This is a genomic window from Brevundimonas sp. FG8, assembly GCF_057808845.1.
Map to the genome: position 1 here is coordinate 339,930 of NZ_JBMDIU010000001.1, position 108,130 is coordinate 448,059.

Annotated in this window: 117 protein-coding genes, 1 other RNA gene and 2 pseudogenes (2 of these 120 only partly in view); 60 read left to right on the forward strand and 60 right to left on the reverse strand. The window is 66.7% G+C overall.

The genetic code is table 11. The features are described 5' to 3' along the window. A protein-coding gene (trxB, locus tag ACODRV_RS01495; protein WP_141625919.1) for a thioredoxin-disulfide reductase crosses the window boundary here: on the reverse strand, window positions 1-21 show its beginning. The gene continues 990 nt to the left of window position 1, outside the view; only the first 21 of its 1,011 coding nucleotides appear in the window; its start codon is at window positions 19-21; its stop codon lies beyond the left edge, outside the window. 69 nt (window positions 22-90) lie between these two features. Here trxB and ACODRV_RS01500 point away from each other — a divergent pair, with 69 nt between their 5' ends. After that, window positions 91-384 (forward strand): glycine zipper domain-containing protein, encoded by a 294-nt coding sequence (locus tag ACODRV_RS01500; RefSeq protein ID WP_141625920.1) that lies wholly within the window; start codon window positions 91-93, stop codon window positions 382-384. Here the strand turns inward: ACODRV_RS01500 and ACODRV_RS01505 are convergent. From ACODRV_RS01505 to ACODRV_RS01520, 4 genes are all read right to left on the reverse strand, one after another. Next, window positions 381-1,376 (reverse strand): mitochondrial fission ELM1 family protein, encoded by a 996-nt coding sequence (locus tag ACODRV_RS01505; RefSeq protein WP_240811730.1) that lies wholly within the window; start codon window positions 1,374-1,376, stop codon window positions 381-383. The two genes, ACODRV_RS01500 and ACODRV_RS01505, sit on opposite strands and share 4 nt — an antisense overlap. After that, complete coding sequence (gene greA / locus ACODRV_RS01510; RefSeq protein ID WP_141625921.1) at window positions 1,367-1,840, reverse strand: transcription elongation factor GreA; 474 nt, start codon at window positions 1,838-1,840, stop codon at window positions 1,367-1,369. The genes ACODRV_RS01505 and greA overlap by 10 nt, the downstream gene beginning before the upstream one ends. A 103-nt stretch (window positions 1,841-1,943) precedes the next feature. Continuing rightward, on the reverse strand, window positions 1,944-2,147 hold the full coding sequence (locus tag ACODRV_RS01515) for a hypothetical protein (RefSeq protein ID WP_141625922.1): 204 nt from the start codon (window positions 2,145-2,147) through the stop codon (window positions 1,944-1,946). An 81-nt stretch (window positions 2,148-2,228) separates the two neighbouring features. Continuing rightward, window positions 2,229-2,894 (reverse strand): glutathione S-transferase, encoded by a 666-nt coding sequence (locus ACODRV_RS01520; RefSeq protein ID WP_488907188.1) that lies wholly within the window; start codon window positions 2,892-2,894, stop codon window positions 2,229-2,231. A gap of 111 nt (window positions 2,895-3,005) precedes the next feature. Between ACODRV_RS01520 and ACODRV_RS01525 the strand changes: the two genes are divergently transcribed. Beyond that, window positions 3,006-4,301 (forward strand): dicarboxylate/amino acid:cation symporter, encoded by a 1,296-nt coding sequence (locus tag ACODRV_RS01525; protein ID WP_488907189.1) that lies wholly within the window; start codon window positions 3,006-3,008, stop codon window positions 4,299-4,301. A gap of 281 nt (window positions 4,302-4,582) precedes the next feature. Next, complete coding sequence (locus ACODRV_RS01530; protein ID WP_488907190.1) at window positions 4,583-5,350, forward strand: DUF4019 domain-containing protein; 768 nt, start codon at window positions 4,583-4,585, stop codon at window positions 5,348-5,350. Window positions 5,351-5,525: 175 nt separating this feature from the next. Here ACODRV_RS01530 and ACODRV_RS01535 read toward each other — a convergent pair whose 3' ends face one another. From ACODRV_RS01535 to ACODRV_RS01555, 5 genes are all read right to left on the reverse strand, one after another. Continuing rightward, on the reverse strand, window positions 5,526-5,813 hold the full coding sequence (locus ACODRV_RS01535) for a DUF1294 domain-containing protein (RefSeq protein ID WP_488907191.1): 288 nt from the start codon (window positions 5,811-5,813) through the stop codon (window positions 5,526-5,528). Window positions 5,814-5,820: 7 nt separating this feature from the next. Continuing rightward, window positions 5,821-9,120 (reverse strand): carbamoyl-phosphate synthase large subunit, encoded by a 3,300-nt coding sequence (gene carB, locus ACODRV_RS01540; protein ID WP_488907192.1) that lies wholly within the window; start codon window positions 9,118-9,120, stop codon window positions 5,821-5,823. Window positions 9,121-9,145: 25 nt separating this feature from the next. Next, a complete protein-coding gene (locus tag ACODRV_RS01545; RefSeq protein WP_141625928.1) occupies window positions 9,146-9,460 on the reverse strand; it encodes a hypothetical protein in 315 nt (104 codons plus the stop codon). Window positions 9,461-9,643: 183 nt separating this feature from the next. Further along, on the reverse strand, window positions 9,644-12,979 hold the full coding sequence (locus ACODRV_RS01550) for a TonB-dependent receptor domain-containing protein (protein WP_488907193.1): 3,336 nt from the start codon (window positions 12,977-12,979) through the stop codon (window positions 9,644-9,646). Between the two features lie 200 nt (window positions 12,980-13,179). Then, window positions 13,180-13,887 carry an HAD family hydrolase gene (locus ACODRV_RS01555; protein WP_488907194.1) on the reverse strand — a complete coding sequence of 236 codons (708 nt, stop codon included), beginning with the start codon at window positions 13,885-13,887 and terminating at the stop codon, window positions 13,180-13,182. A 162-nt stretch (window positions 13,888-14,049) separates the two neighbouring features. Between ACODRV_RS01555 and ACODRV_RS01560 the strand changes: the two genes are divergently transcribed. Genes ACODRV_RS01560 through carA form a run of 3 tightly spaced genes read left to right on the forward strand, consistent with a single transcriptional unit; the run spans window position 14,050 to window position 17,470 of the window. After that, window positions 14,050-14,880 carry a hypothetical protein gene (locus tag ACODRV_RS01560; protein ID WP_141625931.1) on the forward strand — a complete coding sequence of 277 codons (831 nt, stop codon included), beginning with the start codon at window positions 14,050-14,052 and terminating at the stop codon, window positions 14,878-14,880. A 48-nt stretch (window positions 14,881-14,928) separates the two neighbouring features. Further along, on the forward strand, window positions 14,929-16,266 hold the full coding sequence (locus tag ACODRV_RS01565) for an amino acid permease (RefSeq protein ID WP_488907195.1): 1,338 nt from the start codon (window positions 14,929-14,931) through the stop codon (window positions 16,264-16,266). A gap of 46 nt (window positions 16,267-16,312) precedes the next feature. Then, the gene (gene carA / locus ACODRV_RS01570) at window positions 16,313-17,470 is read left to right on the forward strand and encodes a glutamine-hydrolyzing carbamoyl-phosphate synthase small subunit (RefSeq protein WP_488907196.1); all 1,158 of its coding nucleotides are present in this window, start codon (window positions 16,313-16,315) and stop codon (window positions 17,468-17,470) included. A gap of 57 nt (window positions 17,471-17,527) precedes the next feature. Here carA and ACODRV_RS01575 read toward each other — a convergent pair whose 3' ends face one another. Then, entirely contained in the window at window positions 17,528-17,794 is a 267-nt protein-coding gene (locus ACODRV_RS01575) for a hypothetical protein (protein WP_488907197.1), read from the reverse strand. Between the two features lie 218 nt (window positions 17,795-18,012). Between ACODRV_RS01575 and dnaG the strand changes: the two genes are divergently transcribed. The 5 genes from dnaG to ACODRV_RS01600 all read left to right on the forward strand — a co-directional run bounded on the left by dnaG (window position 18,013) and on the right by ACODRV_RS01600 (window position 24,110). After that, window positions 18,013-19,887 (forward strand): DNA primase, encoded by a 1,875-nt coding sequence (gene dnaG / locus ACODRV_RS01580; RefSeq protein WP_488907198.1) that lies wholly within the window; start codon window positions 18,013-18,015, stop codon window positions 19,885-19,887. Between the two features lie 69 nt (window positions 19,888-19,956). Then, window positions 19,957-21,909, forward strand: coding sequence for an RNA polymerase sigma factor RpoD (gene rpoD / locus ACODRV_RS01585; RefSeq protein ID WP_141625938.1), 1,953 nt, complete (start codon window positions 19,957-19,959; stop codon window positions 21,907-21,909). A 422-nt stretch (window positions 21,910-22,331) separates the two neighbouring features. Beyond that, a complete protein-coding gene (locus ACODRV_RS01590; RefSeq protein ID WP_488907199.1) occupies window positions 22,332-23,066 on the forward strand; it encodes an extensin-like domain-containing protein in 735 nt (244 codons plus the stop codon). 151 nt (window positions 23,067-23,217) lie between these two features. Further along, entirely contained in the window at window positions 23,218-23,673 is a 456-nt protein-coding gene (locus ACODRV_RS01595; protein WP_488907452.1) for a hypothetical protein, read from the forward strand. A gap of 164 nt (window positions 23,674-23,837) precedes the next feature. Then, window positions 23,838-24,110, forward strand: coding sequence for a hypothetical protein (locus tag ACODRV_RS01600; protein WP_488907453.1), 273 nt, complete (start codon window positions 23,838-23,840; stop codon window positions 24,108-24,110). A gap of 351 nt (window positions 24,111-24,461) precedes the next feature. Here the strand turns inward: ACODRV_RS01600 and ACODRV_RS01605 are convergent. After that, window positions 24,462-25,106, reverse strand: a pseudogene (locus ACODRV_RS01605) (AbiJ-related protein); the annotation flags it as partial. Between the two features lie 319 nt (window positions 25,107-25,425). On the opposite strand from ACODRV_RS01605, the gene ACODRV_RS01610 reads away from it, so the two are divergent. Next, the gene (locus ACODRV_RS01610) at window positions 25,426-25,644 is read left to right on the forward strand and encodes a hypothetical protein (RefSeq protein ID WP_488907200.1); all 219 of its coding nucleotides are present in this window, start codon (window positions 25,426-25,428) and stop codon (window positions 25,642-25,644) included. 37 nt (window positions 25,645-25,681) lie between these two features. Here the strand turns inward: ACODRV_RS01610 and ACODRV_RS01615 are convergent, their stop codons facing one another. Continuing rightward, the gene (locus tag ACODRV_RS01615; protein ID WP_141625944.1) at window positions 25,682-26,029 is read right to left on the reverse strand and encodes a DUF1428 domain-containing protein; all 348 of its coding nucleotides are present in this window, start codon (window positions 26,027-26,029) and stop codon (window positions 25,682-25,684) included. Window positions 26,030-26,149: 120 nt separating this feature from the next. Here ACODRV_RS01615 and ACODRV_RS01620 point away from each other — a divergent pair, with 120 nt between their 5' ends. Next, window positions 26,150-26,683: a hypothetical protein gene (locus ACODRV_RS01620; RefSeq protein ID WP_488907201.1), complete on the forward strand. Its 534-nt coding sequence runs from the start codon at window positions 26,150-26,152 to the stop codon at window positions 26,681-26,683. 4 nt (window positions 26,684-26,687) lie between these two features. On the opposite strand, the gene ACODRV_RS01625 is transcribed toward ACODRV_RS01620, so the two are convergent. Further along, entirely contained in the window at window positions 26,688-26,897 is a 210-nt protein-coding gene (locus tag ACODRV_RS01625; RefSeq protein ID WP_141625946.1) for a flagellar basal body rod C-terminal domain-containing protein, read from the reverse strand. A 105-nt stretch (window positions 26,898-27,002) separates the two neighbouring features. On the opposite strand from ACODRV_RS01625, the gene ACODRV_RS01630 reads away from it, so the two are divergent. Beyond that, entirely contained in the window at window positions 27,003-27,326 is a 324-nt protein-coding gene (locus tag ACODRV_RS01630) for an Mpo1-like protein (RefSeq protein WP_488907202.1), read from the forward strand. 62 nt (window positions 27,327-27,388) lie between these two features. Here the strand turns inward: ACODRV_RS01630 and ACODRV_RS01635 are convergent, their stop codons facing one another. After that, window positions 27,389-28,015, reverse strand: coding sequence for a 3D domain-containing protein (locus ACODRV_RS01635; protein ID WP_141625948.1), 627 nt, complete (start codon window positions 28,013-28,015; stop codon window positions 27,389-27,391). 219 nt (window positions 28,016-28,234) lie between these two features. Here ACODRV_RS01635 and ACODRV_RS01640 point away from each other — a divergent pair, with 219 nt between their 5' ends. The 5 genes from ACODRV_RS01640 to ACODRV_RS01660 all read left to right on the forward strand — a co-directional run bounded on the left by ACODRV_RS01640 (window position 28,235) and on the right by ACODRV_RS01660 (window position 31,970). Further along, window positions 28,235-28,819: a glutathione S-transferase family protein gene (locus ACODRV_RS01640; protein ID WP_488907203.1), complete on the forward strand. Its 585-nt coding sequence runs from the start codon at window positions 28,235-28,237 to the stop codon at window positions 28,817-28,819. 72 nt (window positions 28,820-28,891) lie between these two features. Further along, a complete protein-coding gene (locus tag ACODRV_RS01645; protein WP_141625950.1) occupies window positions 28,892-29,920 on the forward strand; it encodes a S1/P1 Nuclease in 1,029 nt (342 codons plus the stop codon). A gap of 117 nt (window positions 29,921-30,037) precedes the next feature. Further along, complete coding sequence (locus tag ACODRV_RS01650; RefSeq protein ID WP_488907204.1) at window positions 30,038-30,841, forward strand: RNA methyltransferase; 804 nt, start codon at window positions 30,038-30,040, stop codon at window positions 30,839-30,841. Window positions 30,842-30,848: 7 nt separating this feature from the next. Then, entirely contained in the window at window positions 30,849-31,172 is a 324-nt protein-coding gene (locus tag ACODRV_RS01655; RefSeq protein ID WP_141625952.1) for a YnfA family protein, read from the forward strand. 225 nt (window positions 31,173-31,397) lie between these two features. Further along, a complete protein-coding gene (locus ACODRV_RS01660) occupies window positions 31,398-31,970 on the forward strand; it encodes a manganese efflux pump MntP (protein WP_141625953.1) in 573 nt (190 codons plus the stop codon). Window positions 31,971-31,999: 29 nt separating this feature from the next. Here the strand turns inward: ACODRV_RS01660 and ACODRV_RS01665 are convergent, their stop codons facing one another. From ACODRV_RS01665 to ACODRV_RS01675, 3 genes are read right to left on the reverse strand one after another with little or no spacing between them, the layout of a single operon-like run. Continuing rightward, window positions 32,000-32,722 (reverse strand): NAD-dependent deacylase, encoded by a 723-nt coding sequence (locus tag ACODRV_RS01665; protein ID WP_488907205.1) that lies wholly within the window; start codon window positions 32,720-32,722, stop codon window positions 32,000-32,002. Beyond that, the gene (locus ACODRV_RS01670; RefSeq protein ID WP_488907206.1) at window positions 32,722-33,600 is read right to left on the reverse strand and encodes a hypothetical protein; all 879 of its coding nucleotides are present in this window, start codon (window positions 33,598-33,600) and stop codon (window positions 32,722-32,724) included. Before ACODRV_RS01670 ends, ACODRV_RS01665 begins: the two co-directional genes overlap by 1 nt. After that, complete coding sequence (locus tag ACODRV_RS01675) at window positions 33,597-34,499, reverse strand: LysR family transcriptional regulator (RefSeq protein ID WP_488907207.1); 903 nt, start codon at window positions 34,497-34,499, stop codon at window positions 33,597-33,599. The genes ACODRV_RS01670 and ACODRV_RS01675 overlap by 4 nt, the downstream gene beginning before the upstream one ends. Before the next feature lie 164 nt (window positions 34,500-34,663). Here ACODRV_RS01675 and ACODRV_RS01680 point away from each other — a divergent pair, with 164 nt between their 5' ends. The 6 genes from ACODRV_RS01680 (at window position 34,664) to ACODRV_RS01705 (ending at window position 39,136) form a co-directional block, all read left to right on the forward strand. Then, window positions 34,664-35,770 (forward strand): S-(hydroxymethyl)glutathione dehydrogenase/class III alcohol dehydrogenase, encoded by a 1,107-nt coding sequence (locus ACODRV_RS01680; RefSeq protein WP_141625956.1) that lies wholly within the window; start codon window positions 34,664-34,666, stop codon window positions 35,768-35,770. A gap of 61 nt (window positions 35,771-35,831) precedes the next feature. Continuing rightward, window positions 35,832-36,212 carry a VOC family protein gene (locus ACODRV_RS01685; RefSeq protein WP_488907208.1) on the forward strand — a complete coding sequence of 127 codons (381 nt, stop codon included), beginning with the start codon at window positions 35,832-35,834 and terminating at the stop codon, window positions 36,210-36,212. Window positions 36,213-36,294: 82 nt separating this feature from the next. Then, the gene (locus tag ACODRV_RS01690) at window positions 36,295-36,996 is read left to right on the forward strand and encodes a hypothetical protein (RefSeq protein WP_141625957.1); all 702 of its coding nucleotides are present in this window, start codon (window positions 36,295-36,297) and stop codon (window positions 36,994-36,996) included. An 82-nt stretch (window positions 36,997-37,078) separates the two neighbouring features. Further along, window positions 37,079-37,912 carry an S-formylglutathione hydrolase gene (gene fghA / locus ACODRV_RS01695; protein WP_488907209.1) on the forward strand — a complete coding sequence of 278 codons (834 nt, stop codon included), beginning with the start codon at window positions 37,079-37,081 and terminating at the stop codon, window positions 37,910-37,912. 25 nt (window positions 37,913-37,937) lie between these two features. Beyond that, the gene (locus ACODRV_RS01700; protein ID WP_488907210.1) at window positions 37,938-38,915 is read left to right on the forward strand and encodes a DUF4350 domain-containing protein; all 978 of its coding nucleotides are present in this window, start codon (window positions 37,938-37,940) and stop codon (window positions 38,913-38,915) included. Continuing rightward, the gene (locus tag ACODRV_RS01705) at window positions 38,912-39,136 is read left to right on the forward strand and encodes a hypothetical protein (protein WP_141625960.1); all 225 of its coding nucleotides are present in this window, start codon (window positions 38,912-38,914) and stop codon (window positions 39,134-39,136) included. The genes ACODRV_RS01700 and ACODRV_RS01705 overlap by 4 nt, the downstream gene beginning before the upstream one ends. On the opposite strand, the gene ACODRV_RS01710 is transcribed toward ACODRV_RS01705, so the two are convergent. Beyond that, window positions 39,133-39,366, reverse strand: coding sequence for a hypothetical protein (locus ACODRV_RS01710; protein WP_141625961.1), 234 nt, complete (start codon window positions 39,364-39,366; stop codon window positions 39,133-39,135). The two genes, ACODRV_RS01705 and ACODRV_RS01710, sit on opposite strands and share 4 nt — an antisense overlap. Window positions 39,367-39,572: 206 nt before the next feature. On the opposite strand from ACODRV_RS01710, the gene ACODRV_RS01715 reads away from it, so the two are divergent. The 7 genes from ACODRV_RS01715 to ACODRV_RS01745 all read left to right on the forward strand — a co-directional run bounded on the left by ACODRV_RS01715 (window position 39,573) and on the right by ACODRV_RS01745 (window position 46,311). Next, window positions 39,573-40,184 carry a superoxide dismutase gene (locus tag ACODRV_RS01715; protein ID WP_141625962.1) on the forward strand — a complete coding sequence of 204 codons (612 nt, stop codon included), beginning with the start codon at window positions 39,573-39,575 and terminating at the stop codon, window positions 40,182-40,184. 115 nt (window positions 40,185-40,299) lie between these two features. Next, the gene (locus ACODRV_RS01720; RefSeq protein WP_168196788.1) at window positions 40,300-41,877 is read left to right on the forward strand and encodes a GH39 family glycosyl hydrolase; all 1,578 of its coding nucleotides are present in this window, start codon (window positions 40,300-40,302) and stop codon (window positions 41,875-41,877) included. A 103-nt stretch (window positions 41,878-41,980) separates the two neighbouring features. Then, on the forward strand, window positions 41,981-44,320 hold the full coding sequence (locus ACODRV_RS01725; protein ID WP_488907211.1) for a bifunctional diguanylate cyclase/phosphodiesterase: 2,340 nt from the start codon (window positions 41,981-41,983) through the stop codon (window positions 44,318-44,320). Window positions 44,321-44,486: 166 nt separating this feature from the next. Further along, window positions 44,487-45,104, forward strand: coding sequence for a 30S ribosomal protein S4 (rpsD, locus tag ACODRV_RS01730; protein ID WP_141625964.1), 618 nt, complete (start codon window positions 44,487-44,489; stop codon window positions 45,102-45,104). Between the two features lie 149 nt (window positions 45,105-45,253). After that, window positions 45,254-45,640, forward strand: a complete 387-nt coding sequence (locus ACODRV_RS01735; protein ID WP_141625965.1) for a hypothetical protein — start codon at window positions 45,254-45,256, stop codon at window positions 45,638-45,640. Between the two features lie 162 nt (window positions 45,641-45,802). Then, window positions 45,803-45,931, forward strand: coding sequence for a hypothetical protein (locus ACODRV_RS01740; RefSeq protein ID WP_255431442.1), 129 nt, complete (start codon window positions 45,803-45,805; stop codon window positions 45,929-45,931). Beyond that, window positions 45,931-46,311, forward strand: coding sequence for a hypothetical protein (locus ACODRV_RS01745; protein ID WP_141625966.1), 381 nt, complete (start codon window positions 45,931-45,933; stop codon window positions 46,309-46,311). Before ACODRV_RS01740 ends, ACODRV_RS01745 begins: the two co-directional genes overlap by 1 nt. A 41-nt stretch (window positions 46,312-46,352) precedes the next feature. Here the strand turns inward: ACODRV_RS01745 and ACODRV_RS01750 are convergent, their stop codons facing one another. The 9 genes from ACODRV_RS01750 to sfsA form a co-directional block, all read right to left on the reverse strand. Then, window positions 46,353-46,781 carry an acyl-CoA thioesterase gene (locus ACODRV_RS01750; RefSeq protein ID WP_141625967.1) on the reverse strand — a complete coding sequence of 143 codons (429 nt, stop codon included), beginning with the start codon at window positions 46,779-46,781 and terminating at the stop codon, window positions 46,353-46,355. Then, window positions 46,781-47,134 carry a Grx4 family monothiol glutaredoxin gene (gene grxD, locus ACODRV_RS01755; RefSeq protein WP_141625968.1) on the reverse strand — a complete coding sequence of 118 codons (354 nt, stop codon included), beginning with the start codon at window positions 47,132-47,134 and terminating at the stop codon, window positions 46,781-46,783. The genes ACODRV_RS01750 and grxD overlap by 1 nt, the downstream gene beginning before the upstream one ends. A 114-nt stretch (window positions 47,135-47,248) precedes the next feature. Then, a complete protein-coding gene (locus ACODRV_RS01760; protein WP_141625969.1) occupies window positions 47,249-48,172 on the reverse strand; it encodes an aldo-keto reductase family protein in 924 nt (307 codons plus the stop codon). Between the two features lie 4 nt (window positions 48,173-48,176). After that, complete coding sequence (locus ACODRV_RS01765; RefSeq protein WP_141625970.1) at window positions 48,177-48,416, reverse strand: BolA family protein; 240 nt, start codon at window positions 48,414-48,416, stop codon at window positions 48,177-48,179. Between the two features lie 57 nt (window positions 48,417-48,473). Continuing rightward, window positions 48,474-48,992, reverse strand: coding sequence for a GNAT family N-acetyltransferase (locus tag ACODRV_RS01770; RefSeq protein ID WP_141625971.1), 519 nt, complete (start codon window positions 48,990-48,992; stop codon window positions 48,474-48,476). Continuing rightward, window positions 48,989-49,984 (reverse strand): glycosylasparaginase, encoded by a 996-nt coding sequence (locus ACODRV_RS01775; RefSeq protein WP_141625972.1) that lies wholly within the window; start codon window positions 49,982-49,984, stop codon window positions 48,989-48,991. The genes ACODRV_RS01770 and ACODRV_RS01775 overlap by 4 nt, the downstream gene beginning before the upstream one ends. Before the next feature lie 28 nt (window positions 49,985-50,012). After that, window positions 50,013-50,759: a RadC family protein gene (radC, locus tag ACODRV_RS01780; RefSeq protein WP_370451030.1), complete on the reverse strand. Its 747-nt coding sequence runs from the start codon at window positions 50,757-50,759 to the stop codon at window positions 50,013-50,015. A 10-nt stretch (window positions 50,760-50,769) separates the two neighbouring features. After that, window positions 50,770-51,594: a type I methionyl aminopeptidase gene (gene map, locus ACODRV_RS01785; protein ID WP_141625973.1), complete on the reverse strand. Its 825-nt coding sequence runs from the start codon at window positions 51,592-51,594 to the stop codon at window positions 50,770-50,772. 31 nt (window positions 51,595-51,625) lie between these two features. Further along, complete coding sequence (gene sfsA / locus ACODRV_RS01790; RefSeq protein ID WP_141625974.1) at window positions 51,626-52,342, reverse strand: DNA/RNA nuclease SfsA; 717 nt, start codon at window positions 52,340-52,342, stop codon at window positions 51,626-51,628. Window positions 52,343-52,365: 23 nt separating this feature from the next. On the opposite strand from sfsA, the gene ACODRV_RS01795 reads away from it, so the two are divergent. Then, complete coding sequence (locus tag ACODRV_RS01795) at window positions 52,366-53,121, forward strand: competence/damage-inducible protein A (protein WP_488907212.1); 756 nt, start codon at window positions 52,366-52,368, stop codon at window positions 53,119-53,121. Here ACODRV_RS01795 and ACODRV_RS01800 read toward each other — a convergent pair. The 4 genes from ACODRV_RS01800 to ACODRV_RS01815 all read right to left on the reverse strand — a co-directional run bounded on the left by ACODRV_RS01800 (window position 53,118) and on the right by ACODRV_RS01815 (window position 56,971). Then, on the reverse strand, window positions 53,118-54,224 hold the full coding sequence (locus ACODRV_RS01800) for an endo-1,4-beta-xylanase (RefSeq protein WP_488907213.1): 1,107 nt from the start codon (window positions 54,222-54,224) through the stop codon (window positions 53,118-53,120). The two genes, ACODRV_RS01795 and ACODRV_RS01800, sit on opposite strands and share 4 nt — an antisense overlap. Beyond that, a complete protein-coding gene (locus ACODRV_RS01805; protein WP_141625976.1) occupies window positions 54,214-54,624 on the reverse strand; it encodes a flagellar export protein FliJ in 411 nt (136 codons plus the stop codon). The genes ACODRV_RS01800 and ACODRV_RS01805 overlap by 11 nt, the downstream gene beginning before the upstream one ends. A 13-nt stretch (window positions 54,625-54,637) precedes the next feature. Then, window positions 54,638-55,984: a flagellar protein export ATPase FliI gene (gene fliI / locus ACODRV_RS01810; RefSeq protein WP_141625977.1), complete on the reverse strand. Its 1,347-nt coding sequence runs from the start codon at window positions 55,982-55,984 to the stop codon at window positions 54,638-54,640. Between the two features lie 63 nt (window positions 55,985-56,047). Next, window positions 56,048-56,971: an EamA family transporter gene (locus ACODRV_RS01815; RefSeq protein ID WP_488907214.1), complete on the reverse strand. Its 924-nt coding sequence runs from the start codon at window positions 56,969-56,971 to the stop codon at window positions 56,048-56,050. 84 nt (window positions 56,972-57,055) lie between these two features. On the opposite strand from ACODRV_RS01815, the gene ACODRV_RS01820 reads away from it, so the two are divergent. The 5 genes from ACODRV_RS01820 to ACODRV_RS01840 all read left to right on the forward strand — a co-directional run bounded on the left by ACODRV_RS01820 (window position 57,056) and on the right by ACODRV_RS01840 (window position 62,143). Next, complete coding sequence (locus ACODRV_RS01820) at window positions 57,056-57,544, forward strand: Lrp/AsnC family transcriptional regulator (RefSeq protein WP_488907215.1); 489 nt, start codon at window positions 57,056-57,058, stop codon at window positions 57,542-57,544. Between the two features lie 145 nt (window positions 57,545-57,689). Beyond that, complete coding sequence (locus tag ACODRV_RS01825) at window positions 57,690-59,198, forward strand: methyl-accepting chemotaxis protein (RefSeq protein ID WP_488907216.1); 1,509 nt, start codon at window positions 57,690-57,692, stop codon at window positions 59,196-59,198. A 127-nt stretch (window positions 59,199-59,325) separates the two neighbouring features. After that, entirely contained in the window at window positions 59,326-60,306 is a 981-nt protein-coding gene (cysK, locus tag ACODRV_RS01830) for a cysteine synthase A (protein ID WP_488907217.1), read from the forward strand. Window positions 60,307-60,352: 46 nt separating this feature from the next. Next, complete coding sequence (locus tag ACODRV_RS01835; protein WP_488907218.1) at window positions 60,353-61,570, forward strand: DUF2336 domain-containing protein; 1,218 nt, start codon at window positions 60,353-60,355, stop codon at window positions 61,568-61,570. Window positions 61,571-61,714: 144 nt separating this feature from the next. Beyond that, window positions 61,715-62,143, forward strand: coding sequence for a Ros/MucR family transcriptional regulator (locus ACODRV_RS01840; RefSeq protein WP_141625983.1), 429 nt, complete (start codon window positions 61,715-61,717; stop codon window positions 62,141-62,143). A 68-nt stretch (window positions 62,144-62,211) separates the two neighbouring features. Here ACODRV_RS01840 and ACODRV_RS01845 read toward each other — a convergent pair whose 3' ends face one another. The 7 genes from ACODRV_RS01845 to ACODRV_RS01875 all read right to left on the reverse strand — a co-directional run bounded on the left by ACODRV_RS01845 (window position 62,212) and on the right by ACODRV_RS01875 (window position 70,245). Continuing rightward, window positions 62,212-63,294, reverse strand: coding sequence for a DUF2336 domain-containing protein (locus tag ACODRV_RS01845; protein WP_141628222.1), 1,083 nt, complete (start codon window positions 63,292-63,294; stop codon window positions 62,212-62,214). Window positions 63,295-63,302: 8 nt separating this feature from the next. Further along, window positions 63,303-64,121 (reverse strand): hypothetical protein, encoded by an 819-nt coding sequence (locus ACODRV_RS01850; protein WP_488907219.1) that lies wholly within the window; start codon window positions 64,119-64,121, stop codon window positions 63,303-63,305. Between the two features lie 87 nt (window positions 64,122-64,208). After that, the gene (locus ACODRV_RS01855; protein WP_488907220.1) at window positions 64,209-64,961 is read right to left on the reverse strand and encodes an ABC transporter permease; all 753 of its coding nucleotides are present in this window, start codon (window positions 64,959-64,961) and stop codon (window positions 64,209-64,211) included. Next, window positions 64,958-65,713: an ABC transporter ATP-binding protein gene (locus tag ACODRV_RS01860; RefSeq protein WP_488907221.1), complete on the reverse strand. Its 756-nt coding sequence runs from the start codon at window positions 65,711-65,713 to the stop codon at window positions 64,958-64,960. Before ACODRV_RS01860 ends, ACODRV_RS01855 begins: the two co-directional genes overlap by 4 nt. Next, window positions 65,706-66,758: an ABC transporter substrate-binding protein gene (locus ACODRV_RS01865; RefSeq protein ID WP_141625987.1), complete on the reverse strand. Its 1,053-nt coding sequence runs from the start codon at window positions 66,756-66,758 to the stop codon at window positions 65,706-65,708. Before ACODRV_RS01865 ends, ACODRV_RS01860 begins: the two co-directional genes overlap by 8 nt. 641 nt (window positions 66,759-67,399) lie before the next feature. Continuing rightward, on the reverse strand, window positions 67,400-68,383 hold the full coding sequence (locus tag ACODRV_RS01870; RefSeq protein WP_488907222.1) for an alpha/beta hydrolase: 984 nt from the start codon (window positions 68,381-68,383) through the stop codon (window positions 67,400-67,402). Between the two features lie 53 nt (window positions 68,384-68,436). After that, window positions 68,437-70,245, reverse strand: coding sequence for an ABC-F family ATP-binding cassette domain-containing protein (locus ACODRV_RS01875; protein WP_141625989.1), 1,809 nt, complete (start codon window positions 70,243-70,245; stop codon window positions 68,437-68,439). Window positions 70,246-70,328: 83 nt separating this feature from the next. Here ACODRV_RS01875 and ACODRV_RS01880 point away from each other — a divergent pair, with 83 nt between their 5' ends. From ACODRV_RS01880 to ACODRV_RS01920, 9 genes are all read left to right on the forward strand, one after another. Next, window positions 70,329-70,907, forward strand: a complete 579-nt coding sequence (locus tag ACODRV_RS01880; RefSeq protein ID WP_488907223.1) for a TetR/AcrR family transcriptional regulator — start codon at window positions 70,329-70,331, stop codon at window positions 70,905-70,907. Next, window positions 70,904-71,242, forward strand: a complete 339-nt coding sequence (locus ACODRV_RS01885) for a DMT family transporter (protein ID WP_141625991.1) — start codon at window positions 70,904-70,906, stop codon at window positions 71,240-71,242. Before ACODRV_RS01880 ends, ACODRV_RS01885 begins: the two co-directional genes overlap by 4 nt. A 36-nt stretch (window positions 71,243-71,278) precedes the next feature. Continuing rightward, window positions 71,279-71,746 (forward strand): YcgN family cysteine cluster protein, encoded by a 468-nt coding sequence (locus ACODRV_RS01890; protein WP_370451032.1) that lies wholly within the window; start codon window positions 71,279-71,281, stop codon window positions 71,744-71,746. 355 nt (window positions 71,747-72,101) lie between these two features. Further along, window positions 72,102-72,728: a phage major capsid protein gene (locus tag ACODRV_RS01895; RefSeq protein WP_488907224.1), complete on the forward strand. Its 627-nt coding sequence runs from the start codon at window positions 72,102-72,104 to the stop codon at window positions 72,726-72,728. Beyond that, complete coding sequence (locus tag ACODRV_RS01900; RefSeq protein WP_488907225.1) at window positions 72,680-73,657, forward strand: GTA baseplate fiber-binding domain-containing protein; 978 nt, start codon at window positions 72,680-72,682, stop codon at window positions 73,655-73,657. The genes ACODRV_RS01895 and ACODRV_RS01900 overlap by 49 nt, the downstream gene beginning before the upstream one ends. A gap of 90 nt (window positions 73,658-73,747) precedes the next feature. Beyond that, on the forward strand, window positions 73,748-74,674 hold the full coding sequence (locus ACODRV_RS01905; RefSeq protein WP_488907226.1) for a DnaJ C-terminal domain-containing protein: 927 nt from the start codon (window positions 73,748-73,750) through the stop codon (window positions 74,672-74,674). Window positions 74,675-74,677: 3 nt separating this feature from the next. Then, window positions 74,678-75,841 (forward strand): phosphoserine transaminase, encoded by a 1,164-nt coding sequence (locus ACODRV_RS01910; protein ID WP_488907227.1) that lies wholly within the window; start codon window positions 74,678-74,680, stop codon window positions 75,839-75,841. A 72-nt stretch (window positions 75,842-75,913) separates the two neighbouring features. Next, window positions 75,914-77,209 (forward strand): adenylosuccinate synthase, encoded by a 1,296-nt coding sequence (locus ACODRV_RS01915; protein ID WP_488907228.1) that lies wholly within the window; start codon window positions 75,914-75,916, stop codon window positions 77,207-77,209. A gap of 114 nt (window positions 77,210-77,323) precedes the next feature. Beyond that, on the forward strand, window positions 77,324-78,088 hold the full coding sequence (locus ACODRV_RS01920) for a response regulator (protein WP_488907442.1): 765 nt from the start codon (window positions 77,324-77,326) through the stop codon (window positions 78,086-78,088). Window positions 78,089-78,159: 71 nt separating this feature from the next. On the opposite strand, the gene rpoH is transcribed toward ACODRV_RS01920, so the two are convergent. From rpoH to ACODRV_RS01935, 3 genes are all read right to left on the reverse strand, one after another. After that, window positions 78,160-79,047 carry an RNA polymerase sigma factor RpoH gene (gene rpoH, locus ACODRV_RS01925; protein ID WP_141626001.1) on the reverse strand — a complete coding sequence of 296 codons (888 nt, stop codon included), beginning with the start codon at window positions 79,045-79,047 and terminating at the stop codon, window positions 78,160-78,162. Window positions 79,048-79,262: 215 nt separating this feature from the next. Further along, window positions 79,263-79,568 (reverse strand): GNAT family N-acetyltransferase, encoded by a 306-nt coding sequence (locus ACODRV_RS01930; protein WP_141626002.1) that lies wholly within the window; start codon window positions 79,566-79,568, stop codon window positions 79,263-79,265. A gap of 10 nt (window positions 79,569-79,578) precedes the next feature. Beyond that, window positions 79,579-80,580 carry an RluA family pseudouridine synthase gene (locus tag ACODRV_RS01935; RefSeq protein WP_488907229.1) on the reverse strand — a complete coding sequence of 334 codons (1,002 nt, stop codon included), beginning with the start codon at window positions 80,578-80,580 and terminating at the stop codon, window positions 79,579-79,581. 99 nt (window positions 80,581-80,679) lie between these two features. Here ACODRV_RS01935 and ACODRV_RS01940 point away from each other — a divergent pair, with 99 nt between their 5' ends. Next, a complete protein-coding gene (locus ACODRV_RS01940; RefSeq protein WP_488907230.1) occupies window positions 80,680-81,318 on the forward strand; it encodes a DUF2799 domain-containing protein in 639 nt (212 codons plus the stop codon). A gap of 23 nt (window positions 81,319-81,341) precedes the next feature. On the opposite strand, the gene fba is transcribed toward ACODRV_RS01940, so the two are convergent. The 6 genes from fba to ACODRV_RS01970 form a co-directional block, all read right to left on the reverse strand. Continuing rightward, window positions 81,342-82,427: a class II fructose-bisphosphate aldolase gene (gene fba / locus ACODRV_RS01945; RefSeq protein WP_141626005.1), complete on the reverse strand. Its 1,086-nt coding sequence runs from the start codon at window positions 82,425-82,427 to the stop codon at window positions 81,342-81,344. 141 nt (window positions 82,428-82,568) lie between these two features. Then, on the reverse strand, window positions 82,569-83,762 hold the full coding sequence (locus ACODRV_RS01950; protein ID WP_488907231.1) for a phosphoglycerate kinase: 1,194 nt from the start codon (window positions 83,760-83,762) through the stop codon (window positions 82,569-82,571). A 21-nt stretch (window positions 83,763-83,783) separates the two neighbouring features. Continuing rightward, window positions 83,784-84,143, reverse strand: coding sequence for a hypothetical protein (locus tag ACODRV_RS01955; RefSeq protein ID WP_488907232.1), 360 nt, complete (start codon window positions 84,141-84,143; stop codon window positions 83,784-83,786). Next, entirely contained in the window at window positions 84,143-85,150 is a 1,008-nt protein-coding gene (gap, locus tag ACODRV_RS01960; protein ID WP_488907233.1) for a type I glyceraldehyde-3-phosphate dehydrogenase, read from the reverse strand. The genes ACODRV_RS01955 and gap overlap by 1 nt, the downstream gene beginning before the upstream one ends. Before the next feature lie 118 nt (window positions 85,151-85,268). Further along, window positions 85,269-86,801 (reverse strand): ATP-binding protein, encoded by a 1,533-nt coding sequence (locus ACODRV_RS01965; RefSeq protein ID WP_488907234.1) that lies wholly within the window; start codon window positions 86,799-86,801, stop codon window positions 85,269-85,271. Beyond that, a complete protein-coding gene (locus ACODRV_RS01970; RefSeq protein ID WP_488907235.1) occupies window positions 86,798-87,517 on the reverse strand; it encodes a response regulator in 720 nt (239 codons plus the stop codon). Before ACODRV_RS01970 ends, ACODRV_RS01965 begins: the two co-directional genes overlap by 4 nt. A 130-nt stretch (window positions 87,518-87,647) precedes the next feature. On the opposite strand from ACODRV_RS01970, the gene ACODRV_RS01975 reads away from it, so the two are divergent. Genes ACODRV_RS01975 through ACODRV_RS01985 form a run of 3 tightly spaced genes read left to right on the forward strand, consistent with a single transcriptional unit; the run spans window position 87,648 to window position 90,991 of the window. Beyond that, on the forward strand, window positions 87,648-88,367 hold the full coding sequence (locus ACODRV_RS01975) for a hypothetical protein (RefSeq protein ID WP_488907236.1): 720 nt from the start codon (window positions 87,648-87,650) through the stop codon (window positions 88,365-88,367). Window positions 88,368-88,426: 59 nt separating this feature from the next. Beyond that, window positions 88,427-89,710: a S41 family peptidase gene (locus ACODRV_RS01980; protein ID WP_141626012.1), complete on the forward strand. Its 1,284-nt coding sequence runs from the start codon at window positions 88,427-88,429 to the stop codon at window positions 89,708-89,710. A gap of 9 nt (window positions 89,711-89,719) precedes the next feature. Then, the gene (locus ACODRV_RS01985) at window positions 89,720-90,991 is read left to right on the forward strand and encodes a S41 family peptidase (protein WP_488907237.1); all 1,272 of its coding nucleotides are present in this window, start codon (window positions 89,720-89,722) and stop codon (window positions 90,989-90,991) included. Here ACODRV_RS01985 and purT read toward each other — a convergent pair. The 4 genes from purT to tkt are packed head-to-tail and all read right to left on the reverse strand — an operon-like array spanning window position 90,962 to window position 95,392. Next, the gene (gene purT, locus ACODRV_RS01990) at window positions 90,962-92,158 is read right to left on the reverse strand and encodes a formate-dependent phosphoribosylglycinamide formyltransferase (protein WP_488907238.1); all 1,197 of its coding nucleotides are present in this window, start codon (window positions 92,156-92,158) and stop codon (window positions 90,962-90,964) included. The two genes, ACODRV_RS01985 and purT, sit on opposite strands and share 30 nt — an antisense overlap. Before the next feature lie 15 nt (window positions 92,159-92,173). Then, a complete protein-coding gene (locus ACODRV_RS01995; protein WP_488907239.1) occupies window positions 92,174-92,998 on the reverse strand; it encodes an alpha/beta hydrolase in 825 nt (274 codons plus the stop codon). After that, window positions 92,998-93,393, reverse strand: coding sequence for a VOC family protein (locus tag ACODRV_RS02000; protein WP_488907240.1), 396 nt, complete (start codon window positions 93,391-93,393; stop codon window positions 92,998-93,000). The genes ACODRV_RS01995 and ACODRV_RS02000 overlap by 1 nt, the downstream gene beginning before the upstream one ends. A gap of 4 nt (window positions 93,394-93,397) precedes the next feature. Further along, window positions 93,398-95,392, reverse strand: a complete 1,995-nt coding sequence (tkt, locus tag ACODRV_RS02005; protein ID WP_141626017.1) for a transketolase — start codon at window positions 95,390-95,392, stop codon at window positions 93,398-93,400. A 96-nt stretch (window positions 95,393-95,488) separates the two neighbouring features. Here tkt and ACODRV_RS02010 point away from each other — a divergent pair, with 96 nt between their 5' ends. The 8 genes and pseudogenes from ACODRV_RS02010 (at window position 95,489) to ACODRV_RS02045 (ending at window position 100,534) form a co-directional block, all read left to right on the forward strand. After that, entirely contained in the window at window positions 95,489-95,746 is a 258-nt protein-coding gene (locus tag ACODRV_RS02010; RefSeq protein ID WP_141626018.1) for a hypothetical protein, read from the forward strand. Next, on the forward strand, window positions 95,746-96,060 hold the full coding sequence (locus ACODRV_RS02015) for a cell division protein ZapA (RefSeq protein WP_141626019.1): 315 nt from the start codon (window positions 95,746-95,748) through the stop codon (window positions 96,058-96,060). Before ACODRV_RS02010 ends, ACODRV_RS02015 begins: the two co-directional genes overlap by 1 nt. 88 nt (window positions 96,061-96,148) lie before the next feature. Further along, window positions 96,149-96,661: a GbsR/MarR family transcriptional regulator gene (locus ACODRV_RS02020; protein WP_205750849.1), complete on the forward strand. Its 513-nt coding sequence runs from the start codon at window positions 96,149-96,151 to the stop codon at window positions 96,659-96,661. Between the two features lie 21 nt (window positions 96,662-96,682). Beyond that, window positions 96,683-97,348: a DUF4166 domain-containing protein gene (locus ACODRV_RS02025; protein ID WP_141626021.1), complete on the forward strand. Its 666-nt coding sequence runs from the start codon at window positions 96,683-96,685 to the stop codon at window positions 97,346-97,348. Window positions 97,349-97,868: 520 nt separating this feature from the next. Further along, a pseudogene (locus ACODRV_RS02030) lies at window positions 97,869-98,717 on the forward strand (TIGR01777 family oxidoreductase); the annotation flags it as partial. A gap of 127 nt (window positions 98,718-98,844) precedes the next feature. Continuing rightward, a non-coding RNA gene (gene ssrS, locus ACODRV_RS02035) (6S RNA) lies at window positions 98,845-99,007 on the forward strand. Window positions 99,008-99,136: 129 nt separating this feature from the next. Next, a complete protein-coding gene (locus ACODRV_RS02040) occupies window positions 99,137-99,709 on the forward strand; it encodes a 5-formyltetrahydrofolate cyclo-ligase (protein WP_488907241.1) in 573 nt (190 codons plus the stop codon). Between the two features lie 3 nt (window positions 99,710-99,712). Then, on the forward strand, window positions 99,713-100,534 hold the full coding sequence (locus tag ACODRV_RS02045; RefSeq protein ID WP_439472132.1) for a TIGR00282 family metallophosphoesterase: 822 nt from the start codon (window positions 99,713-99,715) through the stop codon (window positions 100,532-100,534). 7 nt (window positions 100,535-100,541) lie between these two features. On the opposite strand, the gene ACODRV_RS02050 is transcribed toward ACODRV_RS02045, so the two are convergent. The 3 genes from ACODRV_RS02050 to ACODRV_RS02060 all read right to left on the reverse strand — a co-directional run bounded on the left by ACODRV_RS02050 (window position 100,542) and on the right by ACODRV_RS02060 (window position 104,065). Beyond that, entirely contained in the window at window positions 100,542-100,976 is a 435-nt protein-coding gene (locus ACODRV_RS02050; protein WP_488907242.1) for a DUF305 domain-containing protein, read from the reverse strand. Next, window positions 100,976-103,186, reverse strand: coding sequence for a phosphoribosylformylglycinamidine synthase subunit PurL (gene purL / locus ACODRV_RS02055; protein ID WP_141626025.1), 2,211 nt, complete (start codon window positions 103,184-103,186; stop codon window positions 100,976-100,978). The genes ACODRV_RS02050 and purL overlap by 1 nt, the downstream gene beginning before the upstream one ends. A gap of 69 nt (window positions 103,187-103,255) precedes the next feature. Next, a complete protein-coding gene (locus tag ACODRV_RS02060; RefSeq protein WP_488907243.1) occupies window positions 103,256-104,065 on the reverse strand; it encodes a hypothetical protein in 810 nt (269 codons plus the stop codon). A 109-nt stretch (window positions 104,066-104,174) separates the two neighbouring features. Here ACODRV_RS02060 and ACODRV_RS02065 point away from each other — a divergent pair, with 109 nt between their 5' ends. Next, entirely contained in the window at window positions 104,175-104,369 is a 195-nt protein-coding gene (locus ACODRV_RS02065; RefSeq protein WP_488907244.1) for a hypothetical protein, read from the forward strand. Window positions 104,370-104,381: 12 nt separating this feature from the next. Here the strand turns inward: ACODRV_RS02065 and ACODRV_RS02070 are convergent, their stop codons facing one another. The 5 genes from ACODRV_RS02070 to metE form a co-directional block, all read right to left on the reverse strand. Further along, window positions 104,382-104,933: a sugar O-acetyltransferase gene (locus ACODRV_RS02070; protein ID WP_141626028.1), complete on the reverse strand. Its 552-nt coding sequence runs from the start codon at window positions 104,931-104,933 to the stop codon at window positions 104,382-104,384. Between the two features lie 69 nt (window positions 104,934-105,002). Continuing rightward, window positions 105,003-105,665: a phosphoribosylformylglycinamidine synthase subunit PurQ gene (gene purQ / locus ACODRV_RS02075; protein WP_488907245.1), complete on the reverse strand. Its 663-nt coding sequence runs from the start codon at window positions 105,663-105,665 to the stop codon at window positions 105,003-105,005. 33 nt (window positions 105,666-105,698) lie between these two features. Next, window positions 105,699-105,863, reverse strand: coding sequence for a hypothetical protein (locus ACODRV_RS02080; RefSeq protein WP_488907246.1), 165 nt, complete (start codon window positions 105,861-105,863; stop codon window positions 105,699-105,701). Window positions 105,864-105,888: 25 nt separating this feature from the next. After that, on the reverse strand, window positions 105,889-107,118 hold the full coding sequence (locus tag ACODRV_RS02085; protein WP_488907247.1) for an MFS transporter: 1,230 nt from the start codon (window positions 107,116-107,118) through the stop codon (window positions 105,889-105,891). 114 nt (window positions 107,119-107,232) lie between these two features. Beyond that, window positions 107,233-108,130: the final stretch of a 5-methyltetrahydropteroyltriglutamate--homocysteine S-methyltransferase gene (metE, locus tag ACODRV_RS02090; RefSeq protein ID WP_488907248.1), read on the reverse strand. 1,427 nt of this gene lie beyond the right edge of the window; the window shows 898 of its 2,325 coding nt (coding positions 1,428-2,325); the start codon falls outside the window, past its right edge; the stop codon is at window positions 107,233-107,235.

The window sequence follows — 108,130 nt, forward strand, 5'->3', positions numbered from 1 at the left end:
GACAGTACGAAGAGTGCTCATGGAGACTATTTAGGGGCTGATTCCGGATTTCGCGATGCTAGGTTCGACGGACAGGACAAGGAGTCGGGGATGAAGAAGACCAACAGCGCGGCCTTCCTGCCGATCGGCATGGGGATGGGCGTCGCCATCGGCACGTCTCTGGGTGTCGCCACGGACAACATCGCCCTGTGGCTGCCCATCGGCATCGCCATCGGCTCCGGCTTCGGCGTCGCCATGATGGGCGCGAGCCATGCCAAGGCGAAGAAGGATGGTTCGGACGGTGGCGGGTCGGCGACGCACAGCGAGAGCTATAGCGACGTGCATGGAAACAGCGGCGGCTCCGACGGCGGTGGTGACGGCGGCGGCGGTGGCGGCGGGGACTAACGCCCCAGCTCTTCCATGATCACCCGCGCCGCCCGGTCGGTCTCCACCAGCGGCGCATAAGTCCAGCTCTCCAGCGTCCCGTCGAACGGCCGCGCCGCGCCCCGCTCACGCAAATCGGCGTGCAGGCTGGCGAATTTGTCGGCGGGCTTGGTCGCCACCATCGGCAGGACGTGCACCGGCTTGCCGGTCGAGGCGGCTTCGGCGGCCATGTTGGCGCTGTCCTCGGTGACGAGGATGTGGTCGGCCGCGTGCAGGAAGGCGAAATAGGGGTTCGGCCCCTCACCATTCCAGATCAGGCCCGGCAGATGCGACAGGCGCGCCGTCATCGCGGCCTTCGCCGCCTCGGGCGTGCGCCGCGAGAAGGTCAGCATCAGGGAGCCGCCGGCTTCTGTCACAGCGGTCGCGATCCGTTCGGCCAGTTCAGCGGCGTGAGCTTCCGGGAGGTCATGCGCCCGCGACCTGCCGCCGATCAGCACCGCCACGCGCGGGCGGGGCAGGGGCTCCAGCCGATCGACAAACGCCTTGGCGCCCTCGGCCAGCCGGTCGGCTGAAACCCGGTGTGGCGATCCGGTGATCGACAGGACATTCGCCCCCTCGATCCCGTCATGCTTCGGAGCGACCACCAGATCGTAGTCGCGGGTGCGCCAGCGCGGGTCCTGGGTCTGGACGACGAAGGTCTTTCCGCCCGACCGCGCCCGGACCATCAGCGACAGAGGCAGGGTGGACCGGCCCGTGGCGATCCATACGTCGGGCCAGGCCTCTCCGGGCTTCGGAAAGGGATCGTCGCTCGTCGGGTCCAGCATCCACGGCGCTTTCAGCGCCGAAGGCAGCTTGTCGAACAGCTTGCGCCATTTCACGCGAACGGTCGTGATTTCAGACGACGAAAGGCGCTGGAGGGCTTCCGCCAACCCCAGCGCCTGATTTTCCATCCCGATCCGGCCGTCCGAGACGACGCGGATCGTGAGCGGCTTCGGCTGCGAGCCTACTTCCACTCGACCTTGAGGATTTCGTACGCCTTCACGCCGCCGGGCGTGTTGACCTCGACCACGTCGCCGACCTCTTTCGAGATCATGGCGCGGGCGATGGGCGAGGCGATGGAGATCTTGCCTGCCTTCACGTCGGCTTCATGCTCGCCGACGATCTGGTAGCGACCCTCTTCCTCGGTATCCTCATCGACCACGGTGACCGTGGCGCCGAACTTGACCTGCGAGCCCGAAAGCTTGGACACATCGATCACCTGGGCGCGCGACAGCTTGTCCTCGATCTCGGCGATCGAGCCCTCGATCCAACCCTGCCGTTCCTTCGCCGCGTGATACTCGGCGTTTTCGGACAGGTCGCCGTGCTCGCGGGCCTCGGAAATGGCCGCGATCACGTTCGGTCGTTCGACCGACTTCAATTGCTTCAGCTGATCGTCGAGGACACGGTAGCCCTCGGCCGTCATCGGCACTTTTTCCATATGTCGTGAATTTCTTGCTTCGCCCGACTGACAGACTACTCGGCACAGAGGTCGCTGGGCGCACGCGACCGGCCCAAGAGGGTAGGGCCTTAAGGCGAAAGGTTCAAGGGCGCGTGAGCGTCGCGGTTTTTCGATCCCGAATTCGGGGGATCTGGCGGATCAGGCTCCACGCCAGCCAGGCTACCGCCGCCAGCCCAAGGGCCATGAACAGCCCCGACACCAGCAATATGCCGGCGGCGATGAAGGCCAGGACGAAGGCGATGGCCGCGATCAGGGCGGCGACGATCTGGATGGTTCTCAGGCGCATGGGCCTTTAACGTTTGGTCGCCGCCCGGGTTTCCACAGGTTTCACGCCCTGACGAAACCGTGTCTTCGGCGTTACGCCCGCTCAGGCGTAGGCGTAGGGGCCGCCCCGCTCCAGCGCCCGCTGATAGGCCGGACGGGCGTGAATGCGCTGCAGGAAGGCCGCGGCCTTCGGCATGCGGTCGTCGAAAGGCGCGCGCGAACTGGCGGCTTCCAGCGGGAAGCTCATCATGATGTCGGCGGCGGTGAAGCAGTCGCCGACGAACCACTCGGCCTTGTTCAGCTCGGCCTCCCAGTAGCCCAGATGGCTGGCGATCTGCGGGTCGATCAGGCTGGCGCCGACCTTCTTCGAAATGCCCTTGGCGATGGGCCGGATCAGGGCGGGCGAGCGCTGGGGGATGACCCCGAAGATCAGCTTCAGCAACAGGGGCGTCATGGCCGATCCCTCGGCGTAGTGCAGCCAGTAGGTATAGCGGCGGGCCTCGGGCGTGCCCGGCGCGGGCTTCAGTCCGGCGTCGGGGAAGGTTTCCAGCAGGTATTCGACGATGGCGCCGGTCTCGGCCACGATGACGTCGCCATGCTGGATCACCGGCGATTTGCCGAGCGGATGGACGGCCTTCAGCGCGGCCGGCGCCAGACGCGTTTTCGGGTCCCGCTCATAGCGTTTGACCTCATACTCGACGCCCAGTTCCTCAAGCAGCCACAGCACGCGCTGCGAGCGGGAGTCGTTCAGGTGATGGACGATGATCATGGGGAGCTCCTGCAATCAGGCGTGACTGTGGGCGGTTTCCCCGGCGTCCGTCCAGAGGGCCCCGTCAACAAGACGATGGCGTCCGGCGAAAAGCCCGCATAGCTTCGTCCGATGGCCGCTTCCCGACTCCGCTCCGCCCTGAAATCCCTCAGCCTGTGGGTGATGCTCGCCCTGCTGGCCGGCCTGTTCGCGGGGGCGGCGGCGCAGGCCTGGGGCCTGCCGGGCGGCGAGGGGACGGCGGCGGTCATCAGCTCCATCGGCACCCTGTGGCTGAACGCCCTGAAGATGACGATCATCCCGCTGGTCTTCGGCCTGCTGGTCACGGGCGTGGCTTCCATCGCGGATGCGGCGGCGACCGGGCGATTGGCGCTGAAGGCGCTGCTGGTGTTCGGCCTGCTGCTGCTGGGCGCGGTGACCTACGCCTTCCTGGCCTCCGAGGGTCTGCACCTGCTGTGGCCCATCAGCCCGGACGGCGCGCGCATCCTGCTGGCCAGCGCGCCGGACGCCTCGGCGGTGACCAACAGCGCCCATGGCGGCGGCCTGCCCGCCTTCCTGACCAGCCTCGCCCCGCCCAACGCCGTGCGCGCCGCGGCCGAGGACGCCATTCTGGGCATCGTGGTCTTCGCCGTCGCCTTTGGCTTCGCCACCACCCGGCTGGAGGCCCGTCTGAGGCTGCCGCTGGTCACCTTCTTCGAGGCGGTGTCCGAGACGATGATCGTCATCGTCCACTGGGTGCTGTTGGCCGCGCCCATCGGCGTCTTCGCCCTTTCGATGGGCGTGGGGCTGAACGCCGGCCTCGGCGCGCTGGGCGTGCTGGGCCACTATGTGGCGCTGGTGGTTCTGGCCCAGGTGGGTCTGATCCTGCTGATCTACGCCGTGGTCGTGCCGTTCGGACGGATCGGTCTGGGCCGGTTCGCGCGCGGCGTGGTCCCGGCGCAGGTGGTGGCCTTCTCCACCCAGTCGTCGCTGGCCAGCCTTCCGGCCATGGTCGAGCAGGCGCGCAATGCGCTGGGGGTCTCCACCGCGACGGCGGGTCTGGTCCTGCCGCTGGCGGTGGCGGTGTTCCGCATCACCAGCCCGGTCGCCAACCTGGCCGTGGTCATCTACGTCGCCCACCTGCACGGCATCCATCTGGGGCCGGCGCTGTGGATCGTCGGCGGCCTGACGGCGCTCGCGGTTTCTGTCGGCACCGTGGGCCTGCCGGGTCAGGTCAGCTTCTTCGTCTCCATCGCCCCCATCTGTCTGGCCATGGGCGTGCCGGTGCAGGTCCTGCCCCTGCTGCTGGCCGTCGAGGTCATCCCGGACATCTTCCGCACCATCGGCAACGTCACCGCTGACCTTGCGGCGGCGCGGATCGTGGAGGGCCGCGACGCCGTGGCGGACCCGGAACCGGGCGCGGGAATCTAGCGGCGTCGTCCGCCCCTCACTCCGATATTCGCGAAGGCGATGGTGTTGCATCTCGCCACGATAACTCGCCGGTACGTCAGAATTGGTCGTATGGCGCTGCGAGATTTGCGCAAATCTGCACGGCAAAAGTGGCCGAACTCGCGCGCTGGACTGGTCGAAATCGCCGGGAACTGACGCCTGCAAGAAACTCCCCCGGTCATGGCGTCGCTCTGTTGCGGAAAGGGGTTGTGGCCTGTCGGGCATAAATGCTCCCTTGGCGCGAGAGGGGATCGAACCGGCCTATGCCTGACCATACCGAAGCGCTGACCGAGCGGGAGAAGGACACACTGCGCCTTCTGGCCGGCGGCCACGACGCCAAGTCTGTCGCCACGCATCTGGGCCTGTCCGTCCATACGGTGAACGAGCGGCTGCGCGCCGCCAGACGCAAGCTGGGCGTGTCCAGCAGCCGGGCAGCCGCGCGGTGGCTGATCGAGGCCGAGCAGACCGACCCCAAATTTTCTGGAGACAAGAATTTGGGGGAAGCCGTGGGCCCGGTCGCGGTGGAGAAGTCAGGGCATTCAACAACCCGCCGGGGCCGTCTCTGGGCTCTGGGACTTGGAGGTCTGACCATGTTCGCTATCGCCGCCGCCGCCCTCGCCATCACCCTGACCGGAACCGGAGCCCCCGCGCCGACCACCTCGCAGCCCGTCCCGGCCGGCGTTCAGGCGGCGACGCCGGAGGTCGCGGAAGATTCGCGGGCCTGGCTCGCCCTGCTCGACAACGGCGCGCTGGCCGAAAGCTGGCGGACCGCCGGGACCATGTTCAAGGCCCAGGTGAGCGAAGCCGACTGGGCCACGGCGGTCCGCTCGGTCCGTGATCCGGCCGGCGCCGTCGTCTCGCGCACCCAACAGAGCGCGGAACGGAGCAACAGTCTGCCGGGCGCGCCCGAGGGCGAGTACTGGATCGTCCAGTACCAGACCGTATTCGCCAACAACCCGAACGCCACCGAAACCGTCGTGCTGGCCCGCGAAGGCGCGGACCTGAAGGCTATCGGCTACTTCGTCCGCTAAGGGCGTACTTAAGCCCTCCCGTTTGGCGAATGGGGGAGGGTTGGGTGGGGGTGAGGGCAGGCTTCGTCGGGCTATGGAAAATAAGGCTCCGCCGACCTCTCCCGACGCGTCACGGTCTTCGATACCGAGCGCGCACCCCCATCCCCAGCCCTTCCCCCATCGAGGGGGAAGGGGGCTATTTCAGCCCCCACCACACCCCCGCCGCCACCAAGATCAGGTGCACAGCCACCGCCGCGCCCAACAGCGTCCGGAACGGCTCCTTGCGGGTCTTGTGGCGTAGCAGGTGCTGGGCGAACCATGCGCCGATCCCGCCGAACAGGGCGGCCAGCAACAGGGTGCGCTCCCGCACCCGCCAGTCGCCGTTGCGCGCCTGAATCTTGTCGAACCAGAACAGACAGAACACCGCCGCCTGCAGGACGGCCAGCACGATCAGCGCCTGATCGACGCGCGTGAGGCCGTCCATCGCCGGGTCAGGCGTAGTTCTGGATCGGACGAACATCCAGTTCGCCCGCCTTGATCGCCCCGATCGCCTGCGCGGCCGCAAGGGCCCCCGCGGCGGTGGTGTAGTAGGGGATCTTCATCATCAGGGCGGTGCGACGCAGGCTGAAGCTGTCCTGCAGCGACTGCTTGCCCGAGGTGGTGTTGAAGACCAGCTGGACCTCGCCGTTCTTCATCGCGTCGACGATGTGCGGACGGCCTTCCAGCACCTTCTTCACCAATCCGACCTCAAGGCCTTCGCCCGTGAGGTACGAGTGCGTGCCTTCGGTGGCGATCAGGCTGAAGCCTTCGGCCAGCAGGGTCTTCGCGGCGTCGAGGATGAAGGGCTTGTCCTCATCCTTCACCGAGATGAAGGCGCAGCCGCTGGTCGGCAGGGTGGTGCCGCCGCCCAGCTGCGACTTGGCGAAGGCGCGGGCGAAGGCGGGGGCCATATCGGCCTCGCCCTCGCGCTTCCAGTCCAGACCCATGACCTCGCCGGTCGAGCGCATTTCCGGTCCCAGGATGATGTCCACCCCGGCGAAGCGGGCGAACGGGAAGACCGCCTCCTTCACCGCGATATGGTCATAGGGCTTGTCGGTCAGGCCGAAGGATTTCAGCGGCACCCCCGCCATCACCTTGGCGGCGATGCTGGCGATGGGCTGGCCGATGGTCTTGGCGACGAAGGGCGCGGTGCGCGAGGCGCGCGGGTTCACTTCCAGCACGAAGATGCGCGGGGTCTCGCTATGCGGCTCCTCGATCGCGAACTGCACATTCATCAGGCCGCGCACCTTCAGCGCCCGGGCCATGGCCTCGGTCTGGCGCTTCAGCTCGGTCACGATGGCCGGGGAGAGCGAGTAGGGGGGCATCGAACAGGCGCTGTCGCCCGAGTGAACGCCGGCTTCCTCGATGTGTTCGAGCACGCCCGCCACGAAGACGGTCTCGTCATCGCACAGGGCGTCCACATCCACCTCGGTGGCGCGGTTCAGATAGTGGTCGATCAGCACGGGGTCGTCGCCCGAGACCAGCATGGCCTCGTGGACGTAGCGATCCAGTTGCTCGCGGTCGTGGACGATCTGCATGCCGCGGCCGCCCAGCACATAGGAGGGACGCAGGACCACGGGGTATCCGACCTCTTCCGCCTTCTGCGCGGCTTCCTCAGCGCTGCGGGCCAGACCGTTCGGCGGCTGCTTCAGGCCGATGTCGTTCAGCATCTGCTGGAAGCGCTCGCGGTCCTCGGCCAGGTCGATCGAGTCGACCGTGGTGCCCAGGATCGGCACGCCGTCCTCCTGCAGCGCATGGGCCAGCTTCAGCGGCGTCTGGCCGCCGAACTGGACGACCACGCCGATCAGCTCGCCCTTGGAGCGCTCGACGTCGATCAACTCCAGCACGTCCTCGGCCGTCAGCGGCTCGAAATACAGGCGGTCGGAGGTGTCGTAGTCGGTCGAGACCGTCTCGGGGTTGCAGTTGACCATGATCGACTCGACGCCGATGTCCGCGAAGGCGAACGCCGCGTGGCAGCAGCAGTAATCGAACTCGATACCCTGCCCGATGCGGTTGGGTCCGCCGCCCAGAATGATCGCCTTCTTCCTGTCCGAGGGATCGGCCTCGTTCTGCGGGACCTGGCCCAGCGCGCCGGTCTCATAGGTCGAGTACATATAGGCGGTGGCGCTGGCGAACTCGGCGGCGCAGGTGTCGATGCGCTTGAAGACCGGGCGGACATCAAGGGCGCGACGGGCGGCGCGGACGGCCTTCTCGGTCGAGCCGGTCAGCTGGGCCAGACGAGCGTCCGAGAAGCCCTTGGACTTCAGCTTGCGGAAGTCGTCGGCGGTGGTCGGCAGGCCCTGCACGACGATATGGCCTTCGGTCCGCACGATGTCGGCGATCTGGCGCAGGAACCACGGCTCGTAGGAACAGGCGGCCTGCACCTCTTCCACGGTCAGGCCGTGGCGGAAGGCCTGGGCGATGACGCGGATGCGGTCCGGCGTCGGCACGCCCAGGGCGCGGATGACGGCGGCGCGGGCGCTCGCGTCGTCCTCCGCGCCGGCCACGCCCTCGATCTCGACCTCGTTGAAGCCGTTCAGGCCAGTCTCAAGACCGCGGAGGGCCTTCTGCATCGATTCCTGGAAGGTCCGGCCGATGGCCATGACCTCGCCCACCGACTTCATCGAGGTGCCCAGCAGGGGCTCCGAGCCCGGATATTTCTCGAAGGCGAAGCGCGGGATCTTGGTGACGACGTAGTCGATGCTCGGCTCGAACGAGGCGGGCGTGACCTTGGTGATGTCGTTGGTCAGTTCGTCCAGCGTGTAGCCCACGGCCAGACGGGCGGCGACCTTGGCGATGGGGAAGCCGGTGGCCTTGGACGCCAGCGCGGATGAGCGCGACACGCGCGGGTTCATCTCGATCACGACCATGCGGCCGTCCGCCGGGTTGATCGCCCACTGGACGTTCGACCCGCCGGTTTCGACGCCGATCTCGCGCAGCACGTTGATCGAGCCCGTGCGCATGCGCTGGTACTCTTTGTCGGTCAGCGTCAGGGCCGGAGCGACGGTGATCGAGTCACCGGTGTGGACGCCCATCGGGTCCACGTTCTCGATCGAGCAGATGATGATGCAGTTGTCCGCCGTGTCGCGGACGACCTCCATCTCGTATTCCTTCCAGCCCAGCACCGACTCCTCGATCAGCACCTCGGTGGTCGGCGACAGGTCGAGGCCGCGCAGGACGATCTCCTCGAACTCCTCGCGGTTGAAGGCGATGCCGCCGCCGGTGCCGGCCAGTGTGAACGACGGACGGATCACGGCGGGCAGGCCGACGAACTCCAGACCCTCCAGCGCCTCTTCCATCGAGTGGGCGGCCTTGGAGCGGGGGCTTTCCAGACCCAGCTTGTCCATGGCGTCGCGGAATTTCTGACGGTCCTCGGCCTTGTCGATGACCTCGGCCTTGGCGCCGATCATCTCGACCCCGTGGCGCTTCAGCGCGCCGGAGGCTTCCAGCGCCAGCGCCGTGTTCAGCGCCGTCTGCCCGCCCATGGTCGGCAGCAGGGCGTCGGGCTTCTCCCTGGCGATAATCTTCTCGACGATCTCGGGCGTGATCGGCTCGATGTAGGTCGCGTCGGCCACCTCCGGATCGGTCATGATCGTGGCCGGGTTCGAGTTCACCAGGATGACCCGGTAGCCCTCGGCCTTCAGCGCCTTGCACGCCTGCACGCCGGAATAGTCGAATTCGCACGCCTGTCCGATGACGATGGGACCGGCGCCGATGATGAGGATCGACTTGATGTCTGTGCGCTTGGGCATGGCCTGAGGCTCTTCTTCTTGATCTTCAGTTCGTCACGACCGCGCACTCCCAGCCGTCGTAGTCGAGCTGGAAGGCCGCGGCCCAGGATTGCATCATGGAGGAAACGGGCGCGAACGAGGCTTCGTCCACGGGGATGGTCGTTTCCAGAACGGTCATATCGTCCTGACCACGCGTGACGAAGCCGGCCCGCCGGGCCACCTCGTTCAGGTCGTCGTGGTCGCCCTCGCCATAGAAGTAGAAGAGGGTGTGCCGGGGCGTCACGCCGTTGTCGCCCTGGGCCGCCAGGGCCGCGCGCACGGCGGCGTCGCGTTCTTCGTGGCTGGCGTCAGGGGCGGACACGGGCGGGGAGGCTCCTTGCGCGCGAGAACCCGGCGCGGGCGGCTGCCGGCGCGGTTCCGTTCGGGTTGTCGGTTAAGCGGCCCGTCTAAAGACGCAGCCCCTCGGGGGCAAGCGGGATTCGCCCCCTGAAACGACAAAGGGCGGCCCTTGCGGGCCGCCCTCCATTCTCTTGGCGTCGTTCGATCAGAACGGACGGTAGTTCAGGCCGATGAAGAAGCGACGGCCGTAGGGGTCGAAGTTCGAGTAGAGCGTCGTTCCCAGATAGGTCGCCTGCTCGGCGTCGAAGGCGTTCACGACACCCGCGCGGACCGACAGGTCGTTGCGGACATTCCAGCGGACGGTGAAGTCGTGGCGGGTGAAGTCGCCCGTCCTGAACTCATCGTACTCGCGTTGGTCGTTGTTCGACACCGCGTCGCGGATCTGGATGATGTCCTGGCTCGACTGCCAGTCAGCGGTCCAGTTCACGCTCCAGACGTCGTTCGGCGTCCAGGTCAGCGACGAGCTCATGCGGACCTTCGGATAGTAGAGGGTCCCGGCCAGAGCGGTCTGGTCCGACGGGTCGTCGGCGTTCAGGTACTCGTTCTGGTCGATCAGCCACGAACCGGCCAGGGCGTAGTCCAGACGGCCCCAGGCGTTGCCGGTCAGCTCTTCAAGGTCGAGCGAGTAGCGACCGGTGAAGTCCAGACCGCGCGTCTCGAGCTTGGCGTAGTTGACCGAGCCCTCGATGAAGCCGCCGATGGCGTCGCCGACCGGAGCGCCCAGACCGAAGTCGATGTCCGGGTTGTTGCGGAAGATGGTCGCGCAGGCGGCGGTGTTCAGCGTGGCGCCGCTGACGCAGTTGTTCGCCACGGTCTGGGCCGACACCGACGAGATCACGTTGTCGATCTGGATTTCGTAGTAGTCCAGAACCAGCGAGAAGTTCGGGAAGAAGCGGGGTTGCAGCACCGTCGAGAAGGTGAAGCTGTCCGACTCTTCCGGCTCCAGGAACGGGTTCCCGCCGCTGACGCCGGCAATGCCCGAAACGTAGGTCGGGTTGAAGTCGTCGGCGTTGGTCGCCGTCGCGCCGGCGAAGTCGAAGGTGTAACCCGCCGCCGTCGCCAGAGCCGTACAGTTGTTGATGCGGTTCGTGCGGGTTTCGCTGTCCTGGGCCGCGATGACCAGGGTGGCGCAGGGATCAACGAAGCCGTTCAGGAAGGTCTGGCTGTAGGGCGCGAAGTTTTCGGCCAGATCCGGCACCCGGACCGAGCTGTTGAAGCTGGTCTTGAAGGTGATGTCGCGGATCGGGCGGTACACAAGGTTCACGCCGTGAACGTCGATGTCGCCGACGGTCGAGTAGTCCGCATAGCGGTACGAGCCGCTGATTTCGGCATACTCGCCCAGCCAGGTGTCACGGAACACGGGGATCGAGACTTCGGCGAAGACTTCCTCGCTCTCGTACTGGACGAAATCGAAGTCCGGACCCGAGTTCAGGAACAGGAACTGACGACCGGCGGTGTCGCGGTCGCGACCCGTGGCCTCGGTGCCTTCACGACGGTACTCGGCGCCCAGGGCGACACCGATCGGACCGGCGCCCCAGAAGTCCCACAGCTCGCCCGAGACCGAAGCGATGACCTGCTCCTGCTCGTTGCGCTCGGTGACGCCGATGACGGCGTCGATGTAGGCCAGCGCTTCTTCGCTCTGGTTGCCCTTGCCGAAGACGTTCAGCGGACGGCAGTCGGCGATCGACTGGCGGCCGTAGGCGCTGTCGCGCAGGTCTTCGCCCGTGCCCATGTCCAGCGCGCCGGCGGGGGCGCCCTGGGCGTTCAGCAGTTGGGCGCGGCAGACGATCTCGCCGGGGCGGCCGTTGACCACGCCGCCGGCGTCGACCACGGCGTCCGCGGCCAGGGCCACGCGCTGCGAGTCGGTGCCGCGTTCACGGTTTTCAACCTCGACCTGGCCGTAGGTGTAGCCGATGTCCCAGCTGATGTTGCGGATGAAGCCGATGTCTGCCGGCGAGCCGCGCAGGCCGAAGACATAGCGCTGCAGTTCACGGGTGTTGTCCTGGGTGCGGTCCGGGCCGAACATGCTGTGACGCGCGTTCTGCAGAAGGATCGGAGCCAAGGCCGTGCCGGCGGCGGTTTCCGTCGGTTGCGAGTACGGCGTCACCAGGTTGCCGGCGATCGCATCCTTGACGTTCTGCGGCAGGAAGGCGTTGTCGCTCCAGCGCAGGTCGAAGTTGGCGACGTTATAGATCGGGTTGACCGAACCGGCGCCGTACGAGTTCACCAGGTCGATGTCGTAGAAGGTCGGCTGCGACAGGTCGAAGGTGTCTTCGGTGACGTATTTGGCTTCGGCGTACAGCTCGATGCTGCTGGTGAGGGCGAAGTTCGCGCCGGCCTGGAAGCGAGCCGATTCCGAACGCGGAACGCGCGAGCCGGTGCTGAATTCGGCCGGGTTCTCGCCGTCACCGCCGATGTTGTACGGACGGTTGATGCCGGTTTCACCGACACGCTCGCCGAAGTCGGCCAGACGGGCGGTCGTGCCGTCGTACCAGTAGGTCTTGCCCGGCTGAACGCCGAAGCAGTTGGCGCTGTACGAGAAGCCCGCGGCTGAACCGGTGCCCGAGAAGCAGTCCACGTAGGGGACGTTCGGATTGTTCAGGGCGCTGGGCTGCGAGACGTTGGCCAGGGTGGTCTGGCCCCAACGCGGCAGGTCGATGCGGCGCACGCCGGTGTAAACGCGGCTGTCCAGAATGCCGTCGCTGCGGGCCGTCGTCGGGTCGGCGTCGATGCCGATACGAACGGGAGCGTCGCGCAGCCAGTCGATGTCCAGCGAGGTGACTTCATCGACCTGCTCGTATTCGCCGTGCAGGTACAGGTTCAGTCGGCCGTCCAGCAGGTTCACACCGCCCAGGGCGGAGATGCGTTTGTTGGCTTCACCGTTCTGGTTGATCATGCCGTAGTTGGCGTCGATCTCCAGACCTTCGAAATTCTTGCGCAGAACGAAGTTCAGCACGCCCGAGACGGCGTCGGCGCCATAGACCGACGAGGCGCCGCCGGTGACGATCTCGATGTTCTCGATCAGGAGGCGCGGGATGGTGTCGACGTCGACCGACAGTTGACCGCCGCTGGAGCCGACGTGGCGACGACCGTCGACCAGCGTCAGGGTGCGGTTCGAGCCCAGCGAGCGCAGGTTCGGCAGCGACAGGCCGCCGTCACCCAGGCCCGAGCCGGTGGTGTCCGACGGAACGACCGAGTTCGACAGGGCCGGGATGGTGGCCAGATAGTCGATGACCGTGGTCTGGCCGGTCGACAGCAGGTCTTCGCGCTGGACCTGGATCAGAGGGGTGGCGGCGTTCTCGGCGCTGCGGCGGATGCGCGAGCCCGTGATGACGACTTCGCCCAGTTCAGTGGCGTCCTGGGTGTCGGCTGCGGTCGGTGCTTGCTGAGGGGCCGGGGTCTGGGCCCAGGCCGGAGCCGCAACGGCGATGACACCAGCCAGCACGGTGCTGGCCAGCAAGTGGCTACGCATAACAGTCATTCGTGAGTCCAAATCCGAAAAGGGGTACGCCTTTTGCGCTGCCTCCCCCAAGCCAGAGCGACGCCACAAACTCACCTCAGATATGTCAGGTCAAGACGGTTTCGGACACTTTCGACACTTTTCACTGTTATTTGTGACGCCTGTGACGCCATTCTGCACCACATTGCGATTTCTTTGATATTTGCCGGAACAAAACGCCGTTATTTGAGCAGCGCTTCCTTTTGCTCGATCCAGCCCGGAAGCTGGTTGATGGCTTCCAGTGCGCCATAGCGGGGGTGGCCCTCCGGGGCGTCGGCCAATTCGTGCGCCCAGGTGATGGCGTAGGGGATGTGCACCGCGAAAGCCCCGGCCCCCAGGGCGGGCAGGACGTCGGACTTCATGGAGTTGCCCGCCATGACCGCTTCAGCCGCGCCGGTGCCGTGACGGGCGAACAGATGGGCGTAGGTTTCCACGGTCTTTTCGGAGACGATCTCGACGGCGGAGAAGAGTTCGCCCAGACCGGAGGCGGCGACCTTGCGTTCCTGATCCATAAGGTCGCCCTTGGTGATCAGAACCAGCCGGTACTTCTCTGACAGGGCGGCCAGGGCGTCGTCGACGCCGGGCAGGGTCTCGACGGGATGGGCCAGCATCTCGCGACCAGCGGCCAGGATTTCGCGCACGACTTCCGGCGGCGCGTTCCCGCCCGTCAGTTCCATGGCCGTTTCGATCATGGACAGGGTGAAGCCCTTCACGCCGTAGCCGTAGAGCTGAAGGTTCCGTCGCTCGACGTCGGCCAGACGCGCCTCAATCAGCGTTTCGTCGCCATGGTCGGCCAGAAGGTCGACGAACCGGGCGTGGGTCAGCCGGAAGATGGTCTCGTTGTGCCAAAGGGTGTCGTCGGCATCCAGGCCGATAGTGGTGATGGTCATGCCGGGCTCCCTGAACCGAATCCCGAGGCGCGTCGAGTGTTCGGAAGGTGAGGGCGTTCATGATCAACACGATGCTGACCATGTTTGTCAGGGATATCTTGGTGAAGGGCGCGCATTCTCGGGATGCGGGAAGGCCGGGGGGCATTCACGTGGGAGCCGGTCATGATCGGAAACCCGACGGGGCGGAACGATCCGCCCGATGAAGCGACCCGGGGAGACGGGGCGCGTGGTCCGCCGGAGGGGCGACCCGGGGCGACGCCGCCGCTTGAACGCCGGGCCTATGCGACGCCCTATGAAAGCCTGACCTTCACCCTGGTCACCCGCGCGCGGCAGGAACTGACCGTCACACTGGCCGCGCAGCCTGTGTTCGATCTGGCGCGCTGCGCGCCGGTCAGTCGCCGCATCAGGCGCACTGTCAGGCACCGGGGCGGTGAGCGGGCGCTGACCGGGCTGCGTCGGAGGACGCTGGAGCCGGCGGACCTGAGGCGGATCGACCTTCAGACCCTGCATCAGGGGCTGGATATGTTGAAACTTGGGGTGCACGAAAGCGGCGTCCTTCCGGTCTTCTGGCGCACGGTCGCAACGAGTCGGGGCCGGTTCGCCCTGCTCTGTTCGGAGATGCAGCACGAGCGGCCGGGCGCCTTGCTGGTCGAGGTGATGGGTGGGCTGGAGCAGGCGCCGCCGGAAGCCGTACAGGCGGCGATCGGACATTTCGAAACGACCCGGCAGGCCGCGATCCTGCATCTGTCGCCCGACGCCGGCGCGGTCCGGCGGCTGGCGGGGGTCACGGCGGGTTGCCTGTCCATCGATTTCGCCGGGGTGGAGCATGAGAACGCGCGTGACTGGGCCCAGGCGGCGGCGCTGATCGGCGTCTGCCGCGAGGTCTGCGGGCAGGTGATGCTGCTGAACCTGAGACCGGACCGGGGTCTGGCGGCGCACGAGGCGGGGGCCACCCACGCCGTCTTCGCCGGAATGGACGCGATCACCGTCTGAGAGGGCGCCGGTTGACGAAAAGCCCCGCGGAGAGGCACCTCTGCGGGCATGAGCCACGCCGAGCACTCCATCCCCTTGCCCGAAGACCCGCTGGCGGATCGTCACAAGCTGGGTTGGGGTCTGGCCGCGCTGGTCGTGGCCGGGAACATGATCGGTTCGGGGCTGTATCTGTTGCCTGTCAGTCTGGCCTCCACCGGCAGCTCAAGCCTGATCGGCTGGCTGGTCGCGGCGGTGGGCGCCTGTACGCTGGCGCTGGTGTTTGGCGCGCTGGGGCGGGTGGCGCCCAAGGCGGACGGTCTGTCGGGCTTCGCCGAGAGGGGTCTGGGCCGGTTCGCAGGCTTTCAGGTCTCGCTGGCCTTCTGGATGGCGTGTCTGGTCGGCAATGTAGCCGTGGCGGTGGCGGCGACCGGCTATCTTGGCTTCTTCTGGCCGATCCTGAAGGATCCGGTCGCGGCGACCCTGTGCAATCTGTCCCTGATCTGGGTGGCGACCATCGCCTACATCATCGGCGCCCGCACGGCCTCGTGGCTGGCGGCGGCGGCGCTCGTGATCGGCCTCATCCCCATCGCTATCGCGGTCGCGGCGGGCGTGAGCGCGTTTGAGCCGGAGGTCTTCAAGGCGTCGTGGAGCCCCTCGGGCGAGCCTCTGCTGAAGACCGTGCCCGCCTCGCTGGCCATCATCTTCTGGGCCTATCTGGGCGTGGAGAGCGCGGCGGCCCTGTCGCACCGCGTCCGCCATCCGGCTGTGGACGTGCGCCGGGCTTCTGTCGCCGGGGCGCTGTTGGCCACGGTCGTCTATGTCGCCGCGACCGTGGCGGTGTTCGGCGTGATCCCGGTCGCGCAACTGGCCCATTCGACCAGTCCCTACGCCGATCTGGCGGCGCGGGTGTTCGGCGGCTCGATCGCGGGCGTCGTGGCCATCTGCGCCATCGCCAAGACGCTGGGCACCATCGGCGGCTGGACCATGATGGGCGGCGAGACGGCCCGTGCGGCCGCGCAGCAGGGCTATCTGCCGTCGGGCTTCGGATCGGCGACCAGGACGCCCGTCGTGACGCCCTTGCTGGGCGCCGCCTTCATGAGCCTGATCGCGGTTCTTTCGGGCCAACCCACGCTGGGCGGTCAGTTCGCGATGCTTGTGGGCGTCACCTCGGTGCTGACGTTGAGCATCTATGCGGTCTGTTCATTGTCCCTGTTCCGGCTGGCGAAGACGCCGGGGGCCCGGATCGTGGCCGTGCTGGGACTGGTGTTCGCCGCCGCCGCTGTGGCCGCCGCGGCGCCGGGATACCTCCTTCCGACGGCGGGTTTCGTCGCGCTGATGACCCTCGCCTGGTTCCTATTCCTGAGAAAGTCGGCATCGCGCGTTGACCGTGAGGGTCAGGGGGCCTAACCACCGCGCCGTTTGTTCGCCGGATTACGGCCCTACGGAGCGCGCCATGACCCAGACCCTTCTTCCCGGCGTCACAGGCGTTCTGGCGCTGGCGGACGGCACGATCTTCCAGGGTGTCGGCTGCGGCGCCACCGGCACGGCGCTGGGGGAGGTGGTCTTCAACACCGCCATGACCGGGTATCAGGAAATCCTGACCGACCCGTCCTACATGAGCCAGATCCTAGCCTTCACCTTCCCGCACGTCGGCAATGTCGGGGTGAACGTCGAGGACATCGAACAGATCGGTGGCGGTTCGGACACGGCGGCCAAGGGCGCGATCTTCCGCGACGTGCCGACCGACCCGGCCAACTATCGCGCCGAAAGCGACTTCGACAACTGGATGCAGCGTCGTGGCGTCGTGGGTCTGGCCGGGATCGACACCCGCGCCCTGACGGCTCGCATTCGCGACACCGGCGCCCCGCACGCGGTCATCGCCCACGATCCGAACGGCAATTTCGATCTTGAGGCTCTGGTCGCCGAGGCGAAGGCCTGGACCGGTCTGGTCGGTCTGGATCTGGCCAAGCCCGCCTCCACCTTGCAGGCGTTCGAATGGGACGAGGGCCTGTGGGAGTGGCCGGAAGGTCACCCGCGTGTCGACGCCGCCGACAAGTCGGTGGTGGTCATCGACTATGGCGTGAAGCGCAACATCCTGCGTGCTCTGGCCTCAACCGGCGCGAAGATCACCGTGGTGCCGGCCACGACGACGGCGGAAGAAGTTCTCGCCCGCAATCCGGACGGCGTCATCCTGTCGAACGGTCCGGGCGATCCCGCCGCGACCGGTGAATACGCGGTGCCGGAGATCAGGAAGCTGGTCGAAAGCGGCAAGCCGGTCTTCGGCATCTGCCTGGGCCACCAGATGCTGGCGCTCGCACTGGGCGCGAAGACCGTGAAGATGGATCAGGGCCACCACGGCGCGAACCATCCGGTGAAGGACCTGACGACCGGCAAGGTCGAGATCGTGTCGATGAACCACGGCTTCACCGTGGATCGCGACAGTCTGCCGGACGCGGTTGAGGAAACCCACGTCAGCCTGTTCGACGGCACCAACTGCGGCATCGCCCTGAAGGGCAGGCCGGTGTTCAGCGTCCAGCACCACCCGGAGGCGTCCCCGGGACCGACGGACAGCCTCTATCTGTTCCAGCGCTTCGCGGATTCGATGAAGTAAGGTTGGATAGCCCGCGGCAGCGGGCGAGGCGTCCAGCTTGTCTTTCGCCCGCGAGCGTCAGGGCAGGGGCGCGAAGCTGGCTTCTTCCCGCAAGGCGCAAGCCTTGCGGACAGCGACCGGGGCTGCGTGCAGCCAGTAGTCGGCGTCTTCCGGCCGGTTGGCGCGCCGTCGCTCCAGTCCGCGCCTGCGCCGCAGGGCGGCGTTCTCAAGCAGCCGGGCGTGCAGGGCGCGCGGCGAGACGAAAGGGACAGCGGGGGAGCCGGGGACGGCGACGGCGTCGGGGCCTTTGGGCTCCACCGCCGGACGGGCGATGGCGATGAACATGGGCAGGCTTTCAATCGTGACGATCCGGCAGCGTCCGCTGACAAACCGGCGATGGGTCGTCCGCTTTTCCGGGACGGTTGCGTGGATAATCCACAAGACCTGTGGATAGTTCCGAAAAATTACGTTTTGAATCAGACGCTTAGTGTCTCGATTTCGCCGTCTTGGTTAATGAAAGGTAAATCGCGGCCATTGGGTGAGTCGCGCGCTATAAGGCGTCGGTGCGCTTTGATGATCGCTTCATTGAGGAACTGAAGGCCCGCCTTCGCCCGTCCGACATCATCGGACGGTCGGTGAAGCTCAAGCGTCAGGGACGCGAGTTCGTCGGCCTGTCGCCCTTCTCGAAGGAGAAGTCGCCGTCCTTCTTCGTCAATGATGACAAGGGTTTCTTCCATGACTTCTCGTCGGGCAAGCACGGCGATGTCATCAGCTTCCTGCAGGAGACCGAGCGGCTGAGCTTCGTCGAGGCCGTGCAGCGGCTGGCGGCGGAGGCGGGTATGCAGCTTCCAGCCGAGGACCCGCAGGCGCAGGAGCGCGAGCAGAAGCGGCAGGGCCTGAACGACTGGATGGACCTGGCCCAGAAATGGTTCGCCGCCAACCTGCGCCGGTCGCCGGGCAAGGCGGCGCGGGAGTATCTTGAAAAGCGCGGCCTGCCGGAAGATCAGTGGGAGCGGTTCGGTCTGGGCTATGCGCCCAACGATCGCGAGGGCCTGAAGCAGGCGCTGGTCCAGCGCGGGGCGAAGCCGGGTGATCTGGTGGAGGCGGGGCTGCTGATCTCGCCGGAAAGCGGCGGCCAGCCCTATGACCGGTTCCGCGACCGTCTGATGTTCCCCATCCTTGATGCGCGAGGCCGGATCGTCAGCTTCGGCGGGCGGGCGATGAACCCGGACGATCGCGCCAAGTATCTGAATGGTCCCGAAAGCCCTCTCTTCCACAAGGGCGCGACCCTGTATGGCCTGCCGGAGGCCCGCCGCATCCTCGGCGCCGCCTCTCGGGGCGAGCAGGGGATCGTCGTGGTCGAAGGCTATATGGACGTGATCGCCTGCCAGCGGGCGGGCATCCCGGCCGTGGCGCCGATGGGCACGGCCCTGACCGAGGAACAGATGGAGCGGTTGTGGCGCGTGTCGTCCGAGCCGGTGCTGTGCTTCGACGGTGATGCGGCAGGACGACGGGCGGCGTATCGCGCCGTGGATCGCGCCCTGCCGCAGCTGAAGCCGGGCCGGTCGTTCCGCTTCTGCCTGCTGGATGGAGGGCAGGACCCCGACGACATCCTGCGTGATCGCGGCGCGCCAGCCCTGCGTCAGGCGTTGGCCGAGACCAAGGCCTTCGCCGAGGTGCTGTTCCAGAAGGAGGCGGAGGCCGAGCCGCTGGACACCCCCGAGCGTCGCGCCGGCTTCAAGGGGCGGCTGCGTCAGCAGGCGTCGGCCATTCAGGACAAGGATCTGGCCGAACAGTACCGGCGGGAGATGTACGAGCGGTTCGATGCGGCGTTCCCGTCGCGCCGCCCGCAGCAAGCCCAGTCCGGCGGTCAGGGCTACGGTCAGGGCAGGGGGCGCTTCGGCGGTCCGCCGCCCAAACTGGGCCAGACCGCCGAGGGCGCGCAGGCCATGCAGTCGCTGAGCCGCGCGATCGAGCCGGTGGCCGCGGCTCTGGCTCACGGCGCCATCGATGATCCCGAGCGAATGGATGATCATCTGGAGGCGATCTCCGCCCACGGCTTCGGTGATCCGTCGTTGAACGGGTTGGCGCAGGAGATGGTCCGGCTGCGCTTCTCGGGCCAAGACCTTGACTCTGCCGCGCTCCGTCGCCATCTGGCGCAATCGGGTCATGATGTCTTGATGCGCGAGGTCGAGAAGGCGGCGGCAAAGTCCGGCGCGCCTTTCCTGGCTGCAGACAAGCCCCTCGGCGAGACGAGGATCCGATGGTCGCAGGCGTTTGACGCGTTAACCCGTGTCGCCGCCTTGGAAGACGCCCTGTCTTCGGCGCGTGGCGTGCCGGGGCAGGACGAGGCATTCCGCCGGTTGAAAGCCGAGCGGGACGCGCTGCGTCGTGCGATCAAGACTGGAGAAATTTGGGAAGATAGCACGAGTTCGTAACCAACGACCTCGACACACGTTGTATTTGGCGGCGGGCCTGATCAGCCGGCCACCCGGAGAAGAGACTGAATGAGCGCCCAGACCGAGACGCAGGAAGCCGAAGTTCAGAGCGACGGCCCGCTGCTCGACCTTACCGACGCCGGCGTCAAGAAGTTCATCAAGCAGGCGAAAGCCCGCGGCTATGTGACGATGGAGGAACTGAACAAGGTCCTGCCGTCCGAAGAGGTGACCCCCGACCAGATCGAGGACACCCTGGCCATGCTCAGCGAGATGGGCGTGAACGTCGTCGAGGCTGAGGAAGACGCGGAGCAGAAGGAAGGCGAAGGCGGCGAAGTCGCCGAGCGCGCCGAGACTTCGGTCGCGGAAACGCCCGCCAAGGCCGCCTATGACCGCACCGATGACCCGGTGCGCATGTACCTGCGCGAAATGGGCTCGGTCGAGCTGCTGTCGCGCGAGGGCGAAATCGCCATCGCCAAGCGCATTGAGGCCGGTCGTGACGCGATGATCTCGGGGCTGTGCGAAAGCGCCCTGACCTTCGAGGCCATCATGGTGTGGCGCGACGAGTTGGCGAATAACCGCATCCTGCTGCGCGAGGTCATCGACCTGGACGCGACCTATGGCGTGCTGAACCCGTCGTCCCTGCCGCACAACCAGCCGCCGGCCGGTGAAGCCGTCGAGGAAGACGAGGAAGAAAAGGCCGCCGGGGAAGAAAAGCCGGAAGGCGATGATGATGATGATGACTTCGATGATGGCGGCGGCATGTCGATTTCGGCGCTGGAAGCCGAGCTGCGTGACGGGGTCATGGAAGTGCTGGATGCGATCGCGGCCGACTTCGGCGGCTTCCGCAAGCTGCAGGACAAGCTGGTCGAGGCCCGCCTGAAGGGCGAGGTGCTCAGCGCCAAGGACCAGAAGGCCTATGACACCCTGACGGCGACCATCTCGGGCCGCCTGAAGACGATGAAGCTGAACAACAACCGCATCGAGGCGCTGGTTGAGCAGCTGTACGCGATCAACAAGCGTCTGATGGGTCTGGAAGGCCGCCTGCTGCGTCTGGCCGACAGCTACGGCATTTCGCGTCCCGAGTTCCTGAAGGCCTACTTCACCAGGGAACTGGACCCGAACTGGTCCGAGAGCATCAAGGAAATGGGCGTCCGCTGGACCAAGTTCAGCGACAACGAGGCCAACCAGATCGCCTCGATCCGTGCCGACGTGGCCGCCGTGGCGACCGAAGCCGGTCTGCCGATCGACGACTATCGCCGCATCGTCCAGACCGTTCAGAAGGGCGAGCGCGAGGCCCGTCAGGCCAAGAAGGAAATGGTCGAGGCCAACCTGCGCCTCGTGATCTCCATCGCCAAGAAATACACCAACCGCGGCCTGCAGTTCCTGGACCTGATCCAGGAAGGCAACATCGGCCTGATGAAGGCGGTCGACAAGTTCGAGTACCGCCGCGGCTACAAGTTCTCGACCTACGCCACCTGGTGGATTCGTCAGGCGATCACCCGCTCGATCGCCGATCAGGCGCGCACCATCCGTATCCCGGTGCACATGATCGAGACGATCAACAAGATCGTCCGCACCAGCCGCCAGATGCTGCACGAGATCGGCCGCGAGCCGACCCCGGAAGAGCTTGCCGAAAAGCTGGCCATGCCGCTGGAGAAGGTGCGCAAGGTCCTGAAGATCGCCAAGGAGCCGATCTCGCTCGAAACCCCGATCGGGGACGAGGAGGACTCGCACCTCGGCGACTTCATCGAGGACAAGAACGCTGTCCTGCCGATCGACGCCGCCATCCAGTCGAACCTGCGCGAGACCACCACCCGCGTGCTGGCGTCGCTGACGCCGCGCGAGGAGCGGGTCCTGCGGATGCGCTTCGGCATCGGCATGAACACCGACCACACCCTGGAAGAAGTCGGCCAGCAGTTCTCGGTGACGCGTGAGCGGATCCGTCAGATCGAGGCCAAGGCCCTGCGCAAGCTGAAGCACCCGTCGCGGTCGCGGAAGCTCCGGTCCTTCCTGGACAGCTGAGAATGACGAAGGGGCGGTTCGGAAGAGCCGCCCTTTCTCTTTTGAGCGACGGTGCCTCACTTTTCCCCCGTGCAGGGTGTTGGTGACCTCTTTGAGGTTGCGGCCCGTCTACCTCCGGTGCACCTTCGGGGGGCTTGAGGCCGAAACCTCAAGCCCCCCTGCGGGTGCGCCAGTCAAACTTGCGAGGGTGTGGGGCCCGTTGGTAGCAGCCAGCGGGCCCTTCGCTTGCCTGACAAAGAGATGATGGCTCAATCCGCCCGCTGTTGGGTGGATTTGTCGCTGCAATCCACAGAACTCCGACATTTAATCGTCCTACTGCATTTTTTGTTCTATGTTTGTTCTTGTTTGAGGTCCCCGTACCTTCTGCGTGTTCGCTCTCTCGTGATCGGCTGTTCCGTGCAAATCACCCTAGCGTCCGGCCCATGCGCGCCCTCCCGTCGATCCTGACCATCGCCCTGCTCGTGGCGAGCTGCAGCCCGATGACGCCGGAGCGGCGGCCCGTGACGTCCTACCCCACGCCCTATTCGCCGACCGAGGCGCCGCTGGTCGGGGCTCTTGTCGACCAGCCGATTTCGGGCGGCACCCGCGCGGCGGTGCTCCGGGAGAGCGCCGAACTGACCCAGTGCATGGCCCAGCTGACGGCGGCGCGGGTGACGTTCCGGCCGTCGCCGGACAAGGGCGACCCGCAGGCGTGCGGCCTGACGGCGGGCGGCGTTCTGGGGCCGGACATGGGGACGGTGGCGCGGATGGCGCCCGGCGATGTCGAGATGACCTGCCGAACCGCGCTGGCGCTCAGCGTCTGGCGGCGGCAGTCGCTGGAGCCGGCGGCGCGGGAAATCCTCGGCTCGGACGTGGTCCAGATCGATCACATGGGCGCCTATGCCTGTCGCAACGTGAACAACGGCGGGGTCAGCAACCGGATCAGCGCCCACGCCCAGGCGGCGGCCGTGGACGTGGCGGGGGTGCGGCTGAGGGACGGGCGGCGGATCAGTCTGAAGGATGACTGGTTCGGGGGCGACGAGGCCGAGCAACGCTTCCTTCGCCGCATCCGCGACGACGCCTGCCGCATCTTCGGCACGACCCTGAGCCCGGACTACAACGCGGTCCACGCCGATCACCTGCATCTCGAGGCGACCGATACACGCTTCTGCCGGTAGGGCGCTGACGCCCTCTCCATGGGGATAGGGATGATCACGGGAGAATTCGGCGACAGGTTTTCGGTGATTTGGACGACGGCGTCGTGTGATTCCGACGACTTGGGCGACGCATGCGTCCGATTTTGGCGCAGGCGCATGTTTCCCTGTCGGCATGGACCATTTCCGCCTGAGAAAATATCGCGGCCCCAAGGTGTGGGCCAGGGTGCGCGAGGCCTATGAGGCCGGCGAGAGCGGGCCGTCGTGTACGCGACGGTTCGATGTCGGCCTGGCCAATCTGAGGAAGAAGGCGCGACTGGAGGGCTGGACACGCCGCCATCAGGCCGAGCGCGCGGACCGTGAACTGCCGCGGGAGGACGCGGCGGTCGTTGCGCCGGATGGGAGTTCCGGGGAGCCGATGGATCGCCCGACCGCGTTGAACGCCTGTCTCGACCATGCGGCCAGGGCGATGGCGCGCGGAGACGGGCAAAAGGCGCTGGCCGCGATCAAGGCGGCTCTGGCCTTCACCGAAGTGACCCGCAAGCTGGATGGGACGGAGGACCTGTTCGCCATGGAGCCGGGACGGCAGCGGGCGCTGGCCTTCCTGCGGTCGCAGGGGGTGTTGGAGTAGGCGGCTATCCGCGGCAAGCGCGCTGGCGGCTGGAGTAGCGACTGCTCGGCAGGCGGACGGTAGCCGGGCGCCCCCGGCTGGCACCCTCGCCCGAGGTGCAGGCCCGCCGGCGCGTGACCGGGACGAGGCGGCTGGAGAAACACCGGGGCGAACGCGCCTTCCGCATGGCCCGGGACCTGCCGAGCGACACCGGTTACGACCTGGCCGACAACTGGGCCGTGGAGGCCCTGCGCTGGCGCGCCCGGGTGATGGGGCCGGAGCAGGGCCAGCGATGCGGTCTCCCCGTCAGCGAAATGGTGCTTGCCATCTACCTCCAAAACAATCCGCTGCCGCCCAGGCAAGAGGATCAAGAAATCCATTCTTTGGCGGGGAAGCGGCAGGCGATGACGGAGGGTTTTCACCACAGCGGGGTCATAGTGAAGATAGACCTGCGGTAACAGCGCAGGTAGGGCGTCGCCGAGCGTGGATCGGTAGGCTTGGAAGTAGGTCGCGAAAACTCTTCGTTCGGCGTCCGATGCGAGAGATTCTTGAAGCCGCCTTCCCAAGCTGGCGGCGTCGCCACCATTCGTCAGTCCCGACCACCATGTTACCAGATCGGACCACAGCAACCCGCCGGGACCGATCGGTCGATCATATATCAAGCAGCTTTCTTCACCCGACAATATGACGATGTCGTTGTTAATAGCGTCGGCGAAGCCAATTTCGGGCTTGGGGCCGCGTGAGGCAAAAATCAGATTTTTTGGACGACCACCGACGCCTCTGACGACAGAGCGGAATGCATAAATTGGATGCCCCGACTCTTCGCCATCGGGAGCCAACTCGTAACCGTCACGCACCAACACCTTGTTGAGTGCCGCGACCGTAGTCTCTTGTTCTTCGCCCGACCGCGCCAGCGGATGGACCGCATCCTCGATAAGGGCCGCGAAGCGCGCTCTCGAGCACTCAAAAGCGCCGACCTCCGCGAACAACGCCTCGACTGACCAGTCTCCTGGGTTTCGTACCATATGTTGATAGATGCGATCTCGGAGGCTCTTGCCACTTCGGGGCCCGAAGATGCCATCGAAGGGATCGTCAACTAGGAAGTAGCGTCCGACCAACTCGCCGGGATCCATCTCTCCAGCGAGATCGTCTCCAAACACCCGCGCGATGTCCCGACGGGTGATGCGGCTCAGCCCGGGCTCGTTCGCTTCGAGGATTTTTCGCGCTGCCTCATCCATCGCGATGTCACCGCGTGCCGCTGCGAAGGTGAGGCCGAGCTCGGCCATCTTCGTTTCCGAAAGGTGGTCCAAGGCCAAGTCGATCCGCTGGTTCTTGGATAAGCCTTCTCCATTCGGAATTTCCAAGCCCGCCAGACGCTTTGGCTCCACGTCCAAGACTGCATGAGTCATCCCGTGGAAGTAGCCTTGGATCAACGTGCGAAGGGTTGGGGCCATGACTACGTTCTATTTGCCGTCAGGGCTAAAAGTCACGCCTGCTTCTGCCTGTAAGAGGCGCTTCCCGAAAACGAGTGATCGAACATTGACTTGGTCAGAAGCGGATATTCCTAAGGTCAACTAAGGGGCAGGAGCTATCTACTCCCCCAACACCTTGACCCAGTCCACCTGCATGGCCTGTGGGAAGGCGGTCTCACCCACCCTCACTGAGCGCCCCGATTCCCGCCGACGGCGATGTTGAGGATCAGGTGAAGGGGCTGTCGAAGGGCTGCTGGGGCGGTCCACGGAGCCCTCGTTCGGGATGGTGAAATAGGGCTGGTTGTCGATCAAGAAAATGATCCGCTGGGGCGTCCAGTGGGTCTGGTCGATGTGCAAGGCGGTGCAGGCGTCGGTCAGCTGGGCGTTGCCCTGTTTCCCGGTGTGGCGGATGTGGTTGAAGGCGCCGGCGGGGATGACGCCGAAGACAGCGCCGGGCTCCGTCGCCGGGTTGTACGAGGCCTGGGCGCGGTTGACGCTTCAGGGGGCTGAGGGTCCCTGAAGCGTCAGCCGCGAGGGCCTGCCCTAACCCGCCCGGATCAGACTTCGCTCAGCAGGTCGAAGCCGCCGTAGATCATGCGCTTGCCGTCAAACGGCGGCGCGACGTCGGCCATGCGCTCATCCTGCATGAGGGCCTCCCAGCCGGCGTCGCGCGTCGCCCTGTCGGGCCAGGTGATCCAGCCGACCGCGACGGTCTCTCCCTCCTGAAGCGCGACGGCGCGGCGGAAGTCGGTCAGCTTGCCCTCGGGCACATCCGCGCCCCAGGTCTCGGTGACGGACACGGCGCCGTGCGCCTTGAACAGGGCTGTCGTGAGGGTCGAGTGCTCCAGATAGGCCGCCTTGTCAGCGGTCCGGACGGGGATCACGGTGATGTCGATGAAGGCCATGGGGTTCTCCATTCAGGTCCGCGCCGGTGTCGGCGACCTGACCCTAACGCGTGACGCGACGGATCGACAGCCGGCGTAACGCGGGTCATCCTGCCGTTAACCGTCGCGGGGACCGTCGCCATGATCAGCCTGGCCCATCTGAAGAACCGTCTGGGGCAGTACGCCGCCCTGTGGATCGGGGCCTTCCTGCTGTCCGGGGTGGGGATCTGGCTGGTGGCGGTGTTCGTCGATCTGATCGACGCGACGGACCTGATCCTGCCGGCGGCCCTGATCGGTACGGCGCTGATCCTCGGCGTCGGCGTGATCGCCAGCCTGCTGTCGCGCGAGACGGTCGGGACGAAGCTGGCGGTGCTGGTGCTGGCGGCGCTGCTGGTGCTGCCCCTGCTGTGGGCGCCGATGTCGGCGGCGGTGGCCATCGCCTTCTTCGCGGACCGCTCCATCGAATACTCGCAGGCCTATGCGGCCTTCCAGATCGGGGTGGCGCGGCTGCTGTTCCCGCTGAGTCAGGCGGTCGGGGACGGTGATCTGTTCGGCTGGGTCTGGAGCGCCTTCCAGTGGGTGTCGACCGTGGTGGGCTTTCTGGCCGCCCTGACCAAGATCTGGCCCGCGGTGCGTCGCTTGCTGGGGCCGGAGCCCAGGGCGGAAGAGGGCTGAAAAATCAGGCGAGGATGTCGAGCAGGCTGCCGTACATGGCGTCGGCGGTCTTGAGCACGGAGACATTGGCGCGGAAGGCGGTCTCGGCCTGAATACGCTCGACGCTTTCACCCGCCAGATCGGCGAGCGGCGCGCGGGCGGTGCGCTCGGCGCTGGCGGCGAAGCGGGCCGAGGCGTCGGCGATGCCCGAGGCGGCGATGGCGAAGGCTTGCATGGCAGGCTCCCGTGAAGCGGTCAGTGTCGCGCGCCGGCCTTACCGGGCGGCTGACAGGCATGGTGAACGCTTGACCGCACAGCGTTCCGGGCGGAACCTGCTTGCATGAGCAGTCCACCCGCCCCCGGCGAACGCTATCAGTCGTTCAGCCAATTCTATCCGTACTATATCCACGAGCACTCCAACCGGACGTGTCGACGGATCCACATCATCGGCTCGGCGCTGGTGATCGGGGTCGCGGTGTTGGCGCTGGTGACGCTGAACGCCTGGTGGCTGCTGGCCATGCCGGTGATCGGCTACGGCTTCGCCTGGGTGGGGCATTTCTTCTTCGAGAAGAACCGGCCGGCGACGTTCCGGTACCCGCTGTGGAGCCTGATGGGCGACTGGCGGATGTTCTTCGAGACGATCAGCGGCAAGCGGAAGTTCTGAAGGCCAGAAAAAACCCCGGCTCGCGAGAGCCGGGGCTTTTTGTTTCGGGCGCCGGGGCGGGCTTAGTTCGATGCGCCCGTTGCGCGCGGGGAGGCGGCGGCCATCAGGGGCGCGTTGCGGCTGGGGGTGTCGTCCCAGTCCGGCGGGCAGCCTTCAAAGCGACCGGCGTCGGCGATGGTCAGGGTGCGCATGTTCAGGCGCATGGCCGGCTGCATCGACCCGCGGCCGTGACCGGTGAACAGGTCGACCTTCTGGCCCTTGATCGCGCCGCCGGTGTCCGAGGCGTACCAGTAGCCGTCGTGAAGGGTGCCGTCGGCCAGACGCAGGCCGACCGTCTCGCGGATGAACAGGACGCTGCGGCGCGGAATGTAGCGGGGGTCAACAGCGACGGTGCGCATGGCGACCGGACGGCAGCCGAGGCTGTCGTTGCCCGTCGCGCCGCCGCCGCCTGCGTGATAGAGGCGCGCAGATGCGTTCCAGCGGGCGTCGCCGTCCATCAGGGCCTGTTGTTCGGAGGTCAGTTCGACCGCCATGCCGTCGTTGGAACCTTCATTCGTCGGGGCGGTTTCCTCAGCACCCCACGACTGCGCGGCAGCCGCTTCGTAGGTGACCGGTTCACCGGTGACGTCCGCTTGGGCGGGGAAGGCCATCGCCCAGAAAAGGGCGAACGCGGCGGCAGTGCCGAACATGAGCGGACTCGCGGAATCACCGGCCCCTGACGCGTCCGGCGAGGGGCTTTTCGTTTCCAATTGTGTCAAAAAACGGACCTGACAGATCAGCTGCGACCACCTGTCCGGATGATCGGTGGATAAGCAGGGCTTCTGCATGGTCAAGCGGAACCGTGCTTCGCTAATGCTGACAAGTCTGTAAGCTGTATTCGCAGATCAACAACTCTTTGCTGGATCGAGATGCTTACTGTCTATGGCGATATTCGTTCGGGCAACTGTTTGAAGGTCAAGTGGTTGCTGGAATGGCTGGGCCGTGATTATCACTGGGTTGAAACTGATGTCACAACCGGTGTGACCCGATCTCCACAGTTTTTGGCCCTGAACCCGGCTGGCCAGACGCCGACGATTGTATTTGATGACGGCAGACCGCTGGCGCAGTCGAACGCCATACTTGTCCACATGGCGGAAGGGACGGCCCTGCTCCCGACCGACCCGTTCGACCGGGCGAAGATGTTCGAGTGGCTGTTCTGGGAGCAGTACAGTCATGAACCCTGTATCGCCGTGGTGCGCTTCCAGCGCGCCATCGCCGGGCGCGCGGCCGGGGAGATTGATCCCCGCCTGATCGAAAAGGGCTACGCCGCGCTGGCGCGGATGGAGGCCGGTCTGGCCGGGCGCGACTGGCTGGTCGGGGAGGCGGTGTCCTTGGCCGATCTGGCGCTGGTCGCCTACACCCGGGTGGCGCATGAGGGCGATTTCGATCTGACGGCGTACCCCAATGTTCGGACCTGGGTCGGGAAGGTGGAGGCCGCGTTCGGCATCGCGTGAAAGCAAGACTCCGCTGGACCTTGCGGCGAGGCGCATTTAACCCCAGAGCCTCCACAGCCCGGACACTGCCCCATGAAGCGTTTCGCCCTCGCCGCCGCCGCCGTCTGCGTGGTGGCCGCCGTCGCCGTTCCCGCCGCCGTTCAGGCCTGGGGCAACACCGGACACCGGTTGATCGGCGTCGCCGCGATGCGTGGTCTGCCGGAGGAAATGCCCGCCTTCCTGCGCACGCCGGGCGCCGCGTCGGATGTGGGCGAACTGTCGCGCGAGCCGGACCGCTGGAAGGGCGCCGGTCAGCCGCACGACCGCGAGCGGGATACAGCCCACTTCGTCGATCTGGATGACAACGGCTTCGTCTTCAACGCCCGGGGGCCTTCGGTCGACAGCCTGCCGCGTCTGAAGTCGGAATACGATGCGGCCCTGATCGCCGCCGGTCTGGACGTCGATGACGCCGGCTATCTCCCGTATGCGATCTGGGACGCCTACCAGAACCTGGTGCGGGACTTCGCCTACTGGCGCGTGCTGAACGCCCAGGAAGCGCGCGAAACCGACGAGATGAAAAAGGCCTGGTATCGGGTGGACCGCGAGCGCCGCGAGGCCCTGATCCTGCGCGACATGGGCGTTCTGGGCCACTACATCGGCGACGGCTCGCAGCCGCACCACACGACCATCCACTACAACGGCTGGGACCGGAACACGCCGAACCCGGAAGGCTTCACCACCTCGCGCCAGACCCACGGCCTGTTCGAGGGCGCCTTCACCGCCCGCGTCGCCCGTCTGGACGCCATCGAGGCGGCGATGGCCGCGCCGAAGCTGGACGGCTTCGACCTGCGCGCCCGGGTGCCCGCCTATCTGCGCGAGACCCTGTCGCAGGTGACGCCCTTCTATCGTCTGGAGAAGGCGGGCGGCTTCGCGGACGGCGACCGTCGCGGCGCCGAGTTCACCATCGCCCGTCTGGCGGCGGGGGCGTCGGAACTGCGGGACTTCTACATTCTGGCGTGGCGCGACTCGGCCGACGACAACATTGGCTGGCCCGCCGTGAAGGTGGCCGAGGTCGAGGCCGGGACGGCTGATCCCTGGCTGGCCATGCACGGCGAGGACTGACCCCGGGTGGGTGAAGAGTGTTAGTGAGCAGGAGGTGAGCGAGATCGCACCGGTGGTCACGACAGCGGCTCACCCCTTCGCTCACTTGCACTTTTCATCTCTTCACCTGCGCTGCCCATGTCCGACCTGACCCCTCCCGTCGTCATCCTCGACAAGTCCCAGCTGGCCGACAATATCGGCGCGGTCGCGCGGGTGATGGCCAATTTCGGTCTCAGCGAACTGCGCCTCGTCAGCCCGCGGGACGGCTGGCCGCAGGACCGGGCCTGGGCGACGGCGTCGGGCGCCGACTGGGTTCTGGAAGGCGTCAAGGTGTTCGACACCGTGGCCGAGGCGGTCGCGGACCTGAACACCGTCTTCTCGACCACCGCCCGCCCGAGAGAGACGCGGATGCCGGTGCGCACCCCGCGCGAGAGCGCCCGCATCCTGTACGACGACACAGCCTCCGGCCTGAAGACCGGCCTGCTGTTCGGTGGCGAGCGCGCGGGGCTGGAGACGACCGATATCGCCCTGACGAGCGGCATCACCACGATTCCGATCGACCCGAAGCACCATTCGCTGAATCTGGCGCAGGCGGTGGCGATCAACGCCTATGAGTGGCGCACCCTGATCCTCGATGCCCCGCCGCCGCGCTTCCGCGAGCAGGATCCGCCTGCGTCCAACGACCTGCTGGTCGGGATGTACGAGCATCTGGAGACCGAGCTGGAGGCGGGCGGCTTCTTCTATCCGCCCGAGAAGAAGCGTTCGATGACCCAGAACCTGCGCGTCATGCTGGGCCGCTCGGCCTTCAGCGAGCAGGAGGTGGCGACCTTTCGGGGCGTGATCCACGCCCTGTCGAAGGGCCGCGGACGCCTGCTGGCCAAGATGGCGGCGAAGAAGGATGAGACGCCCTCAAGCACCGAGCCGCCGCGCGGCGAGGGGTAGGGCGAACATGAAACTGGTCCTGATCTACCCCCTTGCTGCGCTGGCGGAGATCGCGGGCTGTTTCGCCTTCTGGGCCTGGTTGAAGCTGGATCGGTCGCCGTTGTGGCTGGTCCCCGGCGTGGCCTGTCTGATCGCGTTTGCGTGCTTGCTGACCCTCGTACCGACCGATGCGGCGGGGCGGGCGTTCGCGGTCTATGGCGGGGTCTATATCTGCGCCTCGCTGGCGTGGATGGCGCTGGTCGAGAAAAGCCCGCCGGACCGCTGGGACCTGATCGGCGGCGCGGTGTGTCTGATCGGCGCGGGGATCATCCTGTTTGCGCCCAGAGGCTGAAGTGCGGTTGATCCGCCGGGGTGTCTCCTGTAGACGCCGCCCCGTTGGGGAGTAGCCGCCGGCGCCCATTCAAAGGCCGGGTTCGCGTCAACATACTCGTGGTCTTCAGGCCCGTGGCGCGATCAGTGGACCTCATGTCCGCCTGGCGAGACCAGCGTGCCTTGCGATCCCCAACCGGCGGGGGCGTGAGCGCGCTGTCTCGTGCGTCCGGCGGATTCTGTTCTGATGACCCCTCTGTCCATCGCCGTGCTGTCCCTCAGCATGTCCACGGACGCCTTTGCGGCGGCTGTCGGCCGCGGCGCGGCGCACCGGCCTCCGGTCGCCACCGCCATTCGCAACGGGCTGGTCTTCGGCGTGATCGAAGCCATCACGCCTCTGATCGGCTGGGGGCTGGGCATGATCGCCGCCGGGCTTGTCGAGCAGATCGACCACTGGATCGCCTTCGGCCTGCTGGGCGCGGTCGGCGCGAAGATGCTGTGGGAAGCCTTCCAGCCGGTCGATGAGGACGACGACGGATCACGCGCCGCCCGCAACGGCGTGCTGGCCCTGATCGCCACGGCGGTCGGCACCAGCATCGACGCGGCGGCGGTCGGCGTGGGGCTGGCCTTCATCGGGGCCAACATCTGGATCATCGCCTTGTCGATCGGCTTCACCACCTTCGCCCTGACCACCCTCGGCATGCTGATCGGCAAGGCCGTCGGCGCGCGCTTCGGCAAGATCGCCGAGTTTCTGGGCGGGGTGGCCCTGATCGTGATCGGCTCGACCATCCTGGCCGAACACATGGGCTGGATCGGCTGAGTTTTCTTTCTCCCCCGAGGGGAGAGGGGTCAGGCGTTCAGCAACCGTTCCACGAACGCCGGCACCGTTTCGGTTGCGGGACCATACAGGCCCTCATCGAACATCCGCGCGCCCTGCGTCGGTTCGAGATTGATCTCCACCGTCCGGGCCCGGGCGCGGCGGGCGTCCTGCACGAAGCCCGCCGCCGGATAGACCGCGCCGGAGGTGCCGATGGAGACGAACAGGTCGGCATCGGCGATCGCCGCGTCGATCACAGGCATGGCCAGCGGCATCTCGCCGAACCAGACGATGTGAGGCCGCAGCCAGCCGTCGGGGCTGAACGGACTGTCGTGGCGCGGGTCCAGATCGCCGGGGCAGTCGATGACCCGGCCCGTGGCGGTGCAGTGCGCCTTCAGCAGTTCGCCGTGCATGTGGATCAACTGGAACCCCGGCGCGGGCGGAACCCGCGCATGGGCGCGGTCGTGCAGGTCGTCGACGTTCTGGGTGACCAGCAGGAAGTCGCCCTCCCACCGCGCGGCCAGTTCCGCCAGCGCATGGTGGGCGAGGTTGGGCTGGACCTCGGCCAGCTGGCGGCGGCGCTTGTTGTAGAAGTCCTGCACCAGCGCCGGATTGGCCGCGAAGCCCTCGGGCGTGGCGACTTCCTCGATCCGGTGGCCCTCCCACAGGCCGTCCGAGGCGCGGAACGTCGGCACGCCGCTTTCCGCCGATATTCCGGCGCCGGTGAGGATGACGAGGTTGCGGTGATTGCCCATCACCACTCTCGCCACGCGTCGATTTCGTCGACGAGGGCCTTCTGCCGGGCGACGTGCGCCATCTCCTCCAGCAGAGCAAAAATATCGTCCCGCTCCTCGGTCTCGATGACGCCTCCTGCTCGGTCATCGGCCTCATTGAACCATTGCACCGTTTCTTTGAGGATCGCCCGAACCTCTGCCCGGCGAGGTTTGGCTCCCAGGTCTCTCAGCGCCACACAGGCGTCGAGAACGACTTTGCGGGCTGCGAGCGTGAAGTCTTCGGGCGGATATGGAGGTGACGGCGACCACCTTTCAAAGGGCGTTTCGGATAGAAGCTGCTCCCATGTCAGTTGGGCAAGACGGGTCCGATAGCGTTCTTCCCGGGCCGCCCGTTTGGCGTTGTCGCTTGCGGTTTTGAGCGCGGCTTCCTCAACCAGTTTGTCGCAGTCATTCGCCCACCGCCATTCGCCCTCGACAGCGTAGTTGATGCTGCTCAGCGTGCCGAAGCTCGTACCAATGGCGAAGGCAGAGACGGCTTTCGCGTTGGCCTGCTCATTCGCGGTCAGTCGCAACTCTCCCAACAGGTGGACGTCTGTCAGGTCGGTCTCCGGTTCCCACAAGTCCCGGGTCACTCCGAGGACGGCAGGCCGCCCCGTATAAGCAAAGCGATGTTCCTCAAGAATGGACGCGCGCTTCGTGTCTTCCAACACCGGAGGCGATGGCCAGATTCCGGTCAACGCCGCCACAACGATGAAACGATCATCTACCCACAGCACTTTGAATGCCCCGAACCGACCGGTTTCGGGCGGAGCAAATTCGGAAAAAGGGCTTGTCCGGAAGGCGTAAACCTCGCCGGCCCGGGGGGAGACGTTGGTCTTGGCGGGGCTCTTGAGGTTCATGGCATGGCCTCGGGCAGGGTGGTCGAGGTCGCCAGACTTTCCCGAAGATGGTCGATCATCAAGCGGACCTTAGACGGGGCGTGACGGCGGTGGGGATAGACGGCCCAAACGCCTTCGTCGGGTGGGCGGTGATCGGGCAGCAGGGCGACGAGGGCACCGGAAGCGAGTGGTCCGGAGACATAGAAATCCGGTAGCTGGCACAGGCCGAGGCCCTGCATGGCGGCGTCCAGAACCGCCGCGCCGGAATTGCAGCGCCAGCGGCCCTGCGGACGGAAGCTGGTCTCGCGGCCGCCTTCGGTGAAGCGCCAGTGTTCGGACGAGCCGGTCAGCAGATCGTGGGCGGAGAGTTCCGACAGGGCTCGGGGCGCGCCACGGCGGGCGAGGTAGTCCGGGCTGGCGCAGAGGATCAGGCGGCGGGAGGCCAGCTTGCGCGCGATCAGGCGGGAATCCGTCAGGTGGCCGAAGCGCACCGCCAGATCGTAGCCGTCGCCGACGAGGTCCCGCAGGCGGTTGTCCAGGTCCAGTTCAATGGACAGCTCCGGATGGGCGCGGGCGAAGCTGTTGACGGCGGGGGCCACGAACCGTTCGCCGTAGGAGACCGAACAGGTCATCCGCAACAGGCCGCGCGGGGCGCTGTCGTCAGGCTGGACAGCGGCGAGGGCCTCGTCCCGCTCATCGATCAGGCGGCGGCAGCGGTCGAGGAAGTCGCGCCCGGCGTCGGTCAGTTCGACCCGACGGGTGGTGCGGTTCAGCAGCCGGGTCTGGAGCCGGTCCTCCAGCTTTGCTATCTCGCGGCTGACGGCGGAGGTGGACAGGCCGAGGCGTTTGGCGGCGGCCGAGAAGCTGGCCTGCTCCGCTACGGCGGTGAATTCGTCGATCCCGTCCCAGCGACTGCTCATGCGGACGATGCAGCACGATTGTCCCGCATCAGCAATAATGTTTTGCGTTTGTCGCCGTTTCGTCTGTCCTCACGCAGGCCTAGAAGGGGCCCATAGATCACTTTCCCCTCAAGCAGCGCGCCGGCGCGCGGCAAGCGATAGGGGCCTCCGGAGGACCTTGGATCATGAAAACCCGCGCCGCCGTCGCCTTTGAGGCCAAACGTCCGCTTGAGATCGTCGAGGTCGATCTGGAAGGCCCGCGCGCCGGTGAGGTGCTGGTCGAGATCAAGGCCACGGGCATCTGCCACACCGACGCCTATACGCTGGACGGTCTGGACTCGGAGGGCATCTTCCCGAGCATTCTCGGCCACGAGGGCGCGGGCGTGGTGGTCGAGGTCGGCCCGGGCGTGACCTCGGTCGAGGTCGGCGATCACGTGATCCCGCTGTACACGCCGGAATGCCGCCAGTGTAAGTCGTGCCTGAGCCGCAAGACCAATCTGTGCACCTCGATCCGGGGCACGCAGGGCAAGGGCCTGATGCCCGACGGCACCTCGCGCTTCAGCTACAAGGGGCAGTCCATCGCCCACTACATGGGCTGCTCGACCTTCTCGAACTACACCGTCCTGCCCGAGATCGCGCTGGCGAAGATCCGCAAGGACGCGCCGTTCGACAAGGCCTGCTACGTCGGCTGCGGCGTGACCACGGGCGTCGGCGCGGTGGTCAACTCGGCCAAGGTCGAACCGGGCGCCAATGCGGTCGTCTTCGGTCTGGGCGGCATTGGCCTGAACGTCATCCAGGGCCTGAAGATGGTCGGCGCCGACATGATCATCGGCGTGGACATCAACGGCGACAAGGAAGAGTGGGGCCGTCGCTTCGGCATGACCCACTTCGTCAACCCGAAGACCGTGTCGGATGTGGTCGCCCATCTGGTCGAGCTGACCGGCGGCGGCGCGGACTACACCTTCGACTGCACCGGCAACACCGTTGTCATGCGTCAGGCGCTGGAAGCCTGCCACCGCGGCTGGGGCGAGAGCATCATCATCGGCGTGGCCGAGGCGGGCAAGGAGATCGCCACCCGCCCGTTCCAGCTGGTCACCGGCCGCGTCTGGAAGGGCTCGGCCTTCGGCGGCGCGCGCGGCCGCACCGACACGCCGAAGATCGTCGACTGGTACATGGACGGCAAGATCGAGATCGACCCGATGATCACCCACACCTTCGGTCTGGAAGACATCAACAAGGCCTTCGACCTGATGCATGAAGGCAAGAGCATCCGGTCGGTGGTGGTGTTCTGACGACAGGGTTGCTGAAAGCAACGGACTTGTGCGAAGTCAGGTCACCTTGAGGGAGGACACAATGTTCACACACATCACCGTCGGCGCGAACGACATCGAGGCGTCGCGGAAATTCTATGACGCGGCGCTGGGCGCGTTGGGGATTGAGCCGGGCCAGCCGGACGGCATGGGCCGCGTCTGGTGGCGCACCGCGCGCGGCTCGTTCGCGATCACCAAACCTATCGACGGCGACCCGGCCTGCCACGCCAACGGCGGCACCATCGGCTTCGGCGCGCGTGATGCGGAGGCTGTGAAGGCCTTCCACGACGCCGGCGTCGAGGCGGGCGGCACGTCGATCGAGGATCCGCCCGGCGAGCGCAAGGGCCCGTTCGGCGCGCTGTATCTATCCTATCTGCGCGATCCGTCGGGCAACAAGATCTGCGCCCTGCACCGGCCGAGGTAACGGCTGCGCTTGCGACAACTGACCGCGTCATCGCGTCGATATGAACGGGGCTACCAAGCCCCGTTCAATGAAGGGGGACGACATGAAATTCGACGCGCAGAAGGCCCTGATCGCCTACTCCGGTGTGCTGACGGCGGTCTTTGTCGGGGTAATGATTTCGGGCGCGGTGCAGGGCGTGGGTCCGGCGCGTTTCACCGAGATCGACGTTCACCGCATCAATGTGCGCGAGCCGGACGGCACCCTGCGCATGGTGATTTCCAACCAGACCGCCTTCCCGGAAATTCCCTATCGCGGGCGCGAGGTGCCCCATCCGGGGCGTGATTCCGCAGGCATGCTGTTCATGAACGAGGAAGGCACCGAGGTCGGTGGTCTGGTGTTCGGCGGCCGGAATGTCGATGGCGTCAAAACCTCCGGCGGCAGTCTTACCTTCGACGGCTATGAGCAGGATCAGACCGTCCAGATCATGGGCTTCCAGCAGGGCCCGCGCCGGGTGTCGGGTGTCTTTGTGAATGATCGGCCCGAAGAGTCGATCGACTATGACGTGCTGACCCGTCTGGCCGGCATGAGCCCGGAGGAACAGCAGGCGGCGATGCTCGCAGCCAATATGGACGGCCAGCCCCGCGCCTTCCTGGGGCGTCAGGGCAGCGGCGCGTCGGAACTGGTCTTGCGCGACGCAGCCGGGCGGGCGCGTCTGGTGTTGAGCGTGGCGGCGGATGGCGGCGCGCGCATCACCTTCAGGGACGAGAATGGGCAGCCCACCCGTGTGGTGACGCCCGAGGGCTGAGGCGGTTCAAAAGGGCGCTGCTCGTGCGGCGGATTATGAAGAAGGCCGGGTTCGGCCTGCGGATCATCGGAGTTTGAGTTTTATGGAAGTCACGAAGACCCACACCGTCCACGGCGGCACGCTGCGCTATCTGAAGCACGACAGCGCGGTGACCGGCACGCCGATGACCCTGTCGGTCTTCGTCCCCGGCGGCGAGGGGCCGTTCCCGGTGCTGATCTGGCTGTCGGGTCTGACCTGCACCGAGGACAATTTCACCACCAAGGCCGGGGCCTATCAGGCGGCCGCCGAGCACGGGGTGATTATCGTCGCCCCTGACACCTCGCCACGGGGAGAGGGCGTCGCCGATGATCCAGCCTATGACCTCGGTCAGGGGGCGGGCTTCTATGTCGATGCGACGCAGGCGCCGTGGGCGCCGCATTTCCGCATGGAAAGCTATGTCACCGGCGAGCTGATCGATCTGATCGACCGCGAGTTCCCGACCACCAAGGTCTGCTCCATCTCGGGCCATTCGATGGGCGGGCACGGGGCGCTGACGCTGGCGTTGCGCCATCCGGACCTGTTCCGCTCGGTCTCGGCCTTCGCGCCGATCAGTTCGCCGACCCGCTGCCCGTGGGGCGAGAAGGCCTTCACCGCCTATCTGGGCGAGGACCGGGCTGAATGGACGAACCACGACGCGGCCCTGCTGATCGAGGGCGGCGCGGCCAAGGGCGTCTATGACGACATCCTGATCGATCAGGGAGACGCCGACAGTTTCCTGGTCGAGCAGCTGAAGCCTGAACTGCTGATCGCGGCCAGCGAGGCGAGCGGTCAGAAGGTCACGGTGCGGATGCAGCCGGGGTATGACCACTCCTACTTCTTCATGGCCAGCTTCATCGCCGACCATATCGCCTTCCATGCGGCGCGGTTGAAGGCGTAGGCTCCGGGCGAACCGGAGAGACGCCATGAGACGGTCCAGCCCCAAGGCGTTCGCCCTGATCCTGTCCGCCCTGCTGCTGGCCGCGCCTGTCGCGGCGCAGGAGCAGATGGGCGATCCGTCCTTCCGCCCGACCGTGGCGCGTCCTGCCTATGCGGGCGAGGGGCCGCTGATCCAGCTGGATGCGGCGCACGGCAGCGTCCAGACCCTCAACGGGCGCTATGCGGGCTTTGCGGCTCTGGCCCGGGCGGACGGCTATCGCATCCGGGCGGGGGAGCAGAAGCTGGACGCGCCCGGCGCATTGGACGGTGTCGATGTGTTGGTCATCTCCAATGCCGTCCGCCCCGCCGACGGGAGCAGCCCGGACGCCTTCACACCGGGTGAGATCGCCGCGCTGGACGTCTGGGTGCGGGCAGGGGGATCGCTTCTGCTGGCGGCCGATCATGCTCCCTATGGCAGCGCCAATGAGACGCTGGGGCGGGCGCTGGGCGTCGAGATGGGCAAGGGCTACGCCTTCGTCCTGACGCCCGGAGGGCCGCTGACCAATCTCGACTATCCGGCCGAGGCCTTGGGCGAGCATCCGATCATGGCCGGACGGCACGAGGGTGAACGGGTCCGCCGCGTCCGCACCTTCACGGGCCAGTCGCTACGCGGGCGGCAAGGCGCGACCGTGTTGCTGGCGATGAGCGAGGATGCTCGTGAGGCTGCGGACGTGCGAACCCTGCAGGAGATCGAACGACGGCTGGAGGGCGGAGAGGCGAGCGATGCCGTGCTGGCCGAGCTGTCGCGGCCTGCGCTGCCGGCGCAGGGGCTGGCGTTTGAACACGGGCGGGGGCGTCTGGTGGTGCTGGGCGAGGCCGGGATGCTGACGGCGCAGGTGGTGAGGTTTCCCGCCGAATCCGGGCGCGAGGATGTCGTTTTCGGTCTACAGACCCCCGGCCATGACGATCAGCAGTTCGCCTTGAACCTGCTGCACTGGCTGAGCCGCATTGAGGGACTGAGATGAGCGACGACCGCTACGATGCGATGTTTTCGGCCCTGTGCACCGAGGTCGGCTTCTGCCTGCACGACAAGGGACAGAAGCGCGTGATCGCGGCCCTGCCCGAGGGGCTGGATGCGGCGACCAAGGTGGCCTTCGCGGCCGCGGGCGTGGACTATCTGAACGCGCTGGGCGACCACCGCCGCGCCGTGCGGGACTGCATGAAGGCGCACCTGCCCAAGGACTAGCGTTCGTCCTTCGCCCCGTCGGTGGGCGCCGATGTCGTCGTGGTGGTCGTGCTTGTGGTCGTGGTGACGGTTCGCGACGTTGAGTAGCTGATGGTGCACCCCGGCGCGTTGACGAACTGGCCGTCGCTGGTGTGGCAGTTGGAGCTGGCCGTGATTGGCTCTCCGCCCATACAGCCGCCCAGTCCGAGCACGGCGGCGGCGATCAGAAGGGCAGGGCGTCGTGCGGTCATCAGGCGGCTCCGGTGAGACGCTCCACCGTCTGACGTCCGGGCGGATCGCGCAAGGCCGTGAATCCAAGCTTGACCTCGCCCCGCGATGCAGCCTTTGAAGGGCGGCGGGCGTTCAAAGCCTGAGAAAATCCCGCTGCTGCGCCTTTGGCTGGACGGCTGGAGCGCCTACATGCGGTTCAAGATCAACCTGTCGACAGGAGCCCTCCATGGCCTTCACCCTTCCGCCCCTTCCGTACGCCTATGACGCCCTGGAGCCGGCCATCGACAAGGAGACGATGACCTTCCACCACGACAAGCATCACCAGACCTACGTCGATAACCTGAACAAGGCCGTCGACGCAGACGCCTCGCTGCAGGGCAAGTCGCTGGAGGAGCTGTTCGCGACCATGTCGAAGCTGCCGAAGGCCGTGCGCAACAACGGCGGCGGTCACTGGAACCACAGCCTGTTCTGGGAACTGCTGGCGCCGCAGGGCCAGACGGGTGAGCCGTCGGCTGAACTGGCCGCGAAGATCGACGCCGAACTGGGCGGTCTGGACAAGTTCAAGGCGGACTTCGACGCCGCCGGCGCCGGTCAGTTCGGCTCGGGCTGGGCCTGGCTGATCCTTCAGGACGGCAAGCTGAAGGTCACCTCGACCCCGAACCAGGACAACCCGCTGATGGACGTGGCCGATGAGAAGGGCGCCGTCCTCTTGGCCGCCGACGTGTGGGAACACGCCTATTACCTGAAGTACCAGAACCGCCGCGTCGACTACCTGAAAGCCTTCTGGTCGGTGGTGAACTGGAACAAGGTCAACGAGCTGTACGAAGCCGCCAAGTAAGCGGTCCGTCCGTCAGAACATAGGGAAGGCGCCGTAGCGATGCGGCGCCTTTCTTGTGTTTGGGTTTGTTAGCGCTAACATCACTCTCAACAAACATATCGCCGGGGAGCGGGACATGAGGGATTGGGCGAAGCGCGCGGGGCGTGCGGCGGCGGCGATGGCCGTGTGCGGGGCTCTGCTGTCGTGGGGCGCGGCGGTCGCGCAGACCCGGACCATTGTGGCGGACGCTTCCGCCGAGAGCCGTCCGCGTGACCGGATGGCGGACTTCTCCATCGGCGCCGACTATCCGGGGGTGACGGGGCGCGAGGATGCGCTGGCCCAGCTGCAGATCGCCCGCGAGGAACTGGGTTTCCGCTACATCCGCTTCCACGCCATCTTCCATGACGACATGGGCGTCTATCGCGAGGTGGACGGTCAGCCGGTCTATGACTTCAGCAAGATCGACGTCCTGTACGACCGGTTCCTGGCCATGGGGATCAAGCCGTTCGTCGAACTGGGCTTCACGCCGCACGACATGCGGACCTCTGACCAGACAATCTTTTACTGGAAGGGCAACACCTCCCATCCGCAGCCCGAGAAATGGGACGCGCTGGTGGACGCCTTCGTGCGGCATCTGATCCAGCGCTACGGCGCCGAGGAGGTGCGGACCTGGTTCTTCGAGGTATGGAACGAGCCCAATCTGGACGGCTTCTGGGAGCGGGCGGATCAGGCAGCCTATTTCGACCTCTATGTGCGCACGGCCAAGGTCATCAAGGCGATCGACCCGGCCCTGCCGGTCGGCGGGCCATCCACAGCGGGCGCGGCCTGGGTGCCGGAACTGCTGGCCTATGCGCGGGCGCATGACGCCCCGGTCGATTTCGTGACGACCCACACCTATGGCGTGGCGGGCGGCTTCCTGGATGAGAACGGGGAAGGGGACAACAAGCTGCTGCCCAACGAGGACGCGATCATCGGCGACGTCCGGCGGGTGCGCGAGCAGATCGAGGCCTCGGCGACGCCGGGCCTGCCGCTGTACTTCACCGAATGGAGCACCAGCTACAACCCGCGTGATCCGGTGCACGACAGCCATCTGAGCGCCTCCTACATCCTGAGCCGCCTGAAGCCGGTCGAGGGTGTGGTGCAGGGCATGAGCTACTGGACCTATTCCGACCTGTTCGAGGAGCCGGGTCCGCAGACGCGCCCGTTCGACGGAGGGTTCGGACTGATGAGCCCGCAGGGCGTCCGCAAGCCGTCGTGGTTCGCCTACAAATACCTTGCCCGACTGGGCGACCGGGAGCTGGCGAACACCGACGCGCAGAGTGTGGTGGCGCTGAACGACGGGGCTTTGCAGGTGCTGGCCTGGCATTATGAAGCGCCGAACCAGACGGTGAGCAACCGGCCGTACTTCCGCGCGGTGCAGCCCGACCGTGAACTGGCGCCGCTGGTCATCGAGGCTCGGGGGCTGACACCGGGTGCGCATCGGGTGCAGATTCGCCGGGTCGGATTCCGCAGCAACGATGCCTACACCGCCTATCTGGAGATGGGGCGTCCCGAGACGCTGACCCCGGAGCAACTGGCGCATTTGCAGGGGCTGACGCGGGACGAGCCGGAGACCCGGGTCGTGTCGGTCGGCCCGGATGGGCAAGCCCGGCTCGAACTGCCGATGCGCGCCTATGACGTGGTTCTGGTGGAATTCTCGCAGGAGTCGCGTTGATCCATATGCGCGATTCACCAGCCGCTAACCGTGACCATTGGGGCGGTGGTTAAGAGGTGGTCCAATAGGACTGCGGGCCGATTGTCCCCCGAGTTCGTCCCGTATGCGCGTTCTGACTTGCCTGACCGAGGATCATAACCTGCTCCTCGTGGCCCTCGCGGCCGTGATATGCGTCGTTGGCTCTGTTGTTCTCAACCGCCTGTTCGACAAGAACCGTCGCAGCTCCGCCAAGGCGCGGCTGCCGTGGCTGTTTCTCGGCGCCATGGCGGGCGGGGCGACGATCTGGTGCACCCATTTCGTCGCCATGCTGGCTTACCGCCCCGGCGTGGAGGTGGCCTACGCCCCTGTCCTGACCGGCCTGTCCCTGCTGGTGGCGATGTTCGCCTGCGCTCTGGCGATCGGTGTCGGATCGCTGCGCGGTCGATACGCCGCTGCGTCAGGAGGGGTGTTGTTCGGGCTGGGCGTGACGGCCATGCACTATACCGGCATGTCGGCCTTCACCGCGGAAGCGCTGGTGATCTGGCATCCGGCCTATGTCGTGGCTTCGGTCGTCGCCGCCGTGGTCGGGGGCGCCGCCGCCTTCCACATCGCAACCGATGACCGGCGCTGGAGGCGGCCGGTGGTGGCGCCGTTGCTGCTGGTCCTGACCATCGTCGCCTTGCACTTCACCGGCATGGGCGCGCTGACGGTTCTGCCGCTGGCGCCGAGCGCGGATGCGACGCTGCTGACCGAGGCTGAAGCCCTGCTGGCCGCGAGCGTGGCTGCGATCGGCTTCCTTATCCTGGGTACGGCTGTCGCCAGCTATGCGCTGGAGGCGCAAACCGAACGTCAGTCGCAGGATCGTCTGAGCGGCCTGATCGAGGGTAGCGTGGACGGCATGGTGGTCGTCGCGGACGGCAAGGTTCGTCTGGCCAACCACGCGTTCACCGAGCTTTGCGGCGTGCAGGAAGGCCAGACCGTCGATACCGACATCGGCGAGTGGATCGAGGATGTCGCGTCACTCCAGCCGGGTCTGCTGATGCAGAGCCGCGTCAGGGCGCGGGACGGCGCGCCCGTACCGGTCGAGATCGCCGTGCGCGAAGAGATGGCTGGCGCGAACACTACGCCGGTGCAGATCTTCGCCGTGCGCGATCTGCGCTCGCGTATCGCGCAGGAACGCCGCATCGCGCATCTGGCGCGCAACGACAGCCTGACAGGCCTGCCCAACCGCACCTCCTTCCTTGAGAAGCTGGAGCGACTGGCGGCGACCGACAGCGGCTTCGCCCTGCTGGCAATCGATCTGGACCGCTTCAAGGAGGTCAATGATCTCTACGGTCACGCCGTGGGTGATCGACTGCTGTTGCATGTGGCCGACCACATGAAGGCCGCCACCCGCGAAGGCGAGTTCGTGGCGCGACTGGGCGGTGACGAGTTCGTGGCCCTGATCCCGATCCGCGAGCGGATGGACGCCCACGCCGCCGCCGAGCGCCTGCGTCAGGCGATCCTGACGCCGCTGGAGGCGGAACACGCGGAGCTGCAATGCGGCGCCTCGGTCGGCATCGCCTTGTGGCCGGATGATGCGACCGAAGCCTCGGTGCTGATCAACGACGCCGATCTGGCGATGTATCGGGCCAAGAGCTCGCTGACGACGGACATCTGCTTCTATGAAGGCGCGATGGATGAGGCGGTGCGCCATCGTCGCCGGATCACTTTGGGCCTGCGCGATGCGCTTGAGAACGATCGCTTCGAGTTGCACTATCAACTGCAGGCGTCGGTCGAGACGGGCGATGTGACCGGCTTTGAAGCCCTGCTTCGCTGGAAGCAGGCGGACGGGACCTACATTTCGCCGGCCGACTTCATCCCGCTGGCGGAAGAGACAGGTCTGATCCTGCCGATCGGCGAGTGGGTGCTGCGTCAGGCCTGTTCGGAGGCGGCCAGCTGGGACAGGCCGCACCGCATCGCGGTGAACCTGTCGCCGGTCCAGCTGTCGCACGTCGACCTGCCGCGCCTGGTGCACCAGATCCTGATCGAGACGGGGCTGTCTCCGAACCGGCTGGAGCTGGAAATCACCGAGACGGCGATGATCTCGGACATGGAGCGGACCACCCACATTCTGCGCCAGCTGAAACTGCTGGGCGTGTCGGTGGCGATGGATGACTTCGGCACGGGCTATTCGTCGCTGTCGACCCTGCGGGCCTTCCCGTTCGACAAGATCAAGCTGGACCGGACCTTCATGTCCGAGCTGGACGGCGGGCCTCAATCCAAGGCCATCATCCGCGCCGTGCTGGCGCTGGGCGAAAGCCTGGACATCCCGATCCTCGCCGAAGGCGTGGAGACGCAGGAGCAACTGGTCTTCCTGCGCGAGCAGGGCTGTGACGAGGTGCAGGGCTACCTCCTGGGCCGCCCCAGCCGTGATGCGGCCCGGGATATGGGCGCGCTGACGGCGGAGACACACGTGGCCTGAAGACAGGGCGGCGTTGACTCATGGTGTGTCCATGGGCATAAGCGCCGCCTTCGCGCGCCTGACTCCGGTCAGGGGCGGGATTTATGACGGACGATGCGTGGACCGCCGTTGGGATCGTCTCTCCAGTTGGGGAGGGACCGGGCCGCATCAACATAGAGAGTGACTTATGTCCAAGCGCCACAGCGCCAAGTACAAGATCGACCGGGCCATGGGTGAAAACCTGTGGGGCCGTTCGAAGTCCCCGGTTAACAAGCGCTCGTACGGCCCCGGCCAGCACGGCCAGCGCCGCAAGTCGAAAGTCTCGGACTTCGGCCTGCAGCTGAAGGCCAAGCAGAAGCTGAAGGGCTACTACGGCAACATCACCGAGAAGCAATTCGCCGCGACCTACGCCGAAGCGACCCGTCGCAAGGGCAACAGCTCGGAGAACCTGATCGGTCTGCTGGAATCGCGTCTGGACGCGATCGTCTACCGCGCCAAGTTCGTCCCGACCGTCTGGGCCGCTCGCCAGTTCGTCAGCCACGGCCACGTGACCGTCGACGGCAAGAAGGTCGACATCGGTTCGTACCGCGTGAAGCCGGGTCAGGTGATCGAGGTCAAGGAAAAGTCGCGCAACATGGCTCTGGTGCTCGAAGCCCAGCAGTCGTCGGAGCGTGACATCCCCGACTACCTGGAGATCGGTGATCGTGGCTTCTCGGTTCGTTACGTCCGCGTTCCGGAACTGGCCGACGTGCCGTATCCGGTGAAGATGGAACCGAACCTGGTCGTCGAATACTACTCGTCCTGATCGCGCAGCGATCTCGACGAAATCGAAGTTGAAGGGCTCCGGAGCAATCCGGGGCCCTTTTGCTTTGGATCAGCGCCTGTGACGGTTCACTTTCGGGCCGAATAACGGCACACTGTGTCCGGGTTCAGGGTCCAGCCGAGGAGGCCGGGATGAAATCGAAGATCACGCTCGCCGTCGTGCTGGCGCTCGCCTCGCTGACGGCCGCTTGCGGAACCGTGCCGGGCCTGTTCACGGGAGACCGTGCGTCGGCGAACATGCCGGGCCAGCTGGAGCCCATCCATGCGGCGGCCATCGGTCAGGATCAGGCGGTCTTCTGGGTCAGCTCGAACGGCTGCACCAGCAAGGCGGACCTGACGCCGGTCGTGCGGCCGGTGCGCAACGGCTCGGTGATCACCCTGCGCCGCATCAAGGAAGACCGTTGTGTCGAGGTGCAGCCGCAAGGCGTAGAGATGCGCTGGTCCTTCGAGGAGTTGGGGCTCGAGCCCGGCGCACGGGTCTCGGTCGAGAACCCCTACCAGCTGACGCCCTCGGCCTGAAACCGGAGCGAGTGACCGCAGTGCGGTCGTAGGCTCGACCGTGCGGTTGGGACAAGGCCGCGCCTTGCCGATTGTTCACGTGTCATTCCGCGCCGCGGACGGCAGATTGCACGCAAGCTTCACCAATGAAGCGCTCCCACAGTATTGGAAGGGGATTTCCACATGCGTCGCCTCGCGCTCGTTCTCGCTCTCGCCATCGCCGCGCCCTCGCTGGGCGGCTGCATCATCATCGCCACGGACAAGCCGAGCACCCGCGTCGTGCACCAGCCGCCGGCGGAAGCGGGGCAGTGATGCGCGCGCTGATCGCGGCGGCCCTGTGCGCGCCCCTGCTGTCGGGCTGCGTGATCTATGCCAGTGACTCCGGCGAGTCCGAGGTCGTGGCTCAGTGGGGCGGCCCGCGCGCCGCGCCGCTGGAAGCGGTTCGTTCAGCCCGGATCGCGGACGGTCGTCTGACGGTCCGCGTCGAATCCAACGGCTGTACGGACACCACCCACTTCGTGGTGGACCTGACGCCGCAGGACGACGGCTGGACCGACATCGCCCTGCGCCGCAACACTCGGGACCTGTGCAAGGCCCTGGTTCCCGATGGCGTCGAGGTGAGTTGGTCGCTGATTGAGTTGGGGCTTCAGCCTGATACTCAGGCGCGTCTGGTCAATCCGACGACGCTGTAAAATCAAAGGGCCGGATCGCCATGCGGTCCGGCCCTTTCGATTCAGATTTTCTGGAAAGCCGGCAGCATTTCCGCCGGGATGCGATGGGGGCGCATGGTCTTCGCATCCACCAGAACCCATTCGGTGACGCCCTGGGCGCAGAGTTTGCCTTCAGCATCCTCAATGCGGACGTAACGGTTGAAGCGCGGGCCCTGCGGATCGCCGACCCAGGTGCGGGCCTTCACGTCCACGGCGTCGGGCATCAGGGGGCGAAAGTAGTCGATCTCGTGCCGAACGCCGACCCACGACCATTTCGTGCGGGTCTCTTCGTCGAAGCTCGCGTTCCAGTGGGCGGTGCCCGCATCCTGCAGCCAGCCGACATAAACCACGTTGTTCACATGGCCGTTCTCGTCGATGTGTTCGGGACGGACCTCCAGCGGGAGGACGAAGATCTCGCGGTCTTCGCGCGGCTCCAGCTGGACGCGGGCCATCAGTCTTCCTGACCCAGGACGACGCCCTTCTCGGCCATCAGCGACTGCAGTTCGCCGCTGTTGAACATCTCGCGCACGATGTCCGAGCCGCCCACGAACTCGCCCTTCACATAGAGCTGGGGAATGGTCGGCCAGTCGGTGAAGGCCTTGATGCCTTCGCGCAGGGCTTCGTCCTGCAGGACGTCGACGCCGACGAATGACGCGCCGATATGATCGAGGATCTGGACCGCCAGCGAGGAGAAGCCGCAACGCGGAGCGTCCGGGGTGCCCTTCATGAACAGGACGACGTCGTGTTGGGCGACGGTGTCGGCGATGAAGGCGTGGACGGGGTCGGCGACAGCTTGATCGGTCACGGCGGGGGCCTTTCAGTGAAGGGCGTCAGCTAGGGTCGGACAGGCCGGGGGTCAAGGGCGTGCGGCGACGGAGCCGCATCCGGCGTCCGATCTTCCCTGGGGGGAATGGCGCGATCAGGCCGCCCTGGCCCCGGCGACGCGGGCCATTTCGATCTGGGCGGCGAGGCCCGGAGGCAGGTCGCGGTCCGGGACGAGAGCCAGTTCGTTCAGGCGTTCGACCGCCGGGGCCTCGATCAGCACGCTAGCGATGGACGGATCGGTCAGGGCGTAGGCCAGACAGATGGCTTCGGCCGACCAGGCGTTGGTCTGATGAAGGAAGGCGAAGGTGCCCACACCGGCCAGCGGGTCGTGCGGGGCGCGGGCCGCGGATTTGCCGAAACCGAAGAAGCCCTTCTTCTCCTCATTCACAACGGTGGCTTTCTTCACCGTGTCGAGATTGTCCGGGAAATAGCCGTACACGAAGATCGCCATGTCACGCTGACGGGCGTCGCGCAGACGCGAACGGATCTGCCAGGGCGAGTTGACGTGGTAGGGCGTGAACAGGACATCAAATGCGCCGGTGGAGACGTAGGTGTCCATCACCTCGCCCTCGCCGGAGATGCCCAGCAGACGGATGCGCTGGGTAGCGCGCAGGGCCTTGAGCGCGTTCAGCGAGGACTGGGGCAGTTCGTGGTCTTCCGGCTGGTCCAGCACGGCCAGATCGAACCAGCCCAGACCGGAGGCGTGCAGGGCCCGGTCAATGGCGCTGGTCATGCCCTCGGCGGAGAAGTCGCGATCCGAACCTCGGCGGCCGTCGCCGGCGCCGAGCATCAGGGAGACCTGCACCAGCTTGCGGTCGACGTGGCGCAGCGCCTCGCCCAGCACCTCGGCCAGGACGGGATCGGCGGTGGTCAGGCGGTAGCTGTTGATGCCCGCCTCGAGCGCCGAATAGATCAGTTCGCGTCCGGCCTCGGGGCCGCCGGCGATGTCGCGGGCGCCCAGGCTGAGGGTGACGACCGAAACGGCCTGGCCGACGTTGCCGAAGGGACGGTAGCGCATGGGGTCAGCCCTCCGCGGGGACCGAGGTTTCAAGGGCGAGAGCATGCAGTTCGCCGCCCATCTTTCCCTTCAGGGCGGCATAGACGAGCTGATGCTGCTTCACGCGCGGCATGCCCGCAAAAGCCGTCGAGACAATACGCGCACGGTAATGATCGCCGTCGCCGGCCAGATCGTCGATGGCGATCTCGGCGTCGGGGAAGGCCTCAATCAGATGACCGTGCAGGTCTTCGACGGACATGGGCATGGGCGGACGCACTCCGGAGTTCTGCCCGAAGCATGCCGCGTAAACCTTAATGGCTGGCTACGCTGCGTGGCGCTCCAGCAGCACCACGGGCTCGGTCTTGTAGGTGGTTTCGGCGTAGGGGGTGTAGCCGGCGCGGCGGGCGAGGGCGTGGGACGGGGCGTTGTCGGGGGCGATCATGCAGACTGTGCGGGGGGCGTTGAGGGTGTCGTCGGCCCAGGCGAGGGCGGCGGAGAGGGCCTCGAAGGCCATGCCCTTGCGCTGATAGCGAGGGGCGACGCCCCAGCCGAGTTCGGGCGCATCGAACGGCGGGTCCATCAGACGTCGCGCATCGAAGATGCCGACGCCGCCCACATAGTCGCCGGTGGCGGTTTCGCGGATCGCCCAACTGCCGTGACCCAAAGCTTCCCAATGGCCGATGTCTCGCAGCAGGCGGAACCACACGTCCTCGCTGGACATGGCGGTCGGGAAGATGGCTGTGGCGAAGGCGGGGTCGCCCCACAGGGTGACGAGGTCCGCATAGTCCGAGACCTGCATGGGGGTCAGGGTCAGGCGTTCTGTGATGAGGGTGGTGCTCATGCGCTGAACAGGGCCCCCGCGCGCTCGATGCGGGTTCGGCCTGATGCGTCGGTTACGGCGTAGGTGAATCCGGGCTGCAGGGCGAAGGCGCCTGCGCGGCCCTGCTTGTCCAGCGCCAGCAGGGCGACCTGCGAGTTGGCGACCTTCGTTCCGCGCAAGCGGGCGAGGCGTTCGATCACGCTGCGGCAGGCGGCGGTCGGGTCGAGGCCGTGGCGCATGGCCTCAACGACCGAGTGTGAGCCGGAGACCCGGACGACATCCTCGCCCACGCCGGTGGCGGTCGCGCCGCCGACCTCGTCATCGACATAGAGGCCCGCGCCGATGATGGGGCTGTCGCCCACGCGACCCCGCATCTTGAAGGCCATGCCGGAGGTCGTGCAGGCGCCCGCGATGCGGTTGTCGGCGTCGATGGCCACGAGACCGATGGTGTCGTGGTTGCCCGGTCCGCCGGGCATGGAGCGCCAGTCGCTATTCTCGCTGTTGATGCGCGGCGCGTATTCGGCGGTCTTCAGCCATTCGCGCCATGCGGCCTCGGCGCGGGGCGTCAGCAGGTTCCGCGTGGGGAAGCCCTGGTCGACGGCGAAGGTCCGGGCGCCGGTCCCGACCAGCATGGTGTGGGGCGTCTTCTCCATGACGGCGCGGGCGACCGAGACGGCGTGGACCACATCCTCCAGCGCGCAGACGGCGCCGATGTCGCCCGCCCAGGTCATGACGCAGGCGTCGAGGGTGACGAGGCCGTCGCGGTCCGGGAGGCCGCCCAGCCCGACGGAAGAGTTGCTTTCGTCCAGTTCCGCGACCTTGCCGCCCGCCTCGACCATGTCGAGAGCCGAGCCGCCTGCCTGACGCGCGGCCCAGCCGGCGGCATTGGCCGCGGCGCCGAAGTCCCAGGTCGAGACCATGACGGCGAGGGCGGCGTCATCCCGGGCGACGGCGGAGGTCGCGAGGGCCGCCGCCGGAGCGGCGGTGAGAAGGGTGCGGCGTGTGGTGGTCATGACTCCCCCGGAACTGAGGGAGCGGAGGCTACATCAACCCCAGCTGTTTGAAACTGGCCACGCCGTCCCGGCCGACGATCAGGTGGTCATGGACCGAGAGGCCCAAGGCGCGGGCGGCTTCCACGACCTGACGGGTCATCTCGATGTCCGCGCGGGACGGAGTCGGGTCGCCGGACGGGTGGTTGTGGACAATGATCATCGACTTGGCTGACAGCTCCAGCGCGCGGCGGACGACCTCGCGCGGATAGACGGGCGCATGATCGACGGTGCCACGGTTCTGAATCTCGTCGAGGATCAGCTGGTTGCGGTTGTCCAGATACAGAACCCGGAACTGTTCGCGCGGCTCATGCTGGAGCGACAGACGGACGTAGGCGAGCAGCGCCGTCCATGAGGAGATGACCGTCCGCTTGTTGGCCTCTTCCTTGGTGACGCGCCGGGCGACCTCATGCAGGGCGGCCAGGTCGAGGGCGGTTTCGGCGCCGATGCCCTTGGCGCGCCCCCTTGAATCCTCGGCCTTGACCGTCATCAGGTCCTCGACCGAGGCGGCGAGGACGGCGGCGAGGGAGCCGAAGCGGGTCAGAAGGGCCTTCGCGATGGGTTTGACATCGCCCTGCGGCTGGCTGCGGAACAGGAAGAGCTCCAGCAGTTCATAGTCCGGCAGGTGATGGATGCCCGCGCCGCGCGCCCGCTCGCGCAGCCGTTCGCGGTGGCCGGCGTGGTGGGGCGTCTTGGGCTTCTGATGTGGCGTTTCGAACATGCGCCCTCCGGGACGCATGCAGCCTATCCTAGAATTTCGGGCGGAACAGCCCGGCGGGACTGGCGGTGAAGAGTTCGTACCCGTCGTCCGTTACCCCGATGGTGTGCTCGCACTGCGAAGACAGGGACTTGTCGCGGGTCACGGCGGTCCAGCCGTCGGACAGAACCTTCACGTGCGGCTTGCCGAGGTTCACCATCGGCTCGACGGTGAAGAACATGCCCTTCTTGAGTGTCGCGCCTTCGCCACGGCGGCCGTAGTGCAGGACGTTGGGGCTGTCGTGGAACAGGCGGCCGATGCCGTGACCGCAGAAGTCGCGGACGACCGACATGCGCTGGGCCTCGACCACCTGCTGGATGGCGTAGCCGATGTCGCCGAAGGTGTTTCCCGGCTTGACCATGGAGAGGCCGGCTTCGAGCGAGTCATAGGTGACGTCGATCAGCTTGCGGGCGCGGGCGTTGATGTTCCCGACCGCGAACATGCGGCTGGAGTCCCCGTGCCAGCCGTCAACGATGACGGTGTGGTCGATATTGACGATATCGCCGTCCTTCAGCGTCTTCTCACCCGGAATCCCGTGGCAGACGACGTGGTTGATCGAGGTGCAGACGGTTTTCTCGTAACCCTTGTAGCCGAGACATGCGGGCAGGCCGCCGTTGTCGAGGGTGAACTCGCGGATCAGATCGTCGATGCGGCCTGTCGCGACGCCCGGAACCACGTACTCGCCGATCATGTCCAGCGCCCGGGCGACCAGATTACCGGCGGCGCGCATGCCCTCCCACGCTTCCTCATCCTGATGGACGCGGATTTCGTGGGTGCGGACGAAGTGATCGGTGTCCAGTTCGGGGGTCTCGTACATGCGTCGTCTTTCGGCGCGGCCCTTGTCGAAATCAGGGCCGCCAGGGCAGGGCGCGATCCAGCTGGATCGCTTCAGGCGTCAGGTGGCAACTATAGCACAGAACCTCAACCCCGTGGGAGGCGGCCTCGCGCAGGGCGGGGCCGTAGGCCTTGTCGATGTCGTCGGCGGTGCTGAAGGCGGCGCAGTCCATGCGCTGGACGATGAACAGCATGATGGCCCGGTCGCCCGCGTCGACCACCCGCTCCAGCGCCTTGAGGTGTTTGACCGCACGCTCGGTCTTGCAGTCCGGGAACTCGGCGAGGCCGGGCGTGCGGCTGAAGTGAACGTTCTTGATCTCGACCCAGGCGGAGGGCCGGGTCAGTCCGTCGGCGTCGCCCTGCAGCAGGATGTCGATGCGGCTGTTCTGGTCGTATCGGACCTCTCGCCGCAGGATGGGGTAGCCCGTCAGTTCGGGGATGGCGTCGGCGGCGATGGCGGCCTCACCGATGCGGTTGGGGTTCATGGTGTTGACCCCGACCAGCCCGGCGCCCGGCAACTCAACCATTTCCAGCGTCAGGGGCAGCTTGCGCTTTGGATCGGGCGAGCGGCTCATCCAGACCGGCAGGCCCGGTTCGGTCAGGCCGAGCATGGCGCCGGGGTTGGGAACGTGGATGGTGGTCTCGGTCCCGTCGGCCAAAGTCACGTCGGCGAGGAAGCGCTTGTAGCGGCGGATCAGGGTTCCGCGTTCGAGAGGCGACTTGAAGCGCATGACGCAGTCTCTAGCTTGGGAACATGACTGATGCATCTCCCACCGCCGCTGTCCTGATCATCGGGGACGAAGTCCTTTCCGGACGGACGCAGGACACGAACCTGAACACCATCGCGCGGTTCCTGACGGCATCGGGTATCGATCTGCTGGAGGCGCGGACGGTCGGGGACCGGACGGAGCAGATCGTCGAGAACCTGAACGCCCTGCGGTCGGCGCATGACTATGTCTTCACCACCGGCGGGATCGGGCCGACCCATGACGACATAACCGCCGATGCGGTGGCCAAGGCGTTCGGCGTGGCGTTGCCGGAGCATCCGGATGCGGTGGCGATCCTGGAGAAGCGGTACGGACCGGGCGAGTTCAATGCGGCGCGGCGGCGGATGGCGCGCATTCCCGAGGGCGGGACGCTGATCGCCAATCCGGTGACGGACGCGCCGGGATTCCAGATCGGCAATGTCTTCGTGATGGCGGGGGTGCCCAGGATCATGACCGCCATGCTGGAGGATGTGGCGCCGCGTCTGCGGACCGGGGCAGTGGTGCTGTCGCGGACGATCCGGGTCAGCGGCGTGGGCGAGGGCGCGGTGGCCGACATCCTGACGGCGGCGGCTAAGGCCGAGCGCGAGGTCAGCTTCGGAAGCTATCCGTTCGGCCACGGCTCGGCCGGCGAGATCGGGACGAACCTCGTGGTGCGCGGCCGGGACGCGGACAGGTTGGAAACAGCCGTGACGAGGTTGGTCGCCGAACTGGCGGTGGCGGGGATCGGCGCGGCTGAGGTCTAGGCGCCCGCGCGACCGGTGAAGGCGTCGACCACAGCCTGACAGGCCGGGTTGCCGCGGCCCTCGCGGTCCAGAAGCACCGGGCTGTCGTCGGGGCGGTTGCGGCCTTCCTCGCGGGTGAGCCAACTGTCGTTGTCGCGCAGGCCCCAGGTGGTGAAGGCGTAGCGCTGGCTTTCGGTGAGGGCGTGGAAGGCCTCGGCCAATTCGCCGACGCGGGCGACCTGCTGGTCGCGCTTCTCCTTCAGCGAGCGCAGGTCCGGCATACGGCCGCCGTCGCGGAAAAGCGAGAAGTCCAGCTCCGACACATGGATCGGCAGACCCAGCGAGGCGGCGTCGCGGAAGAAGTTCGTGATATTGCCCGCCGGGATCTCGATGTTGAGATGGGACTGCGTCCCGATCCCCTCGATGGGTGCGCCGAGCTTGAGCAGGCGCTCGACCAGCTTCAGGAAGGTCGTGCCTTTCTGCGGTATGTTCTCCAGATTGTATTCGTTGAGGAACAGGACGGCGTCGGGGTCGGCTTCCTTTGCGATCTGAAAGGCGCGGACCATGTAGCCGTCCATGCCCAGGGCGCGACTCCAGTGGCAGTCGCGCAGGCCGGTCCCGTCCTCGGAGACGGGCTCGTTGACCACGTCCCAGCCCGCCATCTGACCCCGGTAGCGCCCTGCGAAGGCGCGGATATAGCGCTCGTACTCGGCGGCGAAACGGTCGCGGGGGACGACGGCGTCGTTGAAGACCTCGGACCCTTGCGAGTACCAGATCAGGGTGTGGCCGTGGACGCGCAGGCCGTTGTCGCCCGCGAAGGAAACGACCCGGTCCGAGGCGCTGAAGTCATAGGCGAAGCCGGGGCCGAGGGTCCGCTCCATCTTCTGCTCCCATTCGGGAGTCATCTGGCCGCAGTGGCGGCGGACCTGTTCGATCCAGTCCTGCTGATCCAGTTGCCAGGTCATGCCGATCGTGCCGAAGGGCGCGGGCACGATGTCCTTGAGCGGTGCGGCGAGCGGGCCAGTCGAGGGCTTGGCAGAGGCGAAGCGGTCGCAGGCGGTCAGGGCGACCGCCGAGCCGAGCGTCGAGCCCAGCAAGGTCCTGCGGGACAGCCTATCCGGCACGCCGACGCAGGCCCATTTCGTCGAAGGCGGCGGTTTCGCGCTTGCCGGCGGCGATCATGGCGTTCAGGCGGGTGGTCTCGGCCACATGCTCGAACTTCTTCAGTTCTTCGAAGGCGCCGGTGAGAGCGTCGCGGGCGCCGATCTCCTCGGCATCAATTTCGGCCACATCAGTCTCGGCGGCGGCTTTACGCAGCTTCCACCCGTTCAGATAGGCCTGCAGCATCATGCCGGCCTCGACGTCCTGACGGGCGCGTTCCTGCTCGACCTCAGCCTCGGCGGCGAGGACGGCCAGCCGCATTTCGGCGGAGGCGCGGCGGGCGGTGATCTCGGCGAGGCGCTTCTGGAGAGTCTCGACCTCGTAGTTCGAGATCCGGATCAGCGATTGGGCCCAGGCGGTCATTTGTTCACTCCGGTCACTGGCTGATCATGCCTTGGTTCAGGATTGCCTCCAGCCGGGTAAACGAATCGGAAAGAGACGTGTGATCGTCCTTGTCCTGACCCAGGAACCCTTCCAGGGCGGGGTTGAGCGCGATGGCGCGGTCGACGATGGGGTCGGCGCCCGAACGATAGGCGCCGATCTTGATCAGCTCCTCCATGTTCGCATAGGCGCTGAGGCACTGGCGCGCGCGCTTGTTCAGTTCGCGCTCCGGCGGGGTCTGGCAGCCCGGCAGGGTCCGGCTGACGGACTTCAATACGTCGATGGCCGGGAAGCGACCGCGCTCTGCGATCTTGCGATCCATGACGATGTGGCCGTCCAGAATACCACGCACGGCGTCGGCGATGGGTTCATCGTGGTCCCCGCCGTCCACCAGCACGGTGAACAGGGCGGTGATCGGTCCGGCGGTGGTGCCGTCGGGGCGAACGGGGCCGGGCCCGGCGCGTTCGAGCAGCTTGGGCAGTTCGGTGAAGACGGTGGGCGTATAGCCCTTGGTCGTCGGCGGCTCGCCCGCGGCCAGACCAATCTCGCGCTGGGCCATGGCGAAGCGGGTGACCGAGTCCATCAGGCACAGAACCTCGAGGTCCTGATCGCGGAAGTATTCCGAGATGGCCATGGTCATGTAGGCGGACTGGCGGCGCTTGAGGGCGGGCTCGTCGGAGGTGGCGACGACAACGACCGCGCGGCGTAACCCCTCTTCGCCGAGGGTCTCCTCGACGAACTCGCGCACTTCACGGCCCCGTTCGCCGATCAGGCCGACGACGACGACATCGCAGGTGGCCTGTTTGGCCAGCATTGACAGAAGCACCGACTTTCCGACGCCGGAGCCCGCGAAGATGCCCAGGCGCTGGCCCCGGCAGGTGGTGGTGAAGACGTCCATTGAGCGAACGCCGAGGTCAAGACGCTCGCCCACGCGCCCGCGCGAATGGGCCGGAGGCGGTGGCGCACGCAGCGGATAGGCGGCAGGTCCTTGGGGAAGCGGCCCCTTGCCGTCGATAGGCTGGCCGAAGGCGTCAATGATCCGGCCGAGCCAGGCGGTGGTCGGGCGGACGCTGGCGGCAGTGTCGATGATGCGAATGTCGGCGCCGGGGGCCACGCCCTCGACCGGGCCGAAAGGCATCAGCAAGGCCTTGGCGTCGCGGAAGCCGACGACCTCGGCGGGAAGGGGGGGGAGGCCGCGTCCACGCTCGATCTCGGCGCGGGCGCCGACGGCGAGACGGCTAAGGCCGCCGCGAGATTCTATCAGCAGGCCGCTGACGCCCGCGACCTTGCCGGTCACGACCAGCGGGTCGATCGCTTCGACGGCGGCGGCGAGATTGCGCAAACGGAGCCCCTGAACAGGTCACAACGGATGCGGGAACGTGGTTAATCGAAGGTGAAGATCGGCTCAGTTGGCTGTGGGAACCGGTGCGTCGGCAGGCTGTTCGCCCCCCTCGCGGCCCGTCGTCAGTATGGCGCCGACCGAGGCGACGATGATGCAGCCGATGGCCAGCCACTGCAGACTGCTGAGCCGCTCGTGCAGGATAATCAGACCGGCGACGGCCCCGACGGCGGGTTCGCAGGACAGAAGGACGCCGAAAGTGCGCTTGGGGATGTGGCGCAGGGCGATCATTTCCAGCGAGTAGGGTAGCGCGCTGGAGGCGATGGCGACGCAGACACCGATGATCAGCACGGACGGCAGCAGGAGGTTCGCGCCCGCGGTCGCGACACCGAACGGCAGGATGACCATGGCGGCCGTGCTCATGCCCAAGGCGACAGACTGGCCAGCATGCATGTGCGACAGGCGTTTGCCGAAGACGATGTAGAGCGCCCAGAACAGGCCGGCGGCGGCGGCGAACGCTACGCCGACCGGGTCGAGCGCATGGGCTCCGCTCCAGATCGGCAGCAGCATGCCGAGACCGACGACGGCGCAGGCGATCCAGACGAAATGGATCAGCCGTCGCGCATGAAGCAGGGCCAGGACCAGGGGGCCGGAGAACTCGATGGCGATGGCGAGCCCGAGCGGGATGGTCCGCAGCGACATGTAGAAGCTGAGGTTCATCAGGCCGAGTACGAGGCCGTAGAGCAGAACCCGTCCCGCATCATCGCGGTTCAGGCGGAACCGCCACGGTCGCCAGACGGCGATCAGGATCAGGGCGGACAGACCGACGCGCAGCGCCGACGTGCCTTCGGCGCCGACGATCGGAAAGAGCTGTTTTGCAAAGGAGGTGCCGATCGCCAGCGAAACCATGCCCGCGAGGAGGGCTGCATAGGGCATGGCGGCCGCGACTGCGGGGGAGGACAGTGAGCGGTGCGCGCCAGCGATCGACATGAAAGGACCATAGCCGGGAAACCGTTGCGCTTCCCGGCGATTTCAGGCTCTCGTGTGCCTGAAATCGTCTTTTAGGGGCTATAAATGGCGGAATTCGTCACTCTGGATGCCTTTGACCACCGGTTGCTGGACCGCATGCGGCGCAACAATCTGGAACCGGCGCGGGTGACAGCCGAGGCGGTCGGGTTGTCGGAATCCGCCGTGTTGCGTCGTCTGCGTCGCCTGCGCGCCGAGCGGGTGATCGCGGGTGATGTCGCGATAATCGACCCGGCGCGGGTTGAGCCGCGCATCATCCTGCATGTGATGGTCGAAATGAACACCCAGGAGCGCGGGATGATGAATGCCTTTCAGGCTTCGATGCGCGCCAGTCCGGAGGTTCAGGGCTGCTGGGACGTGACGGGACCGACCGACTACCTTCTGACGGCGTCGGTGCGGTCGATGGCGGAGTATGAAGCTTTCGGTATTCGCGAGCTGACACCACAAAAAGGCGTGCGCGCGTATCAGAGCATGATCGTGATCCGGGAAGTCGTGGGGTTCGACCCTGGCCGTGCGGTGCTGTCGGGGCCACGTTGAGCGTGCGGTACGAGTTAATCAGACCTGAACAAAGCACTACGGGTTTGTCCGTGCAGAAAAACAACCATTACTAAAGTTTCGGAGCATCAGTCTACAACCATAAATGGCGGCTTGGGGATGGAGCCGCTCTATCCGGGAGGTTGCGATGTTTGCTTCGCGTCGTCGGCAGGATGGTGAGCTTCAGGGGCGTATTGACGAGCTTGAGGGGCGAATGGCGGCGATTGGCCGTTCGCAGGCGGTGATCGAGTTCAATCTGGACGGCACGATCATCAGTGCGAACGAGAACTTCCTGCTGGCGATGGGGTACGCCATTGAGGAAATCCGGGGCGCGCACCACCGAACCTTCATGGACCCCGCTGAAGCGACCAGCGCGGAATATGCGGACTTCTGGCGCGCCCTTAACGAGGGCAGGTTTATGGCCGGCAAGTTCCGGCGCTTCGCGAAGGGGCAGAGGGAGATTTGGCTGCAGGCCTCCTACAACCCGATCATGGGCGCGGACGGGCGACCGGTGCGGGTGATCAAGCTGGCGGTCGACATCACCAGCGAGGAACGTGAAAGCCAACGGCGCGAAGCGGCTCGGGTTGAGGCGGAGCAGGCGCAGACTGCGTTAGTCGATGCTCTCGCGTCCAGCCTGTCCCGGCTGTCAGAGGGTGATCTGACGACGCGTGTCGAAGGTGAGATGAGTGGCGCGCACAAGCGCATCCGCGACGACTACAACTCGGCGGTCGATAGCCTGCGGGCGGCGCTGACCCAGGTGACGGAGGCAGTCGGCGGTCTGCGGGGGGGCTCGGACGAGATCTCTTCCGCTTCGGATGATCTGTCCCGCCGCACCGAACAGCAGGCGGCGAGCCTGGAAGAGACCGCCGCAGCGCTGGACGAGATTACGGCGACGGTTCAGCGCAGCGCTGAGGGAGCCCGTAAGGCCTCCGCCGCAGCGGCAGGCGCCCGGTCCGAGGCCGAGCGTTCAGGTGAGGTGGTTCGCAGCGCCATCTCGGCGATGGACGAAATCCAGAAGAGTTCGGTCCAGATCGGGGAGATCATCGGCGTCATCGACGAGATCGCCTTCCAGACCAATTTGTTGGCGCTCAACGCGGGTGTGGAGGCGGCGCGCGCGGGTGACTCCGGACGAGGCTTTGCGGTGGTCGCATCGGAGGTTCGGTCACTGGCCCAGCGTTCTGCGGAGGCGGCCAAGGAGATCAAGACGCTGATCTCGACATCGACCAGCCAGGTGGCGGCTGGCGTGAAGCTGGTGGACGAAGCGGGATCGGCCCTGTCGGCCATTGTGGTGCGGGTCGCCGAGATGGACTCGCTGGTCTCTGAAATCTCGGCCTCCGCGCAGGAGCAGGCCACCGGCCTCCAGCAGGTCAACTCGGCCGTGAACCAGATGGATCAGGTCACCCAGCAGAACGCCGCGATGGTGGAGGAGACCACCGCCGCGGCGGCGAACTTGAAAACCGAGGCAGCGCAATTAGCGACCCTGGTTCAGCGGTTCGAGACCGGAGCCGAGGCGTCCGGGCCAAAGGTGCACACGCTCAAGCCGCGTCCCGGAGCACCGGCTCCGTTGGCCCGTGAGCGGGCGAAGCTGGTGGCGTTCGCCGGCGGGGGTGGTTCCGGCGGCGGTTTGGCGGTGGACGACGGGTGGCAGGAGTTCTGACGGCGGAGCGGCTCATCCGCGCGACATAAGTCTTGCGTGCGATAGGGGCCTACCTAGATCGAACGGGTTCAGCTTTGCGCAACGTGCTCTAGTATTGCGTTCAGACCGCCGCCCCGGAGACCTCCCCATGTCCGACGCCTCGTATGACGCCAGCCGCCACCGCAAGTCGGGGCGCGGCAAGATTTACGACTCCATCATCGAGACCATCGGCGATACCCCGCTGGTGGGGCTGCCGCGCCTGTCGGCGGAGTATCAGCCGAAGGCGCGCGTGCTCGCGAAGCTGGAGTTCTTCAATCCGATCTCGTCCGTGAAGGACCGGATCGGGGTGGCGATGATCGAGGCTCTGGAGCAGGCCGGGAAGATTGGGCCCGGGAGCGTTCTGATCGAGCCCACCAGCGGCAATACGGGTATCGCTTTGGCGTTTGTGGCCGCGGCCAAGGGATACAAGCTGATCCTTGTCATGCCGGAGAGCATGTCGATGGAGCGCCGCAAGATGCTGGCTCTGCTTGGCGCCGAACTGGTGCTTACCCCGGCCGAGAAGGGCATGAAGGGCGCCATCGCCATGGCGCAGGAACTGCTGGAACGGACCCCGGGCGCGGTCAGCCCGGCCCAGTTCGACAACCCCGCCAATCCGGCCATTCACCGCGAAACGACTGCGGAGGAAATCTGGGCTGACACCGCCGGAGCGGTCGACATCGTCGTCGCGGGCGTGGGCACCGGTGGCACGATCACTGGCGTGGGCCAGGTTCTGAAGGCCAGGAAGCCCTCAGTCCGGATGATCGCGGTGGAGCCGACCGCGTCTCCGGTGCTGTCAGGTGGTGACCCGGGGCCGCACAAGATTCAGGGCATCGGCGCAGGCTTTATCCCGACCATCGTGGATCGCTCAATCATCGACGGGGTCGAACAGGTGTCGAACGAGGATGCTTTTGAGATGGCCCGCAAGGCGGCGCGGGTCGAGGGCATCCCTGTGGGTATCTCGTCGGGTGCGGCTCTGACGGCGGCGTTCAGGATCGCGGCCCGCGAGGAGAACGCGGGCAAGACCATCGTGGCGATCATCCCGAGCTTCGCCGAGCGCTATCTGTCCACGGCGTTGTTCGAAGGTCTGTGAAGACCGTCACAGCCGGTTAACCGCGTCGGTTGTATCCTTGGTCGCCATGTCTGAACCCGCCGCCATGCCCGAGGAGGTCGCGCCCGTCGCCGGCCACCGCGCGCGCCACGCGCTGCTGAAGCGGCTGGCGGATGTGGTGTCGTTGCCGGCGAGCCGGATCAATGCGTTCGAGCGTTCGGTGACGGGCGACCTGCTGGTCGAGATGTTGCGTCTGGCCTCGCACGAGGACAGACGTCGGGTGGCTGCGCGTCTGGCCCCGTTGACCGAGATCCCCAATGCGCTGGCCCGGATGCTGCTGCGCGATGAACCGGACATCGCCGGGCTGCTGATCGAGCAGTGCGCCTCGTTGTCGGACGCCGATCTGGTCGCCTGCGCTCGCGACGCGGCGCTTGAACACCGGGTGCTGATTGCGGCGCGGCGGGGTGTGTCAGAGGTGGTCGCCGAAACGCTGCTGAGCTTCGGGGAAAGCGAGGTTATTGAAGCCTTGCTCCGCAATACCTCCGCTCGCCTCAGTCAGGTCGCGGTCGAGGGCGTGGTCAGTCTGAGTCGAACCGAGCGGAACCTGTGTGTTCACCTGCTGAAGCGTCCGGAACTGCGCCCGTCCGGCGCCTATGTGATGTTCTGGTGGTCCAGTCCGGATGATCGGCGAACCATCCTTCAACGCTTCGCCGTATCGCGCGAGGTCATGCAGGAGGTCGCCGAAGACGTCTTCGCCATGGCGGCGGAGGAAGGTTGGCAGGATCCGGTTTCACGCAAGGCGCTGCAATTCATCGAGCGCCGTCAACGCAATCGCGCGGCCATCGCGAAGAGCCCTTACGGCGGGTTGGAGGAAGCCGTTGCGGCGGCGGGCCTGAAGGGTATGTCGCGGGACCTCGCAACAGAGATCGCCCATCTGTCGGGGGTGAAGCCGATCACCGGCGCGAAGATACTCGGCGATCCCGGCGGGGAACCGCTGGCGATCCTGTGCAAGGCGACGGGCCTGGGTCGAGGAGATTTGCAGGCTTTGTGGCGCTCGTTGCGGCGCCCGGAGTTGCTGGCGGACGGCTCCGTCGATCCAATCTGGGAACGGGTCCAGATCACCTACGAAATGCTCGCGGTTGATCGTGCTCAGACTGTTCTTCGATACTGGAACTGGTCTCTGTCCTCGGCCTTGACGCCAGCTCTACTCAGGGCGATCCGGGATGGCGAGGAAGACGCCCTGGATGACTATTCAGCGCCCGAACGGGCCGCAATGCTGGCCCTCGCGGAGAACTTCGGTCGCTAGGCGTGCGGCCAGAGGTTTCGTCGAAATACCAGAACAAATCGCCAAACTGTCCGGCGTTGCCAACAGTAGCGAACGTCTTTATTTCACTCCAAATGAAGGGCTGGGGATGATCCAGTCGATCCACTGCAATTTGGCTGGGAAACCATGGAAGAAAACTCGCAACTGCTCGAGATGACCGCCGATATCGTTTCGGCCTATGTCGGCAACAACAATGTGCAGGCTTCGGAAGTGCCGGGCCTGATTTCGAGCATCCACGCGGCGCTGTCGCAAGTGTCGACGGGTGTCGTGGAGCCCGAGCCCGAGCCCCGCGAACCGGCGGTTCCGGTTCGCAAGTCGATTACGCCGGACTATCTGATCTGTCTGGAAGACGGCCGCAAGTTCAAGTCGCTGAAGCGTCACCTGCGCACCAAGTACAACATGAGCCCCGAGGAATACCGCGCCAAGTGGAACCTGCCGAAGGACTATCCGATGGTCGCCCCGAACTACGCCAAGGCGCGTTCTGATCTGGCCAAGCAGATGGGTCTGGGGCAGGGCGGTCGTAAGCCGGCCCGCGCGACTCGCGCCAAGAAGTAAGGGTCGCAAGGACGAACAGAAGCGCCCGCCGGAGTGATCCGGCGGGCGTTTTGCGGTCTGGAGGTGGATCAGGCCGCCTGGGCTCCGCGCCGCATACGCCAGAACCGCAGGGTGCGCAGGGCGGCCTCGCGGCTGAGTTCGGCGTACATGCGGGCGTAGGCGTGAGCCTTGGCCATGGCGTCGCCGTCATCGTTCAGCAGGACCACGGCGTAGGTCAGGAACAGAGCCCGATCGAGATCGGCGGCCTTGCAAACCACCGCCAGAGCATCAAGTTCGCGTCTGTCGATAATCTGACGCGCCGTATGGAAATCGATATCCGACAGCTGCGCCAGTGCGATCAGGAAGGATGTCCGGCTGCCTGAGCGCAGGAAGCGGGCGAGCATGCGGGGCGTCAGCTGGCCGGCGGCCTTCAGTTCCTCGACATAGGCCAGACACTCCGAATAGTCGGCGGGCAGGGCGCCGTCGTCGGTGGCGATCCGGGTGCGACCCGCGGCCAGCGCAGCCTCCAGCAAGGCCGGGTCCATGCGGGCGTTCTGCTCAAGAATCTGGTTCCGCAGGCGCGCTTCCACGACGAAATACATGTCGTTCAGCAGATCGGCGGGCAAACCGGCCCGAGAGACGGCGGTCTCGTGCAGGGCGGGGTTCGCCTTGGCGCGCTCAACGGCGACCTCGGAGGCCCGTCGCGACAGGCGGGCGCCATCGTTGCGCAGGAGGGTGCCCAGGGTTTCGTCGTCGCCGCGTTCAACGATGACCTCCGAAACAGCCTCGGAGAGCGTCGACCGTGTCGAGACGGCGCGTAGATGGTCCTGACCGTGTTTGCGCACGACGCCCAGCAGGTCCTCGTCTGTCAGGACGGGGGAGTGGGCCAGAACGGCGCCGGCGACCGCCGCCTCGTCGTTGGCGAGGCGGCGGATCAGGGCGTGTGGCGCGTCCGGGGCGGAAGCGAAGCGGGTCGCCAGCTCGGTGCGAACCGCCATCTCCATATCGTCCGCGAGTTTGGCCAGGACGGCGCCATAGTGCTCGTCCTCGGTGGCGGTGCGGTTGGGCGCGCCGAAGAAATGTTCAGTCAGTTCGCGCAGCAGCGCCCGGCGCTTTTCGCTGGAGCCCTCTTCGGCCAGAGCGATCAGATCGGGGAGGCGCGACACGGTCATGGTGTCGCTCACTGGTAGTCCCCTTCGGGCGCGGTGGGCTGAACGCGGGTCCGGCCCTGGGCGTCCCTAATGAGGGTGGGGCCCGACTGAGGTTCGGCAAGGTCCTGGGAAGCCAACGACACCGGCGTGGTTACGGCGAGGCCGTCTACGTAGGACGGCTCGGGAATGCTCACGGCGTCAGGCGTCCGGCCATTCTGCCGGTGAACAGAATAGTAGCGGGCTCCCTGTTCCGTAGGAGCGGCCCGGGATGCGCTCTCAATCGTCGCGGCGGCAGGCGCTGACGGTTGCTGGATGCGGAAGATCGGCGCGTCCCGGCGCGGGGCCATGGGGTCGACCGCCTCGTCGGCGTTTTGCACAGCGACAGGCGCGGGCTGGGCCGCCGCCATGGCGACGTCCGCAGGGGCGGGCTGACCGCGTCCGCCCTGCTCGGGGAGGTACTCAGGCATCGCGCGGGAAGGCTGGGCGGCGGCCGGAGCTGGCGCAACGGTCGCGCGGGCTGGAGGCGTAGGTGGCGGCACGGGGGTTGCGGCGGGCGGCGGCGTCCGAAGCCATGCGTTGGCGGGTGTCAGGGTGCGAGGCGCGGCGACCGGCGCCGGAGCTTCAACCGTAGCTGCGTAGCCGCCGTGCGGAATGACGCGATTGGGACGGCGCTGGGCGGGCGCAGGCTGACCATCGCGGTCGGTCGTGGGCAGGGCGACGACCTCCGGTCGTCCAGCCCAACGCAGATACTGGGGCGGTGCGGTCTGGGCCTGAGCAGCGTCAGCAAGCCCGGTCGCCGTCAGGGCGAGGGTCGCGAGGCCGAGGGTCAGGCAGGGGGCGCGGCGCAAGAGCGGCTCCGAACTCGGGAGGTCTGGGCGCACAGGGTATTCTTGGCGGGCTTAATCCGTCGCTAACGCGCGCAAGTGATTTGTCGATCAGGAAAGGTGCGCGCGAACGCGGCGTTCGGCGAAGCCGACGGCGCCGCTGAGGGCGAGCCCCATGGCCATCAGGCACACCAGCGCCGCCAGCATATCGGCCGTGCGCAGACGATTTCCGGCCTCAAGCAAGCGCCAGGCGAGACCCTGCGTGGCGCCGGAGCCGGAAACGAACTCCGCGACGACCGCGCCGATGACCGCCTGACCCGCGGCTACCCGGAAACCCTCCAGCGCGAAGGGCAGGGCGGCGGGAAGGCGTAGTCGGGTCATGCGCTGCAGCCGTGATGCGCCGTACAAATCAAACAGGCGCTCGAGGTCGGGGTCGGCGGCCTTCAGGCCCGTCAGCACGCCGGAGAAGATGGGGAAGAAGGCAACGGCGGCTGCCAGGCCGATGACCGCGCGGTCGGCATTGTCGAGCCCGGCCCAGATGAGAACCAGCGGAGCGATGGCGACAATCGGAGTCACCTGAACCGCGACCGCGAGTGGGCGCACGGCCTGTTCGCCTGTTCGGCTGAGTGAGACGACAAGCGCCAGGCCCCCGCCGACGAGGCCGGCGAAGAAGAGCGCCAGAACCGCCATACGGAAGGTCTGAAACGCGGAGCCCATGAGCAACGGCGCGTGCTCAATCAGGGCAACCGCGATCGCACTGGGGGGCGGCAGGAAATAGATCGGAACGTTGAGAACGCGGCAGGCGACCTCCCAAACCGCGATCAGTAGCAAGACCAGGCCGAGCGGCGCGAGAACGCGGCTCATGAGACGCGGTCCGGCATGGCGTGGGCCAGGGCGCGGGTGAGGGCTTCGATCGTCTCTCGATACGCGGGCATGGAACGCCAGTCGGCCGGGCGCGGAATGACTCCCGGCGTGGGGCGAGCCATGGCGACCTGGCCGCTGACGGCGTCCAGCACGACGGTTCGTCCGGCGAGATAGACGGCTTCTTCAATGTCGTGAGTGACGAAGACAACCGCGGGCCGCGGCGAGCGTCCGGCCCAGAGGCGGTGAATATCCTCAATCAGATGCCGCCGTGTGACGCTGTCGAGCGCGGCGAAGGGTTCATCGAGAAGCAGCAGGTCAGGTTGGGTGACCAGAGCCCGGGCCAGTGAGGCGCGCATGGCCATGCCGCCGGACAACTGACGCGGACGGGCGGTCAGACGCTCGCCAAGGCCTACGGAGGCCAGAGCGACGGCGGCGCGAGCTCGCGCTTCGTCCTTGGGTGTTCCGGACAGCTCGAGCGGCAGCGCGACGTTGGTCTGGGCATCGGCCCAAGGCATCAGGGTCGGCGACTGGAAGACAAAGGCTGTGCGCCCGGGGGCGGCGGCCCGAACCCTGCCTTCGGTCGGAACTTCCAGCCCTGCCAAAAGGCGTAATGTCGTGGATTTGCCCGCGCCGGAAGCGCCGACCACGCCGACAATTTCACCGGGCGCAATGGACAGGTTCAGTGGGCCAATCGGGGCTCGGTCAGGGTAACGCACAACGACATCGTGAAGCGCCGCAGTTGTGTCAGCCACGGCCGCGGCCCGGCAGGTACTGGGTGGTGAAGGCCTGCCGCCAGTCGAGGTTGGGCGGATAAACGCCTGCCTGGCTGGTGGCGTCGAAGAAGGCCTGCCAGCGCTCCTCGGTCATTGTCCCGAGGCCGTAGAGGGCAGCATCCCCACCGTCGACGATGCCGTTACTGCGAAGCTTCTCCCGGGCCTGATCGAGAATATCCTGGGTCATCTCGGGATTGTCGCGTCGGATCAGTTCGTCCGCCGCCTTGCCGTCGCCCTGAATGTAGTCGCGCCAGCCCTCGGCGGAGGCCGCGATGAAGTTGCGCAGGGCTGAGGCGTTGTCGCGGGCGAACGCCGTGGGGGCGAGAACCATGGTGGCGTAGGAAGGGTATCCTTCGTCAGCCAGCAGGAAGACCCGGGGTTCGAAGCCAGCTTCCTTCTGTATCGTATAGGGTTCGGAGGTCAGGTAGCCCTGCTGCACCGCCCGTCGGTCGGCGATGAAAGGCGCCGGGTTGAAGGTGTATTTGCGCACCTGCGCATCGGTGAAGCCGTACTTTTCCTTGAGCCAGACCCAGAAGGCGTTGATCGAGGCGTCCGCCAGCAGGAAGGGACGTCCGGCAAGGTCCGCGATGCTTTCCAGCGCCGGGTCCGGGTGGGCGATGAGGACCTGCGGGTCTTTCTGGAAGAAAGCCGCGACGGCCTTCACCGGCGCGCCTTCCGCCACGAGGTTCAGCGGGATGAAGCTGTTGGACCCCATGCCCAGTTCGACCGCGCCGGTTGCCAGCAACTGGGGCACGTTCACGCCGGGGCCGCCCTGGATGATCTGGACGTTCAGACCACGCTTCTCGTAGGCCCCGGAAGCAAGCGCCTGATAGAAGCCGCCGTGCTCGGCCTGTGCGCGCCAGTCGGTGGCGAAGCGCAGGCGGATTCGACCGTCGGCGTCGGGCTCGACCTCGGAGTTGTTGTTGAAGCAGGAGGCGACGGCGGCGCTGGCGACAACAGCGCCCGCCCCGGCCAGAAGGGCGCGGCGGTTGGGCGACAGTCTGCGATTCCCGCGCGAGGTCATGACCTTATGTACGGCCAAGGCGATGGCGGCGAAAGGGCGAAGGAGAGGCGCTGAGCGCCGGAATTGAGCGAGGGGACGAAGGGCCTCGGCGAACCGGTGCTCCTCGTCCCCTCGCCAAGTCCGGGTTGGACTTGGCCGTTGAGGTTTTGGACCCTGGCGTCAGCGTCAGCGAGGCAAGCCTCGACAACGGTCAGCTGTATCCTTTCGCGCTCCTGGTCTCCGGCGTTCCGCGGGTCTGGCCCGCGCCGTCCTTTGATCCCGATCCGGTTCCTTTCCGGTTCCGTCTCCGGCCGAAGCCATAGACATCCCCTTGGGGCCTTGATCCTGCCTCCCGCCCGTTACGATCCGAAGATCGCCCGAAGCGTCGGGTCAGAGAGCCGGGCCGGTTCGCCTTGAGCCCCGGGTCTCCCCGGTTTTCCGCGCCGCCGTGTCCCTCGGCCTGATCAAGCTCGCTCCAAATCCCGGATCCAGCAAGCGCCCGGAATGCCCCGCTTGTGGATCAATTGAGGGATAAAACTTGTCCAATCCATGTATCGCAAATTCCAGATCGGCAATTTTCTTCGATATGTGAAGATATTGCGACGTTATGCACAGGGTGGCGAAAGAGGGTCAATTTTGCTCCGAAACGCTCCTGAATTCGCTCAGCCAGGGACGGTGCGGTCGAGCCAGGTCCGGATTTCGGAAAGTGTCCGGGCTGCGACCGGGCCGCCGAAATGGACGAAGCCGTGCGGCGCGAGCGGGACCTGTATCAGTTCGGCAGGCGCAGCTATCGACCAGGCATCGGCCATGAGTGTGCTGTCGTCCCTCAGCGGGTCGAGGTCGCCCGAGATGAAGAGGGCCGGAGGGAGGTCCCGCATTTCGGCGTACAGGGGCGATACATCAGGCAGACGGCGACCCGCCTCGTCGCGATCCGGGAGCAGACGCGCCATGTCCCCCGCCATGGTCGGGCCGTTGAGGAGGAGGGTGTCGCGTCCGGCCTCTCGCACGGAGGGCGTCCCGGACAGATCGAACACGCCGTAGAGAAAGACGCAGCCCCTGAAGGCGGCGAGCCTGTTCTCGTTGCGAAGCGTCAGAGCGGTGAGGGCGGCCAGATGGCCGCCGGCGGACTGGCCGGACAGGAAGAGGTCCATGGTCCCGAACCGGGCGGCGGCGTGGTCGACCAGCCAACGACCGGCGGCGGCGCAGTCCGAGATTGCGTGCTGAAGCAGGATGCCGCGGCTCTCGCTGAGAAGGCGGTAGTCGAGAGAGACCACAGCCAGTCCGGTCTCGGCGGCGAGGTCGGCATTGAGATGATCGTTCAGCCCCGCGCTGCCGAGGACCCAGCCGCCCCCGTGCATGTCGAGCACGACGCCGCGCGGTGGTTTCGGCGGGTGCAGGATACGGAGCGGAACGCCGCCGTCGGCGGAGGGGATGCGGATGGTTTCCACGCGTACCTTGCGGTGACGGAGCCATGCGGCGGTCACGGTGCGGGCGGGAATGTCGAAAGCGTCGCTGGCCCACTGACCGAGTTCCAGCCGCCAGCCATCCGTCTTCAGGCGGGGCATGACGGACAGGGTCGCGTTGATGCGCGAAGCAGCGCGGCGCTCGGACGGCGTCAGATCGAGACGGCGGAGTGTGGCGGGCATAGGAAGACGCTAGGCCTGTTCGTTGAACCTGGCGATGCGGCGTCCGGACGCCGTCAGCCGGTCAAAGCCGCCTTCTTCTCTTCCAGTTCGAGCCATTCCAGTTCGATCTCCTCGAGTTGGGTCCGGGCTTTTTCGGCGGCCTTCATCGCGCGGTCGAAGGCAGCGGGATCGCGGCTGTAGAGGGCGGGATCAGACAGGATGGCGTCCTGTTTGGCGATCTCGACCGGAAGGGTCTCAAGCAGGCCCTCGATCTCCTTGAGGCGGTGGACGTCCTTGAAAGAGAGTTTGCCGGCTTTTTTCGGCGCGGCTACGGGCTCGACCCTCGGCGCGGTGGCGGTTCGGGGCATTTCGACCGCCGAAGGCGGCGGGGTGAGGAAACCGGGGTTCTGTCGGATGAAGTCGGACCAGCCGCCGGGGGTTTCGACGATGTCGCCGCGTCCGTTCATGGCGATAGTCGAAGTCGCGAGACGATCAACGAAGTCCCGGTCGTGGCTGACCAGGATCAGGGTGCCGTCATAGCTCTCGAGCAGTTCCTCAAGCTTTTCGAGAGTGTCCATGTCGAGGTCATTGGTCGGCTCGTCGAGGATCAGCATGTTGGCCGGCTTGGCCAAGGCCCGGGCCAAGAGAAGGCGGTTCCGCTCGCCGCCCGAGAGCGTGGAGATCGGCTGACGCAACTGCCCTTCCTGGAACAGGAATTCCTTGGCGTAGGCGGCGACGTGCCTGGAGTGGCCACGCACGAGAATGGAGTCGCCGCCGCCCGGGGTCAGGGCGTCCCAAAGGGTCATGTCCGACTTCAGGCCCTCACGCGACTGGTCCAGATAGACCGGCTCGAGGTTGGCTCCCATGCGGACCGTGCCCTCATCAGGTGCGAGTTCGCCGAGCAGAACCTTCACCAGGGTCGTTTTGCCCGCGCCGTTGGGGCCGACGATGGCCAGACGGTCGCCGCGAATGACCCGGGTGGTGAGGCCCTTGAAGATGGTGCGGTCTCCGAAGCGTTTGCTGACGCCCTTGAGGTCGGCGACCAGCTTGCCGGAGGTGGCGCCGCTATCGACACCGAGCTGGAGTTCGCGCGGGAGGTCGCGGACGCGTTCGGCCCGGTCGGCGCGCATGGCCTGCAAGGCGCGCGCGCGGCCTTCATTGCGGGTGCGCTGGGCGGTGATAGAGCGGTAGAAGGTATAGGTCTCGGCCTCGATCCGCTTGGTCAGGCGGCGAAGGGACTCCGCTTCCTCCTCCATGACCTTGGCGGCCCATTCGTCGAAGGCGGCGAAGCCCTTGTCGAGCGTGCGCACCTTTCGGCCTTCCAGCCAATGCACCGACTGGGTGACGCGATTCAGGAAGGCGCGGTCGTGGCTGACGACCAGCACGGCGAAGCGCGCCGACAGCAACTCGTTCTCGAGCAGTTCGATGGCGAGAATGTCGAGGTGGTTGGTCGGCTCGTCCAGCAGGAGCAGGTCGGGCTCCTCGGCGAAGGCCTTGGCCAAGGCGGCGCGGCGGGTTTCGCCGCCGGACAGGTTTACGGTCGACTTGTTGGGATCGAGCCCGAATGTCGTGAGCCAGCTCTCGGCGGTCCAGCGCTCGGCCTCGCCGGAGGCGGCGTAGTCCAGCAGCGTGTCGCCCTTGATGTCGGGTTCCTGCGGGACATAGGCAAAGCGGGTGCCCGCCTGCACGGAGCGGTCGCCGGCGTCGGGCTCGATCAGGCCCATTACCAGCTTCATCAGGGTGGACTTGCCGGCGCCGTTGCGGCCGACGAGCGCGGCGCGTGTGCGCGGCTCAATCGCCATGTCGACGCCGTCGAACAGCGGGCGTTGTCCATCCTGGAGACGGACATCCTTGAGGGCGATAAGCGGGGGACGGGCAGCCATGGCGGGCCATATAGAGGAGGGGGCGACCGCTCGCCACGCCGGAGTTCACTTGACCCATACCGTCTGGACGGTATGTAGCGGAAATGGACATCGCCGTACGCCGCCGCGCCCCGGACACCACTCGCGCCGAGATCATCGACAAGGCGCTTGAGGTCGTTGCTGAACTGGGCCCCAAAGGCTTTACGCTGGACGCGGTCGCCGCGCGGACGACAGTGAGCAAGGGCGCGCTGCTGCACCATTTTCCGACCAAGATGACGTTGCTTGAAGGTGTGGTGGATCACCTCGGTGCGCTGTTCAGCGAGGCGGTGGTCGCTGAAGCGGCGCGGGATCCGCAGCCCTATGGACGGTCAGCGCGGGCCTATCTGCGCGTCACCATAAACGATGTGGGAACGCCCGAAGAGCTGAGCATCGGACGCGCCATTCTGGCGGCCTGCGCAGTTGAGCCTTCCCTGAAGCAGCGCTGGACGGAGGTGACCGCAGCCGCGCGCGCGGATGATCCGACGGATCCCGTGGGAGCGGATGATGCGCTGTTGCTGCGTCTTGTGGCCGACGGTCTGTGGATGTCGGACATCTTCGGTGTCTACGACGTATCGCCGGAGCAACGTCAGGCGCTTCTTTCGTTGCTGACGCCGGGCCACGTGCTGATGGAGAGCCCTGCGTGAGCCCGTTGACCTGGATCGCGTTGCTTGGGGCGATCTGCCTTGAGGTCGCGGGGACGACGCTTCTGCAGATGTCGCAGCAGTTCACCCGACCATGGCCTACAGCGGGGCTGGCTGCCTGCTACGGCATGGCCTTCTACCTGCTGTCCATCGCCTTGCGGCAGGTTCCGGTTGGTTTGGCCTACGCGATCTGGAGCGGGCTGGGCGTGGTGATGATCGCGACCATCGGCGCCGTGCTGTTCAAGCAGAGGCTGGATTTTCCGGCCATCGCCGGACTGACGCTGATCGTCGGCGGAGTGATGGTGATCAACCTGTTTTCGAAATCCGTGAGCCACTGACGGCGACACACGGCGACACGGGGCGCTGATCGGCGTATGGAGCCGCCGATGTACGCCTTCTGGGAAAACAAGACGCTCGAGGAGATGAGCCGCGCGGAGTGGGAAAGCCTCTGCGACGGTTGCGGTCTGTGCTGTCTGGTGCGGTTCGAGGATGAGGATACCGGCGAGGTGATCCCCACGCGGGTGCACTGCAAGCTGTTCGATTCAGACCGCTGCACCTGCTCGGATTACGCCAACCGGAAGAAGCACGTCCCGGACTGCATCAAGCTGACGCCGCAAAATATCGAGGCGCTGGAGTGGATGCCGAAATCCTGTGCCTATCGGCGCATCCATGAGGGGCGCACCCTGGCGCCCTGGCATCATCTGGTTTCGGGTAGCCGGGAGACGGTGCACGAGGCCGGAGTTTCGGTACGTGGCCAGACGGTGTCGGAGTTGGCCTTGAAGGAGGCGGAGGATGCGCTGGACTTCGAAGCACCGGAGTGGCGCGAGGAACGCGGCGTCTGAAATTTCAAAAATTCAGCCGAATTTCTGAAAAGAAGTTCCGGGATTCCCGAGGCTTGTAAAAAACAGTTCGCCATCTTCCAACGCTCGGACGCTGGCGCCGCATACTTTGGGCATCACGGGAAAGACCGCAAAGCCCCGGCGGCCGCGGTCCCGATCCACGGAGATCATGATGCTCAATTGGCGGCGGCCCTTCGGGGATCGACGGCGCATCGCCGCGCCTGAAACGAAGGACAGTCGGGCCGGCGCCTTGATCGCACTGACCGGCGACGGGCGGGCCCGATGGACGCCAAGGGACTACGCGAGTCTCGCGGTGGAGGGCTTCACAAAGAATCCGGTGGCGTATCGGTGTGTCCGCATGATCGCCGAAGCGGCTGCGGCGACGCCGTTGCGGGTGTTCTCGGACGGGGTGCGGCGGGACCACCATCCGGCGGCGCTGCTGCTTGGCGGCCTCGGCCTGGAACTGAAGGCCGGGCTTTCATCGGCCTCCGACTCGGCCGGCTACGTTGTGCCGGAACAGACCGAACGGGCCATTGAGCGGCGTCTGACCGCGGGGTCGCCGATGCGGGAAATCGCGTCGGTGCGAACGGTGCAGGCCGGCGTCTTCCGCAAGCCGGTGTCGATCAGCGGGGTCGGATCGGGCTGGGTGGCCGAGACGGCCGGGCGACCCGAGACCGACCCCGCCACACTGGCGCTGCTGGAGTTCCCGTCGGCGGATCTCTACGCCTGCCCGGCGGCGACACAGTCGCTGCTCGACGACGCTCTGGTCGATCTGGACGAGTGGTTGGGCGGCGGGTCGTCGCCCTGTCTCCCCTCGATGCCTTGCGGCTGGAGGTCGGCGACGACCTGGTCGTGGAGGGCGTTGAGGGCGTCTGGCGGGTCGGGGAGATTGAACTGGCGGAGATCGCTTCAGCCACGCTGGAGCGGACCTTTCCGATGGAGATCGAGGGCGATGATGACTCCCCTATCGGTCCGGACGCCGTAGCGACCGTCGGCGCGCCGTTCTTCAGGATAGTGGAATTGCCGCTTCTTCCCGGTGGGGAAGGCGCGGATCAGCCAGTTGCCGTCGTAGCCGCCGATCCGTGGCGCACCATGGAGGTGCGGGCGGGGGCGTCACCGGATGCTTTGAGTGTACGAGGAGCGGTAAGCTCGCCCACAACGGTGGCGACCCTTCTGCATCCGATCGCCGGGGGGATGCGCCATCGCTGGGATCATACCCAGACCTTGACGATCAAGGTCGAAGGACGGGCTCCCGAGAGCCGGAGTACAGAGGCTGTGCTGGCCGGAGGCAACGCCGTTGCTCTTGAAACCGATCAGGGATGGGAACTGATCCAGTTTCGCCGGGCCGACCTGCTTGATCACGAAACCTGGCGGCTGTCAGGCCTGTTGCGTGGACAGCAAGGAACTGAGCGCGCCATGAGCGCAGGCGCATCGGCTGGGGCGATCGTCGTGCTTCTGGACTCGGGCCTGGAGAAGATGGCCGTTGCGACCGGGGAGCGGAATCTCCCTTTAATCTGGCGAGCCGGCCCCGAGGGCGTTCCGGGTGGAGCGGGCGTCACGGAGACTCAATTCCAACTGACTGGCGCTCATGCCCGCCCCTGGAGCCCCGCCCATCTCAGAGTGAAGGCGCTCAACGGGGGAGGTTTCACGCTCAGCTGGATTCCTCGCTCGAGAATTTGGGGAGACCTTTGGGATGGCGACGACTATCCGAGTGATCCGTCTCGTTTCCGTATCCGGGTAATGGACGATGACCGGCCGGTCCGGGTGTGGGAAGTTCAAGCCGCCGAGGGCGTCTATTCGTCTGAAGACTTCGCGGCTGATTTTCCTGACGGAGCACCCGCGGGTGTCAGAATCGCCGTGGCGCAATGGGGCGAAGGCTACGGATGGGGCGAGGAGGCTTTGTTCCGACTGTGATCTGCTGCATCCGCGAAGGATGAGGTTTGCGGAATCCTTCGGATGGCCTAACTGAAATGCTCGGCATTTGACGCAGGAGCGAACTCGAACGTGGCGGGCGATCCCTACAAGGAACTGGGCGTGGCCCGGGGTGCGAGCCAGGACGAGATCAAGAAGGCGTTCCGCAAGCTCGCCAAGGAACTCCATCCTGACAAGAACCCCGGAAACAAGGAAGCCGATGAACGCTTCAAGCGTGTTACGGCGGCCTTTGACATCGTGGGCGACAAGGACAAGCGCGCGAAGTTTGATCGTGGGGAGATCGACGCTGACGGCCGTGAACAGTTTCGCGGTTTCGGCGGCGGCGCGACCGACGGGCGTGGCCCTGGCGGGTTCGGCCAGAACCCGTTCGGTCAGGGCAGCGGCGCGCGCAACGGTTTCGAAAACATTGATCTCGACGAGATATTCGGCGGCATGTTCGGTGGTGGCGGCGCGCGTCAGGGCGCCCGTGGGGGGGGCTTCGCAAAGGGACAGGATGTTCGCGCGACGCTGGAGATCAGTCTTGAAGACTCGATTTCCGGCGCGACACGGCGGATCCAGTTTTCTGACGGCCGCACGCTGGATGTCGCCATCCCCAAGGGCGCAGGCGACGGCCAGACCATTCGTCTGAAGGGGCAGGGCATGCCCGGCAGGGGCGGTGAAAGCGGCGATGCGTTAATTGAGTTGAAACTGGCTCCGCACCCGGTCTTCACCCGCGATGGGGCGGACCTGACGATGGATCAGCCGGTGCCGCTCTATGATGCTGTTCTGGGCGGCAAGGTACCGCTCAGGACGCCGGAAGGCACAGTCAGCATGACCATTCCCGCCGGGTCGAGTTCGGGCAAGGTCTTGCGTCTGAAGGGGCGGGGCGCCTTCGCCAACGGAAAGCGCGGTGATCTGCTGGCCAAGCTCATGATTGTCTTGCCGGAGGGCGACGACGCATTGACCCAGCTGGCCCAGAAGGCGCGTGACGCCGGGCCGATCCGGCCGTTCCGTGACTGACCGATGACCAGCAAGCCGAACGCCAAGCCTGAACGTCCGTGGTTTTCCTCTGGCCCGACCGCCAAGAGGCCTGGCTGGTCCTCACAAGCGATTTCCCATGATTTGTTGGGACGAGGAATCCGCGCGCCGGAAGTGGTCGGTCGCTTCGCCTACGGGCTGAAACTGACCCGCGAACTGCTTCAGCTCCCCGAGGATTGGGTGATGGTCTACGTCCCGGGCTCCGACACCGGCGCGGTCGAGGCGGCGATGTGGTCGATGCTCGGTGAGCGTCCGGTGCAGGTTCTGGCCTTCGAGAATTTCGGAAAGGTCTGGGCGACCGACGCCAAATCGCACCTGAACCTTGATCCCGAAATCATTTCTGCGCCTTGGGGGCAGTTCCCGGACACGTCGCGGGTCGATCCGGCAAAGGATCTGGTCTTCCCCTGGAACGGCACGACCTCTGGCGTGAAGGCGCCCGGCGCGGACTGGTTGTCGACCGAGCGCGAAGGCCTCGTGATCTGCGACGCCACCTCCGCGGCGTTCGCCATGCCCCTGCCATTCGAGAAGCTGGATGTGGTGACCTTCAGCTTCCAGAAGGCATTGGGCGGTGAAGCCGGGTTGGGCGTGGCCGCCCTGTCGCCACGGGCGGTCGAGCGGCTGGATCGCTACGAGCCGCCTCGTCCTGTTCCCAAGGTTCTGCGTCTGCGCGGGGACAACGGCTTCGAGCGAACGCTTGCGACCGGTTCGATGCTGAACACCTTCTCGGTCTGGACGCTGGAAGACTGGATCGACGGCGTTGAATGGGGGATTTCGATTGGCGGCCTTGAGGCCCTGATCGCGCGCACCGACGCCAACGCCGCGGCGCTGGACCGGTGGGTGTCGCGGACGGATTGGGTGGAGTATCTCGCCGAGACGCCGGACATTCGCTCGACCACCTCTGTCTGTCTCAAGATTGTCGACCCACGCGTCACCGCGATGGATGACGAGCTGCGGCGTGATCTGGTCTCCCGGATGAAGGCGCTGGTTGAGAATGAGGGTGCGGCCTTCGACATCGAAGGCCACCGCAACGCGCCCGCCGGTCTGCGCATCTGGTGCGGCTGCACGGTCGATGTGGCGGACATCGAAGCCCTGACGCCTTGGCTGGATTGGGCGTTGGCCACGGCGATCATCGAATATTCCGTCGACTGAGCAGGACACCCGGCGATTCCCCCGCTATAGGCTGCGCCCGCATTCCGGAAACCGGATCAGCGGAGAAGTGTCTTGGCGAACGTCGCGGTAGTCGGCGCCCAGTGGGGTGACGAAGGCAAGGGCAAGATCGTCGACTGGTTGTCGAACCGGGCCGATATGGTCGTGCGGTTCCAGGGCGGGCACAACGCAGGCCACACACTGGTCGTTGACGGCAAGGTCTACAAACTGGCGCTGCTGCCCTCGGGCGTTGTGCAGGGCAAGCCGTCGATCATCGGCAACGGCGTGGTCGTTGATCCTTGGCATCTGGTCGGCGAGATCGAGAAAATTCAGGCCCAGGGCGTGGCCATCACCCCGGACATCCTGACCATCGCCGACAACGCCTGTCTAATCCTCCCGGTCCACCCGGCGCTGGACGTGGCGCGCGAGGCCGCCGCCAGCGCGCCTGGCGCCAGGATCGGCACGACCGGGCGCGGCATCGGTCCGGCGTATGAAGACAAGGTGGGCCGTCGCGCCATTCGGGTGTGCGATCTGGCCAACGAAGACGATCTGAAGATCAAGATCGACCGCCTTCGCTCGCACCATGACCCGCTACGCGCGGGTCTGGGGCTTGAGCCCATCGATCCCGACGTTCTGCTGAACCAGTTGCTCGAGATCGCGCCCAGGATTCTGCCCTATGTGAAGCCCGCCTGGCGCGTGCTGGATCAGGCGCAAAAGTCCGGCAAGCGCGTGCTGTTCGAAGGGGCGCAGGGCGCCTTCCTCGACGTGGATCACGGCACCTATCCCTATGTGACCAGCTCAAACACCGTGGCCGGTCAGGCTGCCGCCGGCTCCGGCATCGGTCCGCGCGGCGCCGGCTATGTGCTGGGCATTGTAAAGGCCTACACAACCCGCGTCGGCGAAGGGCCCTTCGCCTGCGAGCTCAACGATGCGGTCGGCGAGCATCTGGCGACCGTCGGTCGTGAGGTCGGCGTCAACACCGGTCGCGCCCGTCGTTGCGGCTGGTTTGATGCTGTGCTGGTGCGCCAGTCCGTGGCGATCAACGGTATCGACGGCATCGCCCTGACCAAGTTGGATGTGCTGGACGGGCTGAAGACTTTGAAGATCTGTGTTGGCTATCGGGTCAATGGCGAGGTGCTGGACTACCTGCCCTCCAGCCTGAAGGACCAAGCCGCCGCAGAGCCGGTGTTCGAGGAGCTGGAAGGCTGGATTGAAAGCACCGCCGGTGTCCGGAGCTTCAAGGACATCAACGCCAATGCGATCAAATATGTACGCCGCATTGAAGAGCTGATCGGCGCGCCGGTGGCTCTGCTGTCCACCAGCCCGGAGCGGGATGACACCATCCTGATGCGTGATCCGTTCCTCGGCTAAGGACAACTCCTTAGCGTTCAAGTCAATTTAACCCGGACCGATCATAAGGGGTGGACCTGAGGAGGTTTCCCCTTGTTCGCTATTGATCGTCGCATCCTCGCCCGGATTGAGCCGGTGACGAAGCGGGTTCTGATTGTCGACCCTAACCCTCACGCCGCGAGGCTGTTGACGGACGTCGTCAAGGCGCTGGGCGCCCGTGATGTGATCGTGGAATCGGAGGAGGCGCGGGCGCTCAAGGCGGCGTCAGCGCTGGAGCCCGGCATCATTTTCACTGAACGCACTGGACCCGGGCTGGATGGTGAAAGCCTGTCGCGCCGCATCCGTCGGTCCGACATGGACTGCCGCCGCGCGCCGATCATCATGGTGACGGCTGAAGCGACCGCGACGACCATTCTGGGCGCCCGGGATTCCGGGGTTCACGAGTTCCTGCGCAAGCCGTTCACCAGCGGCGACTTGCTGAAGCGGGTGGAGAACGTGGCGCTGAAGCCGCGCGACTGGATCGAGGCGGTCGGCTATGTCGGCCCGGATCGCCGCCGCTTCAACTCGGGTGAGTACACCGGTCCGGCCAAGCGCAAGGGCGACCGGGGGACGAGCGGCGCGGCGGCCATTGACGCGGCCAAGGATCAGGCGATGCGCATTCTCGCCTCGGCGCTGGATCAGTTCGATCATGATCCCATGCAGGCGGTCCGTGCGATCCGCGAGCAGGCCGGGGCCCTGAAGGCCGTGGCCATGAAACTGGCTGACACCCGTCTGGTTGTCGCTGTCGGTGCGCTGGAGGTCAGTCTGGCTGCCGGCGCGGCCAGCAAAGAGACCCTAGCGGCTCCGATCGGCGCCTTGCTGGCGATGCATCAGGCCGCGCCCATGAAAAAGGCGGGCTGAACCAGCCCGCCTTGATCAGTTTTGCTTTGTCGCTAGCGCTCGCGACGCGGTCGCTCACTGCTTGAGCGCCTTTAAGCGTCGACCAGATTCCGCTCTTCCGCGGCGGCGCGCATGGCCTTCTGCAGCTTCTCGAACGCCCGCACCTCGATCTGACGTACGCGCTCGCGGCTGACGCCGTACTGGCCGGCCAGTTCTTCCAGCGTCACCGGGTCATCCTTCAGGCGACGCTCGGTCAGGATGTGTTTCTCGCGGTCAGTCAGCTCTTCCATCGCTTCCTGAAGCAGGCCCATGCGGAGCGACTTCTCCTCGTTCTCCGCCAGCGCCGTCTCCTGCGAAACAGCGTTGTCGTCGGCCAGCCAATCCTGCCATTCGCTTTCGCCGTCCGCGCGCAGCGGAGCGTTCAGCGAGGCATCGCCGCCAAGCCGGCGGTTCATGCTGATCACATCCTCATTGGTCACGCCCAGCTTGGTGGCGATGGCCTCGACGTGTTCCGGATGCAGGTCGCCCTCCTCGAAAGCCGAGATCTGGCTCTTGGCCTTGCGCAGGTTGAAGAACAGCTTCTTCTGCGCGGCGGTGGTCCCCATTTTGACGAGCGACCAGCTGCGCAGGATGTATTCCTGGATTGAGGCGCGGATCCACCACATGGCGTAGGTCGCCAGACGGAAGCCCTTGTCCGGATCGAATTTCTTGACCGCCTGCATCAGGCCGACGTTGCCCTCGGATATCACTTCGCCGATCGGCAGGCCGTAGCCGCGATACCCCATGGCGATCTTGGCCACGAGACGAAGGTGCGATGTCACGAGGCGGTGGGCGGCTTCAGGGTCCTGATGTTCCGTCCAGCGCTTGGCCAGCATGAACTCTTCGTCCTTGGCCAGCATCGGAAACTTTCGGATTTCCGTGAGATAGCGCGACAGGCCCTGTTCGGGCGACATCACCGCAAGCGTAGTATTGGAAGCCATAGTCTTTGGTCCCTCCGACCGTATCCCGAGCGGGTCCAACGGTATCGGCCACCGAATGTGCACCGACGCCTCACCCCTCAACCGGCTAGATGGGAACGGGTTTCCGTCTTTGTCAGAGGCGGATTGTCACACGAAAGCGTGACCGTTGCCCGGGCGCCACTACGCCAGTCGAGGGAGCTTATAGCGGATAGTTAGTTTCTAATCAATACGCACTATCAGAGGCCGAGAATCTGGCGATAGGTCGGGTGCACGGCTTCGGCGTGTTCCGGATGCTTCTGCAGATAGCTGGAGAAGAAAGGGCAGACGGGCAGAATCAGCAGGCCGCGCGCCTTCGCGTCGGAAAGCACGTGTTTGGCCAGTCGGCTGGCGATGCCGCGGCCTTCCAGCCTTTCCGGAACCAGCGTCTCGGTGATCATCAGGTTGGGCGGCGACAGGTTGTAGGTCACCACGGCGACCTCGCCGTCGACGGTTAGTTCGTAGCGCTTGGCGTCGGCGTTATCGCGGATTTCGGGATCAAGCATCTGGCGACCTTCAGAGGTGTTGGAGGAGGGTTTCGAGTGCCTGCATGTCGGCGGGCGGCGCGGTCTCGAACCGCAGGGCCTCGCCGGTAACGGGATGAACGAAGCCGAGGACGGCCGCGTGCAGCGCTTGTCGGGTCAATCCGGCCTCGGCAACGGCGGCGCGCACCGGGGCCGCGGGACTGCCGGAGCCATAGACAGGGTCCCCGAGGATCGGTGAGCCTTTCGAGGCCAGATGGACCCGGATCTGATGCGTGCGTCCGGTGTGCAGGGTGCAGGCGACGCGCCCGGCCAGCGGCGCTCCGCCGGCCCGCGCCGGCTCTCCGAAGGTTCGATCCACCACATAGTCGGTGATGGCGTTGCGCCCGCCGGACTTCAGCACAGCCATCTTCTTGCGGTCGGAGGATGAGCGACCGATCAGGGTCTCGATACGCCCCTTCGACGGACTTGGCGCGCCGCGCGTCAGGGCGATGTAGGTGCGTTCAATGTCGTGGGTAGCGAACAGCGCCGAGAGCCCCTGATGCGCGCGATCCGTCTTGGCGGCGACCATGACGCCGGAGGTGTCCTTGTCGAGCCTATGCACGATCCCCGGTCGCGCGACGCCGCCGATCCCCGATAGGCTCTCTCCGCAATGGGCCAGCAGGGCGTTGACCAGTGTGCCGGTCTCATTGCCCGGCGCGGGATGGGCCGCCATGCCCGCGGGCTTGTCGATGACGATCAGGTCCGCGTCTTCATAGAGCACAGCCAGCGGGATCGCCTCGGGCTGCGGCGTGGCCGGCGCGACCGGGGGCAGGGTGATGGCGTACAGGCCTGCCTTCGCCTTGGACGAGCCGCCCGAAATCACGCCCCCGTCGAACGTCACCGCGCCCTCGCCCAGCAGCGTTTGCAGACGCGCCCGCGACAGGCTCGGGAAGGCTTCGGCCAAGGCCTTGTCCAGACGCACGCCCGCCGTCTCGATGCGAGCCTCCAGCACCGGGGCGTCGTCGTCTTCCGTCAGCAAGGGTTCGTCAGACACCCCGCACCTCTAGCATGGGCCGGACCGCGCGCGTCAAACCCGTCTTGGACCGAGCGTGGCGGCAAGGTAGAATATCGACGGTCTTCGGGGGAGGGCGCGATGCGCATGGTTGTCGTCGGTATGGCCTTGGTTGTCGCGGGCTCGCTGCTGGGCAGTTGCGCGACCATGAGCGCGGAAGAGTGCATGGCCGGCGATTGGGGCGGTCGCGGCTTCACTGACGGCGCGGCGGGCTACGCCCAGAGCCGTCTGGGGGAGCATGCCGAGGCGTGCAGCAAGCATGGTGTCGTTCCCGATGACGGCGCCTATCGCGCCGGCTGGGCGCAGGGCGTGCTACGATACTGCACCCTGCCTAACGGCTTCGCCCAGGGACGCAGCGGTGCCGCCTACAATGGCGTCTGTCCTCAAGATCTGGAGCGGGACTTCCTGCCTGCCTATCAGGATGGTCAACTGGTCTATGCGGCCGAACAGGCGGTCTCCACCGCTCGCAGCAGCGTCGACAGTCTGGGCGGCCGACTGGCCGAACTCGACGACAAGATCACGGCGAAACAGCGCGAACTGCGTCAGGATGGCCTGACCGATGAGCAGCGGGATCAGATCCGCAACCGCATCCAGGAAATCCGTCGTGAGCGCGAGGACACCGAGCGCAGCTGGCGCCGGGCCCAGGATGAGGTGGATGACGCCGAGCGCAACGCCCGCGACGTCCGTTATCGCTTTCAGAGACTCTACGGCGCCTGGTGAGAGCGCCGTAGGTCACGTCAGGATCAGGCCGCGCGCGAGGCGGCGCCGCCGAAGTGCGGGTCCAGCTCGCCCGAAGCGTAGCGCTTGGCCATCTGGGCGGTAGACAGCGGCTTGATCTTCGAAGCCTGACCTTCGCAGCCGAACTGCTGATAGCGCTCGATGCAAAGCTTGCGCATGGCTTCCTTGGCGGGCTTCAGATAGGCGCGCGGGTCGAACTCGCCCGGCTTCTCGGCCAGCACCTTGCGGATGGCGCCGGTGATGGCCATCCGGTTGTCGGTGTCGATGTTGATCTTGCGCACGCCGTGCTTGATGCCGCGCTGGATCTCCTCGACCGGCACGCCCCAGGTCTGGGGCATCTGGCCGCCGTACTGGTTGATGATGTCCTGCAGGTCCTGCGGCACCGACGACGAGCCGTGCATCACCAGATGGGTGTCCGGCAGGCGGCGGTGGATTTCCTCGATCACGTTCATGGCCAGCACTTCGCCGTCCGGCTTGCGGCTGAATTTGTAGGCGCCGTGGCTGGTGCCCATAGCGATCGCCAGGGCGTCGACCTTGGTGGCGCGCACGAAATCGACCGCCTGATCCGGGTCGGTCAGCAGGGCCGAGTGGTCCAGCTTGCCCTCGAACCCGTGGCCGTCCTCGGCCTCGCCCATGCCGGTTTCCAGCGAGCCCAGCACGCCCAGCTCGCCCTCGACCGAGACGCCGCAGCTGTGGGCCATCTGGGTGACGCGACGGGTGACGTCGACGTTGTACTCGTAGCTGGCCGGGGTCTTGGCGTCCTCTTCCAGCGAGCCGTCCATCATCACCGAGGTGAAGCCGTACTGGATGGCGGTGGCGCAGGTCGCCGGGCCGTTGCCGTGGTCCTGGTGCATGCAGACCGGGATATGAGGGTACAGCTCGGCCAGGGCGTCGATCAGCTTGGCCAGAACGATGTCGTTGGCGTAGCTACGGGCGCCGCGTGAGGCCTGGATGATGACCGGCGCGTTGACCTCATGGGCGGCCTCCATGATGGCGAGGCCCTGCTCCATGTTGTTGATGTTGTACGCGGGCAGGCCGTAGCCTTCCTCGGCCGCGTGATCGAGCAGTTGTCGCAGCGTGATGCGCGCCATGGCGTGGTCTCCTGAGCCCTTTTGATTTTGGGCAGGGTTTAGACCGGCGACGGATGGAAGTCACGTCGTGTTACAGCCGGGCAGGCCCGTCCCTGCAAGGAAGAACGGGCCTGTGGCGGGCAAGCGACGCCCGTGGAGCCGTCAGGCCTGAAGCGCTTCGACGCCGGGCAGGGGCTTGCCTTCCATCCACTCCAGGAAGGCGCCGCCCGCAGTCGAGACGAAGGTCATGTCGTCGGCGACCTTGGCGTGATGCAGGGCCGCGACGGTGTCGCCGCCGCCGGCCACGGCGACCAGCTTGCCGGCCTTGGCCTGTTCCGCTGCGTGCTGGGCGGCGGCCACGGTGGCGCGATCAAACGGCGGCACCTCGAACACGCCCAGCGGGCCGTTCCAGATCAGGGTCTTCGACGCATCCATCGCCGCGATCAGACGGGAGACGGTCTCGGGACCGGCGTCCAGAATGCGGTCGTCGGCCTGAATGGCGTCCAGTCCGCGCACGTCCGGCTCGACACCCGGCGTCAGGCCCTTGGCCGTCACCACATCGACCGGCAGCAAGAGTTCGCAGCCCTTGGCCTCGGCCTCGGCCATGATCTCGCGCGCGGTGTCGGCCAGATCCTTTTCACACAGCGAGGCGCCGACATCGTGCCCTTGGGCGAACAGGAAGGTGTTGGCCATGCCGCCGCCGATGGCGAGGCGGTCCAGCTTGCCGACGAGGTTCTTCAGCAGATCCAGCTTGGTCGAGACCTTCGACCCGCCGACGATGCCGATCACCGGCTTCTGCGGATTGCCCAGCGCGGCGTCCAGCGCATCCAGTTCACGGCGCATCGACTCGCCCGCATAGGCGGGCAGCAGGCGGGCCAGACCCTCGGTCGAGGCGTGGGCGCGGTGCGCGGCGGAGAAGGCGTCGTTCACATAGACGTCGCCCAGTTCCGCCAGTTGCGCGGCGAAGGCCGGGTCATTGCTTTCCTCACCCGCGTGGAATCGGACGTTCTCCAGCAGGATCACGCCGCCCGCGTCCAGATCAGCCACCGCCGCCTTGGCTACATCGCCCACGCAGTCGTCGGCGAACCGCACCGGCGCGCCCAGCAGGTTTTCGAGCGGCTCGACCACCGGCTTCAGGCTCATGGTCGAAACCCGCTGGCCCTTGGGCCGGTCGAAGTGCGCCAGCAGCGCCACCTTGGCGCCGGCGTCCCGCAGCTTCTGGATCGTCGGCAGGGCGACGCGCAGGCGGGTATCCTCGGTGACCTTTCCGGCCTCCATCGGGACGTTGAAGTCCACGCGAACCAGCGCCGTCTTGCCAGCGAGGTCCTTGGCGTCGTCGAGGGTGCGGAAGGTCATGGGGTGCCGGGTCTCGAGAGATTAGAAAGGATTGCAGACAGGATAGGCCATGAGCCAATTTTGCCGGGCGGCAAACCCGAATAGGAGGAGCGCGAGCACCGTCAGAACAATCGTCAGCGGTGAGCGGGGAGCGGGTCGAACAAATGCGACGAGAGCGGCGAGCCATAGCGCTCCCAGCAACGCGAACACCGTCGATCCGGCGAAGGCGCCGAGTCCCGTTCCGGGCATTCTATGATCGAGCGTTGGGCCGAACATCGCGGGGTAGAAGACTACATTTCGGATGAAGCAACCCAGCGTCACGCCCATCGACGCGACCGGGGCTGCCATGACGATCACGATTCCATGCAGGAACCGGCCGGCACGGGGCCCCGGCTTCAGCATCAGAGGAACTTCGCCATCTGCAGGGCGGTGTCGCTCATGCGGGTCGCGAAGCCCCACTCGTTGTCGTACCAGCTCAGCACGCGGGCCAGCTTGCCGTCGACGACCTGCGTCTGCGGCAGGGCGGCGGTCGACGAGACGGCGATGTGGTTCAGGTCGGTGGACACGACTGGATCGTTGGTTGTGAACAGCACGCCCTTCATCGGACCGTCGGCCGCAGCCTGCAGGGCGGCGTTGATCTCTTGCGCCGTCACTTCGCGCCCGGCGACGACCTTCAGGTCGACGACCGAGACGTTCGGGGTCGGGACGCGGATCGACGAGCCGTCCAGCTTGCCCTTCAGTTCCGGCAGCACGAGGCCGAGCGCCTTGGCGGCGCCGGTCGAGGTCGGGATCATCGACAGGGCGGCGGCGCGGCCGCGGTACAGATCCTTGTGCATCGTATCCAGCGTCGGCTGGTCGCCGGTGTAGGCGTGGATGGTGGTCATGTAGCCGCGCTCGATGCCGAACAGGTCGTTCAGCACCTTGGCCACCGGGGCCAGGGCGTTGGTGGTGCAGGAGCCGTTCGAGACGATGATGTCGTCGGCGGTCAGGGTCTCGTGGTTGACCTTGAAGACGATGGTCTTGTCGGCGTTCTCGCCCGGCGCCGAGATCAGCACGCGCTTGGCGCCGGCCTTCAGGTGAGCCTCGGCCTTGTCACGGGCGGTGAAGATGCCGGTGCACTCGAACGCGATGTCGACGTTCAGTTCCTTGTGCGGCAGGTTAGCCGGATCGCGCTCGGCCGTCACCTTGATCTTGCCCAGACCCACGTCGATCCAGTCGTCGCCGTGCTCGACCGTGCCGGGGAAGCGGCCGTGGACCGAGTCGTACTTCAGCAGGTGGGCATTGGTGGACACCGGACCCAGATCGTTGATCGCCACGACCTCGATGTCACGACGACCGTGCTCGACGATCGAGCGCAGGACGAGGCGTCCGATACGGCCGAAACCATTGATGGCGACGCGAACGGTCATGGGCGGGGCTCCCTTTGGGTGATGCCGGAATATAGTTCGGCGCTTCAATGAGACCCAGAGCCCGGCGTTTCAACCCCGCGACCGTAACAAGACGTGATGAACTGTAACGCCCCGCCGGTCAGGACGCGCCCATGGGCACGGCCAGCCGGGCGATCAGGCCGCCGCCGCGACGGTTGGCCAGCGTCACATCGCCGCCCGCGCCCCGCGCCGCCTGCCGCGCCACGGTCAGACCCAGACCCGCGCCGCCGGTTTCCCGGTTGCGGGATTGCTCGCCACGTCGGAAAGGTTCGAACACCGCCTCCAGCTCGGCGTCCGGCAGGCCGGGGCCGTCATCCTCGACCGTGATGACCGCCTGGCCATCCAGCGCGAAGGCCTTCACCCGCGCCGCGCCGCCGTACTTCACCGCATTGCCGATCAGATTGTCCAACGCCCGCCGCAGCGCCGCCGGGTCCGCCAGTACGTTCAGATGAGCGCCGCCGTCGAAGACCACGTCCGCGCCGGTCTCGGCGAAGCCCGCCGCGCAGTCGGCGGCCAGGGCGTCCAGATCGACCGTCTCGCTGCGTTCCGGCGTCGTCTCGCCGCGCACGAAAGCCATGGCCTGTGCGATCAGGGCGTCCATCTCCTCGATATCCGCGACCATCCGGTCCCGCACCGCGTCCGGCGCCGATTCCGCGCGGAAGCGCAGGCGGGTCAGGGGCGTCCGCAGGTCATGCGCGATCGCCGCCACCGTCTGTGTCCGCTGGCGCATGTGATTGCGCAGAGAGGCCTGCATGTCGTTGAACGCGTGTATGGCGGTCCGCACCTCCGAGGGCCCGGAGGGCGTCAGCGGCTCGGCTTCCGGGTCGGCGCCCAGACGCTCGGCGGCGCCCGCGAACACCCGGATCGGGCGGGTCAGCCTCTGCGCCATCCACCACACCAGCGGCGCCAGCAGCAGGACCGAGATGCCCAGCGCCAGCAGGACCCGCTGCTGCCAGGGTGACAGCAGGCCGTGCGGCGGCTCGACCGTCGCCCAGCGCCCGTCGTCCTGCTGCACCGAGGCGGTGAAGGGCGCGAACGTCAGCCGGTCGGCCCGGATCGTGAACTGCTGGACGCTGGAGTTGACCACGATCCGTCCGCCACGCTCGGGGCGGCTCATGAGAAAGCGCGTGGCGGCGTCGGTGGGCGACGTGGCTGTCGGCCCCTCTGTCCGTCGGGCCTCGCTCTCGGTCGCGCCGGACTTTCCGACGGCATCCGGGCGCACGAAGACGTAGTTGATCTCACCCGCGGGCCTCATGCGGATCGGCGGACCATCCGGGCTGGGGCCCCGGCGACGCGGCGGGCCGCGTTCGACCGAGACGCGCACCTTGTTCGCAGACACCCCCAACCGGTCAGCCAGCGAGGCGGCGATGGCCAGAGCGACAGGGTCGTGGGAATCCCGCTCGGTCCGCTTGACCGGCTGATCAGTGATCTGGCGCTGCAGGGGGCGGCCGTCCGAGGTCTCCGCCGTCTCGCCCTTCAGCGCCTTGCTGGCCGCGTCGATGCTGAAGCCCACAGGCTTCGGGTCTGGCGACAGCACCACGAGCGCGAAGGTCACCGCTTGCGACAGGACCAGCGCCAGCACCGCCAGCGCGGCGACCTGGAACAGGACCGGGAAGGAACTCGGACGTTTCAAGCGGCGCCCCTCAGACGCTCGACCTTCACATCGAACATATAGCCTTCGCCGCGCAGGGTCTGGATCATCTCCAGCCCTGACCCGTCGTCCAGCTTCTTCCTCAGACGGCTGATCTGCACGTCCATTGCGCGGTCGAAGACATCGGCGTCCGAGCCCCGGGCGCGCTCCAGCAGCTGGTCACGGGTCAGCACCCGGCCGGGCCGCTCGGCGAAGGCGCGCAGCAGGGCGAACTCTCCGGCGGACAGGCTGACCAGTTCGCCGTCCGGTCGCGTCAGTTCGCGACGCAGCAGGTCCAGTTTCCAGCCCGCGAAGCTCAGGGCGGGGCCGCCTGTGCTGACGGCGTCCTCGCGCGGACGGCGCAGCACCGCCCGCACCCGCGCCAGCAGTTCGCGCGGATTGCACGGCTTGGCCAGATAGTCATCGGCGCCCAGCTCCAGACCGATGATCCGGTCCATGTCCTCGCCCATGGCGCTCAGCATGATGATCGGCACGCCCTTGCCGGAGATGCGGCGGCAGACGGACAGGCCGTCCTCGCCCGGCATCATCAGGTCCAGCACGATGAGGTCCGGCGCCTGAAGCGCGATGGCGCGATCCATCTCGGCGGCGGATGCGGCGCCCACGGCCTCATAGCCGTGCTGACCGAGGTAATCACAAAGCACCTCACGGATGCCGGGGTCGTCATCGACGACGAGAACGCGGGACGTATCAACTTGCATGGGAGCCATTCTGACCGAGCACGGCGGCGCCGTCATTTCAGCGCTGAAATATTATGGGCGAACGTTGAAATATCTGTGCAAGCGCCGGGTGGTCCAAAGGGGGGCATCGAAACTTCGGAGCCGAACCCCCATGCTCTCCCTGATCGCCCTTTCCGCCGCCCTCCTGCAGGAACCGCCGGCGCCGCTCCCGCCGCCGCCCGTCGAAGCGCACAGCCGCGTCGTTTTCCTCGGCGCCGATGGCGGCGCGCCCGGCGAACTGGACGCCGATAACGACGGCCAGGTCACCCGTGAGGAATTCGCAGCCCCGATGAACGGCGCCTTCGACCGCTTGGACAAGGATGCAGATGGTCGTCTTTCGCCTGACGAACTGGCCCGGCGTCCCGGCGCTCTCGAAGACGGCGTCACGATCCGCCGTCTCGGCGACGGCGAGGTCCAGCGCTTCGAACTGCGCCGTCCCGGTCCGGCGGGCGAAAGCCCGGCCCGCTTCAGCCGTGATGGCGGACGGACTGTGGTGTTTATCTCGCCTGATGATGACAGCGCCGGGTCCCGGGTGGTCGTGCGGCCCCGTCGGGGCGGCCCCGGCGTCATCCGGTTCGACGGCGTCGGTCCCGGCGGCAGCCTGCCTCACGGAGGCCGCGTCGTGGTCCATGCCGCCGATGGTCCAGGAAACCGCGACCTCGACAAGGACGGCGACGGCAAGATCAGCGAGGCCGAGTTCACCGCGCCCTTGCGTGAAGCCTTCGCGCGCATGGACGCGGATCGTTCCGGCTTCATCGAGGAAGGCGAACGGGGCCGCGACGGCGAGGTCCGAGTCTTCACCCACCGCATCGAGACTCCGGACGACGAGTGATCCGCACCCGTCGATTTCGTGATTTGGCCGTCGCTCGACCGGCACCATAACGTGGACGGATGATCTTCCGTCGTCTCGTCACACGACTGACCGCGTCAGCCGCGATGGGCCTTGCGCTCATCGCGGCGCCGTCGTTCGCGGCGCCGGTGGTGGAAGGGCCTGTCGTCACCGCCCCGCTCGGCATCGCGGCGTCATCCCCGACAAGGGAACGGGCCCGGATGAACCAGCGGGTGTTCGACCGGGTCTGGGGCGAGGTGCGGACCCAGTACTATGACCCTGACCTGCACGGCGTCGATTGGGACGCGGCGCGTCGCACCTATCGTCCACAGGCCCTGCAGGCCGTCGACGACCGGTCGCTCTATCTGGTCATCGACCAGATGTTGAACCTTCTTGATGACGACCATGCCGGGGCCTCATCGCCCGCCGTCGCGCATCGGCAGGACACCCTGCGCCAGCGCCGCGCCGCCATCGGCCTGTCCCTGCGTCCCGATCCCGTCCACCACGGCGACTACCGGATCGAGGCCGTGCGGCGGGGCTCGCCCGCTGAAGCCGCCGGGGTTCAGGAAGGCTGGCGGCTGCGCGTCAGCGAAGACGGCTGGAGTCCGGAAGTCGATGTCACCGAGGGGCGGACTCTCAGTCTGGTCTTTCTGGATGACGAGGACCGTCCGCACGCGCTGGACCTGACCCCGGTGGTCATGGAGCCGCAGCCGGCCTTCGCCGCAGACCGGTCGCGCCCAGGCGTGGTGGTCCTGCGGATCGAGGGGTTTGAGGCCGGTCTCGGTCGCTGGATGGGGCAGGAACTCGCCGACCTCTCGCCGGACACAGATCTGATCATCGACCTGCGGGGCAATCCCGGCGGACGCCTGATGGAGGCCGACGCGGTTCTCAGCTGCTTCCTGCCGCGTGATCAGGCTTGGGCGACGCGCACCCCGCGCTCGGGCCGCCACATCGTGCTGAGCACCGCGGGCGGCTGCGGTGATCTGGACGCGCCAGTCTCCAATCCGGTCGCGGTTCTGGTCGACAGCGACAGCCGGTCCGCCGCCGAACTGACCCCCGCCGCCTTGCAGGAGGCCGGGCGCGCCGTCGTCGTGGGCGAACGGACCGCCGGCGCGGTGCTGATCTCGCAGGAAACCCGCCTGCCCGACGGCGGGCGGCTAACCCTCAGCCGGTCGGATTTCGTCACCTCCGGCGGCGTCCGTCTGGAGAAACGTGGCGTGATCCCGGATGTGGAGGCGTCCGCCACCCGTCTGGACCGGCGCGAGGGCCGCGATCCGGCGCTGGACGCCGCGATAACTCTCCTGTCCGGCGAAACCGCCTTGGCTGATCCCGCGCCTTCGCTCTAGCCTGCGCGCATGTCCCGTTTCAGCCTGCGCATCCTCTTCGTCGGTCTGGCGCTGTCGCTCGCGGCCTGCGCCTCCATTCCCTATGCCAAGCCCGATGTGCTTCCGCCGCCGGTGCGGGTCGCTGACGGTTCGCCGGAGCGCGCGGCGCTGAATGGTGAGGTCTGGGATGCGGCGGTCCGTTACACCGAGCGGCTGTTCTACAAGCCCGACTTCGGCGGCGTGCCCTTCTCGCAGGAGGCGGCCGCCCGCCGCCCCGCAGCCGTCTCCTCGCCTGACGAAGACCAGTTCTATGCCCGGCTGACCGAACTGCTGGATCTGCTGGACGACGACCACACGCATGCCCTCGGCCCGGTCGAACGCGAGATGGTCCGCGCCCGCGAATTGGGCGAGTCGCGGGCCGGGTACGGCGTCGTCGTTACAGCGCGCGGGGATGACCGCGTCGTCGCCTTGGTCCGCCCCGGCACGCCCGCGGCCGAGGCCGGCGTCCTGCCGGGCTGGCGGATCGACAGCGTCAACGACTTCCCGATCCTCGTCGCGCCTCCAGCCGTGGCGGGTCGAACGGACCGTGTGGTCTTCATTGACGATGATCAGGCCCGGCGCACGCTCGACCTGACGGCGGTTCTGCTGGAACCTCGCCCCCGCTTCGAGGCCCGGACGCTGGCCGACGGCGTGGCCTATATCCGCTTCGATGACTTCGACCTGGCCCGATACAATCAGTTCAAGGCCGAGATGGAGCGGCTGGCCGAAACCCCGCCGCCGGGCCTGATCATCGACCTGCGCTCCAACGGGGGCGGTGGTCTGAACTTCGCGGGGCTCATCCAGTCGTGGTTCTTCCCGGACAAGCAGGACATCACCGTACTGCGGGGGCGATTCATCGACCGGCGCATGTTCGCCGATCCCGCGCCGCATCCCTACGCCGGGCCGGTCGCGATCATCGTCGGGCCCGGCTCGGCCAGCGCCTCGGAACTGCTGTCCGGCGTCATGCAGGAGAAGGGCAGGGCGGTGGTCGTCGGCGAGACCACCCGCGGCGCGGTCACCGGAACACGCGCGATCAACCTGCCGGACGGCGGCCTTCTGCGCGTCGGCATGATCGTCATGACCACCCCGGCCGGACGCAATCTGGAGAAGGTCGGCGTAATCCCGGACGTCGTGGCGCCGGACGATTGGCGCGCCGTCCGCGATGGGCGGGACCCGCCGCTGGACGCCGCACTGGCGAACGTGCGCGAGCGGGCGGCCGCTTCAATCGAGGTGTCAGCCGGCGACCGGCCGGACCTTCCCTGACGCTTCACGGGCCCGCTCGCGGGCCTGATCGGTGTCCGCGCCCCGCGCCAGCGCCACGCCCATCCGGCGACGCTCGAAGCTCTCCGGCTTGCCGAACAGGCGCAGGTCGGCGGTCGGCACCGACAAGGCCTCGGCCACACCCTCGAAGGCGATGCCCACCGCGTCCATGCCCCCGTAGATAACCGCGCTGGCGCCCGGCTCACGCTGGCTGACATCCACCGGCAGGCCCAGAATGGCGCGGGCGTGCAGGGCGAACTCGCTCATCGTCTGGGTGGCCAGCGTCACCAGTCCGGTGTCGTGCGGGCGCGGGCTGACTTCCGAGAACCAGACCTGTTCGCCCTTCACGAACAGCTCCACCCCGAAGACGCCCAGACCGCCCAGTACGTCCGTGATCTTGCGTCCGATATCCTGTGCTGAGGCCAGCGCGGCGGCGGTCATCGCCTGCGGCTGCCAGCTCTCGACATAGTCGCCCTTCACCTGCCGGTGGCCGATGGGCGCGCAGAAGTCTGTGCGGATCGAACCGTCCGCCGCCTTCGAGCGCACGGTCAGCAGGGTGATCTCGAAATCGAAGTCGATCTTGCCCTCGACGATCACCGTCGCCGTCTCGACCCGCCCGCCCGACTGCGCATAGGCCCAGGCGTTGGGGGCGTCCTCGATGGCCTCCACCATCGACTGGCCCTTGCCCGACGACGACATCACCGGCTTTACGAACACCGGCAGGCCGATCTCATGCGCCGCGGCGGCCAATTGGGCGGCCGAGGTGGCGAAGGCATAGGGGCTGGTCGGCAGGCCCAGTTCCTCGGCCGCCAGACGACGGATGCCCTCGCGGTTCATGGTCAGCTGGGTCGCGCGGGCGGTCGGGATCACGGTCGCCATCCCGGCTTCCTCGATCCGCGCCAGCACGTCCGTGGCGATGGCTTCGATCTCCGGCACGATGATGTGCGGGGCCTCGGCCATGATCAGGCCGTTCAGCACCTGCGGATCGGTCATCGGGATGACGTGGCTGCGGTGCGCCACCTGCATCGCCGGGGCGTTCGGATAGCGATCAATCGCGATCACCTCGGCGCCCAGCCGCTGCAGCTCGATGGCGACCTCCTTGCCCAACTCGCCCGAGCCCAGAAGCATCACGCGAATGGCGGAGTCGGAAAGCGGGGTGCCGAGGCGCATGGGGTCAGTCTCCGGTCAGTTGGCGGGCGGCAGGGCGTACAGCCGCCGGAAGGCGTCCAGTGCGGCGCCATGATAGATGGTGGCGTGGCTCTCGGTCGGGCGCGGCTCATAGGTCCAGCTGACGCCCGGCATGGCGAAGTCTCGCAGATTGCCGACCAGAACATCCATCGCCGCCTGCATCTCTCCGCCCTCGTCGCCGATGGTCAGGATCAGGGTGCGCGGGTCGTTCGAGTGGTCGCGCAGATGCGCGCCCGCCTGCCGCGCCAACTGTCCGCCGTCCCACCACAGGCTGGGGCTGACGGCGACCCAGGCGTCGAACATCTGCGGTTCCTTGAGGAAGGTCTCCACGACGAACAGACCGGCCAGCGACTCGCCCATCAGAGCGCTCTCGCCGCTGGTGCGATAGCGCCCCTCGATGAAGGGCAGGACCTCGTCGTTCAGGAACTGGCGGAATCGGGCCGACTGTCCCTGTGTCGGATATTGCGCGATCAGGTCCGCGTCTTCCGTCGGCAGGGCCAGCTCGTTGCGCCGGTCCACGGATGCGACGCCCACCACGATCACGTCGCGCGTCGTGCCGACGATGGTTCCCAATTGGGCGATGCCAGAGATGTGGTGGAAGTCCTGCGCCTGTCCGCCGTCCAGCAGGTACAGCACCGGATAGGTCTGGCCGGACTCCGCATAGCCGGGCGGCAGCCAGACATTGATCTCCCGCGTAGCGCCGTATGTCGCCGAGGGCAGGGCGTACGACTGGCCGATCACAATGGGCGTCGGCTCGACAGTCTGCGCCGCCGCCGGAACAGCGAAAGCCAGGGCAACGACAGCGACGACGATACGGAACATCAGGCGGCCTCTCCGGCGGGCTGGATCAGATCCCAGGCGTTGCCATACAGGTCCTCGAACACCGCCACCACGCCATACGGCTCATGCCTCGGCGTCTCGCGGAAGGTCACCCCCGCCGCAGTCCACGCCGCATGATCCCGCGCGAAGTCCTGGGTCTCCAGAAACAGCCAGACCCGCCCGCCGGCCTGATCGCCGATGCGGGTGACCTGCTCCGGCGTCGTCGCCTTGGCCAGCAGCAGGGCTGTGTCCCCGCCCTTCGGCGTCACTGTCACCCACCGCTTGCCGCCGCCCATGTCGGTGTCGCTGGTCAGGTCGAAACCCAGCTTGCCGACATAGAACGCGATGGCCTCGTCGTAGTCGCGGACCAGCAGGCTGACGGCGCCGAGGCGGCTCATCGGATCAGAGCCGCGACTTGACCGCGTCCACCACCGCTTCAGTGGTGATGCCGAACTTCTCGTACAGCACTTCCGCCGGAGCGGAGGCGCCGAAGCCGGTCATGCCGACGAAGCCGCCGTCCTCGCCGATGAAGCGCTCCCAACCCTGCTGCAGGGCGGCCTCCACGGCGACGCGCACGGTGCCGCGGCCGATGATGCTGTCCTGATAGGCCTTGGGCTGCGCGAAGAAGAGCTCGAAGCAGGGAACCGAGACCACGCGGGTCGGGATGTTGTTGGCCTCCAGACGGTCGGCCGCTTCCAGCGCCAGCGGAACTTCGGTGCCGGTGGCGAACAGGGTGGCCTTGGCCTCGCCCTTGGCGGCGCGCAGTTCATAGGCGCCCTTGGCCGTCAGGTTCTCCGACGAGGCGGTGACGCGCACGGCGGCGGTCTTCTGCCGCGACAGGCACAGCGCCGACGGTGCGTCCTTGGTCTGCAGCGCGACCTTCCAGGCTTCCATCGCCTCGATGGTGTCCGCCGGGCGGAAGACCAGCAGGTTCGGAATGGCGCGCAGGGCGGCCAGATGTTCGACCGGCTGGTGGGTCGGGCCGTCTTCGCCCAGACCGATCGAGTCGTGCGTCAGCACGTGCACCGCGCGCACGCCCATCAGGGCGCCGAGGCGGATCGCCGGACGGCTGTAGTCCGAGAACACCATGAAGGTGCCGCCATACGGGATCACCCCGCCGTGCAGAGCCAGACCGTTCATCGCCGCGGCCATGCCGAACTCGCGGATGCCGTAGTTGATGTAGCGGCCTTCATAGGTCGGGGCGTCGAGGATCGGGGTGTCCTTGACGAAGGTGTTGTTCGAGCCGGTCAGGTCGGCCGAGCCGCCGACCAGTTCCGGGATCGCGGCGAACAGTTCGTCCAGCGCGGCGCCCGACGACTGGCGGGTCGCTTGGGCGGGCTTGGTCTCGACCAGTTCTGCGATCTTCGCGTCCAGCTTGGCGAACGCGCCGTCCGGCAGTTCACCCTTCATGGCGCGGGTGAAGTCGGCGGCCTGTTTCGACTCGCTCAGGCGGGCTTCCCATGCCTTGCGGTCCTTGGCGCCCTTGCGGCCGACCTTGCGCCAGGCCGACAGGACATTTTCCGGCATTTCGAACGGGGCATGATCCCAGCTGAGACCCAGCCGGGTCGCCGCGATCTCGGCCGCGCCCAGCGCCGCGCCGTGGGTCTTGTGGCTGCCTTCCATCGTGGCGGCGCCGCGACCGATCTTGGTCTTGCAGGCGATCAGCGTCGGCTTGTCCTGCTTCGTCGCCCATTGCAGGGCCGACTTCACGGCCTTCATGTCGTGGCCGTCGACGGCCTTGACTGCCCATCCGGCGGCCTTGAACCGCGCCTTCTGGTCCGTGACGTCCGACAGGGAGACCTTGCCGTCGATGGTGATGTCGTTGTCGTCCCACAGGACGTGCAGCTTGTTCAGCTTCAGACGGCCGGCCAACGCGATGGCCTCCTGCGACACGCCTTCCATCAGGCAGCCGTCACCGGCGATCACCCACGTCCGGTGATCCACCAGATCGGCGCCGTACCTGGCCGCCAGATGACGTTCCGCCAGCGCGAAGCCCACCGAGGTAGCCAGACCCTGACCCAGCGGTCCGGTGGTCACTTCAACACCCGGCATGTGGCCATACTCGGGGTGACCCGCGGTCTTCGAACCCCACTGACGGAAGTTCGACAGCTCTTCCTTGGTCGCGGCCTTGTAGCCGGTCAGGTGCAGCAGGGCGTAGATCAGCATCGAGCCGTGACCGGCCGACAGAATGAAGCGGTCGCGGTCGGCCCAATCGGGGCGGCTCGCGTCGAACTTCAGAAACTTCGAGAAGAGGACCGTCGCCACGTCCGCCATCCCCATCGGCATGCCGGGGTGCCCGCTCTTCGCCTTTTCTACGCCATCCATGGCCAGTACGCGGATCGCGTCCGCCATCTGCTTCGGGGTGGCTTTCGCGGGTACGGCTTTGGCGTCGGTCACTGTGGAGACCTTTCGTCGGAGGCGGAAAAAGGGAGGCGCGCCGCTTTACCCCGACGCGCGCGCGGGTTCTATACGGAATCTGGAGGTTCTGACCGGATGGATGCTGCAACGGCCGCTAAGGATCGTGTCGACAGGGCGCTGGCCCTGCTTGAACGCCGCCTGCTGGACCTGAAAAGCCGCGCCGCGGGCGCCAGCCGCGTGCCCGACGACGACCTGTTCGCGCCCCAGCCGTCCAGCGAGACTGACCGCGCCCGCATTCATGAGCTGGAGTCCGCGGGTCGTGACGCCGCCGAGGCCCTGTCCCGCGCCGCCGATGCGATTCGCGAAACCCTCTCCGAGCAGGAGGGGCGCTGATGGCTACCGTCACCGTCGAAATCAACGGCCGACCCTACGCCGTCGGCTGCGCGGATGGTCAGGAAGACCGCGTGCGCGCTCTTGCGTCCCAGTTTGACGGCCATGTTCGTCAGGTGGCGGGCGAAGTCGGTCACGTCGGGGACCTGCGCCTGTTCCTCATGGCCGGTCTGCTGCTGGCCGACGAATTGCATGAGGCCCGCACCAATGGCGGCGCGGCTCCCGTCGCCGAACCGGCGCCGCCGTCCAATGACGGCGTGGCCGAGGCGCTCAACGCTGTCGCCGCGCGCCTCGAAAAGATCGTCCAGGGTCTGTGACGCCCTGACGCAGCAGCGTTGCGTTGACCCGCAGTCTCTTCTGTCTGATATTTCTGTCATGACAGAAATAACGAAAATTCCTGCGCCATTGGAACGCTTCGTCCTGCACTGGGGCGAGATGGGCGGCTTCTGGGGCGTGAACCGTTCTGTCGCCCAGATCCATGCCTTCCTGATGACGGCTGAGAAGCCGATGACGGCGGAAGACATCGCCGTCGCCTTGGAAATGGCACGGTCCAACGTCTCCAACTCTCTGAAGGAGCTTCTGGCCTGGAACCTGATCCGGCGGGTGCCGGTGCGCGGCGACCGTCGCGATCACTTCGAGGCCGAGGCTGATGTCTGGGAGGTCGCCTCCCGCATCGCCGCCGGTCGCAAGGCCAAGGAGATCGATCCCGCTCTGGAGACGCTGCGCGCCTGTGTCGCCGAGGCCGAGACGGACCCAACGGTTCATCCGGTCGCGCTGAAGCGGCTCAAGGAAATGCTCGAGTTCACCGAGACCATCGACCGCTGGTACGGCCAGATCACCACCGTGGCTCGGCCCAAGCTGATGGCGCTGCTGAAACTGGGGGCGCGCATCGCCGCCCTCATTCCCGGCGGCAAGTAGGACAGGAAAGGGGAGGGGACGATGGGGGCCGTCGCTGCGATCACGACCACGGAGCATGCGGTTCAGGTGGAACTCGCAGATCTCCGCTTCCGCGCCCTGCTCCCCGCCGCCGAATGGGCGGCCCTGCCGCTTGCCGTGCGCCGTCGCTTCAGCAAGCGCATGAGCCCCGGCGCCACCGTCGTCTATCGGGGCGAGGTCGCCCATGTTCATGTCAGCCTCATGGGCCGTCTGCTGGCGCAGGCTTGCCGCCTGATCGGTGCGCCCCTGCCGCTGGTCTTCCATCCGGGCGTCAGCGTCGTCACCGTCACCGAAGACGCCGTCGGACAGGGGCAGGTCTGGAGCCGCATGTACGTCCGCAAGGACGGCTTCCCGCAGGTGATCCACAGCGCCAAGCGCTTCGCCGGCCCGACCGGGCTTGAGGAACACGTCGGCGCCGGCGTCGGCATGGCCCTGAGCGTCGCCGCCGAAGACGGCGCGCTCGTCTTCCGCAGCGCCTTCTACTTCGCGACCGTGCTGGGCCTGCGCGTGCGCGTGCCGCGCTGGACGGAGCCTGGCGCCCTGACCATCACCCATCGCGATCTGGGGCAGGGCCGTTTCGCCTTCACCCTCGCGCTGGACCATCCGTGGCTTGGCCGCCTGCTCGGTCAGGACGCGATTTTCCGGGATCCCCCGGCTGACGAAGCCTGAAATGACCGACCTGCTCTGGACCCTCGTGGCGCTCCAGATCGCCATGGGCGCTTTCGACACCCTGTTTCACCACGAACTGACCGAGCGACTGGCGTGGAAGCCGTCGCAGAAGTCCGAGCTTCGCCTGCACGGCGTGCGCAACCTCATCTACGCCGCGCTTTTCCTGCTTATCGGCTGGGCCGAGCCGAAGGGCGCGCTCGCCGTGGCGGTCCTGATCCTGCTGGTGGTCGAGGTGGCCATCACCCTGACTGACTTTGTCGAGGAGGACCGCACCCGCCGCCTTCCGGCTTCCGAGCGTGTCACCCACACCCTGCTGGCGCTGAACTACGGGGCCATCCTGACCCTGCTGGTCCCGCTGCTGGTCGGCTGGATCAGCGCGCCGACGGGCTTGACGGGGGTGTCCCATGGTCTGTGGAGCCTGATGATGACCGCGGCCGCCATCGGCGTCGCCGTCTTCGGCCTTCGTGATCTGGCCGCGAGCAACCGCTCTGAGCGGCTTGTCCAGCCCGATCCCGCCGCCATGGGGCGTGAGCTGCCCGGCCGCCGTCGCGTGCTGGTCACCGGCGCCACGGGCTTCATCGGCCGCCGCCTCATCGCCGCCCTGACCGGCGCCGGGCATGAGGTCATCGCCCTCGTCCGCAATCCGAAGGCCGCTGACCTCTCCGCGCCGATCACCGTCGTCACCGACCTGCGCCAGATCGCCGACGACGCCCGCATTGACGCCGTCATCAATCTGGCCGGCGAGCCGATCAGCGACAGCCCGTGGACCCTGAACAAGCGTCGCCGCATCCTGCGGTCCCGTTTGAAGATGACCCGCGACGTCCGCCGTCTGATCGCCCGCCTGCGCGTCCGGCCCGAGGTGCTGGTCAGCGGCTCCGCCATCGGCTGGTACGGCCTGCATCAGGACCAGACGCTGGATGAGACCGGTCCCGCCAACCCCTGCTTCAGCCACCGCCTGTGCCATGCATGGGAGCAGGCCGCCCTGCGGACAGAAGCCCTCGGTGTTCGCGTCGTCACCGTCCGGATTGGTCTGGTTCTCGGCGCTGACGGCGGGATGCTGTCGAAACTGCTGACCCCGTTCGAGTTCGGCGTCGGCGGGCCGATGGGCTCGGGGCGTCAGTGGATGTCATGGATCGCGCTGGACGACTGCGTGCGTCTGATCCTCCATGCCGTGGCCGAGCCTCGCGTCATCGGCCCCGTGAACGCTGTGGCGCCCAACCCCGTCACCAATCGCGATCTCAGCCGCGCGCTGGGCCGCGCCCTGAACCGACCGGCCTTGCTGGCCGCGCCCGCCGCGCCCCTGCGCCTCGCCTTCGGGGATTTCGCCGAGGAACTTCTGCTCGGGGGACAGCGCGTCCTGCCGGGACAGGCGCTGGCTACCGGCTTCCGCTTCCGTCACCCGGAGGTCGAGGATGCCCTGCGCGCCATTGTCGGCGCCCGCCCGCGTCCCGCCACTGGCGCGAAGGGCGGCAAGCGACTATCTTGCCTCACGGCGGGTCATGCTGTGGCTCACGTCGAAGGCAACATATCCTCGCGGCCTTAATTCACTCGAAGGGATCTGCCCCTGTCCGACCTCGTGGGGTTGGGCACGCGGAGCCCACCTGGCTACCCAGGCTCGAGAGGATTTAAACCGTCCTTCACGGCTCTCACGGCGCCGCCACCCCTTCCTTCTTGGTGCGCTAACGCTCGCGACGCGGTCGCTCGCTGCTTGAGCGCGATCCCGGTTCTTCCCCCTTTGGGGAGGGGATCATCCGTAGCCGCAAGCGAAGGATGGTGGAGGGGCGCCGGATGCGATACGCGATCCTCATGACGGACAAGAGCCAGCTTCGCTCGGATATGCGCGCCCTGCGCAAGCGGCTGGCCGGGCTCGATCCTCAGGCCGCAGACCGCGCCGCTGCCCACGCCGACGCCCTCCCGCCCGGTGATCCGGTCGCTGTCTATCGCGCCATCGGCTCCGAACTCGACACCGGCGCCCTGTCGCTGGCCCTGATCCATCAGGGTCGGGCCCTCTGCCTGCCGGTGGTGCTTCAGCCCGACGCCGCCATGATCTTCCGACTCTGGTCGCCGGGCGAACCGCTGGAGCCGGATGCAGCCGGAGTTCCCGCGCCCCTTCCGTTGGCGCAGGCTGTGATCCCCCACCTGATCCTTACGCCCCTGCTGGCCTTCGACGGTCAGGGTGGCCGATTGGGGCAAGGGGGCGGCTACTACGACCGCACCTTCGCCGCCCTTCCGGACGCCATCCGCATCGGCTTCGCCTACGCCGGACAGCAGGTCGAGGATCTCCCGATTGATGGGCACGACATACGCCTGCATGGCGTTCTGACCGAGGTCGGCTATACCGCCGCCCGAAAGGTACTCTGAAACATGCGTCTCGCCTTCTTCGGTGATGTGGTCGGCAAGTCCGGCCGCGATGGTCTGTCCGACCATCTGCCCGCGCTCAAGCGCGACCTGAAGCTCGACTTCGTGGTGGTCAACGCCGAGAACGCCGCGGGTGGTTTCGGCATCACCGAGCACACCGCCAACGAGCTGTTCATGGCCGGCGCCGACTGCCTGACGCTGGGCAATCACAGCTGGGACCAGCGCGAGGCCCTGACCTACATCGTGCGCGAGCCGCGCCTGATCCGTCCGCTTAACTATCCGCGCCTGATGGACGCCCCGGGCGCCGGGGCCAACCTGTTCGAGACCCAGTCGGGGCGCACCATCCTCGTCATGAACGTGCTGGGCCGCGTCCACATGGATCCGATGGACGACCCGTTCAGCGCGGTCGAAAAGGAACTGGCCGCCTGTCCCATGGGCATGGCCGCCGACGCCATCATCGTCGACATCCACGCCGAGGCGACTTCCGAGAAGATGGCCATGGGCCATTTCTGCGACGGCCGCGCCTCGCTGGTGGTGGGCACCCACACCCACGTCCCGACCGCCGACTGCCAGATCCTGCCGGGCGGTACGGCCTACCAGACCGACGCCGGCGGCTGCTGCGACTACGACTCGGTCATCGGCAACGAGAAGGAGGAGCCGCTGCGGCGCTTCACCACCCGTCTGTCGGGCGGCCGCTACACCCCGGCCCACGGCCCGGCGACCATCTGCGGCGTCTATGTCGAGACGGATGATCGCACGGGCCTCGCCACCCGCGTTGAGCCCCTGCGCGTCGGCGGACGCCTCAGCCAGGCGATCCCGGTCGTCTGACGGACGGTTACTCGCCCGCCGGCTTCCAGGCCCGCATCTCCGTTATTTCGCGGGTCTGGGCGTCCTTGACCGCCTGCGCCATGCGACGGATTTCGGGGTCGGTGGATTGGGCCAAAGCCACATCGGCCATGGCCACCGCGCCGCGATGGTGTTCGATCATCTTGGCGATATAGGTCTCATCGACCGTCTGGCCTGAGGCGGAGGCCATCTTGTCGTGCATGGATCGCTCTGCTCGACGGAATGCGGCGTCGCCTTGCGTTGGACGACCTTCCCATCCCGGCCCTGCGGTCTCGGTTTCGGCGGCTTTCGACACCTGGCCATCCTCCACCGTGGCCGAATGGTTGACCGCCGCCGTCTCTCGCAGGGCCTGCTCCACCGGATCGCCGCCGCCCTCGCAGGCGGCCAGCATCACCAGAGCGGCAAGACCCGGCGCGGCGCGCATCAGCCGTTCATCCAGTTCGGCATCCAGCTCTCGTGCATCTCGCGCAGGTGCGAGACCGGCAGGCGGAACAGTTCGCCCTTCGGCCCCGACGAGGCGAAGTCCGAGCCCTTCACCATGCCGACGACCGAGGCATGCAACCCGGCTTCATGGGCCTTGGCGATCAGGGCGTTGGCGTCGGTGACGGCCACCAGATAGCGGGCCTGGTCCTCGCCGAACAGGAAGGCGTGGGCGTGCGCCGCGCTCGAGGCGTTCAGCTCGACCCCGACATCCGACGCCAGCGCGATGTCCGCCGCCGCGCCGATCAGTCCGCCGTCCGACAGGTCGTGCACGACCGTCAGTTCGCCGCTCTCGATCAGGCCACGCACGAAGTCGCCCGTATTGCGTTCCAGCTTCAGGTCCACCGGCGGCGGCGCGCCGTCCTCGCGGCCCAGCACTTCGCGCAGGTAAATGGACGCGCCCAGCTCGCCGCGGGTCTCGCCGATCAGCACCAGCGTATCGCCCTCGACCGCGCCGCCGAAGCCGGTGACGGTGTCATAGTTGGGCAGCAGGCCGACCGCGCCGACCGTCGGGGTCGGCGGAATGGCGACGCCGTTGGTCTCGTTGTAGAGGCTGACGTTCCCCGACACGACCGGGAAGTCCAGCTCGCGGCAGGCCTCGGCCATGCCGTCGATGGCCCGCACGATCTGGCCCATGATCTCGGGGCGCTGCGGGTTGCCGAAGTTCAGGTTGTCGGTGATGGCGATCGGGCGCGACCCCACGGCGGTCAGGTTGCGCCAGGCCTCGGCCACGCACTGCTTGCCGCCTTCATAGGGATCGGCCTGCACATAGCGCGGGGTGCAGTCGCTGGTGACGGCCAGACCCTTGTCCGTGCCATGCACCCGAACCACGCCCGCGTCGGCGCCGGTGGCCGAGTCGTGCAGGGTGTCCGCCATCACGTGACGGTCGTATTGCTCCCAGATCCAGCGCTTGGACGCCATATCCGGGCAGGTCAGGACGTTCAGCACCGCGTCAGTCCAGTTCTCCGGCGCGGGCACGTCCTTCGGATCGAGGCGCGGCTGCAGGTCCGGCTGCACCCACGGACGGTCGTACAGAGGCGCGTCGTCGAACAGCGGGGCCAGCGGCACGTCGCAGACCACTTCGCCGTGATGCTTCAGCACCAGACGGCCGGTGTCGGTGGTCACGCCGATCACGGCGGCGTCCAGACCCCACTTCTCGAAGATGCGATAGCCGTCTTCCTCGCGGCCCGGCTTCAGAACCGCCAGCATCCGCTCCTGCGATTCCGACAGCATCATCTCATAGGCGGACATGCCCTCTTCGCGCTGGGGCACGGCGTCCATGTTCAGCTCGATGCCGACGCCGCCCTTGCCGGCCATCTCGACCGACGACGAGGTCAGGCCCGCGGCGCCCATGTCCTGGATGGCGGCGACAGCGCCCGAGGCCATCAGCTCCAGCGTGGCCTCGATCAGCAGCTTCTCGGCGAACGGGTCGCCGACCTGCACGGTCGGGCGCTTCGATTCCGACTCATCGTCGAACTCCGCCGACGACATGGTTGCGCCGTGGATGCCGTCACGGCCGGTCTTCGAACCGAAGTAAACCACCGACAGGCCCGCCGAGGGCGCGGCCGAGTAGAAGATGGCGTCCGACTTCGCCAGACCCACGCACATGGCGTTGACCAGGATGTTGCCGTTGTAGCCGGCGTGGAAATTCGTCTCGCCCGCCACGGTCGGCACGCCGACGCAGTTGCCGTAGCCGCCGATGCCCGAGACGACGCCCGAGACCAGACGCTTGGTCTTCTCATGCCCCACGTCGCCGAAGCGCAGGGCGTTCAGCAGGGCCACCGGGCGCGCGCCCATGGTGAAGACGTCGCGCATGATGCCGCCCACGCCCGTCGCCGCGCCCTGATAGGGCTCGATGTAGGACGGGTGGTTGTGGCTCTCCATCTTGAAGATGCAGGCGTCGCCGTCATCGATGTCGATGACCCCGGCGTTCTCGCCCGGGCCGCAGATCACCCGCGGTCCCTTGGTGGGGAACTTGCCCAGATGAATCTTCGAGGATTTGTACGAGCAGTGCTCGGACCACATCACCGAGAAGACGCCCAGTTCGACATGGTTGGGCTCGCGGCCCAGCCGGTCGAGGACGACCTGATATTCGTTCGGGGCCAGGCCGTATTCGGCGGCCAGCTCGGCCATGGTCTTTTCAGGAGCGCTCATGGCCCGGCCTTCTAGCGACAGAAGGCCGTCCTGTCAGCCTTGGACGCAACAACATCGGCGCTGTGCGCCCTACAGCCGCTCCGGATCCATCCGCTCGACCGACGGAGCCAGTCGGAAGGTCAGGATCACCGCCCCGACCAGAGTCAGTCCGGAGGCCAGAACAGCCCCCGTCGCCAGCACCGGATTACGGTCCATCTCCGCCACGAACACCGCCAGCAGCCCCCAGGCGATCGGCAGGGCGAAGGCGGGCGTCCGCAGCACCCAGGTCACCGCCAGCGCCTTCAGCGTGACCAGCAGCACGGCGGTCAGCGCCCAGACCGTCGGAGACAGGACGGCCGGCAGGTCGCCGTTCCCGGTCAGCACGGTCAGCAGGTTTACCGGCGCCGCGATCCCCAGCCAACCGGCCAGCAGGGCCAGCGGCCAGACCACCATCCAACGCTCCCGCGAGGCGCGGGGCAGGACCCGGATCGCCCGGGCGTTCATGAGCAGCGGAATCAGCAACACCAGCAGCGAGCCGAAGATCAGCAGGATGGTGCCCAGCTCCCAATCGAACGCCGCCGCCACGATCCACAAGCCGATGCCGAGGAAGGCGAGGGCGGACGGCCAGCCCAGTCGCGTCAGAAGTTCGCTCTCGCCCGTCGCGGGCAACACCTGCCGCACCGCATAGATCAGCAGGCCCAGATAGATGACGCCCCATATGGCGAAGGCGTAGCCCGCCACCTTAAGCGTCGCGTCGCTGTCCGCCGCGAACGCCTCGGCCGTTTGCCCAAGGCCGAAGCCCATCTGCACCTGCGCCACCACCACAGCGAAGATCGCGCTGGCCAGTACGATCAGACGCCGTGTCATCTGGGCGGGGGTAGGGCGGACGATGGATGACATGGGCGCTCCGGACGTGACTTTCCCTGATCTACGTCCGGCGCAGCGCTTTGGTTCACCGGAACCCTCTCGCGCGTCTGCGGTTCAGCCCTCGCACAACCGGAGACGACCGATGACCGAAGAGACGCCCCGTTTCGAAACCGACTTCGTTGAAGCCGACCGCGCCCGGGAACAGGGCCTGGGTCTGGGCGAACGTGAACTGAAGGCCCAACGCGACGCGGGGGGCATCGCCACGCCGGACGTCGATGAGGATGATGAGCCCGGCGATCCGGTTGTCCGCAACATCAACGACGACCTGGGCGGCTGATCGCCCCTTCGCTCAGCGCTTCTCGCGCGCCGGATTGCCCATGACGGTCACGCCGGGCGGCACGTCGCGTGTCACCACCGATCCCGCGCCGATGACCGCGTCATCCCCGATGGTGACGCCGGGCAGGATGATCGCGCCGCCGCCGATCCACACATTGCGCCCGATGGATACGGCCCGACCGAACTCCAGCCCCCGCGCCCGCTCCTCGGGATCGCGCGGATGGTCGGCGGTCAGGATCTGCACGCCCGGCCCGATCTGCGTCAGGTCGCCGATATCGACCTCGCACACATCCAGAATCACGCAGTTGAAGTTCAGGAAGACGTTCCGACCCAGCCGGATATTGTAGCCGTAGTCACAGTGGAACGGCGGGCGGATCACCACGCCCTCGCCGATCTCGCCCAGCTTCTGGCGCAGCAGATCGCGCCGCTCGGCGGGCGTCGAGGCCAGTGAGGCGTTGTAGCGCGCCATCCAGTGCTTGGCGGCGGTCTGGTCGTCCTGAAGCTCGGGGTCGCCCGGATTGTAGGGCTGGCCCGAAATCATCTTCTGCCGTTCGCTGATGAACATGCCGCTCCCCCGATCCTCTCCACGGGAAACCGCACGGTCCGCGGTGTCGGGTCAAGCCCGGCGACAGGTTCAGGCGGCGGCGTAGACGCTCTGGAACAGGATCGCGCCGTCGGCGGAGCCCAGTTCGGCTTCGAAGGCGCGGTCCGGGTGGGGCATCATGCCCAGCACGTTTCCGCGCGCGTTCTGGATGCCGGCGATGTCGGCGACCGAGCCGTTGGGGTTGTCGACGTAGCGGAAGACCACCTGGCCCTCGCCCTCGATCCGCTTCAGGGTCTCTTCGTCGGCGAAGTAGTTTCCGTCGCCGTTGCCCTGGGTCATCACGACTTCGCGCTGGCCCTGATAACCCGAGGTGAAGCGGGTCTGGCCATTGGCGACGGTCAGGCTGATCGGCTTGCAGACGTATTTGAGGCCCGAGTTGCGCAGCAGGGCGCCCGGCAGCAGTCCGGCCTCGCACAGGATCTGGAAGCCGTTGCAGATGCCGACCACGGCCACGCCGTCGTCAGCGGCCTTCTTCACCGCCTGCATGATCGGGGCCTGCGCCGCCATCGCGCCACAGCGCAGATAGTCGCCGTAGGAAAAGCCGCCCGGCAGGACGATCAGGTCCAGACCCTTGGGCAGCTCGGTCTCGCCGTGCCACACCATCTGCACCTGTTCGCCGGTGGAGCGTTCGACGGCGACCTTGCAGTCGCGGTCGCAGTTGGAACCGGGGAAGACGATGACGGCTGCGCTCATGGCGCGGGCGTTTAGCAGGGTTCGAACGAAATGTCAGTGCGCGGGTTCGATTGGCGTGGAACGGCGAAACTGTTCCATCTCGAGGCGCATCGCCGTGGCCTCAAGTTTGAGGTCTTTCACTTTCTCGAGCAGATCGTCCAGGTCCGAGCGGATGGCGACGGCCAACTCGTAGATCATTTCGTTGGTAACCTCGGTCATGGACCGAGGATATCCGGAACTGCGGTCAGGCTCCAGCGACCGTCCGCTTTCCGTCCAGCCACGCCCAGACCCAGATCGCCAGTCCGCCCAGCGTCAGGCCCACGGCGACCCATCCGGTCGAGGCCCAGCCGAAGCCGGCGGCGACAGCCGCACCCGCCAGCAGCGGCCCCAGCGCATTGGCCGTGTTGAACGCCGAGTGGTTGAGCGCCGCCGCGAGGGTCTGCGCCTCACCGGCGACGTCCATCAGTCGAGTCTGCAGGATCGAACCCAGCCCGCCGCCGACGCCGATGAACAGCACGACCACCAGCATCGACCACAGGTGCTGCGACGCCAACGGATACAGGGCCAGCGAGATCGCGCTCCAGATCAGTACGCCCGCCGCCGCCTTGAAACCGAACCGATCTCCGGCCCAGGCGCACAGCAGATTGCCGCTGAACATCCCGATGCCGAAGACCGCGAACACCCACGGCAGAATCTCGGGACCGACCCGGGTCACCTCACGCAGCACCGAGGCCAAGTAGGCGTAGACCGCGAACATCCCGCCGAAGCCGATGGCGCTCACGCCCAGCGTCAGCCACACCTGCCGGTTCTTCAGCGCCTTGAGTTCCCGCAGGGGGCTGGCGTTCGGGTGGGCCGGATCGCGCGGCGCGAACAACGCCACCATCGTCATGGTCAACACCGCCAGCGCGCCGACGATGCCGAACGTCCAGCGCCAGCCGTGCGCCTGACTGACCAGATTGACCACCGGCACGCCCAGCACCGTCGCGATGGTCAGTCCCATCAGGATGGTCGACACCGCTCGCGTCCGGAACTTCAGCGGCACCGCCGAGGCCGCGACCAGCGCCGCCACCCCGAAATAGGCCCCGTGCGGCAGCCCGCTCAGGAAGCGGAACACCAGCATGGTCTCGAAATTCGGCGACAGGGCGCTCAGGGTGTTGGCCACCGCGAACAGGGCCATCAGTCCGATCAGCAGGATCCAGCGCGGCAGCCGCGCCCCGAACGCCGCCAGGATCGGCGCCCCGACCACGACCCCCGCCGCATAGGCGCTGATCGCGTGGCCGGCCGTCGGCTCATCGACGCCCAGCCCGCGGGCGAAGTCCGGCAGCACGCTCATCGCCGCGAACTCGGTGACGCCGATGGCGAAGCCGCCCATGCCCAGCGCCGTCAGCAGCAGGGCGACAGCGCCCGACTTCAGGGTCTTCGGCGCCCCCTCCGGATCGGACTCGAGACTGGCGGAGGCGTCGACGGGCGTCATGAAGGATTACTCGGGGGAACAATGTTGCGCTGCAACATGGGGCCTTGTCCCTGAGGATCAACCGCCATCGCGGCGATTGCCGATTTTCCGGTGCAGGCGATGACGAAACGCCGCTCAGCCCCGTGCCGCGCGCGCCGCCGCCACCATGTTCCGCAAGGCGGCTTCGGTCTCCGGCCAATTGCGCGTCTTCAGGCCGCAATCCGGGTTCACCCAAAGCCGTTCCGCCGGCAGCCTGCCCTTCGCCGCAACCAGCAGGGCGGTCATCTCTTCGACGGATGGCACGCGCGGCGAGTGGATGTCATAGACTCCCGGTCCGATCTCGGCCGGGTATTTGTAGTCCTTGAAGGCGTCCAACAGCTCCATCTGCGAGCGCGAGGTCTCGATGGAGATCACATCGGCGTCCAGCGCGCCGATGCTGGCGATGATGTCGTTGAACTCGGAATAACACATGTGGGTGTGGATCTGGGTCTCGTCCCGCACGCCCGAGGCCGTGATGCGGAAGCACTCCACCGCCCAGTCCAGATAGGCCTGCCAGTCCCGGCGACGCAGCGGCAGGCCTTCGCGCAGGGCGGCCTCGTCGATCTGGATGATCGGCGCCCCCGCGGCCTCCAGATCGACGACCTCGTCCCGGATGGCGAAGGCGATCTGGCGACAGGTCTCGCTTCGCGGCTGATCGTCCCGCACGAACGACCAGTTCAGGATCGTCACCGGCCCGGTCAGCATGCCCTTCATCGGCTTGTCGGTCAGCGATTGGGCATAGCGCCACCACTCAACCGTCATGGGCTTTGGTCGCGACACATCGCCGAAGATGATCGGCGGACGGACGCAGCGGCTGCCATACGACTGCACCCACGCCGCCCTGGTGAAGGCGAAGCCCGCCAGCTGCTCGCCGAAATACTGGACCATATCGTTGCGCTCGAACTCGCCGTGGACCAGCACGTCCAGCCCGATGTCCTCCTGCCGCCTCACCGTCCGAACGGTTTCCTCACGCAGGAACTGTTCGTAGGCGGCG

Coding starts and splice junctions, on each gene's coding strand:
- ACODRV_RS01840 (WP_141625983.1), top strand. CDS start 61,715: ATGGAAGAAAACTCGCAACTGCTCGAGATGACCGCCGATATCGTTTCG.
- radC (WP_370451030.1), bottom strand. CDS start 50,759: ATGCGTCCCGGAGGGCGCATGTTCGAAACGCCACATCAGAAGCCCAAG.
- ACODRV_RS01940 (WP_488907230.1), top strand. CDS start 80,680: ATGCGCATGGTTGTCGTCGGTATGGCCTTGGTTGTCGCGGGCTCGCTG.
- ACODRV_RS01740 (WP_255431442.1), top strand. CDS start 45,803: ATGCGTCGCCTCGCGCTCGTTCTCGCTCTCGCCATCGCCGCGCCCTCG.
- ACODRV_RS01770 (WP_141625971.1), bottom strand. CDS start 48,992: ATGAGCACCACCCTCATCACAGAACGCCTGACCCTGACCCCCATGCAG.
- ACODRV_RS01530 (WP_488907190.1), top strand. CDS start 4,583: ATGCCTGACCATACCGAAGCGCTGACCGAGCGGGAGAAGGACACACTG.
- ACODRV_RS01500 (WP_141625920.1), top strand. CDS start 91: ATGAAGAAGACCAACAGCGCGGCCTTCCTGCCGATCGGCATGGGGATG.
- ACODRV_RS01725 (WP_488907211.1), top strand. CDS start 41,981: ATGCGCGTTCTGACTTGCCTGACCGAGGATCATAACCTGCTCCTCGTG.
- ACODRV_RS01660 (WP_141625953.1), top strand. CDS start 31,398: ATGACCCCTCTGTCCATCGCCGTGCTGTCCCTCAGCATGTCCACGGAC.
- ACODRV_RS01615 (WP_141625944.1), bottom strand. CDS start 26,029: ATGGCCTTCATCGACATCACCGTGATCCCCGTCCGGACCGCTGACAAG.
- greA (WP_141625921.1), bottom strand. CDS start 1,840: ATGGAAAAAGTGCCGATGACGGCCGAGGGCTACCGTGTCCTCGACGAT.
- ACODRV_RS01520 (WP_488907188.1), bottom strand. CDS start 2,894: ATGATCATCGTCCATCACCTGAACGACTCCCGCTCGCAGCGCGTGCTG.
- ACODRV_RS02065 (WP_488907244.1), top strand. CDS start 104,175: ATGACCGAAGAGACGCCCCGTTTCGAAACCGACTTCGTTGAAGCCGAC.
- ACODRV_RS01535 (WP_488907191.1), bottom strand. CDS start 5,813: ATGGACGGCCTCACGCGCGTCGATCAGGCGCTGATCGTGCTGGCCGTC.
- ACODRV_RS02080 (WP_488907246.1), bottom strand. CDS start 105,863: ATGACCGAGGTTACCAACGAAATGATCTACGAGTTGGCCGTCGCCATC.
- ACODRV_RS01685 (WP_488907208.1), top strand. CDS start 35,832: ATGTTCACACACATCACCGTCGGCGCGAACGACATCGAGGCGTCGCGG.
- ACODRV_RS01760 (WP_141625969.1), bottom strand. CDS start 48,172: ATGCGCTACCGTCCCTTCGGCAACGTCGGCCAGGCCGTTTCGGTCGTC.
- ACODRV_RS01620 (WP_488907201.1), top strand. CDS start 26,150: ATGATCAGCCTGGCCCATCTGAAGAACCGTCTGGGGCAGTACGCCGCC.
- cysK (WP_488907217.1), top strand. CDS start 59,326: ATGTCCGACGCCTCGTATGACGCCAGCCGCCACCGCAAGTCGGGGCGC.
- ACODRV_RS01645 (WP_141625950.1), top strand. CDS start 28,892: ATGAAGCGTTTCGCCCTCGCCGCCGCCGCCGTCTGCGTGGTGGCCGCC.
- map (WP_141625973.1), bottom strand. CDS start 51,594: ATGTACGAGACCCCCGAACTGGACACCGATCACTTCGTCCGCACCCAC.
- ACODRV_RS01670 (WP_488907206.1), bottom strand. CDS start 33,600: ATGAACCTCAAGAGCCCCGCCAAGACCAACGTCTCCCCCCGGGCCGGC.
- ACODRV_RS01680 (WP_141625956.1), top strand. CDS start 34,664: ATGAAAACCCGCGCCGCCGTCGCCTTTGAGGCCAAACGTCCGCTTGAG.
- ACODRV_RS01635 (WP_141625948.1), bottom strand. CDS start 28,015: ATGTTCGGCACTGCCGCCGCGTTCGCCCTTTTCTGGGCGATGGCCTTC.
- ACODRV_RS01880 (WP_488907223.1), top strand. CDS start 70,329: ATGGACATCGCCGTACGCCGCCGCGCCCCGGACACCACTCGCGCCGAG.
- ACODRV_RS01750 (WP_141625967.1), bottom strand. CDS start 46,781: ATGGCCCGCGTCCAGCTGGAGCCGCGCGAAGACCGCGAGATCTTCGTC.
- ACODRV_RS02040 (WP_488907241.1), top strand. CDS start 99,137: ATGCGATACGCGATCCTCATGACGGACAAGAGCCAGCTTCGCTCGGAT.
- ACODRV_RS01565 (WP_488907195.1), top strand. CDS start 14,929: ATGAGCCACGCCGAGCACTCCATCCCCTTGCCCGAAGACCCGCTGGCG.
- ACODRV_RS01980 (WP_141626012.1), top strand. CDS start 88,427: ATGATCTTCCGTCGTCTCGTCACACGACTGACCGCGTCAGCCGCGATG.
- ACODRV_RS01995 (WP_488907239.1), bottom strand. CDS start 92,998: ATGTTCCGTATCGTCGTCGCTGTCGTTGCCCTGGCTTTCGCTGTTCCG.
- ACODRV_RS01855 (WP_488907220.1), bottom strand. CDS start 64,961: ATGAGCCGCGTTCTCGCGCCGCTCGGCCTGGTCTTGCTACTGATCGCG.
- fghA (WP_488907209.1), top strand. CDS start 37,079: ATGGAAGTCACGAAGACCCACACCGTCCACGGCGGCACGCTGCGCTAT.
- purL (WP_141626025.1), bottom strand. CDS start 103,186: ATGAGCGCTCCTGAAAAGACCATGGCCGAGCTGGCCGCCGAATACGGC.
- ACODRV_RS01690 (WP_141625957.1), top strand. CDS start 36,295: ATGAAATTCGACGCGCAGAAGGCCCTGATCGCCTACTCCGGTGTGCTG.
- purQ (WP_488907245.1), bottom strand. CDS start 105,665: ATGAGCGCAGCCGTCATCGTCTTCCCCGGTTCCAACTGCGACCGCGAC.
- rpoD (WP_141625938.1), top strand. CDS start 19,957: ATGAGCGCCCAGACCGAGACGCAGGAAGCCGAAGTTCAGAGCGACGGC.
- ACODRV_RS01590 (WP_488907199.1), top strand. CDS start 22,332: ATGCGCGCCCTCCCGTCGATCCTGACCATCGCCCTGCTCGTGGCGAGC.
- ACODRV_RS02015 (WP_141626019.1), top strand. CDS start 95,746: ATGGCTACCGTCACCGTCGAAATCAACGGCCGACCCTACGCCGTCGGC.
- ACODRV_RS01930 (WP_141626002.1), bottom strand. CDS start 79,568: ATGCTTGATCCCGAAATCCGCGATAACGCCGACGCCAAGCGCTACGAA.
- ACODRV_RS01555 (WP_488907194.1), bottom strand. CDS start 13,887: ATGACCATCACCACTATCGGCCTGGATGCCGACGACACCCTTTGGCAC.
- ACODRV_RS01955 (WP_488907232.1), bottom strand. CDS start 84,143: ATGCTGAAGCCGGGGCCCCGTGCCGGCCGGTTCCTGCATGGAATCGTG.
- ACODRV_RS01735 (WP_141625965.1), top strand. CDS start 45,254: ATGAAATCGAAGATCACGCTCGCCGTCGTGCTGGCGCTCGCCTCGCTG.
- ACODRV_RS01665 (WP_488907205.1), bottom strand. CDS start 32,722: ATGGGCAATCACCGCAACCTCGTCATCCTCACCGGCGCCGGAATATCG.
- ACODRV_RS01950 (WP_488907231.1), bottom strand. CDS start 83,762: ATGACCTTCCGCACCCTCGACGACGCCAAGGACCTCGCTGGCAAGACG.
- ACODRV_RS01975 (WP_488907236.1), top strand. CDS start 87,648: ATGCTCTCCCTGATCGCCCTTTCCGCCGCCCTCCTGCAGGAACCGCCG.
- ACODRV_RS01890 (WP_370451032.1), top strand. CDS start 71,279: ATGGAGCCGCCGATGTACGCCTTCTGGGAAAACAAGACGCTCGAGGAG.
- ACODRV_RS01745 (WP_141625966.1), top strand. CDS start 45,931: ATGCGCGCGCTGATCGCGGCGGCCCTGTGCGCGCCCCTGCTGTCGGGC.
- ACODRV_RS02070 (WP_141626028.1), bottom strand. CDS start 104,933: ATGTTCATCAGCGAACGGCAGAAGATGATTTCGGGCCAGCCCTACAAT.
- sfsA (WP_141625974.1), bottom strand. CDS start 52,342: ATGCGCTTCAAGTCGCCTCTCGAACGCGGAACCCTGATCCGCCGCTAC.
- ACODRV_RS01655 (WP_141625952.1), top strand. CDS start 30,849: ATGAAACTGGTCCTGATCTACCCCCTTGCTGCGCTGGCGGAGATCGCG.
- ACODRV_RS02025 (WP_141626021.1), top strand. CDS start 96,683: ATGGGGGCCGTCGCTGCGATCACGACCACGGAGCATGCGGTTCAGGTG.
- ACODRV_RS02045 (WP_439472132.1), top strand. CDS start 99,713: ATGCGTCTCGCCTTCTTCGGTGATGTGGTCGGCAAGTCCGGCCGCGAT.
- ACODRV_RS01595 (WP_488907452.1), top strand. CDS start 23,218: ATGGACCATTTCCGCCTGAGAAAATATCGCGGCCCCAAGGTGTGGGCC.
- rpoH (WP_141626001.1), bottom strand. CDS start 79,047: ATGGCTTCCAATACTACGCTTGCGGTGATGTCGCCCGAACAGGGCCTG.
- ACODRV_RS01820 (WP_488907215.1), top strand. CDS start 57,056: ATGGCGGAATTCGTCACTCTGGATGCCTTTGACCACCGGTTGCTGGAC.
- ACODRV_RS01815 (WP_488907214.1), bottom strand. CDS start 56,971: ATGTCGATCGCTGGCGCGCACCGCTCACTGTCCTCCCCCGCAGTCGCG.
- ACODRV_RS01525 (WP_488907189.1), top strand. CDS start 3,006: ATGGCCGCTTCCCGACTCCGCTCCGCCCTGAAATCCCTCAGCCTGTGG.
- ACODRV_RS02085 (WP_488907247.1), bottom strand. CDS start 107,118: ATGACGCCCGTCGACGCCTCCGCCAGTCTCGAGTCCGATCCGGAGGGG.
- ACODRV_RS01765 (WP_141625970.1), bottom strand. CDS start 48,416: ATGCCCATGTCCGTCGAAGACCTGCACGGTCATCTGATTGAGGCCTTC.
- ACODRV_RS01705 (WP_141625960.1), top strand. CDS start 38,912: ATGAGCGACGACCGCTACGATGCGATGTTTTCGGCCCTGTGCACCGAG.
- ACODRV_RS01870 (WP_488907222.1), bottom strand. CDS start 68,383: ATGCCCGCCACACTCCGCCGTCTCGATCTGACGCCGTCCGAGCGCCGC.
- ACODRV_RS01715 (WP_141625962.1), top strand. CDS start 39,573: ATGGCCTTCACCCTTCCGCCCCTTCCGTACGCCTATGACGCCCTGGAG.
- ACODRV_RS01625 (WP_141625946.1), bottom strand. CDS start 26,897: ATGCAAGCCTTCGCCATCGCCGCCTCGGGCATCGCCGACGCCTCGGCC.
- ACODRV_RS01575 (WP_488907197.1), bottom strand. CDS start 17,794: ATGTTCATCGCCATCGCCCGTCCGGCGGTGGAGCCCAAAGGCCCCGAC.
- ACODRV_RS02060 (WP_488907243.1), bottom strand. CDS start 104,065: ATGTCATCCATCGTCCGCCCTACCCCCGCCCAGATGACACGGCGTCTG.
- carB (WP_488907192.1), bottom strand. CDS start 9,120: ATGCCCAAGCGCACAGACATCAAGTCGATCCTCATCATCGGCGCCGGT.
- ACODRV_RS01675 (WP_488907207.1), bottom strand. CDS start 34,499: ATGAGCAGTCGCTGGGACGGGATCGACGAATTCACCGCCGTAGCGGAG.
- ACODRV_RS01910 (WP_488907227.1), top strand. CDS start 74,678: ATGACCAGCAAGCCGAACGCCAAGCCTGAACGTCCGTGGTTTTCCTCT.
- ACODRV_RS01720 (WP_168196788.1), top strand. CDS start 40,300: ATGAGGGATTGGGCGAAGCGCGCGGGGCGTGCGGCGGCGGCGATGGCC.
- ACODRV_RS01710 (WP_141625961.1), bottom strand. CDS start 39,366: ATGACCGCACGACGCCCTGCCCTTCTGATCGCCGCCGCCGTGCTCGGA.
- ACODRV_RS01825 (WP_488907216.1), top strand. CDS start 57,690: ATGTTTGCTTCGCGTCGTCGGCAGGATGGTGAGCTTCAGGGGCGTATT.
- gap (WP_488907233.1), bottom strand. CDS start 85,150: ATGACCGTTCGCGTCGCCATCAATGGTTTCGGCCGTATCGGACGCCTC.
- ACODRV_RS01900 (WP_488907225.1), top strand. CDS start 72,680: ATGGAGATCGAGGGCGATGATGACTCCCCTATCGGTCCGGACGCCGTA.
- ACODRV_RS01865 (WP_141625987.1), bottom strand. CDS start 66,758: ATGACCTCGCGCGGGAATCGCAGACTGTCGCCCAACCGCCGCGCCCTT.
- ACODRV_RS01775 (WP_141625972.1), bottom strand. CDS start 49,984: ATGACCACCACACGCCGCACCCTTCTCACCGCCGCTCCGGCGGCGGCC.
- ACODRV_RS01795 (WP_488907212.1), top strand. CDS start 52,366: ATGACTGATGCATCTCCCACCGCCGCTGTCCTGATCATCGGGGACGAA.
- ACODRV_RS01700 (WP_488907210.1), top strand. CDS start 37,938: ATGAGACGGTCCAGCCCCAAGGCGTTCGCCCTGATCCTGTCCGCCCTG.
- ACODRV_RS01835 (WP_488907218.1), top strand. CDS start 60,353: ATGTCTGAACCCGCCGCCATGCCCGAGGAGGTCGCGCCCGTCGCCGGC.
- ACODRV_RS01845 (WP_141628222.1), bottom strand. CDS start 63,294: ATGACCGTGTCGCGCCTCCCCGATCTGATCGCTCTGGCCGAAGAGGGC.
- ACODRV_RS01875 (WP_141625989.1), bottom strand. CDS start 70,245: ATGGCTGCCCGTCCCCCGCTTATCGCCCTCAAGGATGTCCGTCTCCAG.
- rpsD (WP_141625964.1), top strand. CDS start 44,487: ATGTCCAAGCGCCACAGCGCCAAGTACAAGATCGACCGGGCCATGGGT.
- ACODRV_RS01600 (WP_488907453.1), top strand. CDS start 23,838: ATGGCCCGGGACCTGCCGAGCGACACCGGTTACGACCTGGCCGACAAC.
- carA (WP_488907196.1), top strand. CDS start 16,313: ATGACCCAGACCCTTCTTCCCGGCGTCACAGGCGTTCTGGCGCTGGCG.
- ACODRV_RS02010 (WP_141626018.1), top strand. CDS start 95,489: ATGGATGCTGCAACGGCCGCTAAGGATCGTGTCGACAGGGCGCTGGCC.
- purT (WP_488907238.1), bottom strand. CDS start 92,158: ATGCGCCTCGGCACCCCGCTTTCCGACTCCGCCATTCGCGTGATGCTT.
- ACODRV_RS01515 (WP_141625922.1), bottom strand. CDS start 2,147: ATGCGCCTGAGAACCATCCAGATCGTCGCCGCCCTGATCGCGGCCATC.
- fba (WP_141626005.1), bottom strand. CDS start 82,427: ATGGCGCGCATCACGCTGCGACAACTGCTCGATCACGCGGCCGAGGAA.
- ACODRV_RS01560 (WP_141625931.1), top strand. CDS start 14,050: ATGATCGGAAACCCGACGGGGCGGAACGATCCGCCCGATGAAGCGACC.
- ACODRV_RS01630 (WP_488907202.1), top strand. CDS start 27,003: ATGAGCAGTCCACCCGCCCCCGGCGAACGCTATCAGTCGTTCAGCCAA.
- ACODRV_RS01985 (WP_488907237.1), top strand. CDS start 89,720: ATGTCCCGTTTCAGCCTGCGCATCCTCTTCGTCGGTCTGGCGCTGTCG.
- ACODRV_RS02000 (WP_488907240.1), bottom strand. CDS start 93,393: ATGAGCCGCCTCGGCGCCGTCAGCCTGCTGGTCCGCGACTACGACGAG.
- ACODRV_RS01805 (WP_141625976.1), bottom strand. CDS start 54,624: ATGACCGCCTGGGCCCAATCGCTGATCCGGATCTCGAACTACGAGGTC.
- ACODRV_RS01550 (WP_488907193.1), bottom strand. CDS start 12,979: ATGACTGTTATGCGTAGCCACTTGCTGGCCAGCACCGTGCTGGCTGGT.
- ACODRV_RS02050 (WP_488907242.1), bottom strand. CDS start 100,976: ATGCGCGCCGCGCCGGGTCTTGCCGCTCTGGTGATGCTGGCCGCCTGC.
- ACODRV_RS01640 (WP_488907203.1), top strand. CDS start 28,235: ATGCTTACTGTCTATGGCGATATTCGTTCGGGCAACTGTTTGAAGGTC.
- ACODRV_RS01650 (WP_488907204.1), top strand. CDS start 30,038: ATGTCCGACCTGACCCCTCCCGTCGTCATCCTCGACAAGTCCCAGCTG.
- ACODRV_RS01895 (WP_488907224.1), top strand. CDS start 72,102: ATGATCGCCGAAGCGGCTGCGGCGACGCCGTTGCGGGTGTTCTCGGAC.
- ACODRV_RS01970 (WP_488907235.1), bottom strand. CDS start 87,517: ATGCAAGTTGATACGTCCCGCGTTCTCGTCGTCGATGACGACCCCGGC.